Consider the following 113,577-nt stretch of genomic DNA (forward strand, 5'->3'; position numbering starts at 1 on the left):
CGCTCGGCCGCCTCCTGCTCGGCCCGCAGCGTCTCCTCGTACACCGTGAAGTTGCCGCCGTACCAGGCGAGTTGGCCCTCGCGCAGGTCGGCGATGCGGTCCACCCGGTCGAGGAGCTCCCGGTCGTGGCTGACCACCAGGAGCACTCCGCTCCAGGCGTCGACCGTCGCGTAGAGGCGCTGCCGTGCGGGCAGGTCCAGGTTGTTGGTGGGCTCGTCGAGCAGCAGGACGTCCGGGCGCCTCAGGAGCAGGGCGGCCAGCCGCAGGAGCACCGACTCGCCGCCGGAGACCTCGCCGATGGTGCGGTCGAGGCCGATGCCGTCCAGGCCGAGCTGGTCGAGGGCGGCGCGGGCCCGCTCCTCGACGTCCCAGTCGTCGCCGACCGTCTCGAAGTGCCGCTCGTCCGCGTCGCCGCTCTCGATGGCGTGCAGTGCGGCGCGGACGGCGTCGATGCCGAGGGCCTGGTCCACTCGCAGGGTGGTGTCCAGGACCACGTTCTGCGGCAGGTACCCGATCTCGCCCGCGACCATGACGTGCCCGTCGGTGGGGGTGAGAGCGCCGGCCATCAGCTTCAACAGGGTTGATTTCCCGGACCCGTTGAGACCGACGAGGCCGGTGCGGCCGGGGCCGACGGCGAGCTGGAGGTCCTCGAAGACGACGGTGCCGTCGGGCCACGCGAAGGACAGCGCGGCGGAGCTGATCTGAGGAGGTGACATGGACATACGGGTCTCCCGGTTGCGGGGAAGGGGCGAGGGCAACGGGGGTTCTGAGACACCGCTCAGGGCAGGAAAAAGGCCCTGGTCGTGGAGGACATGGCTCGGAGGCAGAGGTCACACCGGGACGCGCGACACGGAAGGGAGTGCGCGAGACGGTGTCTCAGGGGCCTCAGACGAGCAACGTCCTACTCCGTTCGACGACAACAGGGCCGACAACGAAGCTACGCCGCGGCCGCGCGGCCCCGCAAACGATTTAACGGGTGAGGGCGGGACCGGCGGCGCGTGACGGCGGCGCACCGCCGCGACCGGGCAGGAGCGGAGGCGGTGCGGGGGAGGCGTCGCCTCCTTGAGGTGAGGGTTCAGCAGGCGTCGCGCAGCAGCGCCGCGAGGTCTCCGTCCAGGTCGAGGTACTGGTGCTCGCGGCCCGCGGGCACCAGGAGCTGGGCGCGCTTGAGGAAGCGGCGCACTTCGGAGGTGCGGATGTGGACCATGGCGACGCCCTCGCGGGCGTGGAACTCGAGGACCGTGCGGTCGTAGCCGTAGGGCCGCACCCGGACGTCGCCGACCCCGGCGGGCGCCTCGATGCCCACGTCGAGCAGTTCGCGGGCGAACTCCCAGGAGACCTCGGTGCCTTCGAGGGTGGCTGGAGCGGGGAACGCCATGTGCACGGCGAAGGGGTCCCGGGAGTCGTAGCGCAGGGTCGCGGGCACGGTCTCCATGCGGGGTGCGGACGCGATCAGGCGCACCTGGACGGGCTGCTCGATGACGGTGGACAAAGCCCTGCTCCCTCAGCCTCGGGGGTTCTCTCCTGCCGCCCGGAGAGACGTCGAAATTCAGTGTTCCGTGCACCCGAGGTTCACGTGACCTGTGTCACTGCCGACCGGCTGGGCCCCGTGCGTGACCCGGAATGCTCGCAATAGGACGGATTCCCGCTCTCACCCCGGCCACACGGGTCACCCCCGCCCCGGAGCGCCTCATCTTCTTCGGTTCCTTCGACGGGTCGGCGAGCGGCATCGGGCGTAGGCCGACGCCGCTCGCGTACGTCTCGCCGACCGGCCTGCCGGGGCGGGCGGCGTAGGCACTCTGGACGCGTGGGGCGGGCGGGGGTTAGCTTCCGACGCCATGAGGTCCATGGGGAAGACGAGACGCATGCTGTCGGTGGGGCTGGGCGCGCTGGCGCTGGCGGCCGCGCCGGCCGTTCCGGCCCAGGCGCACGGGCGCGATCACCTGACGTGGGAGCTGAAGGACACGGGCACCGACGCGCGCTTTCGCGGGCTCGCCGCGGTCAGCCGGTCGACCGCCTGGGTGGCGGGCACGAAGGGAACGGTCCTGCGGACCTCCGACGGCGGACGCAGCTGGAAGAACGTCTCGCCGGCCGGCGCGGCCGGTCTGGAGTTCCGGGACGTGGAGGCCTTCGACGGGCGGCGCGCGGTCGTGCTGGCCATCGGCCAGGGCGAGGCCTCCCGCGTCTACCGCACCGAGGACGGCGGGGCCACCTGGAGCGAGTCGTTCCGCAACACCGACCCGAAGGCGTTCTACGACTGCCTCACCTTCTTCGACCCCCGGCACGGGCTCGCGGTGAGCGACCCGGTCGACGGCAAGTACCGCATCCTGTCCACCGCCGACGGCGGCCGGTCCTGGAAGGTGCTGCCGAACGCGGGCATGCCCGCCGCCCAGCCCGGCGAGGCGGGCTTCGCCGCCAGCGGCCAGTGCCTGGTGAGCTCCGGCCCCCGCGACGCCTGGCTCGCCACCGGCGGCGGCGCCACCGGCCGCGTGCTGCACTCCGCGGACCGCGGGCTCACCTGGACGGCCGCCGAGTCGACCATCGCGGCAGGCGACCCGGCCCGCGGGGTGTTCGGCCTCGCCTTCCGCGACCGTACGCACGGCCTCGCGGTCGGCGGCGACTACCGGGCGGGCCAGGCCTCCCCGCAAGCCGCGGCGGTCACCCGCGACGGCGGCCGCACCTGGCACCAGGCGGCCACGCCGGTCGCCGCCTACCGCTCGGGCGTGGCCTGGCTGGCGCACCCGCGCTCGGCGGCGCTGGCCGTCGGGCCGACCGGAACCGATCTGACCCGCGACGGCGGCCGCACCTGGCGCACCGTGGACACCGGCTCGTACGACACGGTCGACTGCACGCCCGACGGCGGCTGCTGGGCGGCCGGGGAGCGGGGCCGGGTGGCGCGCCTGGCCGACTAGAGCGGCAACGTCTGCTGGTAGGCGGCGAGTTCGGGCGCCACCTTGGTGGCGAGGAACTCGGTGATCCGGTACGTGCAGAGGCCGTTGACGAGGAAGGGGTCGGTCGCGACGGCCTGTTCGATGGCCGCGCGATCGTCCCCGACGGCCAGGATGACCCCGCCGTCGCGCGGCTGCTTGCGCCCGGAGGCGATGAAGACGCCCGCCGCGTACTGGGCGTTGAGCCAGGAGACGTGGTCGGGGAGCAGGGCGTCGACGCGGTCGAGCGGAACGGTGTAGGTCAACTCAAGTATGAACATGATCTCCAGGCTACTCACGGGGACCCGGGGCGGTGGTGGGGCCTCAGATGGTGCGGGCCATGCCCACCGAGGCGGGCGCGGTCTCGGTGAACCCGAACTGCCCGTAGAGCCTGCGTGCTTCGCCGTCGGCGATCAGTGACACGTACGCGGTGGCCGGGGCCCGGCGCTCCAGCTCCGTGGTGAGTGCCGCCATGATCCGCTTGCCGAGGCCCCGGCCCTGGTGGGCGGGGTGGACGCAGATGTCGGTGATCTGGAACGCGGTGCCGCCGTCGCCGATGACCCGCCCCATCCCGACGGGCTCCCGGCCCTGGTGGACGACCACGCCGTACCAGGTGTTGGGCAGCGCGAGGGCGACCGCCTCGGCCGAGCGGTCGGACAGGCCCGCGACGGTGCGCAGGTGCCGGAAGGTCTCGGGGGAGGGCACGCCCGCACGGAGTTCGTAAGAGTCGATAGCGTCATTCATGCCTTACATGCTACGAGGGGTGCGGAGCCGTGGCAATGCGCCGGGAGCGGTGTCACCGGCCCCCGGCCCCACGGGCGAACCCCCGCCGCGGGGAGCCTAGGGTGGGCGCCATGGAGATCACGGGGATTCCGGCCGCCTGGCCGGACAGCGAGGCGGCCGCCCTGGCCGTACAGGACGAGCTGCGCGGACGGGTCGTGCTCGACGAACCGGGGCCGCCGCCCGGCAGCGGGCTCGTCACCGGTGTCGACGTGGCGTACGACGACGAACGGGACCTCGTGGTCGCGGCCGCCGTCGTGCTCGACGCGGCGACCTCAACGGTCGTCGAGGAGGCCACCGCCGTCGGCCGGGTGGCCTTCCCCTACGTGCCCGGCCTACTGGCCTTCCGGGAGATCCCCACCGTCCTCGCCGCCCTCGAGCGGCTCGACTCCGGCCCGGGCCTGGTGATCTGCGACGGCTACGGGCTCGCCCACCCACGCCGCTTCGGGCTCGCGAGCCACCTCGGCGTGCTGACCGGGCTCCCCGTCATGGGCGTCGCCAAGAACCCGTTCACCTTCACCTACGAGCAGCCCGGGCCGCGCCGCGGGGACAGCTCCGCGCTGGTCGCCGACGACGGCACCGAGGTCGGGCGCGCCCTGCGCACCCAGGACGCCACCAAGCCGGTCTTCGTGTCGGTCGGCCACCGGGTGAGCCTGGACGGCGCCTGTGCCCACGCCCTCGGCCTCGCCCGGCGCTACCGCATCCCCGAGTCCACCCGGCGCGCCGACTCGCTGTGCCGCCGGGCGCTCAAGGAGGCCCAACAGGCGCTTCACCAGCCGTAGTTGGGCTCCCCTCGCGGCGGGATCAGCGGGTGTCGGCGACGCGGAAGCGCATCCCGGCCTTCTGGAGCCGGTCGGTCAGAGCCGCGCCCATCGCGGTCGCGGGCGTCAACTGGCCCGAAAGGGAAGGGAGTTCGTCGAAGGCGAGACTGAGCGCGGCCTCGGCGAGGATCTTGGCCGTCTCGTCGTAACCGGGGTCGCCCCCGGACACCTCGGTGAAGACCCGGCGGCCGCCGCCCTCGCCGACGAACCGCACGGTGAACCAGCTGCGCCGACGCCGCGCCTCGTCCGGCCCCTGCCCCGCCTCGTAGCGGCTCATCAACCAGGCGCGCGCGGGCGGGAGTTGGGTGACGGCGGCGACCGCTCCCACCGCGGCCACCCCGCCGATGGCCACCGGGAGGTGCTTGACCGCGGCGAAGTGGCGGTAGCGGAAGTCCGGCCCGTACCGCTCGTCGGCCGCCGCCGAGCGGGCGATGACCTGCGGGTCGATGGTGGGCATGGGCAGCGCCCAGGTGCCCGTCTCCTTGCTGAAGTGCGGGGCGCCGAGCGGGGCGCGGGCCCGGCGCCCCACCAGGCGCGGCTCGTGCAGCCGGCGCTCCCGGGCGGCCCGCGCGGTCTGCGCGCCGCGCCCGAGCGCCGTCAGCGCGGAGGCCAGCGTCCCGCCGGAGAACGTCGCGTTGGTCCGGACGAAACCGTCGATGCGCAGCGGCACCCCGCTCGGGAGCCGGCGCACCGTGTACAGGACACCGAGGTCGTGCGGCACCGAGTCGAACCCGCAGGCGTGCACCAGCCGGGCACCGCTCTCGCGGGCCCGCGCGTCGTGGCGGACGTACATCGTGTCGACGAACTCCGGCTCACCGGTCAGGTCGAGGTAGTCGGTGCCCGCCTCGGCGCACGCCTCGACCAGGCCCTCGCCGTACCAGACGTAGGGGCCGACGGTCGTGGCGAGGACGCGCGTCGAGGCGGCCAGCGCGCGCAGCGAGGCGGCGTCGGTGGAGTCGGCGGTGACCAGGGGCAGCGCGGCACACGCGGGGTTGAGCTCCGCGAGCCGCTCGCGCAGCCGCTCCAGCTTGGTGAGGCTGCGCCCGGCGATCGCCCACCGGCAGTCCTCGGGCGCGTGGGTCGCGAGATACTGCGCGGTCAGCGAGCCGACGAAACCCGTCGCGCCGAACAGCACGATGTCGTAATTCCGCTTCGAGGGTTCCACCGTGTGCCTCCGCACTTGAGCTGCCTGGTGACGCCGTCGGCCGGTGCCGGGTTGTGAGGCTAGCGTGCGGCCCCCGCCCGGGGCACCCGGGCCCGGGGTGCGGATGATCCCTGGCGGTGTCCCCGGCGAGGAGGGGTGCGGGCAAGCCCGGCGTATCGGGGCAACCGGTCCCGGCTCGTGGCTCTGCGTGCTGAGCGGTTGCTCATCAGGGCTTGTGCCCAGTGGAACGTGTTCTTAGCATCATTGATGTTACATCAGTTGTGTCACAGTGCTGGGGGCTTGATGGCAGCGACAGGAACCGGCCCGCTGGCCGGGGTGCGCGTGGTCGAGCTGGCGGGCATCGGGCCGGGCCCGTTCGCCGCCATGCTCCTCGCCGACCTCGGCGCCGACGTGGTGCGGGTGGACCGTCCGGGCGGCGCCGGGCTCGGCGTGGATCCGGCGTACGACCTCACCAACCGCAACAAGCGCTCCGTGATCGTCGACCTCAAGGCGCCTCAAGGCCCGGGCCTGGTCCTCGACCTCGTCGAGCGGGCCGACATCCTCGTCGAGGGCTACCGCCCCGGCGTCGCCGAACGCCTCGGCGTCGGCCCCGAGGAGTGCCTGGGCCGCAACCCCCGGCTCGTGTACGGCCGGATGACCGGCTGGGGCCAGGACGGCCCGCTCGCCCAGCGGGCCGGTCACGACATCGCGTACATCGCCCTCACCGGCACCCTCGGCATGATCGGCGCCGCCGACGCGGCGCCCACCGTCCCCGCCAACCTCGTGGGCGACTACGCGGGCGGCTCCCTCTACCTCGTCATCGGCGTCCTCGCCGCGCTCCACCACGCCCGCGCCCAGGGAGCGGGCCAGGTCGTGGACGCGGCGATCGTCGACGGCACCGCCCACCTCACCACGATGATCCACGGCATGCTGGCGGCCGGCGGCTGGCAGGACCGGCGCGGCGTCAACCTCCTCGACGGCGGCTGCCCCTTCTACGGCACGTACGAGACCTCGGACGGACAGTACATGGCGGTCGGCGCCCTGGAGCAGCGGTTCTACGACGAGTTCATCCGCCTCCTCGGCATCGAGGACGAGGCACCCGCCCGCAACGACCTGGCCCGCTGGGCCGACCTGCGCACCGCCATCGCCGACCGGTTCCGCACCAGGACCCGGCAGGAGTGGACCGCCGTCTTCGAGGACTCGGACGCCTGTGTGGCACCCGTCCTGTCCCTGAACGAGGCGCCGCACCACCCGCATCTGGCCGCCCGCGCCACCTTCACCGGGCACGGCGGCCTCACCCAGCCCGCGCCCGCACCCCGCTTCTCCGCCACCCCCGGCTCCGTCCACCGGCCCCCCGCGCTGCCGGGCGCCCACACGGCGGAGGTCGCCCGCGACTGGGACCTGCCGTCGCTCTCGGCGGGACCAGCGTCAACTCCCGTACAGGAGGCTTGAGTTGAAACGGCAGATCTTCACCGCCGAGCACGAGGCGTTCCGCGAGACCGTCCGCACCTTCCTCGCCAAGGAGGTCCTGCCGCACTACGACCAGTGGGAGAAGGACGGCATCGTCTCGCGGCAGGCGTGGCTCGCGGCCGGAAAGCAGGGGCTGCTCGGGCTCGCCGTGCCCGAGGAGTACGGGGGCGGCGGCAACGCCGACTTCCGCTACAGCGCCGTCCTCGCCGAGGAGTTCACCCGCGCGGGAGCGGCCGGGCTCGCACTCGGCCTGCACAACGACATCATCGGCCCCTATCTGACCGGGCTGGCCACCGAGGAGCAGAAGCGGCGCTGGCTGCCCGGCTTCTGCGACGGCTCCCTGATCACCGCGATCGCGATGACGGAACCCGGCGCGGGCTCCGACCTCCAGGGCATCCGCACCACCGCCGAGGACCGGGGCGACCACTGGCTGCTCAACGGTTCCAAGACGTTCATCTCCAACGGCATCCTCGCCGACCTGGTGGTCGTGGTCGCCAAGACCACCCCCGAAGGCGGCGCCAAGGGCCTGTCCCTGCTGGTCGTCGAGCGCGGCGCCGAGGGCTTCGAGCGCGGCCGCAACCTCGACAAGATCGGACAGAAGGCGCAGGACACGGCCGAGCTGTTCTTCCATGACGTACGCGTCCCCAAGGACCATCTCCTCGGCGAGCTCAACGGCGCCTTCGTCCACCTGATGACCAACCTCGCTCAGGAGCGGATGGGCATCGCGGTCGCCGGGATCGCCGCCGCCGAACACCTCCTGGAGATCACCACGAGCTACGTCAAGGAGCGCGAGGCCTTCGGCCGGCCGCTGTCCAAGCTCCAGCACATCCGGTTCGAGATCGCCGAGATGGCCACCGAGTGCGCCGTCACCCGCACCTTCCTCGACCGCTGCATCGTCGACCACTCCAACGGGGAACTCGACGCCGTACACGCCTCGATGGCCAAGTGGTGGGCCACCGAACTGCAAAAACGCGTCGCCGACCGCTGCCTCCAACTGCACGGCGGCTACGGCTACATGACCGAGTACCGGGTGGCCCGGGCCTTCACGGACGGCCGGATCCAGACGATCTACGGCGGCACGACCGAGATCATGAAGGAGATCATCGGCCGCTCCCTGCTCGGCTGACCCGCACCCACCCGCCACCCGGCCCGCACGAACCACCCTCATCCGAAAGGCTGCTGACGTTGAGCACCGAAGCGTATGTGTACGACGCGATCCGCACCCCGCGCGGACGCGGCAAGGCGAACGGCGCCCTGCACGCCACTAAGCCGATCGACCTGGTCGTCGGCCTGATCCACGAGATCCAGGCGCGCTTCCCGGACCTGGACCCGGCGGCCATCGACGACATCGTGCTCGGCGTCGTCGGCCCGGTCGGCGACCAAGGCTCCGACATCGCCCGGATCGCGGCGATCGCCGCCGGACTGCCCGACACGGTCGCCGGCGTCCAGGAGAACCGCTTCTGTGCCTCCGGCCTCGAAGCCGTCAACATGGCGGCGATGAAGGTCCGTTCGGGCTGGGAGGACCTCGTCCTCGCGGGCGGGGTCGAGTCCATGTCGCGCGTGCCGATGGCCTCCGACGGCGGCGCCTGGTTCGCCGACCCGATGACCAACTTCTCCACCAACTTCGCCCCGCAGGGCATCGGCGCCGACCTCATCGCCACCATCGAGGGCTACTCCCGCCGCGACGTCGACGCCTACGCGGAACTGTCCCAGGCGCGGGCCGCCGAGGCATGGAAGGACGGCCGCTTCGCGCGCTCCGTCGTCCCCGTCAAGGACCGCAACGGCCTCGTCGTCCTCGACCACGACGAACACATGCGCCCGGGCACCACCGCCGACTCCCTCGCGGGCCTCAAGCCGTCCTTCGCGGGCATCGGCGAGATGGGCGGCTTCGACGCCGTGGCGCTCCAGAAGTACCACTGGGTGGAGGAGATCAACCACGTCCACCACGCGGGCAACTCCTCGGGCATCGTGGACGGTTCGGCCCTCGTCGCCATCGGCTCGAAGGAGGTCGGCGAGCGCTACGGCATGACCCCGCGGGCCCGCATCGTCTCCGCGGCCGTCTCCGGCTCCGAGCCCACCATCATGCTGACCGGCCCCGCGCCCGCCACCCGCAAGGCGCTCGCCAAGGCGGGCCTGACCATCGACGACATCGACCTCGTCGAGATCAACGAGGCCTTCGCCGCGGTCGTGCTCCGCTTCGTCAAGGACATGGGCCTCAGCCTCGACAAGGTCAACGTCAACGGTGGCGCCATCGCCATGGGCCACCCCCTCGGCGCGACCGGCGCGATGATCCTGGGCACCCTCGTCGACGAGCTGGAGCGGCGCGAGCTGCGCTACGGGCTCGCCACGCTCTGCGTCGGCGGCGGCATGGGCATCGCCACCGTCGTCGAGCGTCTCTGACCGTCCCGTCCCGGCACCCCCTCATACGGAGAATCACGCAATGACCGAGAGCACGACCATCCGCTGGGAACAGGACGAGACCGGCGTCGTCACCCTCGTACTGGACGACCCCAACCAGTCCGCCAACACCATGAACCAGGCCTTCAAGGACTCCATCGCGGCCATCGCGGACCGCGCCGAGGCCGAGAAGGACTCCATCCGGGGCATCATCTACACCTCCGCCAAGAAGACCTTCTTCGCCGGCGGCGACCTGAAGGACATGATCCAGGTCGGCCCCGACCGCGCCCAGCAGGCCTTCGACACCGGCACCGCCATCAAGAACTCGCTGCGCCGCATCGAGACGCTCGGCAAGCCGGTCGTCGCCGCCATCAACGGCGCGGCCCTGGGCGGCGGTTACGAGATCGCCCTCGCCTCCCACCACCGCGTCGCGCTCGACGCACCCGGCTCCAAGATCGGCCTGCCCGAGGTCACCCTCGGCCTGCTCCCGGCGGGCGGCGGCGTGACCCGCACCGTACGGCTCATGGGCATCACCGACGCCCTGCTCAAGGTGCTGCTCCAGGGCACCCAATACTCCCCGCGGCGCGCCCTCGAGAACGGTCTCGTGCACGAGGTCGCCGCCACGCGCGAGGAGATGATCGCCAAGGCGCGCGCGTTCATCGACGCCCACCCCGAGTCCCAGCAGCCCTGGGACGTCAAGGGCTACAAGATCCCCGGCGGTACGCCGTCCAACCCGCGGTTCGCCGCCAACCTGCCGGCGTTCCCGGCCAACCTGAAGAAGCAGCTCCAGGGCGCGCCCTACCCGGCGCCGCGCAACATCCTCGCGGCCGCCGTCGAGGGGTCCCAGGTCGACTTCGAGAGCGCTCTCACCATCGAGGCCCGCTACTTCACCGAGCTGGTCACCGGGCAGACCGCGAAGAACATGATCCAGGCGTTCTTCTTCGACCTCCAGGCCGTCAACTCCGGCGTCAGCCGCCCCCAGGGCATCGAGCCGCGCCCCGTCCGCAAGGTCGCGGTCCTCGGCGCGGGGATGATGGGCGCGGGCATCGCCTACTCCTGCGCCCGGGCCGGCATCGAGGTCGTCCTGAAGGACGTGTCGCCCGAAGCCGCCCAGAAGGGCAAGGCGTACTCCGAGAAGCTCCTCGCGAAAGCGCTCTCACGGGGCCGCACCACCGAGGCCCAGCGGGACGCGCTGCTCGCGCTGATCACGCCGACCGCCGACCCGCAGGCCCTGGCGGGCTGCGACGCCGTCATCGAGGCGGTCTTCGAGGACACCTCCCTCAAGCACAAGGTGTTCCAGGAGATCCAGGACATCGTCGCCCCCGACGCGCTGCTGTGCTCCAACACCTCGACGCTGCCCATCACCGGCCTCGCCGAAGGGGTCGCGCGCCAGGCCGACTTCATCGGCCTGCACTTCTTCTCGCCGGTCGACAAGATGCCGCTGGTCGAGATCATCAAGGGCGAGCGCACCGGTGACGAGGCGCTGGCCCGCGCCTTCGACCTCGTACGCCAGATCAAGAAGACGCCGATCGTCGTGAACGACTCGCGGGGCTTCTTCACCTCCCGCGTGATCGGCCAGTTCATCAACGAGGGCGTCGCGATGGTGGGCGAGGGCATCGAGCCCGCGTCCATCGAGCAGGCGGCGGGCCAGGCCGGCTACCCGGCCAAGGTCCTGTCCCTGATGGACGAGCTGACGCTGACCCTGCCCCGCAAGATCCGCAACGAGACCAGGCGGGCCATCGAGGAGGCCGGCGGCGTCTGGCCCGGCCACCCCTCGGACGCGGTCATCGACCGCATGGTCGACGAGTTCGGCCGCACCGGCCGCAGCGGCGGCGCCGGGTTCTACGAGTACGGCGAGGACGGCAAGCGGGGCAAGCTGTGGCCCGGCCTGCGCGAGCACTTCACCAAGCCCGGGTACCAGATCCCGTTCGAGGACATGAAGGAGCGGATGCTCTTCTCGGAGGCCCTGGACACGGTCCGCCTCTTCGAGGAGGGCGTCCTCACCTCGGTCGCCGACGCCAACATCGGCTCGATCATGGGCATCGGCTTCCCCGCCTGGACCGGCGGCGTCCTCCAGTACATCAACGGGTACGACGGCGGCGCCGGGCGAGGAGTGGGTCTGCCCGGCTTCGTGGCCCGCGCCCGCGAGCTGGCCGAGCGCTACGGAGAGCGCTTCCAGCCGCCCGCGCTCCTGGTGCGGAAGGCGGAGAACGGCGAGACGTTCAAGGACGCGTAGGCGCTCCGCGGGGTTCGGGGCGTGGGGAGCCGGGCCGAGTGCGCGGTTCTTCACGCCCCTGGCGGTGTGGTGCCTGGGCGGTGCGGACGGTACGGGGCGTTCCGATGGGTGCCGTGTCGTGTCCGCGGGCCGATGGGGGCTGATCGCACGGTTCCCCGCGCCCCTAGCTGGGCGGTGCCTGGGCGGGGCGGACGGTACGGGGCGTTCCGATGGGTGCCGCGTCGTGTCCGCGGGCCGATGAGGGCTGGTCGCGCGGTTCCCCGCGCCCCTCGGGAGATCCGGGGTCCGGCGTGCCGAACGCCGCCCTCAGCTCCTCCTTCAGCGACCGCTGGAAAGCGGTGACCAGCGCCTGGAGCACCATGGGCTGCATGTGCGCGGAGAGCGATTTCATCGCCTCCACGTGATCGGGGTCCGACTCCCGCTCCCGGTAGGGGTTCCAGACCTCGTCGCGGAAGAGGCGGGTCAGTTCGTGCGCGGCCGAGCGGGTGTGCTCCATGAGCACCGTGCGGGCCGCCAGGATCGTCTCGTGCGCGATGGGCACGTCCAGGAGCTGGACGCCCAGCGCCAGCAGCCCCGGGTCCACGCGGAAGGTGTCGGGCGAGCCGGGAATCCGCTCCAGGACGTTCATCGCGGCGAGCCGGTCGATGTCGGTGGCGGACAGCGCGCGCCCGGCCCGGCGCTCCAGTTCGGCGCGGCTCGCGTCGTCCGCCGCGTCGGGCGCCCAGGAGGCGACCACGGCGCGGTGGATGGCCAGGTCGTGGGCGCTCAGGTCGGGCGGCAGCTGCTGGAGGTAGCGCTCGATGGCGGCCAGCGTCATCCCGTGGTGCTGCAACTCCTCGATCAGCGCCAGGCGGGACAGGTGCACCGGCCCGTAGTGCCCCACCCGGCGCGGCCCGATCACCGGCGGCGGCAGCAGCCCCCGGGTGCTGTAGAAGCGGATGGTCCGCACGGTGACACCGGCCCGCGCGGCCAGCTCGTCCACCGTGAGTGTCGGCTCCTCGGTCTCCGTCGCCATCGCAGTGCCCCGCCTCCCCGGTGTTCCCGGCCGCCAGGTGCGCGGCCGGCCCGGTGCAACAGTATTGCTGTCTCACCAGCACTGCTCAATACACCCTCGGTGCCGAAGCCGGGCCGCGCGCAGGAGGCGGCACACGCAGACCCCGGCCGGACGGCGGTCGCCGACCGGCTCGGGGCCGGGCCGAGGGTGCTCGCGCGCGCCGGTCACGGGGTACGGCCCGCCTGGAGCGGGTAGTGGTCGCTCAGGTTCGTGTACATGTAGTCGGTGCCCCAACTGCGCACCGTCCAGGGCGCCGTGGACTCCGCCACCACGTCGTTGCTCCAGCCGGACGGACGGGCGTGGCCCGCCAGGTGCAGAACGTAGTCCAGGTCCTCGCGCGGATCCGAGGGATAGCGGTAGCGGGCGATCGAGTTCTCGGCGGTGTCGAACGAGTACGCGTGCCCCCTCCGCGCGTCGGCGCCGACCAGGCCGCCGTTCGCCAGCATCGAGGCGTACTCGGAGCCGTGTGAGTCCACGTTGAGGTCGCCCGCGACCATGACCTCCTCGCTCGCCGGAATGCGCTTGGCGTCCAGGAAGGACCTGATCGCCCTGAACTGGAGAGCGCGATCCTTGACGGCCTCGCCCGCGCCGCACCCGGAGTCCGTCGACTGCGTGTGCGTGCCGACGATGTGCACCCTGGTGCCGTTCACGTCCAACACGGCATAGACGAAGCCCTTGTTGGACCACCAGTCCGAGCCGCAGGCGTCCTTGTACACGTACTGCTCCTTGCGCACGATCGGCCACTTGCTCAGCAGGGTGACGCCGCCGTCCTCGGGAGTGGTCGAGGAGTACGAGCCTCCGGTCGCGTCCCAGCCGTCCCTGCCACGTCCCACGACGGGCGTCTGGTACGGGTACTGGGCCGAGGCGTTCCGCTTCAACGCCTCCGATGCGGAGTTGTCGAATGCCTCCTGGAGCACGACGACGTCGTTGCCCTGGAAGAACGGAGCGGCGGGAATCGCCTGCGCGCGGTGGTTCTGGCCCCAGTTCGGGTACAGGTTCTGGCTCATCAGGAAGGTGTTGTACGTCAGCACCTTCAGCCGGGGCGGCTCGACGGTCGCGGCGGACGCGGGAGCGGCGCCAACCAGGGTGACGGCGGCGAGCCCGGCGGCGAGAGCCGCCCCGGCGGCCCGGCGGAGCGAGGGGTGCGGCACATGAACTCCTGTGTCTGGAGTGGGGATTGGGACCGGCGCGCACATCAAACCAGCCGCGATTACCTAGAGGTAACCTCCCTGCACCGCCTGTCTTGCCCCTGCCGTACGATCAGGAGTACGAACGCTCTGACAACACCCGTCACGGGCGTGTGCGCGAGAGAAGGTGCCAGGCGTGAAGCTTCTCCCCATCAATGTGGGCCCCCTCAATCCCACGGTGCCCGATCTCCTGATGGGCTTCGTGGCGTTCCTGCTCTGCTTCGGTGTGGTGGCGGGCGTGCTGCTGCCGCGCATCAAGCGGACGCTGGAGGAGCGCGAGGCGCTGACGACGGGCCGTGCCCACGAGGCCGAGGCCGTCCTCGCGGAGGCCGCCGAGGTGCGCGCCCGCTACGAGGCCGAGCTGGCCGGGGCGCGGCACGAGGCGGCCCGCATCCGCCAGCAGGCCAAGGAGGAGGGCGCGGCCGCGATAGCCGCCGCCCGCGCCGAGGGCGTCCGCGAGCGGGACGAGATCCTCACCGCCGGCGCCGCCAGGATCGCCGAGGCCCGCGCGGCCGCCGAGGCCGAACTGCGCCCGTACGTCGACACGCTGGCCGTCGAACTGGCCGGCCGCATCCTCGGCGAGCCACTGGCGGCCTCCGCCGACCGCTGAGCCGACCCGCGTGACCGTGCCCCCGGCGAACGGGCTTCGCCGGGGGCACGGTCATGCAGTCCCTGAGGACCCTGCGCGCCGCTGTGACCTGTAGTGATCGCATACTGGAATCACTACAGACACGGCAGTACCACACAGAACCACCAGTCCCAGGGAGCCCAGCCATGAGCCGCCGCGACGCCCCGCCCGTGCCGCCCCCGCCCGGCGGCGTGCTGTGGAGCCTCGCCGGAGACATCAGGATGCTCCTCACCCTGCCCGCCGCCCTCACCATGCAGGTCGCCCACCCCGCGGTCGGCGCGGGGGTGGACGAGCACTCGGTGTTCCGCACCGACCCGTGGGGGCGCGGAGAGCGCTCTCTGCGGTCGGTCCAGCTCTGGGTGTACGGAGGCGAGCAGGCCGCCGAGGAAGGACGCCGGCTCCGGGAGCTCCACAAGACCATCCAGGGCACGGACGCCACCGGCCGGCGTTACCACGCGCTCACCCCCGCCTACTACGCGTGGGTGCACGCCACCGGGTATCCCGTCTACGCCCACGCCCAGCGGTACATCGGCCGCCCCTTCACCGACGCCCAGCACCGCAAGCTGTACGCGGAGTGGCTCCAGGTCGGCCGGATCCTCGGGATCCACGACCGGGACATGCCCGCGACCATCGAGGAGTTCTGGCCCTACTACCGCAAGGTCCTCGCCGACGAGATCCGCAGCAACGCCGTGGTCGAGGAACTCGTCGCCACCGACCGTCCCGTCCCGGCCCCCGATCGCGGCCCGCTGCTCCTGCGGCTGCTTCTGAGAGCGCTCTGGCCGGTACTGCTGCCGCCCCTGGCCCGCTTCCGCAGGTTCGTCACGATCGGGTTCATGCCCCCGGACGCGCGCGAGGCGATCGGCCTGGACTGGACGGACGAGCAGGAGCGCAAGCTGCGCCGCTTCGGCCGGGTCGTACGGCTGGTCGTGCCCCTGCTGCCCGAGCGCCTGCGCTACCTGCCGCTCGCCCGCAGGGCCCGTGCGGAGCACCGGCGCACGACGGGCCGGACGAAGCGCTCTCACTGACGTTCTGGCCCCGCCCGGCCAGAGCGGCCCGTCACAGCCCCCGGCCAGAGCGGCCCGTCCTAACCCCCGGCCAGAGCCGCCTTGCCAGCCCCGGCCTTCCGGCGACCCCAGCCGGTGTCGGCCTTCCGGAGTGGCGAACTGCCATACCGCTGAGGCGACTTGAGGTCTCAGGCCGAGGCGCGCCGGACCAGGGCTGTCGGGGTGATCACGGAGGCGGGCGGGGCTCCTTCGTCGCCGCCCTGGTCGAGCCCGCGCAGCAGCAGCCGTGCCATCAGGCGGCCCATCTCCTCGATCTCCTGGCGTACGGTCGTCAGCGGCGGGTCGGTGGCTTCGGCGACGGAGGCCATGTCGTCGAAGCCGACGAGGGCGACGTCGTCCGGCACGCGTCGGCCCCGCTCGCGCAGCACCCGCAGGGCGCCGGACGCCATGAGGTCGTTGGCGGCGAACACGGCGTCCAGGTCCGGCCGCCGGGCGAGCAGTTCGGCCATCGCGTGGGCGCCGCTCTCGGCCGTGAACGCGCCTTCCACCACCAGCGCGGGATCGGCCTCCGGGAGTACGTCGCGGTAACCGTCGAGGCGGTCCGTGGAGGCGGTCTGATCCAGCGGGCCCGCGATGTGCGCGATGCGCCTGCGGCCGAGGGAGAGTAGATGACGCACGGCCTCCCGCGCACCGCCGCGGTTGTCGGCGTCGACATAGGGGACGGCCGTGGGGAAACCGGGCCGCCCGCCGAACACCGTCAGCATGCCCGCGCCGCGCGTGATCGCGGGGAGCGGGTCGTCGTCGTGCAGCGAGAAGGCGAGCGCCCCGTCGACGTGACCACCCGTCAGGTAGCGGGAGATGCGCCCGTAGTCGTCCGGACCCTCGACGAGCAGCAGCACCAACTGCGTGTCGTGCGCGGCGAGTTCCTTGCTGATGCCGCGGATCTGCCGGGAGAAGAAGGGGTCGGAGAAGAACCTGGTCTCCGGCTCGGCCACGATCACGGCGACCGCGCCCGTGCGGCGGGTGACCAGGGAGCGGGCCGCCTGATTGGGGATGTAGCCCAGCTCCTCGACCGCCTGACGCACCTTGTCCACCAGGGGCGGCCGTACCCCCGTGCCGCCATTGACGACGCGGGACGCGGTGGCCCGGGATACACCGGCGCGCGCTGCGACGGCCTCCAGCGTGGGCCGTGTGCCGAAGTACTGCTCGGTCAAGGCAGGTTCTCCTCATCGGCGGATCGCTGACGGACCCTGGCGGAACTGCTCCGCCCGGCAGCGTACCGGCAGGGTACCGGGCGCGGATCCGCCCGCGAGAGCGCTCTCACCCGGTCCCGGCGGGGATGCGTCGGGCCGTTCCGGGGGTGGCCGCGGAAGCGCTCTCACCCGTTGGTGGACGTGGACGCCTTGACAGATGTGGAACCGGTGAGAGCGCTCTCGCGGGCGGGCGAGGGAGGCTCGCACCCCGCCTAGAATCCGCGAGAGCGCTCTCACGCGCCCTCCGCCCCCCATCTCGGCTCAGCGCAGCCCGGCCGCGCCCGGCATGGCCGCCCCCTCAGCTCAGTGCAGACCACCCGCTCCCTGCGGCGCGTGTGCCGAGTGGGATTCCGTGATCTTCTTCCACGACTTCGGCTCCACCGGGCTGACCGGCTGCGCCTTCTGCGACGGGCCGGCCGCGACGCCAGCGCGCGGGCCGAACTTGGCCTTGACGGCGGCGGAGTTGGACGGCTTGGAGGGCTGGAACAGCCAGGTGTCGAAGAGTTCCGCCAGCGGCTTGCCCGAGACCTTCTCCGCGTACTTCACGAAGTCGCTGACCGACGCGTTGCCGTAGGCGTGCTCGGTGGGCCAGCCCTTGAGGATCTTGAAGAAGGAGGCGTCGCCGACGGTGTTGCGCAGGGCCTGGATGGCGAGGGCGCCCCGGTCGTAGACGGCGGCGTCGAACTGGTTGTCCGGACCCGGGTCGCCCGGCTTCACCTTCCAGAACGGGTCGTCGGCGGGGTGCTGCGAGTACACCCAGTCCGCGAGCTGCTGGGCGGTGCCGTCACCCTCCTTCTCCGACCAGAGCCACTGGGCGTAGGACGCGAAGCCCTCGTTGTCCCAGATGTCCTTCCAGCCCTTGACCGAGACGCTGTCCCCGTACCACTGGTGCGCCAACTCGTGGACGACCACGGACACGTTGGAGCCGTTGGCGAACTGCGCCGGGCTGTAGAAGGGGCGGGTCTGGGTTTCGAGCGCGAAGTGGCTCGGGACGTTCGGGACGTAGCCGCCGAGCGCGTTGAAGGGGTACTTGCCGAAAACGCTCTCAAGCCACTCCGCGACGTCCTTGGTGCGTTCGATGCTGGAGCGCGCGGCGTCGCCGTTGTCGCCGAGGTCCTTGCTGTACGCGTTCAGGACCGGCAGCCCGCTCGCGGTCTTGTCGGTGGTGATGTCGAACTTGCCGACCGCGAGCGTGGCGAGGTAGGAAGCCTGCGGCTTGTTGGAGCGCCAGTTGAACGTGGTCCAGCCGAGCTTCGAAGTCTGGCTCTGCAGCACGCCGTTGCTGATGGCCTGGGTGCCGTTGGGAACCTTGACCGACACGTCGTAGGTGGCCTTGTCCAGGGGGTGGTCGTTGGACGGGAACCACCACACGGCCGAGTCCGGTTCCTGGGCCGCGACCCCGCCGTCCGGGGTGCGCTGCCAGGCCGTCCAGCCGTCGACCTTCAGCTCGGAGGGCTTGCCCGCGTACTTGACCACCACGGTGATGGACCTGCCCTTGGGCAGGGGGGTGGCCGGAGTGATCTCCAGTTCGTGGCTGCCCGACGTGGCGAACGTCGCCTTGGTGCCGTTCACCCGCACTTCGCTGACCGCGAGACCGAAGTCCAGGTTGAAGCGGGAGAGGTCCTGCTGGGTGGTGGCGAGCAGCGTGGCCGTGCCTTCGAGGAGGTCGGTGGCGGGCTGGTACCTGAGCTTCAGGTCGTAGTGCGAGACGTCGTAACCGCCGTTGCCGCTGGCCGGGTAGTAGGGGTCGCCGATGCCCGGGGCGCCCGGAGTGAAGTCCGCGGCCGATGCCGGGATCACCAGCAGCAGGGAGGCGGCGAGCACGCTCGGGGCGATGATTCTGCGGTGCACAACAAGCTCCAAGTCGTCAGTGTCGTCGTGGGGTGAACGAGGGTGAACGATCTCTTCGGACCCTATTCAGCCCCCGCTGTCCCGGTCATGTCCATGGCTCCATCTGTCACACGATCGCCATTCGGCCGACATGTTGACTTGTGCGGCTTCGTTCGCTTTGACCTCTCGACTGCCCCCTTTTGCGCGGGAGTTGACCGGAGTACCTTCCGCCCATGCCGATACGCGCGCGGGGCCCCCGCCTCAGGTCCAGATCCCTCAGATCGTTCGTCGTCGCGGCCGTCGCCGCACTGGCGGCCGTGCCCCTCGCCCCGACGGGCGCCCAGGCGGCCCACGCCCGGGAGAGCCGCCCGGTCTACTCGTACGAGAACGCGATACGCGAGGCCGTCTGGGTCGACACCGGCCTGGACGGCGACGGGGACGGCCGCGGCGACCGGGTCGCGGTCGACATCGTCCGGCCGCGCGAACCCGCGCAGCAGGGCCGCAAGGTTCCGGTCATCATGGACGCCAGCCCCTACTACTCGTGCTGCGGGCGCGGCAACGAGAGCCAGCTCAAGACGTACGACGCCCACGGCAACGTCGTGCAGATGCCGCTGTTCTACGACAACTACTTCGTGCCGCGCGGCTACGCCTTCGTCGGGGTGGACCTGGCCGGAACCAATCGCTCGGACGGCTGCGTGGACGTCGGCGGACGCTCCGACATCCTGTCCGCGAAGGCGGTGGTCGACTGGCTCAACGGCCGGGCCCGCGCCTACACGACGCGTACCGGAGATCAGCGTGCCACCGCGGGATGGACCAACGGCCGCACCGGCATGATCGGCAAGAGCTGGGACGGCACCATAGCCAACGGCGTCGCGGCGACCGGGGTCGAGGGCCTCAGGACGATCGTGCCGATCAGCGCCATCTCGTCCTGGTACGACTACTACTTCGCCAAGGGGGCCGCGCTGTACGACGGCGGTCCGGCCGAACTCGCCGGATACGTCGACAGCCCGGACGCGCAGGCGCGCTGCGCCGCCGTGCAGCGAAAGCTCGTCGACGGCTCGCCGCGCACCGGCGACTGGACCAGGCTGTGGGCCGATCGGGACTACGTCAGCCGGGCCGACAACGTGAAGGCCAGCGTCTTCGTTGTGCACGGCATGCAGGATCTCAACGTCCGTACGAAGAATTTCGGCCAGTGGTGGGACGCCCTCGCCGCGAACGGGGTCGAGCGCAAGATCTGGCTGTCGCAGACAGGCCACGTCGACCCGTTCGACTACCGGCGCGCCGAGTGGGTGGACACCCTGCACCACTGGTTCGACCACTATCTCCTCGGCTACGACAACGGCATCGAGCGGCAGCCCATGGCCGACATCGAGCGCCACCCCGACCAGTGGAGCACCGACAGCGTGTGGCCGCCGTCGGGCACCGCGGCGACCGTGGTGCACCCCGTGAGCGGTGCGGCGCCGGGCGTCGGCGGGCTCTCCCTGAGGTCCGCCCCGGCCGGAGCCGCCGCGTCCTTCACCGACAACCCCGCCCTGGACGAGACGAGTTGGGCTGCCCGGATCGATACCTCCACACCCGACAAGGCGGGCTTCGTCACCCAGCCGCTGACCCGGGACCTGCGCGTCTCCGGCTCGTCCAAGGTGACCGTCACCGCGACCCCCACCACCGACAGCGCCCACCTCTCGGCGGTCCTGGTCGACCTCGGACCGGACACGATCCGCAACTACGCCGGAGCGGGTGAAGGCATCCTCACCGGAACCGACCGCACCTGCTGGGGTGCGAGCACGGCCGGGGACAGCTCCTGCTTCCTGACGACGTCCGCGGACCGGACCGACGTGGGCTACACCGTCTTCAGCCGCGGCTGGGCCGACCTCGGCCACTACGCGTCCCTCGCGAAGGGCGTCCCGCTCACGCCCGGCAGGCCGTACACCATCACGCTCGACCTGGCCGCCACCGACCACGTCGTCCCGGCCGGACACCGGCTCGCGCTGATCGTGGCGGGCACCGACAACGGCCTCATCGTGCCGCCGGCGAGCAGGCCGACCCTGACGGTGGACCTGGCGCGCACGGCGGCCAGGGTTCCGTTCGTCGGCGGCGCCGGGGCGTTCGCCCGGGCCACCTCCGGTACGAGTCCCCGGCTGTCGGCGGGCGTGAAGGCCACCGGGGGCGTGCCGGTGCCGCGCATGACGCAGCGGCTCCCCGGGGACGTACGCCGGTGAGGGCACGCCTGCTCGTGCTGGGGGTGGCGGCGGCCGCGGTCGCCGTCCCCCTGGCCACCGCGCCCGCGACGGCCCGCTCCACCGAGCCCCGCACCGGCTTCGAGGCCAGTGACGGGGCGCGCTGGACCGGACAGCCGGAGGAACAGACCTTCCTCGCCGCCGTGGACCGGCTCAGCGAGCGGACCTCGGTGCGCCGGATCGGCACCACCCGCCAGGGCCGCCCGCTCCAGGAGGTGCGCATCGGGGGCCGCCACACCACCAGCACCGTCCTTCTCGTGTGCAGCCAGCACGGTGACGAGCCGGCTGGACGCGAGGCGTGCCTCACCACGCTCCGGGACCTCGCCCTGACCAAGGACCGGGCCACGCTCCGCTTCCTGGAACGCACCACCGTGGTGGTCGTCCCGACCGCCAACCCGGACGGCCGGGCCGCCGACACCCGCGAGAACTCCGAGGGCGTCGACATCAACCGCGACCACATCGCGCTGAAGACGGCCGAGGCGCGGGCCGTCGCGACGGTGCTGCGCGACGAACACCCCGACGTCGTCTACGACTTGCACGAGTACGGCGCCACCCCGGGGTATTACGACAAGGACCTGTTCGACCTCTGGCCGCGCAACCTCAACACCCATCCCCAGGTGCACGAGGAGGCCCGGACGCTGTCCGCCGACTACGTCCGCGACGCCGCCCGGCAGGAGGGGTACCGCACGGGCACCTACGGCATCTGGACCGACCCCGTCACCGGTCGGCCGGTCAAACAGGTCGCGGGTGACGGCCAGGAGCGGGTCCTGCGCAACACGGCGGGCGTCAAGCACGCCGTCGCCCTGCTCGTCGAGAGCCGGGTGGACGCGGTGACGGACGCCGAGAAGGCCGACCCGGCCGTCAACAACCGACGCCGGGTCGACTCCCAACTGACCAGCCTCAGCGGCCTGTTCGACTTCGTGACGGAGCGCCGCGCGAGCATCCGGGCGGCCACGGGCGCGGCGCGCGCCGCCGGGTACCGCGACCAGGGGCCCGTCTATCTCGGTGGCGCGGACAACGCGCCCCCGGCCCCGGCGGAGATCCTGCGCGATCCGCCCTGCGGCTACCGGCTGAGCTCCCCCCAGTACGACCAGGTCGGGCAGCAACTCGCCCTGCACGGGATCCAGTTGCGGCGGACGACGGACGGGGGCGCCTTCGTGCCGATGCGGCAGTCGCTGCGCGATCTGGTGCCGCTGCTGCTCGACGGCCGCGCCCCGTACCACCTGGCATCCGCCGAGCCCGCCGATCGCTGCTGACTCAACCGGAGGAGGGCGCGACCAGCGCCGCGGCCTCCTCCGCGCAGCCCCAGGCCACCGTCACCCCGGCCCCGCCGTGCCCGTAGTTGTGCACCAACACGCCACCGTGCGAGGTGAGTTCGCGCTCCACCCGCACCCCCGAGTCGCGGGCGGGGCGCAGTCCCGCACGGTGGGCGCGCACAGTCGCGCCCGCGATCCTGGGGTGGACCCGTGCGCAGCGGGCGATGATCCGCTCGGCCGTCGCCGGGTCGGGAGCCGGGTTCCAGTCGTCCTCCTGGGCGGTGCCGCCGAGGAGCAGGCCGTAGGGCTGGGGGAAGAAGTAGGTGGTCTCCCCGTCGTGCTCCTCGGCCGAGGTGTACCACTCCCGGACCCCCGGGTTGTCCACGACCACCAACTGGCCGCGCACCGGGCGCACTTCGGGATCCGGCACGAGGTCGCGCGCCCCGAGGCCCGTGCAGTTGACCACCAGCGGCGCGTCCGGAAGCCGCTCGACCCGCCGCACCTCGACGGCGCCGCCCGCGGCCGTGAGGCGCCGTTCGAGCCAGCGCAGATGTGCCGGCATGTCGATCAGCGGGAGCACGGCCGTCACGCCCTCCGGGCGCTCGCGCAGCCCCGCCACGTGCGCCGCCCAGGGGCCGAGTTCGTCGAGCCGGGCCCCGGAGTGCAGGCCGCCGACCAGGCGCACCCCGGTCTCCTCCGGCCGCCGGGCCAGTTCCTCGTACACCCGCAGCGTGGTCAGCGACCAGGCGCCGACCCGGGCCTCCGGCTCGATGCGGTACGGCCACCACAGCCCACCCGCCACGGCGGACGTCGACTTCCACGGCCGCGCCCCGCACCACACCCGGACCCGGCGGCCCGACTCCGCCAGGACGATCGCCGTCGTCAGACCGATGACCCCGCCGCCCACCACGATCACGTCGTCGCTCATGCCGGGACGGTAGCCCACCTGGCGCGGCCCCGTGCGCGAGGTCAGCTCGGCATCCGTACATCCCGCAACGCGCCCTCCAGCGCCCGCAGCACCGGTTCCGGCTCCTCGCGCAAGTAGAAGTGCCCGCCCGGGAACTGGCGTACCGTCACATCTGCGGTGGTGTGCTGCTGCCAGGCGTCCAGCTGCTCGCGCGGATGGTCGGCGCTGCCGCCGAAGACGGTGATCGGCACGGGCAGCGGGGGCGCATCCCGCCAGGTGTACGTCTCCAGGACGCGGTAGTCGGCCCGCAGCGCGCCCACGACCAGCTCCCGCAGCTCCGCCGAGTCCAGCACCTCCCGCGGGATGCCGCCGTGGAGCTTCGCGATCCGCTCGATGAGTTCGTCGTCGGGCAACCGGTGCACCGGGTCGTCCGCCCGGACGTGGCGGTGGTGCGGCGCCGGGTAGCCGGAGAGGATCAGCCGCGCGGGCAGCGGCCGCCCCGCGTCGCGCAGCGCACGGGTGATCTCGTACGCGACGAGGGAGCCCAGGCTGTGCCCGAAGAAGGCGTACGGCGCCCGGCTGAGCGGCACCTCGTCGAGGAACGCCGCCACCAGGGCCTCCATCGAGTCGAACGGCGGCTCCCCGTACCGCGAGCCGCGGCCGGGCAGCTGCACCGCCTGGAACTCGGCGCCCGGCACCTCGCGGCCCCAGCGCAGGTACTCGGTGGCCGAGCCGCCCCCGTGCGCGAAGCAGTAGAGCGCGGGGGCACCCGGGCGCGGCGTCCCGGCGATGAGCCAGCGGGGCGGCACGGCAGCGTTCATGGTGCGGAGACCTCCGGGAAGGTGGGTCGGTGCGGCGACGGGCGTTCGCCCGGGCCGGTCGTCGGGACGAGCCCAACTGGGCGGGGCGGATGGCTGGTTCGGGGTGCCGTGAGCCGCTCGGCACCCACCGCTTCGCCGCCCGGCTGCCCGGCTGCCCGTCAAGGAGTCTCGCATCGCGTCCCGGCCCGGTCGCCCTGTTCCGGCCATCCGCCCGGTGGGGCGGAGGCCCGTCCGGGCGGGAGGGTGGCTGCGGGATCCCTCGCAGCGGTCTCGGTACGGGAGCCCGGTCCGAGGGCCCGTCGAGCGGCAGGAGTCGGGAGGGTCGGTCCGTCCCGGGGCTCCGAGGGCCGGGAGCCCGGTGCGCGGACGTGGCTCAGGCGCAGGGCGGGCATGGGTGCGGTCCCGGGGACGCCTTAGGATCGGTCACCTCATGACTGCAACTCTCGTCGCCAAGGACCTCGCCGCCGGCCACGGCGACCGCACCCTGTTCGCCGGGCTCGACCTGGTGGTCGCCCCCGGCGACGTCATCGGCCTCGTCGGACCCAACGGAGCGGGCAAGTCGTCCCTGCTCCGCCTGCTCGCCGGGCTCGACACCCCCGAGCAGGGCGAGCTGCGCCTGTCCCCGCCCGGGGCGAGCGTCGGCCACCTGCCGCAGGAGCCCGACCGGCGGCCCGGCGAGACGATCCGCGCCTTCCTGGCCCGCCGCACCGGTGTCGCCGCGGCCCAGGAGACGATGGACGCCGCGACCCAGGCGCTGGTCGACGGGGCCCCCGGCGCCGACGACGCGTACGCCGACAGCCTGGAACGCTGGCTCGCCCTCGGCGGCGCCGACCTCGACGAGCGGGCCGAGGAGGTCGCCGCCTCGCTCGGCCTCACCACCGGCCTCGACCAGCCGATGACCGCGCTCTCCGGCGGCCAGGCCGCCCGCGCCGGACTCGCCTCGCTGCTGCTGTCCCGCTACGACGTCTTCCTGCTCGACGAGCCGACCAACGACCTCGACCTCGACGGTCTGGAGCGCCTCGAAGCGTTCGTGAAGGGGCTGCGAGCGGGCACGGTCGTCGTCAGCCACGACCGCGAGTTCCTCGCCCGCACCGTCACCAAGGTGCTCGAACTCGACCTCGCCCAGCAGCAGATCAACCTGTACGGCGGCGGCTACGAGGGCTACCTCGAAGAGCGCGCGACCGCGCGTCGGCACGCCCGCGAGGACTACGAGGAGTACGCCGACAAGCGCTCCGCCCTCGAAGGCCGCGCCCAGATGCAGCGCTCCTGGATGGACAAGGGCGTCAAGAACGCCCGCCGCAAGGCCACCGACAGCGACAAGCTGGGGAAGAAGTTCCGCAGCGAGTCCAGCGAGAAGCAGGCCGCCAAGGCCCGCCAGACCCAGCGCATGATCGAGCGCCTCGACGTCGTCGAGGAGCCCCGCAAGGAGTGGGAGCTGCGCATGGAGATCGCCGCCGCGCCCCGCTCGGGCGCGGTCGTCGCGACGCTGCGCGACGCCGAGGTGCGCCGTGAGGGCTTCACCTTCGGTCCCGTCTCGCTCCAGATCGACTGGGCCGACCGGGTCGCCATCACCGGCGCCAACGGCGCCGGCAAGTCCACCCTGCTCGCCGCCCTCCTCGGCCGGCTGCCGCTGGACGCGGGCCACGCCACGCTCGGCTCCGGTGTCGTCGTCGGCGAGGTCGACCAGGCGCGCGGCCTGTTCCTGGGCGAGGAATCGCTGCTCGACGCGTTCTGCGCCGCGGTGCCCGACACGGAGCCGGCCGAGGTGCGGACGCTGCTCGCCAAGTTCGGCCTCAAGGCGCACCACGTGCTCAGGCCCGCCGGTTCGCTCTCGCCGGGCGAGCGGACCCGTGCCGCGCTGGCCCTGCTCCAGGGCCGGGGCGTCAACCTCCTGGTCCTCGACGAGCCGACCAACCACCTCGACCTGCCCGCCATCGAGCAGCTGGAATCCGCGCTCGACTCGTACACCGGCACCCTGCTCCTGGTCACCCACGACCGCCGGATGCTCGACGCCGTGCACACCACGCGCCGCCTGGAAGTCGCGGACGGAAAGGTCACCGAGCACTGATACCGCCCGGGCCGCCGGGCTCGTCGGCGCGCGCCTTCGCGACTGCGACGTGCGGCGGCCTGAGCGTACGGTGGTCGGGTGCACCGTGACCGACTGGAGGCCGTCCTGGAGGCACTGCCCAGGGCGGCCATCGTGCAAGGCGGCGACGACGTCGTGATCGCCGTCAACCGGCGTTTCACCGACATGTTCGCCCTCGAAGGCCGCGTCGACCACACCCCGGGCGCACCGCTCGGCCCGGTCGTCGACGCCGTGTGCGACACCTTCGCCGAACGGCCCTCCTGGGTCGTCGAGACCACCCACGCCATCGCCGCCCGGCACATCCACCGGGCCGCCGAGATCGCGCTCACCGACGGCCGGGTGATCCGGCGGGACGTGGAGCCCCTCTACGACGCCGACGGCGTGCCGTTCGGCTCCCTGTGGACCGCGGAGGACATCACCGAGGACAAGCGCCGCGAGCACGCGCTCCAGCGTGACAACGCGGCCCTGGCCGAGCTCGCCGGGCAGCGCAACGAATTCCTCGCGCTGGCCTCGCACAGCCTGCGCACCCCGCTCACCTCCATTCTCAGCTTCTGCGAGCTCCTCGCCGACCCCGCCTCCGGTCCGCTCGACGCCGACCAGCGGGCCCTGCTCGCCGCGATCCGCCGCAATGCCCGGCGCATGGAGGGCGTCATGACCACCCTCATGAACACGGCCCGGCTGCGCGCCCCGCAGCTGAGGCTGGAGTTCGACCGGGTGGACATGGCGCGGATGCTCCAGCACGCGGTGCTCGACCGGATGTCCACCACCTCCGAGGCCGGTGTGTTCGTGGCGCTGCGCTGCGCGCCGGGGCCGCCGCTGCACGGGGACGAGCACCGCCTGGAGCACGTGCTCGCCAACCTCCTCGAGAACGCCGCCAAGTTCACCCCGCCCGGCGGCCGCATCGACATCGACGCCGCCCCGCACGGCGACCAGTGGCACATCGACGTCGCCGACACCGGGATCGGCGTTCCCGAGCAGTACCGCGAGGAGATCTTCTCCGGCTTCGTACGTGCCCCCAACGCCGAGGCGGGCGGTTTTCCCGGCACCGGCCTCGGCCTCACGATCAGCCGCGAGATCGTGCGCCGGCACGGCGGCGAGCTCAGCGTCTCGGGCGCCGAGGGCGGGGGAGCGGTGTTCGCCATCCGGCTGCCCGTCGCGGGACCGCCCGCCGAAGGGGCCCCGCGGTGACCCGGCTCCTGGTGGTCGAGGACGACCCCGACGTGGCGATGGCTCTGCGCATCCTGTTCACCCGGGCCGGATACGAGGTGGTGCCCGCGGCGGACGGCCGCGAGGGACTGCGGCGGCTGTTCGCGGACAGCCCCGACCTTATGGTCCTCGACATCGGCCTGCCGGAACTGGACGGCTGGCAGGTCCTTGAGCGCACCCGGGACATGACCGACCTGCCGGTGCTGCTGCTCACCGCCCGCGGCGCCGAGACCGACCGGGTGCGCGGGCTGCGCGCCGGGGCCGACGACTACCTGCCCAAGCCGTTCGGCAACGAGGAGCTGCTCGCCCGCGTCGAGGCCCTGCTGCGCCGCGCCTCACCCGCCCGCTGGGCCGGCGCCTCCCACGACGAGGCCCTGCGGCTCGTGCCCGAGCGGCGCTCGGCCCTGTGGCGCGGCGAGGAGGTGCGGCTCAGCGACATCGAGTACCGGCTGCTCCAGGTCCTGGTCCGCAACCGGGGCCGCGTCGTCACCACCGACCAGCTGCTCGACCAGGTGTGGGACGACCCCCAGGGCATCGGCCGCGAGCGGGTCAAGTTCGCCGTGCTGCGGGTGCGCCGCAAGCTCCAGCAGGCCGCGGGCAGTCTCGCATCGGACCCCCTCGAAGCGGTGCGCGGCCTCGGTTACCGCTACCGGGGGGACCAGGGCGCCTGACCCGGCGCTCGCAGGGGCCGAAGGTCCCGGCCGCGCGAGGGCCGAAAGGCCCGGAAATGTCCGATGGGCGGCTTCGCAACCGTTGGGCAACCGAAGGCCATCCGGGTGCGCAACGCACGCCGGACATCCTCGGACACGCCCCGCCGGTCCGTTCCTGGAGTTCCCGTGTCCGCCCTGCCGCCCCGCAGCATCGCCGTCGTCCTCGGCACCCGCCCCGAGCTGGTCAAGCTGACCGAGCTGATCCGCCTCCTCGGGCCCGCCGCCCACGTCGTGCACACCGGGCAGCACTACGACGAGGAGCTCTCCGGCCGCTTCCTGACCGACCTGGGCATCCCCGAGCCGACCTGCCTCACCGGCGTCGGCGGACAGCCCCGGGCCGTCCAGATCTCCGCCGCGCTGGCCCAGCTCGACGCGGTCTTCGGCGCCGAGCCGCCGCGCGCGGTCGTCGTGCAGGGCGACACCAACGCGGCCCTGTCCGGCGCGCTCGCCGCCAACGCGCGCGCCATCCCGCTCGTCCACGTGGAGGCGGGCCTGCGCAGCCACGACCGGAACATGCCCGAAGAGCACAACCGGGTCCTGATCGACCGGATCGCGGACGTGCTGTGCGCGGCGACCCCCGAGAACCGCGACAACCTGCTCGCCGAGGGCATCGCGGCGGGCCGCGTCGAAGTGACCGGCAACACGGTCGTCGAGGCCGTCCGCGGCCAACTGCCCACCAGCGCCCAGCGGTTCGCCGAGCTCGCGCGGCTCGGGCTGGCGAGCGAGGGGTACGTCCTGGCCACCGTCCACCGGCCCGAGAACACCGACGACCGTGCCGCGCTGCGCGCCGTCCTCACCGAACTGGCCGCGCTCGCCGCCGACCTGCCGGTGGTGCTGGCGCTGCATCCGCGCACCCGGGCCCGCATCGAGGCGGCGGACCTCGCCGGGCTCCTGAAGCCCCTGCTCGTCACCCCGCCGCTGCGGTACCGCACCTTCCTCGCGCTCGCCCAGCACGCGGCGCTGCTGGTGTCCGACTCCGGAGGCGTGCAGGAGGAGGTCACGGTGCTGGGCCGCCCCCTCGTCGTCGTACGCAACTCCACGGAGCGGCCCGAGGCGATGCCCGACTTCGCCGAACTGGTGAGTCCCGGGCCGGAGTTGGGCGAGGCGGCCCGCCGCCGTCTCGCCCAGGGCGCGCCCGGGCGGGCCCGGCTCGCCGCGCTGCCGAGCCCCTTCGGCGACGGCCTCGCCTCGCGCCGCATCCTGGCCTTGCTGGCCGCACTCGCGACGCGCGAGGTGTACGAGGCCGCGGCGTAACCGCCCGCCACGCCCCGGACCGGCCCCACTCTCCCGCGCACCACCGCCAAGGACACCCCCATGCCCAACAGCCTCTTCCTGTTCCTCTTTCCCTTCTTCCTCCTCGGCTGCTTCCTGCTCTACTGGGCCGGGGCCCGGCGCGCCTACCTCGGCAGGCCGGAGACCGAGGCGGGGGACCCCGGCGCGCTCGACTGGCACTTCTTCGTGCCGTGCCGGGACGAGGAGGCCGTGGTCGGGGCCACCGTCGCGCAGCTGCGGGGCGACTTTCCCGCCGCCCACGTCTGGGTCATCGACGACGACAGCGACGACCGGACCGGCCTCATCGTGGCCGCGCTCGCCGAGCACGACCGGCGCGTCCACCTCGTGCGCCGGGTGCGGCCCGAGGCGCGCACGGGCAAGGGGGACGCCCTGAACGCCGCCTACGAACAGCTCGGCGACTTCCTTCCCGCCGGGGCCGACCGGGAGCGGATCGTGGTCTGTGTGGTCGACGCCGACGGGCGGCTCGACCCGCGGGCCCTCGCGCTCGTCTCGGGACCGGCCGCGTTCGCCGACCCGGAGGTCGGCGGGGTCCAGGTCGGCGTGCGGATGCGCAATGTCGACGACGAACGCCCGCTTCCCGGGCGGGGCCGTCTCGCCAACGCCTTCGCGCGGCTCCTGGTCCGCGTCCAGGACATGGAGTTCGCGGTGTCCAACGCGGGCATGCAGCTGCTCCGGGTGCGGACCGGCTCCGTCGGGCTCGGCGGCAACGGTCAGTTCACCCGGCTCTCCGCGCTCGACCGGATCGCCGCCGCCGAACGGCGCCCCTGGCAGCGGGGCGCGCTCCTGGAGGACTACGAGCTCGGCCTCCAGATGATCCTGTCGGGCCACCGCGTCACGCACGTCGCCGACACCTGGGTCTCCCAGGAGGGCCTTCCGCACGTGCGCCGCCTGCTCACCCAGCGCACCCGCTGGGCCCAGGGAAACCTCCAGTGCGTGCGCTACGCGAGCCGGATCGTCTCCTCGCGCCACTACACCGGCGCGGGCGTCCTGGAGACGCTGTACACGTTCTTCCAGCCCGTCGCGCACCTGCTGACGCTCGTGCTGTGCGCCGCGATGCTGGTCCTGGGCGGGCTCGGCTCGCTCGGGCTGTGGCCGCTCACGCTGGTCCTCGCGGCGCTCTCCATCGGCCCGTTCGTCCTGTGGGGCCCGGTCTACCGGCGCGAGCACGCCCCGGACGCCTCCCGGATCACCGGGCTGCTGTGGGGCCTGGTGCTGTGGCTGTACGCGTACCACCTGTTCGTGGTCTCGGCGCGGGGCTTCGTGCGCAGCCTGCGCGGCCGCACCGGCTGGGCCAAGACCCGGCGCAACGCCGAGCCGGTGACCGCGGGCCCGGTCGCGCTGGAAGGCTGAGGCCCCAACGGGCGCCGGGCGTAGGGCAGTTGACCGGGAGGCGGGCGCGCGGCCACGCCCGCCCCGTCGAGGCGGGGGCGGGGCCGCCTCGCGGCGCCCCCGCGCCCGGGATGCCTCAGCGGCCGCCGCGGCCCTTCGGGTCGAGCAGGCCAGCCTTGCGCAGGGCGTCCGCCATCGCGCTGTTCGCGGGAGCCGGAGCGGCGCCGCGGGCCTGGCCGCCGCCCTGCCGGTTCGCGCCGCGGGCCTGGCCGCCGCCGTTTCCGCGGCGCTGCTGGCCCTGGCCCTGCCGCTGCTGCGGCGGCCGGTTGCCCTGACCCTGACCCTGGGCCGGGCCGCCCCGCTCGCCGCGGTCGCGCTGGGGCGCGCCGCCCGGCGCCGAGGCGTCGTCGTCGAGCCGCAGGGTCAGCGAGATCCGCTTGCGCGGCACGTCGACGTCCAGGACCTTCACCTTGACGATGTCGCCCGGCTTCACCACGTCCCGCGGGTCCTTCACGAACGTCTTCGACAGGGCCGAGACGTGCGCGAGGCCGTCCTGGTGCACGCCGATGTCGATGAACGCGCCGAACGCCGCCACGTTGGTGACCACGCCTTCGAGGACCATCCCGGACGCCAGGTCGCCGATCTTCTCGACGCCCTCCTTGAAGGTGGCCGTCCTGAACGCCGGTCGCGGGTCGCGGCCCGGCTTCTCCAGCTCGCGCAGGATGTCGGTGACCGTGGGCAGACCGAAGGTCTCGTCCACGAAGTCGTCGGCGCGCAGCGAGCGCAGCACCCCCGTGTTGCCGATGAGGGAGGCGACCTCGCTGCCTGTCGTCTTCACCATCCGCCGCACCACCGGGTAGGCCTCGGGGTGCACGCTGGAGGCGTCCAGCGGGTCCTCGCCGTCGCGGATCCGCAGGAAGCCCGCGCACTGCTCGTAGGCCTTCGGGCCGAGCCGCGCGACGTTCTTGAGCGCCTTGCGCGAACGGAAGGGGCCGTTGGCGTCGCGGTGCGCCACGATGTTCTCGGCGAGCCCGGAGCCGATGCCGGACACCCGCGAAAGCAGCGGCGCGGAGGCCGTGTTGACGTCGACGCCCACGCCGTTCACACAGTCCTCGACGACCGCGTCCAGCGAGCGCGACAGTTTCACCTCGGACAGGTCGTGCTGGTACTGGCCCACCCCGATGGACTTCGGGTCGATCTTCACCAGCTCGGCGAGCGGGTCCTGCAGGCGGCGGGCGATGGAGACCGCGCCGCGCAGCGACACGTCCATGTCCGGGAACTCCTGCGAGGCGAACGCGGAGGCCGAGTACACCGAAGCGCCCGCCTCCGACACCATCACCTTGGCGAGGTTCAACTCCGGGTGCCGCGCGATGAGTTCACCGGCGAGCTTGTCCGTTTCGCGGGAGGCGGTGCCGTTGCCGATGGCGATCAGCTCGACCGCGTGCTCCGCGCAGAGCCCGGCCAGCTTGGCGAGCGCCTGGTCCCACTTGTTCGCGGGCACGTGCGGGTGGATCACGTCGGTGGCCACGACCTTGCCGGTCGCGTCGACGACGGCCACCTTCACGCCGGTGCGGAAGCCCGGGTCGAGGCCGAGCGTGGCCCGGGTGCCCGCCGGGGCCGCGAGCAGCAGGTCGCGCAGGTTGGCGGCGAAGACGCGGACCGCCTCGTCCTCGGCGGCCGTACGCAGCCGCAGCCGCAGGTCGATGCCGAGGTGCACCAGGATGCGGGTGCGCCAGGCCCAACGCACCGTGTCCGCCAGCCACTTGTCGCCCGGGCGCCCCCGGTCGGCCACCCCGAAGCGGCGCGCCACCATGTTCTCGTACGTCGAGGGGCCGGGCTGCGCCGACGGCTCCTCGGGCTCCAGGACGAGGTCGAGGACCTCCTCCTTCTCGCCGCGCAGCATCGCGAGCACCCGGTGCGAGGGCAGCGCGGTGAACGGCTCGGTGAAGTCGAAGTAGTCGGCGAACTTGGCGCCCGCCTCCTCCTTGCCCTCGCGGACCTTCGCGGCGAGCCGGCCCCTGGCCCACATGCGCTCGCGCAGCTCGCCGATCAGGTCGGCGTCCTCCGAGAACCGCTCGGCGAGGATGGCGCGGGCGCCCTCCAGGGCCGCCGCCGGATCGGCGACGCCCCGGTCCGCGTCCACGAACGCGGCGGCCGCGGCGGCCGGGTCCACCGAGGGGTCGGCGAGCAGGCCGTCGGCGAGCGGTTCGAGACCCGCCTCGCGCGCGATCTGCGCCTTGGTGCGCCGCTTCGGCTTGAAGGGCAAGTAGATGTCCTCCAGGCGGGCCTTGGTGTCCGCGCCCCGGATCTGCGCCTCGAGGGCCTCGGTGAGCTTGCCCTGCTCCCGTACGGACTCCAGGACGGCGGTGCGCCGGTCCTCCAGCTCCCGCAGGTAGCGCAGCCGCTCCTCCAGGGTGCGCAGCTGGGCGTCGTCCAGCATCTCGGTCGCTTCCTTGCGGTAGCGCGCGATGAACGGGACGGTGGACCCGCCGTCGAGCAGCTCGACGGCGGCCTTCACCTGCCGCTCCCGTACGCCGAGTTCTTCGGCGATCCTGCCTTCGATGGACGTCGTCACGTTGCCCTACCGCCTTCTCGCTGAGCCTGAGGCGCCATTGTGGCAGGCGGCGCCGACAATCGACGATCAGCCCTTGCCGACCAGGTCGGCCGGGAAGCCGCCCGCCAGGGCCGCCGTCACCAGGAATCCCTTGGCGAGTTCGGTGAGCCGGGCCACGTCGTGCTCGCCGAGGCGTTCGTACGGGGCGAGGTCGAGGCGGTCGGTGCGGTCCTCCAGGTCGGCGCGCAGGGCCACGCCCGCTTCGGTCAACTCGCCCTCGCCGTCGAGCAGTCCGCGCGCGCGGAGCCGGTCGGCCGCCGCGTCCCAGTCCGACTGCCGCCAGCCGCGCGTGGCCATGACCCACGTGCGGGCCATGCCCTTGCCGGTCGCGGTGTGGCTGACGAGCGCCTCCAGCGGGTCGAGCCCCAGGTCGAGCAGGGCGGTGAGGTGGCCGTCGCCCCGGTGTTCGCGCAGCAGGGTCGCCGCGTGCCAGTAGGCGAGGTGCGGCTGCTCGGGCACGGGCAGGTCGGCGTGCGCGGCGTACAGGGGGCGGGCGTGCCGGGTGCAGCCCTCGGCGGCGCGCAGGGCGAGCCGGGCCGCCTCCGCCATCTCGTCCGAGGCGATGGTCTCCTCGCCGAGCAGCCGGCGCAGCGTGCTGTCGACGGCCCTCAGGCGCGCGGCGAGCACGGCCTCGGGGGAGGCGGTGCGCCACACGGCTGGCAGGTGCCGGGCGATCAGCTCGTGGTTGAAGTTGTAGAAGGTGGCCGCCACGACGCCGGGGCCCACGGCGCCCATCGCGGCGGCGCGCCCCGCGAAGTAGGCGGCGCCGCGGTCCTCGACGCCGAGCCCGGCGAGTTCCTTGGTGAAGTCCGGCGAGAAGTAGACCGTGGCGTGCAGGGAGTTGAGGGGGCTCTGGCAGTGGCGCCCGGCGCGCGGGGGGAGAGAACTCATACCTGCACGTTACCGACTGGTCGGTACGGCGGGAAGGGGCGGGACGGGCGCGACGGTGTGGCAGGAAAGGTGGGTTTCTCGTCATTGCGGCCATCGCGGGCCGCGACCAGGATGAGGACATGACGCAGCGCTCCGTCCTGGTCGTCCTGTTCGACGACGTCCAGAGTCTCGACGTGACCGGACCGGCCGAGGTGTTCGGCGCCGCGGGCCGCGCGGTCGGGGACCGGGCCGCCTACCGGGTGCGCTTCGCCTCCCTTGACGGCGCCCCGGTCACCTCGCACAGCGGGCTGCGGCTCATGGCCGACTCCGCGCTCACGGACGTCCAACCGGTCGACACCCTGCTCGTCCCGGGCGGTGACGGCGCCCTCGCGCCCGACCCGGCCCTGCTCGACTGGCTGCGGGAGCACGGCCCCCGGGCCCGCAGGCTCGTCTCCGTGTGCACGGGCTCGCTGCTGCTCGCCGAGGCCGGGCTGCTCGACGGGCGCCGGGCCACCACGCACTGGGCGCTGTGCTCCCGGCTGGCCCGGAGCCACCCCGCTGTCGACGTCGATCCGGACCCGATCTTCGTACGGGACGGCAACATCGCCACCTCGGCCGGGGTCACCGCGGGCATCGACCTCGCGCTGGCCCTGGTGGAGGAGGACCACGGCAGGGAGGCGGCCCTGACCGTCGCCCGCAACTTCGTGGTGTTCCTGCGCCGCCCGGGCAACCAGGCCCAGTTCAGCGTCCAGCTCGCCGCGCAGACGGCCCGCCGCGAGCCGCTGCGCGAACTCCAGCGGTGGATCGCCGAGCACCCGGACGGTGACCTCTCGGTGGAGGCCCTCGCCCAGCGGGCCAGCCTCTCGCCCCGCCACTTCGCCCGCGCCTTCCACGCCGAGACCGGCATCACCCCCGGCCGCTATGTCGAGCGCGTCCGCCTGGAACACGCCCGCCGCCTGCTCGAAGAGACCCCGAACGGCATCCAGGAGGTCTCCCGCGCCGCGGGCTACGGCACCCCCGAGGCGATGCGGCGCGCCTTCGTCAAGACGCTCGGCACGGCCCCCGCCGAGTACCGCCGCCGCTTCCGCCCCGCCCCCGCGTAGCTTCCCGAACCGACGAGGAGTCCCATGCAGATAGCCGTCGCCCTGTACCCCGGCTTCACCGCCCTGGACGCGATCGGCCCCTACGACACCCTCAGCCGGCTCCCCGGCGCCGAGACGGTGTTCGTGGCCGAGCAGGCCGGACCCGTGCGCAACGAGAGCGGGAGCCTGACCCTGCTCGCCGAGAAGTCCTTCGCCGAGGTGAGCCGGCCCGACCTGGTGATCGTGCCGGGCGGGCCGCCGGAGGCCGTCGAGCCGCACCTCGACGGCGGGCCGCTCATCGACTGGCTGCGCGTCGCCGACACCGCCTCGACGTGGACGACGTCGGTGTGCACGGGCTCGCTGCTGCTCGCCGCGGCCGGACTGCTCAACGGACGCCGCGCGACCTCGCACTGGCTGGCCCTGGACCGGCTCGCCGCGTTCGGCGTGACGGCGACGGGGGAGCGGGTCGTCATGGACCACAAGTACGTCACCGCGGCCGGTGTCTCCTCGGGTCTCGACATGGGGCTCGCGCTGATCGGGCGGATCGTCGGGGACCGCTACGCCCAGGCGGTCCAGCTCCTCGTGGAGTACGACCCGCAGCCGCCCTACGACGCGGGCTCGCCCGACAAGGCACCCGCGGACCTGGTGGAGCACTTCAGGACGAAGGGCTTCCCTCAGGAGTGAGCGGCCAGGTGAAGCGCGGGGCGCGGCGCTCCAGGAAGGCGGCGATCCCCTCCGCGGTGTCGCCGCTCGCACGTTCCTGGCCCGCCCAGTGCGCGTCCCGGTCGGTCCTGCCGTCCGCGAACTCCTTCGCCGCGGCCTGGGTGAGCCGGGAGCGCGAGACCAGGACCCGGGTGAACTCGGCCACGCGCCGGTCCAGTTCGCCCCGCGCCGGCACCTCGTCCACCAGACCGGTGCGCAGCGCCCGGCCGGTGTCGATCAACTCGCCCGAGAACAACAGGTACTTGGCGGTCGCGGGACCCACCAGGGCGGCGAGCCGCCGGGTGGAGGACGCCGGGTAGACGATGCCGAGCTTCGAGGGCGTGAGGCCGAACAGGGCGCCCTCCTCGGCGAACCGGAGGTCGCAGGCGGCCGCGAGCTGGCTGCCGCCGCCCACGCAGTGGCCGCGCACGGCGGCCAGCGTCGGCCCGGGAAAGGCGGCGAGCGCCTCCTCGGCCCGTACCGCCAGCGCCCGCGGGTCCTCGCCCGGCTCTCGCAGCGTCGAGATGTCGGCGCCCGCGCAGAACGTGTCGCCCGCCCCGGTCAGCACCAGCACCCGTACGGCCGGATCGGCGGCCAGGGCGTCGAGCAGCGGCGGCAGCGCCCGCCACATCGCGGACGTCATCGCGTTGCGCTTGGCGGGGTTGCTGATGACGACGGTGGCGACGCCCTCGACGAGGCTCTGCTCCAGCTGCGGCTGCATGCGCGGGATGCTATCCGGGCACCCGAAACCTATGATCACAAGGGGGGCCGCTCGCGGATCACCGAGGAGTCGCTGATGGCCGGACCCAAGCAGAACGTCGGGCGCGAGGGCAGGAAGCTGAGCCGCGGTTTCGGCGTGCTCGCCCTGCTGGGCGCAATCCTGGTCCTGGCCGGCCTGGTCGGGCTCGGCTACACCGAATTCGCCACCCTCACCACCATGCTGCTCTTCGGCTGGCTGCTGCTCGTCGGCGGTGTCGTGGGCCTGGCCCACGCGATCCAGTCGCGCGGCTCCAGCTTCTTCTGGCTCGGCGTCGTGGTCGCGGCGCTGAACCTCGCCGCGGGCGTGGTGATCATCCGCCGCCCCGAGGGCAGCGCCGAGGCGCTCACGATGTTCGCCGCGCTGCTGTTCCTGACCGGCGGCGTCTTCCGCCTCGCGGGCAGCGTGGTGGTGCGCGGGCCGCAGTTCGGCTGGACGCTGGTGCAGGGTGCGTTCGGGGTGCTCCTGGGCGTACTGGTGCTCGCGAACTGGCCGAGCAACAGCCGGTACGTCATCGGCTGTTTCTTCTCGCTCGCCCTGCTGTTCGACGGGCTCGGGCTGATCGCCATCGGATTGGGCGGACGCAGAATCGTCACTCTTGTGAGTGGCGCGGTGACCTCGTCGGAGGCCGGGAACGGCACACATCCGATGTCTCCGACACCCCCGCAAGCCATGGCAAAGCCCTCAGAGGGGGATCAGAACCCGCCGGAGAGATGACGTTCTCTGGCATCGGGGATCAAAAGGCGGCGATAGACGCTGACTTCTGGTCAGTCGGTCGGGCCGGACCCAGGCATTCCCGACACTCTTCAGCAGACGGGTGTGCTGTCGAGCCGCGAGGGTGGGTGCCGGAACATGGAGATCCGCGGGAGCCTCCCGCCCGAACCCGCCGCTCCGGCCAGGCAGCAGTCGTACGAGGGCGTGTGGCGCTTCACCGCTCCCGCCGTCGACGTCTCCGTCCCCCAGGCCCGGCACGCGGTGCGCGACCTGCTGCTCCGGCAGGGCGTACCGGCCCACGAGGACCTCGTCCAGGGGCTGCTGCTCATCGTCTCGGAGCTGGTCACCAACGCGGTCAGACACGCGGCCCTGCTCTCCCCGCAGGTGGCCGTCGAGGTGGCCATCGGTGCCGAGTGGATCCGGGTGTCCGTCGAGGACAACCACCCCTACCGCCCCAAGGCCCTGGAGACCGACTACGGCCAGACCGGCGGCAGGGGGCTGCTCCTCGTGCGGGAGATCACCGAGGAGGCCGGCGGGGTGTGCGACGTCGAGCAGACCGCGAGCGGCGGAAAGATCGTCTGGGCCGCACTCCCGCTGGCCCCCCTGCCCGGGATCACCAGCCCGCGTCGGGCCCCGTGAGCTCCCTGACCGCGGGGCGCGCCGCGTCGAGCACCGTCATGAACCATGCCGAGAACGTGGCGCGGGCGTGCCGCTCGGCGAGCTCCTGCGGCGTCACGAACGCCGTCTCGCCGACCTCCTCCGCGTCCGGCCGCAGCGGGGACTGCACCAGGCCCACGAAGAGGTGGTTGTACTCCTGCTCCACCAGGCCCGAGTCCGGATCCGGGTGGTTGTAGCGCACCGTGCCCGCCTCCGCGAGCAGCGTGGGGGAGATGCCGAGCTCCTCGTAGGTGCGCCGGGCGGCCGCCGCGAACGGGGACTCGCCGGGGTAGGGGTGGCCGCAGCAGGTGTTGGACCAGACGCCGGGGGAGTGGTACTTGCCGAGCGCCCGCCGCTGGAGGAGCAGCCGGCCGGCCGGGTCGAAGAGGAAGACGGAGAACGCCCGGTGCAGCTGACCGGGCGCCTGGTGGGCGGAGAGCTTCTCCGCGGTTCCGATGGTGTTGCCGCTCTCGTCGACGAGTTCGAGCAAGATCTCCGGTGCGGCGCCCGCGGTCCCGTTCGACGAGTTGTTCGCCGTGGTGGCTGGTGTGCTCGGCATAACCATCCTTCGCTTCGGTCCTCGGCTGCCCAGTCTGCCGTACAAAAGCGGCGTGTCCGCCATTGACCGGCATCCGCATGTCCTGCCCCACGCGGGGCCCGGGGAACCGCGCTCCGTCAGTGGCAGAGCCTCGCCTCGTGCTCGGCGTGGCCGCCCGGCTCCAGCTGGAAGGTGCAGTGCTCGACGTCGAAGTGGTCGCCCAGGCAGCCCTGCAGCTCGTGCAGCAGCTTCTCGTGGCCCACCGAGTCGAGCACCTCCTGGCTGACCACCACGTGCGCCGAGAGCACCGGCATCCCGGACGTGATCGTCCACGCGTGCAGATCGTGTACGTCCTCCACGCCGGGCAGCTCCACGATGTGGGCCCGCACCTCCGCCATGTCCACCCCCTTGGGTGCCGACTCCAGGAGCACGTTCAGGGTCTCGCGCAGCAGCTTGACGGTCCTCGGCACGATCATCAGGCCGATCACCAGCGAGGCGATCGGGTCGGCCGCCTGCCAGCCGGTGGTCATGATGACCAGGCCCGCCACCACCACGGCCGCCGAGCCGAGCGCGTCCGAGAGCACCTCGAGGAAGGCGCCGCGCACATTGAGGCTGTCCTGCTGCCCCTTCATGAGGAGCGAGAGCGAGACCGAGTTGGCGACCAGGCCGATCAGGCCGAAGACGACGGCGGTGCCGCCCGCGGTGTCGGCGGGCTCGACGAAGCGGCTGACCGCCTCGAACAGGACGTATCCGCCCACCCCGAGCAGCAGCAGGCAGTTGGCCAGCGCGGCGAGGATCTCGGCGCGGGCGTACCCGTAGGTGCGGTTGCCCCCGGCCGGACGGTTGGCGAAGTGGATGGCGAGCAGCGCCATCGCGAGCCCGAGACCGTCCGTCGCCATGTGGGCCGCGTCCGCGACGAGCGCCAGGGAGTCCGCGAGGAGACCGCCGACGATCTCCACGACCATCACGGTCAGTGTGATGCCGAGTGCGATGCGCAGCCGCCCCCGGTAGGCGGCGGCCGCCGTGCCGGTCGGCGGCGGGCCGCCGTGCGTGTGTCCGTGGTCGTGCCCAGCCCCCATGAAGGCCCTCCCGGATCCGTTGGTGATCAGTGGTGACGTCGGTGTACGAGGGGCCAGTGAACTACGGGTAGGGGGTATGTGCAACACGGGACTGAACACCGTTGTCATGTGCTCTGACCTGCGGAAATGCTCGCAGGTCAGAGCGCCGGGGAGATCGCCGCGTCCTCCTGGACGGGAGGCGTGGGCGCCGGGCGGGGCGATGGTGTTCGAACGCGGTTTGTGGGCTGCGCCCTTGATCGACGATGATGATCGCGGCGCCCGCGCACCGGGCGCTCCCGGGCCGCTGTGGGCGCGAACGGCCAGTGAATTCCCCCTTCCGTGCATCCGATAGCCTCTGCCGACGTGCCGCCCGCCCCGTGCCGGGCCGGGCCGTTGGACACCAGCCATGTCAGTCGCAAGGAGTGAGTTCGTCTGTCGACCGCCATCCTTACCGGTCCGCCGGTGCCCGGATCGCAGCTCGGACCCGATCTGCGCGCGCTGGGTTTCGACGTGCGGAGCGCCTTCCTCCCCGACGACCTGCCCCGTCTGCTCGCCGAGGTGCCGACCGGTGAACGCGTCGCCCTGGTCGACCCGCGCTTCGTCGGCCATGCGCACGCGCTGCGTCTCGCGCTGACCGACCCCCGCTTCCCGGCGGCCGCGGTGACCGGGGCCCTCACCGTCCAGGCCGAGGCCCGCGCGGCGCTCACCCGCACCCTGGCCGGCGACCCATCCCAGCGCGCGGCCGGGACCCGTACGGCCGCCGTGCTCACCGACGACATCGCCGCGGCCCTCGAAGCCGACGGCGTCGCGGTGCACCGCCCCGAGCTCGGCTCGCTGGTCGCGACCGTCCCCGCGGACGAGGCCGCCGCCGTCGCCGCGAGCAGGGCCGTCGCCGCCGTCGACGACGAGGCCGTCCGGCTGCGCAACGCCGTGAAGTCCCGCGACGGCTTCTTCACCACGCACTTCATCAGCCCCTACTCCCGCTACCTCGCCCGCTGGTGCGCCCGCCGGGGGCTGACCCCCAACCAGGTCACCACCGCCTCGCTGGTCACCGCGCTGATCGCGGCCGGCTGCGCGGCGACCGGGACGCGCGGCGGCTACGTCGCGGCCGGACTGCTGCTGATCTTCTCCTTCGTCCTGGACTGCACCGACGGGCAGCTCGCCCGCTACTCGCTCCAGTACTCGACGATGGGCGCCTGGCTCGACGCCACCTTCGACCGCGCCAAGGAGTACGCCTACTACGCGGGCCTCGCCCTCGGCGCGGCCCGGGGCGGCGACGACGTATGGGCCCTCGCGCTCGGCGCGATGGTCCTCCAGACCTGCCGCCACGTCGTGGACTTCTCCTTCAACGAGGCGCACGTCGTGGGCACCGACGCGTCCGCCAACACCAGCCCCACCGCCGCCCTGTCCACCAAGCTCGACTCGGTCGGCTGGACGGTCTGGGTGCGGCGCATGATCGTGCTGCCGATCGGCGAGCGCTGGGCGATGATCGCCGTGCTGACCGCCGTAACCACGCCCCGCACCGTCTTCTACGCGCTGCTCATCGGCTGCGCCTTCGCCGCCTGCTACACCACCGCGGGCCGGGTGCTGCGCTCGCTCACCCGCCGCGCCACCCGCACCGACCGCGCCGCCCGGGCCCTCGCCGAGCTCGCCGACAGCGGACCCCTCGCGCAGCTGGTCGCCGCCAGGGCGCCCCGGGTCCCCGGCGCCCCCGTGGTCGCGGCCGTCGGCGCCGTGGCCCTCGTCACCGCCGCCCTCACCCAGCCCGTCGGCAGCCCCCGGATGATCGTCGCCGCCGTCCTCTACGCGATCCTGTCCGGCCTCGCCGTCGCCCGCCCCCTCAAGGGCGCCCTCGACTGGCTCGTACCGCCACTCTTCCGGGTGGCCGAATACTGCACGGTCCTGATCCTGGCGGCCCGGTCGGAGGTGGACGGGGCGCTTCCCGCGGCCTTCGGGCTCGTCGCGGCGGTCGCCTACCATCACTACGACACGGTCTACCGCATCAAGGGCGGCTCCGGCGCGCCGCCGCAGTGGCTGGTGCGGCTGATCGGCGGCCACGAGGGCCGCACGCTCGTGGTGACGGTGCTCGCCGCCGTCCTCGCCACGCGAGACACAGACATCACCCTGGCGCTCACCGCCCTCGCGGCGGCCATCGCGCTCGTGGTGCTCGTGGAGTCCATCCGCTTCTGGGTGTCCTCCGGAGCACCTGCCGTACATGACGAAGGAGAAACAGCATGATTGGCCTCGTACTGGCAGCCGGTGCCGGACGGCGTCTGCGCCCCTACACCGACACGCTCCCGAAGGCCCTCGTGCCTGTCGACGGTGACACCACCGTCCTGGACATCGCGCTGAAGAACTTCGCCGAGGTCGGCCTCACCGAGGTCGCCATCGTCGTCGGCTACCGCAAGGAGGCCGTCTACGCGCGCAAGGAGGCCCTGGAGGCCAAGTACGGCGTCGCGATCACGCTCATCGACAACGACAAGGCCGAGGAGTGGAACAACGCCTACTCCCTGTGGTGCGCGCGTGAGGTCCTCAAGCGCGGTGTGATCCTCGCCAACGGCGACACGGTCCACCCCGTCTCCGTGGAGAAGACGCTGCTCGCCGCGCGCGGCAACGGCCAGAAGATCATCCTCGCCCTCGACACGGTGAAGAACCTCGCCGACGAGGAGATGAAGGTCATCACCGCCGAGGGCAAGGGCGTCCAGCACATCACCAAGCTGATGGACCCGGCGACCGCCACCGGTGAGTACATCGGCGTCACGCTGATCGAGGCCGAGGCCGCCGAGGAGCTCGCCGACGCCCTGAAGACCACCTTCGAGCGCGACCCCGACCTCTACTACGAGGACGGCTACCAGGAGCTCGTCAACCGCGGCTTCACCGTCGACGTGGCCCCCATCGGCGAGGTGTCGTGGGTCGAGATCGATAACCACGACGACCTCGCGAAGGGCCGTGAGATCGCGTGCCAGTACTGACGCGCCTCATCCCCTCGCCGGTCGTCGTCGACATCCGGCGGGGGGCCCTGGACGACCTCGCGGTCGTCCTGGCCGACCAGCGCATCTCCGCCAACGGCAACCTGGCCATCGCGGTCAGCGGCGGCTCGGGGCAGAAGCTGCGCGAGCGGTTCGCCCCGCTGCTGCCGGGCGCCGAGTGGTACGCGGTCGACGGCGGCACCATCGACGCGGCGGTCAAGCTCGCCGACCAGATGCGCGGCAAGCGCTACGACGCGGTCGTCGCGCTGGGCGGCGGGAAGATCATCGACGTCACGAAGTACGCGGCGGCCCGCGTCGGCCTCCCGATGGTCGCGGTCGCCACGAACCTCTCGCACGACGGCATCTGCTCGCCGATCTCGACCCTGGACAACGACAACGGGCGCGGCTCCTACGGCGTGCCCACCCCGCTGGCCATCCTGATCGACCTGGACGTCATCCGGGACGCGCCCGCGCGCTTCGTGCGCTCCGGCATCGGCGACGCGATCTCCAACCTGTCGGCGATCGCCGACTGGGAGCTCTCGCACCGCGAGACCGGGGAGCCCGTCGACGGCCTGGCCGCCGCCATGGCGCGCAGCGCCGGCGAGGCGGTCCTGCGCCACCCCGGCACCGTCGGCGACGACGACTTCCTGGTCACCCTCTCCGAGGGCCTGGTCATGTCCGGCATCGCCATGTCGATCAGCGGTGACAGCCGGCCCTCGTCCGGTGCCTGCCACGAGATCAGCCACGCGTTCGACCTGATGTTCCCGCAGCGTGCCGCCAGCCACGGCGAGCAGTGCGGTCTGGGCGCGGCCTTCGCGATGCACCTGCGCGGCGCGAAGGACCAGTCCGCCCTCATGGCCGAGGTGCTGCGCCGCCACGCGCTGCCGGTGACCGCGGAGGAGATCGGCTTCACCGCCGAGGAGTTCGTCCGGGCCGTCGAGTTCGCGCCGCAGACCCGCCCCGGCCGCTACACCATCCTCGAGCACCTCGACCTGTCCACCGACCAGATCAGGGACGCGTACGCCGACTATGCCAAGACCATCCGTAGCTGAGCTCCGCCCGGTCGTGCACCCGGCGGGTGTGAAGGACCGGGTCAGCGGAGAACACTGGGGCGGCCGCCTGTACATGCGCGAGATCTCGCTGCGCATCACCCGCCTCCTGGTCACCACCAAGGTCACGCCGAACCAGCTGACCTATCTGATGACCCTGAGCGGTGTCCTCGCCGCCCCGGCCCTGCTCGTGCCGGGCGTGTGGGGTGCCGTGCTCGGCGTCGTGGCCGTCCAGGGCTATCTGCTGCTCGACTGCGTCGACGGCGAAGTCGCCCGCTGGAAGCGGCAGTTCTCGCTCTCCGGGGTCTACCTGGACCGGGTCGGGGCCTATCTGTGCGACGCGGCGGTCCTGGTCGGCTTCGGCCTGCGCGCCGCCGACCTCTGGGGCGGCGGCCGGATCGACTGGCTGTGGGCCTTCCTCGGGACGCTCGCGGCGCTCGGCGCCGTCCTGATCAAGGCAGAGACCGACCTCGTCGGTGTCGCCCGGCACCAGGGCGGGCTGCCCGTGGTCAAGGACGCCGCGGCGACCCCGCGCTCCTCCGGCGTCGCGCTCGCCCGCAGGGCCGCCGCCGCGCTGAAGTTCCACCGGCTGGTCCTCGGCATCGAGGCGTCGCTGCTCATCCTGGTCCTCGCGGTCGTGGACCAGATCCGGGGCGACCTGTACTTCTCGCGCCTGGGCGTGGCGGTGCTCGCCGGCATCGCGCTCCTGCAGACGCTGCTGCACCTCGTGTCCATCCTCGCTTCGAGCAGGCTGAAGTGAGCGCCCCGATGAAGGTCGGCGCCGTCGTCATCACGATGGGCAACCGCCCCGCCGAGCTGCGCGCCCTGCTCGACTCGGTGGCCAAGCAGGACGGCGACCCGGTCGAGGTCGTCGTGGTCGGCAACGGCGCCCCGGTCCCGGACGTCCCCGACGGCGTACGCACCGTCGAACTGCCCGAGAACCTGGGCATCCCCGGCGGACGCAACGTCGGCATCGAGGCGTTCGGACCCTCGGGCGCCCAGGTCGACGTGCTGCTCTTCCTCGACGACGACGGCCTGCTCGCCCACACCGACACCGCCGAACTGTGCCGCCGGGCGTTCGAGGCCGACCCGGAGCTCGGCATCATCAGCTTCCGGATCGCCGACCCGGAGACCGGGGTCACCCAGCGCCGCCACGTGCCGAGGCTGCGCGCGGCCGACCCGATGCGCTCCTCGCGCGTGACCACCTTCCTCGGCGGCGCCAACGCCGTGCGCACCCGGGTGTTCGCCGAGGTCGGCGGGCTGCCCGACGAGTTCTTCTACGCCCACGAGGAGACCGACCTCGCCTGGCGGGCGCTCGACGCGGGCTGGATGATCGACTACCGCGCGGACATGGTCCTGCACCACCCGACGACCGCCCCCTCCCGGCACGCGGTCTACCACCGGATGGTGGCCCGCAACCGGGTCTGGCTGGCCCGGCGCAACCTGCCCGCGCCGCTCGTCCCGGTCTACCTCGGGGTCTGGCTCCTGCTGACGCTGGCGCGCAAGCCGTCCGGTCCGGCGCTCAAGGCGTGGTTCGGCGGTTTCAAGGAGGGCTGGACGACGCCCTGCGGACCGAGGCGCCCCATGAAGTGGCGTACGGTCTTCAGGCTCACCCGGCTGGGCCGTCCCCCTGTCATCTGAGACTCTCGGCTCTGAGACCTCTGAGACCATCGGGTACTTCTTGAACACGAAAGTTTTCACTTGTGAGTGACACAACCCTGTCCCCGGCGGACCTCGCCGCCAAGCACGGGCTGTCGGTGAGCGGGGCCCGGCCCGGGCTCTCCGCTTACATCAAGCAGCTGTGGGGTCGGCGCCACTTCATCCTGTCGTTCTCGTCGGCCAAGCTCACCGCGCAGTACAGCGAGGCGAAGCTCGGCCAGATCTGGCAGGTGGCGACGCCCCTGCTGAACGCGCTGGTCTACTACTTCATCTTCGGCGTCCTGATGAACGCCAAGCGGGGCATCGACGCGAACGCGTACATCCCGTTCCTGGTGACCGGCGTGTTCCTGTTCACCTTCACGCAGAACTCGCTGATGGCCGGCGTACGGGCGATCTCGGGCAACCTGGGCCTGGTGCGGGCGCTGCACTTCCCGCGCGCCTCGCTGCCCGTCTCCTTCGCGCTCCAGCAGCTCCAGCAGCTGCTCTTCTCGATGATCGTCCTGATGATCGTGGTGGTCTCCTCCGGCTTCATGCCGGGCATGACCTGGCCCCTGATCATTCCGGTGCTCGCGTTGCAGTTCGTCTTCAACACCGGCCTGGCGCTGATCTTCGCCCGGCTCGGCGCCAAGACGCCCGACCTCGCCCAGCTGATGCCGTTCATCATGCGTACGTGGATGTACTCGTCCGGCGTGATGTTCAGCCTCAGTACGGTGCTCAAGGGCAAACCCCACTGGCTGAAGGACATCCTTCAGTGCAACCCCGCCGCGGTCTACATGGACCTGGCGCGCTACGCCCTGATGGACGGCTACGGCGGCCACGCGCTGCCCCCGCACGTGTGGGCCCTCGCGGTCGGCTGGGCGGTCGTCGTCGGCGGGCTGGGCTTCGTGTATTTCTGGAAGGCTGAGGAGCGGTACGGCCGTGGCTGAGGACATCAAGGACCGCGTCGCGGTCGAAGACGCGCGCATTCCCACCGTCATCTGCGACGACGTGCACATCGTGTACACCGTCAACGGTGGCGGCGGCGGGAAGGGCAGCGCGACCGCCGCCCTGAGCCGCATAGTCAAGCGGGACAAGACCGGCGGCGCTTCCCGGGGCATGCGCCGGGTGCACGCGGTGAAGGGCGTGTCGTTCACCGCGTACCGCGGCGAGGCGATCGGCCTGATCGGCTCGAACGGCTCGGGCAAGTCGACGCTGCTGCGGGCCATCGCGGGCCTGCTGCCGCCCGAGAGCGGCCGGGTCTACACCGACGGCCAGCCCTCGCTCCTCGGCGTGAACGCGGCGCTGATGAACGACCTGACCGGTGAGCGCAACGTGATCCTCGGCGGCCTCGCCATGGGCATGTCGCGCGAGGAGGTCAAGGCCCGCTACGAGGAGATCGTCGACTTCTCCGGCATCAACGACAAGGGCGACTTCATCTCCCTGCCGATGCGGACGTACTCCTCCGGCATGGCGGCCCGGCTGCGGTTCTCCATCGCGGCGGCCAAGGACCACGACGTCCTCATGATCGACGAGGCCCTTGCCACCGGTGACCGCCAGTTCCAGATCCGCTCCGAGGAGCGCATCCGGGAGCTGCGCAAGCACGCCGGAACCGTCTTCCTGGTGAGCCACAGCATCGGCTCCATCCGGGACACCTGCGACCGGGTCCTGTGGCTGGAGCGCGGCGAGCTCCTCATGGACGGGCCGACCGACGAGGTCGTCAAGGCCTACCAGAAGGAATCCGGCCGCTGACGCCCCGTCACCCCGCGGACACGTGATCCGGAGCCCCTGTCGATCAACCCCGGCAGGGGTTTCCGCGTCCTAGGGTGTGGCCGGACCGTCAAGATCCCGTCAAGTTGCCAGTGTGCGGGGAAGGTTGGGCCGGATTGGAGTGTTGTTGTAATGCTCGCAACACCCCGACGTGTTGTCGGCCGTTGTACAACGTAAGCTGTACCGGTGCTGATTCGCGGCAAGTGGGGTAATACGCCCCGGGCGCCTCGCGTGACGGGCCGCCCCGTCCGGGGAGGTCGGGCGGCGTGTCCGAAATAGGATGTTTTGGGTCGGCGGTGTAGAACGGGAGATGTGACGGCCATGGCTACGGAAGATCTCCAGCTCAAAGGGACGGCCGCCGTTCCCGCGCCGGGCGGTACCCGGTGACCCCAGTCCGGGACGCGCGCACCGGACCCTCTCCGCGCACCACGCTCGACAAGGCCACGGAGGAGAACTTCCCGGTGGCCCCCTTCTTCCTGCCGCGCGCCTGGCGCGACGACCTGATGGCCGTCTACGGCTTCGCCCGGCTCGTCGACGACATCGGTGACGGCGACCTCGCCCCCGGCGGCGCCGACGCCCGCCACCTCGGCGTGGCCCCCGCCGACGCGGACGACCGGCTCGCCCTGCTCGACGCCTTCGAGGCGGATCTGCGCCGCGTCTTCGACGGGAGTCCGCGCCACCCCCTGCTCGTGGCCCTGCAACCGACCGTCCGGCGCTGCTCGCTGACCCCCGCGCCGTTCCTCGGGCTGATCGAGGCCAACCGCCAGGACCAGCGGGTGCGGCGCTACGAGACGTACGAGGACCTCCTCGCCTACTGCGAGCTCTCGGCCAACCCCGTGGGGCGGCTCGTCCTCGCCATCACCGGCACCGCGAGCCCGGAGCGCGTGCGCCGCTCCGACGCCGTCTGCACGGCGCTGCAGATCGTCGAGCACCTCCAGGACGTGACGGAGGACCTCGGCCGGGACCGGATCTATCTGCCCGCCGAGGACATGGCGCGGTTCCACGTCACGCCGGCCGATCTGGCCGCCCCCACCGGGAGCGCCTCGGTGCGTGCCCTGGTCGCGTTCGAAGCGGAACGCGCCGGGTCGTTGCTGAATGAAGGCACCCCCCTGGTGGGTAGCGTCCACGGCAGACTCAAGCTGCTGCTGGCCGGATTCGTGGCCGGAGGACGCGCCGCGCTCGACGCGGTCGCTGCCGCCGGCCACGACGTACTCCCGGGGCCGCCCAAGCCCACCAAGGCAAGGCTGATGCGCGAGGTGGGAGCCGTCTTGCGAAGAGCGCGTAGAGAGGGGTGAGCCGGACAGTGGAGGCACAGGCACCCGTGTCCGCACCGGTACAGGCCGCATACAGCTACTGCGAGGCCGTGACCGGTCAGCAGGCGCGCAATTTCGCGTACGGCATCAGGCTGCTGCCCGCCGACAAGCGGCAGGCCATGTCGGCGCTGTACGCGTTCTCGCGCCGGGTCGACGACATCGGCGACGGGACGCTCGCGGACGACGCCAAGGCGTCCCGCCTGGAGGAGACCCGGGCGCTGCTCGGGCGCATCCGCGACGGCGAGGTCGACGAGGACGACACCGACCCGGTCGCGGTGGCGCTCGCCGACGCGGCGCGCCGCTTCCCGATCCCGCTCGGCGGCCTCGACGAGCTCATCGACGGCGTCCTCATGGACGTGCACGGCGAGAGCTACGAGACCTGGGACGACCTGAAGGTCTACTGCCGGTGTGTCGCGGGCGCCATCGGCCGCCTCTCCCTGGGTGTCTTCGGTACGCAGCCGGGCGCGCCGGGCAGCGAACGCGCCCCCGAGTACGCCGACACGCTGGGGCTCGCCCTCCAACTCACCAACATCCTCAGGGACGTTCGCGAGGACGCCGGGAACGGGCGGACCTACCTGCCCTCCGACGACCTCGCCAAGTTCGGCTGCTCGACGGGTTTCAACAGCTCCGTGCCGCCGTCCGGCTCCGACTTCGCCGGGCTCGTCCACTTCGAAGTGCGGCGCGCCCGGGCCCTGTTCGCCGAGGGCTACCGGCTTCTTCCCATGCTGGACCGGCGCAGCGGCGCCTGCGTGGCCGCCATGGCCGGAATCTACCGGCGGCTGCTCGACCGCATCGAGCGCGATCCCGAGGCGGTGCTGCGCGGGCGGGTCTCGCTGCCCGGCCGGGAGAAGGCGTACGTCGCGGTACGCGGACTGTCGGGCCTGGACACCCGCCACGTCTCCCGGCAGACCGCCAGGAGGCGCGCCTGATGCACCACGCGTACCCGGACGAAGGGCTGAGGACCATTACGCAGGCCCGACGTGCAACTTCTCGGCGCTTCGCGACGTCCCTGACTGCATCCGCCCGCCGTGCGCACCCCGCCGGCGGGGCCCCAGGGGAGGGCGCATGAACGACGCGCGGTCCACACGCGCGGTGGTGATCGGCGGCGGGCTCGCCGGCATCACCGCGGCGCTCGAACTCGCCGACGCGGGCCTCGGCGTGACCCTGATCGAGGGCCGCCCGCGCCTGGGCGGCCTGGCGTTCTCCTTCCGCCGCGGCGAGCTCACCGTGGACAACGGGCAGCACGTGTACCTGCGCTGCTGCACCGCCTACCGGTGGTTCCTCGACCGCGTCGGCGGGAGTGAACTCGCGCCCGTCCAGGCCAAGTTGGACGTTCCCGTCCTCGACGTGGCGCACCCCAGGGGCCCCCGGCTCGGCCGGCTGCGCCGCGACGGGCTGCCCGTGCCGCTGCACCTGGCGCGCAGCCTGGCCACCTACCCGCACCTCTCGCTCGCCGAGCGGGCCTCCGTCGGGCGCGCCGCCCTCGCCCTCAAGCGCCTGGACCCGGCCGACCCGGCCCTGGACGGCGTGGACTTCGCGACCTGGCTGGGCCGGCACGGCCAGTCCGACCGCACCATCGAGGCCCTGTGGGACCTGGTCGGCGTGGCGACCCTGAACGCCACCGCGCCGCACGCCTCGCTGGGCCTGGCCGCCATGGTCTTCAAGACCGGCCTGCTCTCCGAGGCGGGCGCGGCCGACATCGGCTGGGCCCGCGTGCCGCTCGGCCACCTCCACGACACGCTGGCGCGCAAGGCCCTCGAAGCGGCGGGCGTGCGCACCGAGACGCGGGCCAAGGCCGAATCCGTCTCCCGTACGGACGGCGGCGGCTGGCAGGTGCGGACGGCCGGCGAGACGCTGGACGCCGAGGTCGTGGTGCTCGCCGTGCCCCAGCACGAGACGTACGACCTGCTGCCCGAGGGCGCGCTGGACGATCCGGGCAAGCTGCTCGACATCGGGACCGCGCCGATCCTCAACGTCCATGTCGTCTACGACCGCAAGGTGCTGCGCCGGCCCTTCTTCGCCGCGCTCGGCAGCCCGGTGCAGTGGGTCTTCGACCGCACGGACTCCTCGGGGCTCCAGGGGGAGGGGCAGTACCTGGCCATCTCCCAGTCGGCCGCCGAGGACGAGATCGACCTGCCCGTGGCCGAACTGCGCGGGCGCTACCTCCCCGAGCTGGAAAAGCTGTTGCCCGCGGCGCGCGGCGCGGAGATCCTCGACTTCTTCGTCACCCGGGAGCGGACAGCGACGTTCGCCCCCACCCCCGGCGTAGGACGGCTGCGGCCGTCGGCGCGGACCCGCGCACAGGGCCTGTACCTGGCCGGCGCGTGGACCGCGACCGGCTGGCCCGCGACCATGGAGGGCGCCGTGCGCAGCGGGTTCAGCGCCGCCGGTGCCGCTCTCCTTGCCCTCGGCCGCCCCCACGTTCATCCGCTTCAGGAGGCGGCATGACTGTTAGCAGTACTGGAACAAGAGGAGAGACTGTGCCGACTGTGCCTTCGGCTTCGGCGAATCCGGCTGTGGACACCGTGGACGTCAACGCCCTGCTGGAGCGGGGGCGTGCGCTGTCGACGCCGGAGCTGCGCGCGGCCGTCGACCGGCTCGCGGCTCCCATGGACACCGTCGCCGCCTACCACTTCGGGTGGATCGACGCCCAGGGCCGCCCGGCGGCCGGCGACGGCGGCAAGGCCGTCCGGCCCGCGCTCGCGCTGCTCTCCGCGGAGGCGGCGGGCGCCGCCGCCGAGGTCGGGGTGCCCGGTGCGGTCGCCGTGGAGCTCGTGCACAACTTCTCGCTCCTGCACGACGACCTCATGGACGGCGACGAGCAGCGCCGCCACCGCGACACCGTGTGGAAGGTGCACGGCCCGGCGCAGGCGATCCTCGTGGGCGACGCCCTGTTCGCGCTCGCCAACGAGGTCCTGCTCGAGCTCGGCACGGTCGAGGCGGGCCGCGCCACCCGCCGACTCACCACCGCCACGCGGAAGTTGATCGACGGTCAGGCCCAGGACATCTCCTACGAGCACCGCGAGCGGGTCACCGTCGAGGAGTGCCTGGAGATGGAGGGCAACAAGACGGGCGCGCTGCTCGCCTGCGCCGTCTCCATCGGCGCGGTCCTCGGCGGGGCGGACGACCGGACGGCCGACACCCTGGAGGCCTACGGCTACCACCTCGGGCTCGCCTTCCAGGCCGTCGACGACCTGCTCGGCATCTGGGGCGACCCGGACGCCACGGGCAAGCAGACCTGGAGCGACCTGCGCCAGCGCAAGAAGTCGCTGCCGGTCGTCGCCGCGCTCGCCGCGGGCGGCCCGGCCTCCGTCCGGCTCGGCGAGCTGCTCGCCGCCGACGCCAAGAGCAATGACTTCGACAGCTTCTCCGAAGCGGAGTTCGCCACCCGGGCCGCCCTGATCGAGGAGGCCGGCGGCCGCGAGTGGACCTCCCAGGAGGCGCGCAGGCAGCACACGATCGCGATCGAGGCGCTGAGCGCTGTCGACATGCCGGAAAGGGTCCGCGCGCAGCTCACCGCGCTGGCGGACTTCGTCGTCGTACGAAAGAGATGATCACCATTCCCATATGACGCGCAGTCGCCGGAAGGGCCCGGGAGACCGGGCCCCCTCCGACGGAGACCCCAGCACAGCAGAAGTAGCTACTGCACGAAGGGGAAGCCATGACAGCGACGACCGACGGAAGCACCGGGGCCCCGCGGCCCCGGGCCGCCGCGGCCACTACGACCACCGGGACGACGGCAGGCCCGGACGCGGTGCTCGACGCCGCGCGCCGGGCCGCCGAACGCGGGGTCGAGCACCTGCTCGCGCGGCAGGACGCCCAGGGCTGGTGGAAGGGCGACCTGGAGACCAACGTCACCATGGACGCCGAGGACCTGCTGCTGCGCCAGTTCCTCGGGGTGCAGGACGACAAGACCCTGCACGCGGCCGCCCTGTTCATCCGGGGCGAGCAGCGCGACGACGGCACCTGGGCCACCTTCTACGGAGGGCCGGGGGAGCTCTCCACCACCGTCGAGGCGTACGTCGCGCTCAGACTGGCCGGCGACCGGCCCGAGGATGCGCACATGGCCCGCGCCTCCGCCTGGATCCGGGCCAACGGCGGGATCGCCGCGAGCCGGGTCTTCACCCGCATCTGGCTGGCCCTGTTCGGCTGGTGGAAGTGGGACGACCTGCCCGAGCTGCCGCCCGAGCTGATCTTCCTGCCCTCGTGGGTCCCGCTCAACATCTACGACTTCGGCTGCTGGGCCCGCCAGACCATCGTGCCGCTCACCGTGGTCTCGGCCCACCGGCCGGTGCGGCCCGCGCCCTTCGCGCTCGACGAGCTGCACACTGACGCCCGTCACCCCAATCCGGCCAAACCCCTTGCCCCGGTGGCGAGTTGGGACGGCGCCTTCCAGCGGCTCGACAAGGTGCTGCACGCCTACCACAAGGTGGCGCCGCGCAAGCTGCGCCGGGCTGCGATGCGCTCCGCCGCCCGCTGGATCATCGAACGCCAGGAGAACGACGGCTGCTGGGGCGGCATCCAGCCGCCCGCCGTGTACTCCGTGATCGCCCTGCACCTGCTCGGCTACGACCTCCAACACCCCGTGATGCGGGCCGGGTTGGAGTCCCTCGACCGGTTCGCGGTGTGGCGCGAGGACGGCGCCCGGATGATCGAGGCCTGCCAGTCCCCGGTGTGGGACACCTGTCTGGCCGTCATCGCGCTGGCCGACGCCGGTGTGCCGGCCGACCACCCCGCCCTCGTCAGAGCCGCCGACTGGATGCTGGGCGAGGAGATCACCCGGCCCGGCGACTGGGCCGTGCGCAGGCCCCGACTCGCCCCGGGGGGCTGGGCGTTCGAGTTCCACAACGACAACTATCCCGACATCGACGACACCGCCGAGGTGATCCTGGCGCTGCGCCGGGTCAAGCACCCGCGGCAGGACGAGGTCGAGGCCGCCATCGCGCGCGGGGTGCGCTGGAACCTCGGCATGCAGTCGAAGAACGGAGCCTGGGGCGCGTTCGACGCCGACAACACCAGCGCCTTCCCCAACCGGCTGCCGTTCTGCGACTTCGGCGAGGTCATCGACCCGCCGTCGGCCGATGTCACCGCGCACGTCGTGGAGATGCTCGCCTACGAGGGCCGGGCGCACGACCCGCGCACCCGGCGCGGCATCGAGTGGCTGCTCGCCGAACAGGAGGCCAACGGGGCCTGGTTCGGGCGCTGGGGCGTCAACTACGTCTACGGCACCGGGTCGGTGGTGCCCGCGCTGACGGCCGCCGGGATCCCCGCCGCGCACCCCGCGATCCGCCGCGCCGTCGGCTGGCTGGAATCCGTGCAGAACGACGACGGCGGCTGGGGCGAGGACCTGCGCTCCTACGGCGAGACCGAATGGATGGGCCGGGGGCCCTCGACCGCCTCGCAGACCGCCTGGGCGCTGCTCGCGCTCCTGGCGGCGGGAGAGCGCGACGGCAAGGCGGCCGAGCGCGGCATCGCCTGGCTCGCCGAGAACCAGCGCGAGGACGGCTCCTGGGACGAGCCGTACTTCACCGGCACGGGCTTCCCGTGGGACTTCTCGATCAACTACCACCTCTACCGGCAGGTGTTCCCGCTGACCGCGCTCGGGCGCTACGTCCATGGAGAACCGTTCTCCCCCAACAGCACCAAGGGGAGTTGATGGACACACCCCAGGCGTCGCGGCCCGTGCCGATGGTGATCGCCTGTGCGCTCACCATCGAGCGGCTCGCGCTGCGCGGTGCCCGTGGCGGCGCGGCGGGCCCGGTCACCGTGCTGCGCAGCGGCATGGGCCCCCGGGCCGCCGAGCGCGCCGTCCTGCGCACCCTCGGCGAGGCCGCGACGCGCGACGCGGCGGTCATCGCCTCAGGCTTCTGCGCCGGCCTCGTCCCCGGAATGCACCCCGGGGACCTGGTCGTCGCCGAGGAAACCCGCGACCCGCGGGGCACCACGGTGTGCACCGACACCGAGGTGCTGGCCAAGGCGCTCGCCGAGGCGCTGCCGGGCCGCACCGTCCACACCGGGCCGCTCACCGGGTCCGACCACGTCGTACGGGGCCCCGAGCGGGCCGATCTGAGGGCGACCGGGGCGGTCGCGGTGGACATGGAGTCCGCCGCCACGCTGTGGGCCGCCCAGCAGGCCGGAGCCCGCCCGGTTGCGGCCGTACGGGTGGTCGTGGACGCTCCAGAACATGAACTCGTCCGGATTGGCACGGTGCGCGGTGGAATATCAGCCTTCCGCGTTCTTCGTGCCGTCCTTCCCGCTTTCTTTGAATGGCACCGTTCTTTGCTGCTCCCCAGGAGGTGAGCCAGATGGCCATGCCGCTTCGTCAGTCCATCAGGGTCGGGACCTATCTTTTTGAACAGAAGCTGCGCAAGCGTGACAAGTTCCCGCTGATCGTCGAGTTGGAACCGCTGTTCGCCTGCAACCTGAAATGCGAGGGCTGCGGAAAGATCCAGCATCCGGCCGGGATCCTGAAGCAGCGCATGCCGGTGGCCCAGGCCGTCGGGGCGGTGCTGGAGTCCGGTGCGCCGATGGTCTCCATCGCGGGCGGCGAGCCCCTGATGCACCCTCAGATCGACGAGATCGTGCGGCAGTTGGTGGCGAAGAGGAAGTACGTCTTCCTCTGCACCAACGCGCTGCTGATGCGCAAGAAGCTGGAGAATTTCACGCCCTCGCCGTACTTCGCCTTCGCCGTGCACATCGACGGGCTGCGCGAGCGGCACGACGAGTCGGTGGCGAAGGAGGGCGTGTTCGACGAGGCGGTGGAGGCGATCAAGGAGGCCAAGCGCCGCGGCTTCCGGGTCACCACCAACTCGACCTTCTTCAACACCGACACCCCGCAGACCATCATCGAGGTGCTCAACTTCCTCAACGACGACCTCAAGGTCGACGAGATGATGATCTCGCCCGCGTACGCCTACGAGAAGGCACCGGACCAGGAGCACTTCCTGGGCGTCGAGCAGACGCGCGAGCTGTTCAAGAAGGCGTTCGCCGGCGGCAACCGCGCCCGCTGGCGGCTCAACCACTCACCGCTCTTCCTGGACTTCCTGGAGGGCAAGGCCGACTTCCCGTGCACGGCGTGGGCGATCCCCAACTACTCGCTCTTCGGCTGGCAGCGCCCCTGCTACCTGATGAGCGACGGGTACGTGCCGACGTACCGGGAGCTGGTCGAGGAGACCGACTGGGACAAGTACGGCCGCGGCAAGGACGAGCGGTGCGCGAACTGCATGGCGCACTGCGGCTACGAGCCGACCGCCGTGCTCGCGACCATGGGGTCGCTGAAGGAGTCGATCAGGGCGGTCCGCGAGACCGTCCAGGGAAACCGCGGGTGACGTGATGAGCCTCGGAGAGCCGGTCTCCCTGGGGCTCCCCGCGCTGCCGGCCCGGCCGCTCGCGGTGCGCCGCACCTCAAGGCGTATCCAGGTCGGGTCGGTGGCGGTCGGCGGGGACGCACCCGTTTCGGTGCAGTCCATGACCACGACGCGGACGTCGGACATTGGTGCGACGTTGCAGCAGATCGCCGAGTTGACGGCGTCGGGCTGTCAGATCGTGCGGGTGGCGTGTCCGACGCAGGACGACGCGGACGCGTTGGCGACGATCGCGCGGAAGTCGCAGATCCCGGTGATCGCGGACATTCACTTCCAGCCGAAGTACGTGTTCGCGGCGATCGACGCGGGGTGTGCGGCGGTGCGGGTGAATCCGGGCAACATCAAGCAGTTCGACGACAAGGTCAGGGAGATCGCGCTCGCGGCGAAGGACGCGGGGACGCCGATCCGGATCGGTGTGAACGCGGGTTCGCTGGATGCGCGGCTGCTGAGGAAGTACGGGAAGGCGACGCCGGAGGCTCTGGTGGAGTCGGCGCTGTGGGAGGCGTCGCTGTTCGAGGAGCACGGGTTCAGGGACATCAAGATCTCGGTGAAGCACAACGACCCGGTGGTGATGGTGAATGCCTACCGTCAGCTGGCGGCGCAGTGCGACTATCCGCTGCATCTGGGGGTGACCGAGGCGGGTCCCGCGTTCCAGGGCACGATCAAGTCGGCGGTCGCGTTCGGTGCGCTGCTGGCGGAGGGTATCGGTGACACGATCCGGGTCTCGCTGTCGGCTCCGCCGGCGGAGGAGATCAAGGTGGGTATCCAGATCCTGGAGTCGCTGAATCTGCGGCAGCGTCGTCTGGAGATCGTGTCGTGTCCGTCGTGCGGTCGGGCTCAGGTGGATGTCTACAAGCTTGCCGAGGAGGTCACGGCCGGTCTTGAGGGCATGGAGGTGCCGTTGCGGGTCGCGGTGATGGGCTGTGTGGTGAACGGTCCGGGCGAGGCGCGTGAGGCGGATCTGGGTGTGGCGTCGGGCAACGGCAAGGGTCAGATCTTCGTGAAGGGCGAGGTCATCAAGACGGTGCCGGAGTCGAAGATCGTGGAGACGCTGATCGACGAGGCGATGAAGATCGCCGAGCGGATGGAGAAGGACGGCATCGCGTCGGGGCGGCCCGACGTCGCCGTGTGCTGAGGACGAGCGTGATGGTGGGCTGAACAGGATCAGAAAGAGGGGGCCCGAGCATGACGATCTTGGAGAACATCCGGGGGCCGCAGGACCTGCAAGTGCTGGACCAGGCGGAACTGGGTGAACTGGCCCAGGAGATAAGGGAGTTCCTGATCCCCGCGGTGGCGCGGACCGGGGGGCATCTGGGGCCCAATCTGGGGGTGGTCGAGCTCTCCATCGCGCTGCACCGGGCCTTCGACTCGCCGGTCGACCGCATCCTGTGGGACACCGGGCACCAGAGCTACGTACACAAACTGCTCACCGGACGGCAGGACTTCTCGAAGCTGCGCACCAAAGGCGGCCTGTCCGGATATCCCTCCCGTGCCGAGTCCGAGCACGACGTCATCGAGAACTCGCACGCCTCCACCGTGCTGGGCTGGGCGGACGGGCTCGCCAAGGCCAACGAGGTCCTCGGCCGGGACGGCCACGTCGTCGCCGTGATCGGGGACGGCGCGCTCACCGGCGGCATGGCCTGGGAGGCGCTCAACAACATCGCCGCCGCCCGGGACCGCCCGCTCATCATCGTCGTCAACGACAACGAGCGCTCCTACGGCCCGACCATCGGCGGGCTCGCCAACCACCTGGCCACCCTGCGCACCACCGACGGCTACGAGCGGATCCTCGCGTGGGGCAAGGAGGTGCTCCAGCACACCCCCGTCGTGGGGCAGCCGCTGTACGAGTCGCTGCACGGCGCGAAGAAGGGCTTCAAGGACGCGTTCGCCCCGCAGGGCATGTTCGAGGACCTCGGCCTGAAGTACGTCGGTCCGATCGACGGGCACGACACCGAGGCCGTCGAGTCGGCGCTGCGGCGGGCGAAGCGCTTTCACGGACCGGTCCTGGTGCACTGCCTGACCGAGAAGGGCCGCGGCTACCAGGCCGCCCTGGACGACGAGGCCGACCGCTTCCACACGGTCGGCGCGATGAACCCGCTGACCTGCGAACCCCTGACCCCCTCAAACGGGCCTTCCTGGACGGCCGTGTTCGGCGAGGAGCTCGCCCAGCTGGGCGCGGAGCGCCACGACATCGTCGCCATCACCGCCGCGATGCTGCACCCGACGGGCCTGAGCCGGTTCGCCGAACGCTTCCCGGACCGGGTGTGGGACGTCGGCATCGCCGAGCAGCACGCGGTGGTGTCCGCGGCCGGGCTCGCCACCGGTGGTCTGCACCCCGTCGTCGCCGTGTACGCGACCTTCCTCAACCGGGCCTTCGACCAGGTCCTGATGGATGTCGCGCTGCACCGGTGCGGGGTGACGTTCGTCCTCGACCGGGCCGGGGTCACCGGCGTCGACGGCCCCTCCCACAACGGCATGTGGGACCTGTCCGTGCTCCAGGTCGTCCCCGGCCTCCGGATCGCCGCGCCGCGCGACGCGGGGCAGCTGCGGGCCCAGCTGCGCGAGGCCGTGGACGTGGCCGACGCGCCGACGGTGCTGCGCTTCCCCAAGGAGTCCGTCGGCCCCGACATCGCGGCCGTCGCCCGGATCGGCGGCATGGACGTGCTGCGTCGGGACGGCTGCGCCGATGTGCTGCTCGTGGCGGTCGGCGTGCTCGCGCCGGTCTGCCTCCAGGCCGCCGACCTGCTCGCCGGGCGCGGCATCGGGTGCACGGTCGTCGACCCGCGCTGGGTCAAACCCGTCGACGAGCAGCTCGCCCCGCTGGCCGCCGGGCACCGCCTGGTCGCCGTCGTCGAGGACAACGTCCGTACCGGCGGCGTCGGTGGGGCCGTGGGGCAGGCCCTGCGGGATGCCGGGGTCGATGTGCCGTTGCGGAACTTCGGCATCCCCGAGCAGTTCCTCGCGCACGCCAAGCGCGGCGAGGTGCTCGCCGACATCGGGCTCACCCCGGTGGAGGTCGCGGGACGGATCGGCGCCGCTCTCGCGGCCACGGAGGAAGCCGCCGCGGCGGCCGAGAAGGGGAACGACACATGAGCGACGGCGAGCCGAAGGGCCTCGCGGCACCGGCCCCCAAGGCCCCGGGGGCCAAGGGATTCGACCTGGCGGGGCTCCTCGCCGAGCGCGGGGCCGAACGCTACGAACTGCATGCCAGATACCTCAACCACCAGCTGCCGCGGATGCTGCACACCATCGGCTTCGACAAGGTCTACGAGCGGGCCGAGGGCGCCTACTTCTGGGACTCCGAGGGCAACGACTACCTCGACATGCTCGCGGGCTTCGGGGTGATGGGCCTCGGCCGCCACCACCCCGTCGTCCGCAAGGCCCTGCACGACGTCCTGGACGCCTCGCTCGCGGACCTGACCCGCTTCGACTGCCAGCCGCTGCCCGGGCTGCTCGCCGAGAGGCTCCTGGCGCACAGCCCGCACCTGGACCGCGTGTTCTTCGGCAACAGCGGCACCGAGGCCGTCGAGACCGCTCTCAAGTTCGCCCGGTACGCCACCGGCAAGCCGCGCGTCCTGTACTGCGCGCACGCCTTCCACGGCCTGACGACCGGCTCGCTCTCGGTCAACGGCGAGTCCGGCTTCCGCGACGGCTTCGCCCCGCTGCTGCCCGACACTGCGGTGCCCCTCGGCGATCCGGCCGCGCTGGAAAGGGAGTTGAAGCGCGGCGACGTGGCGGCTCTCATCGTCGAGCCGATCCAGGGCAAGGGCGTGCACGAGGCCCCGCCCGGCTATCTGCTCGCCGCGCAGGAGCTGTTGCACCGGCACAAGGCGCTCTTGATCGCCGACGAGGTGCAGACGGGCCTCGGCCGCACCGGCGACTTCTACGCCTACCAGCACGACGCGGGCGTGGAGCCGGACCTGGTGTGCGTCGCGAAAGCGCTCTCAGGCGGCTATGTGCCGGTCGGCGCCACCCTCGGCAAGGAGTGGATCTTCAAGAAGGTCTACTCGTCGATGGACCGGGTGCTGGTCCACTCGGCGAGCTTCGGCTCCAACGCCCAGGCGATGGCGGCCGGGCTCGCCGTGCTCTCGGTCATGGAGGACGAGGGCGTCGTGGAGAACGCCCGCGCCACGGGCGACCTGCTGCGCACCCGGCTCGCCGCCCTGACCGACCGCTACGAGCTCCTCTGCGACGTGCGCGGGCGCGGGCTCATGATCGGCATCGAGTTCGGCCGGCCGTCCTCGCTGAAGCTGCGCGGTCGCTGGAGCATGCTCCAGGCGGCGCGCAAGGGCCTCTTCGCGCAGATGGTCGTCGTGCCGTTGCTCCAGAAGCACCGCATCCTCACCCAGGTCTCCGGCGACCACCTGGAAGTGATCAAGCTGATTCCGCCGTTGACCATCACCGAGCGCGAGGTCGACCGGTTCGTCGATGCGTTCACCGCCGTCATGGACGACGCGCACGGCGGGGGCGGGCTCATGTGGGACTTCGGCCGGACCCTGGTGAAACAGGCGGTCGCCAACCGGTAACCGGGCCGTTTTGCCTCAGAGGCAAAAATTTTGCCTCTGAGGCAATGGCCTGCCTGAATGGAGTGCATGAGCACTCCTGCCGACGATGTCGCGGCGCTCCCGGGCGTCGCCTCGCGGCTGCGCGAACTGCGCCGCCGCCGCGGTCTCACCCTGGAGGCCGCCGCGCAGCGGGCCGGCCTCTCGCCCGCACACCTCTCCCGGCTGGAGACGGGGGCCCGGCAGCCCTCGCTGCCGATGCTGCTCGCCCTCGCCCGCATCTACGGTACGACGGTCTCGGAGCTGCTCGGCGAGATGCCTCCCGAGCGCGAGCCCGTCATCCGGGCCGGCCGCGCCGCACCGCGCGAGGCCGACGGCTGGACCTATCACCAGACCGGCGGCCCGGGCCGGGCCATGCAGGCGCTGCGCGTCGAGGTCCCGTACGGCACCCAGCGCGAGCTCGTCCGTGTCCACCCCGGCGAGGAGTGGCTCTACGTCCTGACCGGGCGGCTGCGGCTCAGCCTCGGGGACGCCACCCACGAACTCGACCCCGGGGACAGCGCGCACTTCGACTCGCTCACCCCGCACCGGATCTCCGCCGCCTCGCACGGCGGAGCCGAGTTCCTCTTCGTGCACACCCTGTTGCAGAGCCCCGATCCGCATCCGTTCCACCCGCACAGCTGAGAGGACGGGACAGACATGTCCGAGCACGAGAGCGCGCCCGCCGCGGCGAGGCCCCGGAAGAACATCGAGGAGACCGCGGAGACCAAGTTCCCGAGGGGTCTGGTCGTGCGGCTCTTCGCCTACCTCATCGCCGGGCACATCTTCGCGGGCTTCCTCTACCTGCTCTTCGAGGTGGGCGGGAAGTAGCCCCCCAGCGGCTCAGACGGCGCCGTCCAGGAGCTGCTCGCGCAGCCGCTCGCGGGTCCCGTCGCTGAGCCCGAGGCCCTGCGCCAGGTATCGGTCGGTGGTTCCCCAGGTGTCCTCGATGGTCTCGAAGGCCGCGTGCAGATACTCGGCGCGGGCGTCGAAGAGGGGGCTGAGGAGCTCCATCACCTCGGCGGACATGGCGTCCGGCGAGGTGCTGGAGCGGCGCACCTTGTAGCGGCGGTGCGGGTCGTTGGACTTGAGGTAGTCCGCCTCGATGGCGTCCCGCTCGACGCCGACCGCGAGCAGCGCCACCGCGATGGCAAGACCGGCCCGGTCCTTGCCCGCCGCGCAGTGCATCAGCGCGGGCACGCTGTCCTCGGCGAGCGCGTGCAGCACCCGGCTGTGCTCGGCGGTGCGCTGCGTGATGATCTCGCGGTACACGGTGATCATCCGGTCCGCCGCCCGGCCTCCGGAGAGGGCGGAGCGAAGATCGTCGAGGTCGCCGTCGCGGACCATCTTCCAGAACTCGGCCCCGTCGGCCGGGTCCGTCATCGGGATGTTGACGTTGCGCACGCCCGGCAGCGCGACGTCCGGCCCCTCCAGCTTCTGGTCGCCGGCGTTGCGGAAGTCGAAGACCGTGTGCAGCCCGAGCGTGGCCAGGAAGGCCGCGTCCGCCTCGGTGGCGTGCGCCAGGTGGCCGCTGCGAAAGAGCCGCCCGCCGCGCACCCGCAGACCGTCCGTGGTCGACAACCCGCCCACGTCACGGAAGTTGCGCACCCCCGCGAGCTCGGGCTCTGTCACGGGGACCTGCGGAATCTGCTGGGTCACGGGGACTCCTGACGTCGATCCTGGGGGCGCGTCGTGCGCGTCTGTCGACGATACGACATGCGTTCCTGGGGCAACCTTCTTCGTCGCCGCACAGCCGTTGCCCCCGGAGGCCCGTCACCCCGATCCTGTGCGTACGTGTGCGGATATGGGGGTCGGGATGATTGAGACCGGTGACAACGGACGGCTTTGGGTGCTCTCCGGGCGGACCAGCAGTTACGCGCTGCACCTCACGGAGCGGGACGAACTGCTGCATCTGCACTGGGGTCCGCGGATCACCGTCGCCGACGCGGCAGCCCTGGCGCGGGAACCGCTGGCCCCCCACTGGCCCTTCGAGTCCCGCACGGACGGACTGGAGGAGTACCCGGTGGAGGGCGGGCCCCGCTTCGCGCGCCCCGCGCTCTCGGTGCGTGCCGGGGAGGCGCGCGGCACCGCCTGGGCCTTCACGGGCCCGGACCTCGACGGCGACGAACTGCGGCTGCGCTTCACCGACCCCGTCAACGGACTCGCGCTCACCCTGCACTACCGGATGCGGGACGACTTCGACGTGGTGGAGCGCTGGGTGACCGCCACCCACCAAGGGGCGGACGGCGCACTGGAGTTGCTGCGCGCGGACGCCGCGACCTGGACGCTGCCCCGGCGCGACGGCTGGCGCCTCTCCCAGCTGCACGGCCGCTGGGCCGCCGAGTCCCGGCTCGTACGCGGTGACCTCACCCCTGGCGAGAAGGTGCTCGGCAGCCGGCGCGGGCACACCGGACACCAGCACCTGCCCTGGGTCGCGCTGGACGCCGACGGCGCGGGCGAGGAGAGCGGGGAGGTGTACGGGTGCGCGCTGGGCTGGTCGGGGTCGTGGCGCATCGCCGTACACCAGCTGCCCGACGGCCGGGTGCAGATCAACGGCGGCGCCGGGCACGACGATTCGGGCCTGCTGCTGCTCGCGCCGGGCGAGGCGTACACCTCGCCCGTGTTCGCCGCGCTGTGGAGCGACGGAGGGTTCGGCGGGGCGAGCCGTCAGTGGCACGCCTGGCAGCTGGCCCACGTGATCCCGCGGGCCGGGCGGCCGCGGCCGGTGCTCTACAACTCCTGGGAGGCCACCCTCTTCGACATCTCCGAGGACCAGCAGCGGGCCCTCGCCGAGCGTGCGGCCGAGCTGGGCGCGGAACTGTTCGTGGTCGACGACGGCTGGTTCGGTGCCCGCACCCACGACGCCGCCGGGCTCGGCGACTGGACCCCCAACCCCACCAGATTCCCAGGGGGGTTGAAGCCACTGGCGGACGAAGTCCACGGCTTGGGCATGCAGTTCGGCATCTGGGTCGAGCCCGAGATGGTCAACCCGGACAGCGACCTCTACCGCGCCCATCCCGACTGGGTGCAGTTCCAGCCCGGCCGCGACCGCACCGAGTTCCGCAACCAGCTCGTCCTGAACCTCGCCCGCCGGGACGTACAGGAGTACGTGTGGGAGCAGTTGGACGGGCTGTTGACGAGCGCCCCCGTCGACTACGTCAAGTGGGACTTCAATCGCTGCTTCACGGACGCGGGCTGGCCGGGGGAGCCGTATCCGCAGAAGCTGTGGGTCGAGCATGTGCACGCGTTCTACGCCCTGGTGGACCGGTTGCGCGCCGCCCACCCGCACGTCGCCTTCGAGTCCTGCTCGGGCGGCGGCGGCCGCATCGACCTCGGCGTGCTGTCCCGCACCGACCAGGTGTGGACCTCCGACAACACCGACCCGCTGGACCGGCTCGCCATCCAGCACGGCTTCAGCCAGCTCCACCCGGCCCGGGTGATGGCCGCCTGGGTCACCGACAGCCCCAACACCCAGCTCAACGGGCGGGTCAGCAGCCTCCGCTTCCGCTTCGTGAGCGCCATGGCCGGGGTGCTCGGGGTCGGCGGCGACCTGACCCGCTGGAGCCCGGCCGAACTCGCCGAGGCGCGCGACTGGGTGGCGCTCTACAAGGAGATCCGGCCGGTCGTGCAGCTCGGCGCCCAGTACCGGCTGCGGCCACCGGACGGCGGGCTGAGCGCGGTCCAGTACACGCGGGGCGGCGACACCGTCGTCCTGGCCTGGCTCCAGGCCCAGCACCACGGGGAGGCGCCGCCCGCCGTCCGGCTGCGCGGCCTGGACGCCACCGCCTCCTACACGTGCCTGGACACCGGCGCCGTGTACAGCGGAGCCGTGCTGTGCCACCGGGGGCTCGTGACCGGGCTGCGCGGGGATCTGGACGCGGCCGTGTTCCGGCTGCGCAGGACGTGAGAGCGCTCTTCCTGGTGAGGCTGCCGCGCGCGGTGGGCGGGCCCGCGGCGACCGCGCGGCGGCGGCCGTGTCCCGGCGGCTCCTATCGCTCCCGGCCGGCGCGTTGGCAAGGGTCTCGGCCACTTCGGCCGGATCTCTTCACCGGTCCGCCACGCACGGCGTGAGTGCGCACGGACTCGATAGAAAGCCTTTGCCATGGGGCTCCTGTCAACTCGTGGGGCCCGTAGGTACGTTCGTGACTGCCCCCACTGTCCGTGGTGGCACTCTCCGAACGTCAATTTGTCATGCACTCGACGTTTCTTCGCGCCCTGTCCGTCCCGGGCCAGGGCGCTCCCCCCATGGAGGAAGAACGTGCAACCCATACGAACCTCCCGGTTCGGACCGCGATCCGGCACCGCCTCCGCGCTGGTGTCCCTGCTCGCGCTCGTCAGCGGCGGTCTGATCGCGGCGACCCCCACGGCCGCGGCCCAGCAGCCCGCCGAACCGTCGTCCAACGTCCGGCAGTTGTGCGCCACCCAGGCCAGGCCCGGCACCATGCACTGCCTCGCGCTGGAGCGTACGGACGTCAAGCAGCACAGAGGCCTCACCGTCGACGCCGCCCCCTCCGGCTTCGGCCCCGCGGACCTCCAGAAGGCGTACAACCTGCCGTCCGGCGCGGGCTCCGGGGCCACGGTGGCGATCGTGGACGCGCAGGACGACCCGAACGCCGAGTCCGACCTCGCGACCTACCGCTCGCAGTACGGACTGCCCGCCTGCACCACCGCCAACGGCTGCTTCAGGAAGGCCGACCAGGACGGCGGCGCCAACTACCCGAAGGCGGACGCCGGTTGGGCCGGTGAGATCTCGCTCGACGTCGACATGGTCAGCGCCGTCTGCCCGCAGTGCCACATCCTGCTCGTCGAGGCGAAGTCCGCGAACATGGCCGACCTGGGCGCCGCGGTGAACCGCGCGGTCGCCATGGGCGCCAAGTACGTCTCCAACAGCTACGGCGGCGGCGAGGACTCCACCGACGCGGCCGCCGACAGCAAGTACTTCAACCACCCGGGCGTCGCCATCACCGTCTCCTCCGGTGACAGCGGCTACGGCGTCGAGTACCCGGCCGCCTCCCCGTACGTGACCGCCGTCGGCGGCACCTCGCTGAAGAAGGACAACAGCACCCGCGGCTGGTCCGAGTCGGTCTGGGGCACCAGCGCCGGCGGTGACGGCGCAGGTTCCGGCTGCTCGGCCGGCGAGCCCAAGCCGTCCTGGCAGAAGGACAGCGGCTGCGCGAAGCGGGCGGTCGCCGACGTCTCCGCGGTCGCGGACCCGGCCACCGGCCTCGCGGTGTACGACAGTTACCAGGCCAGCGGCTGGAACGTCTACGGCGGCACCAGCGCATCCTCGCCCATCATCGCGGGCGTCTACGCGCTGGCCGGCACGCCCGGCGCGGGCTCCGCTCCCGCCTCGTTCCCCTACGCCCACGCCTCCGCCCTGAACGACGTCACCTCCGGCGCCAACGGCAACTGCGGCACCTACCTGTGCAAGGCGGGTTCCGGCTACGACGGCCCGACCGGCCTCGGCACCCCGAACGGCACGGCGGCCTTCACCGGCTGAACCGGTCCGAGGGGGGCCACCACACCCGGTGGCCCCCTTCGGGCACGTCCGGCCGCCCGCTCACGGCAGCCACCGCACCGCCGACACCTCGCGCACATGGACGAGTACGTCGAAGGCCTCGGGGAGCGAGGCGACGGCCAGGTACCCCGCCGCGTCGCGGGACGGGTCGTAGACGCCGCTGATGACACGGGCCTTGGCCGGGCCCTGCCAGCGGGCACGGACCGCGTCGAGGCGCAGGTCGAGCCAGTGGGCGGGCATGTCCACCTCGCCGAGCCGCGCGTCGATCAGGTCGCCGGAGGGCTCGGGCACGGCGACGGTACCGAGACGGCCGTGGTGGAAGCCGATCGCCGCGGACACGTAGCCGCTCCCGAACCGTTCGCGCAGCAGGCCGCCGACGGTCGGCTGCGGACCCCGCTCGGGCGCCATGCCGAGGACCGTCTCGCTCGCGGCTGTGTGGGCGATGCCGTCCCAATAGACCACGCGCGCTCCCGTCCGGCGGTGGAAGGAGGCGATGACGTCGGCCCACTCCTCGGCCTCGCCCGCGTAACTGCCCCGCCCGGCCACGCTGCGCTCGTGGAAGTCGACGATCAGGCGCATCCGGGCCAGGGCGTCGTGCCGTACGTCGTCGTCCCGTTCGCCGGGCAGCGAGCGCAGGAGCGAGAGCGCGTCGCGGGCGTGCTCGGCGAAGGGGCGCCCGGGGTGCGTTCCCCGGGCGCGCTGTACGTGCTCGTCGGTCTGGTGGGCGGTCGAGATCGGGTCCAGATGGGACGCCAGCTCCGCCAGCCGCTCGGGCGCCGCCTCGCGGACGAGGTCCCGTACGGCGTCGTAGTCCTCGGGCCCGGCCTGCGCGGGCTTCACCCCGAAGACCCGTACCGGGTCGAGCGGGTGGTCCTGGTTGAACTCCCGGATCCACTCGAGGGACGCCGCCAACTCCTCGGTGCGCTGCGGGCGCCAGGCGTGGCGGAGCGCGGCGGCGGCCGAGCCTCCGCCGCCCCGCACATAGCGGTCGAGCTCCGCGCCGACACCCGCGCTGTCCTGCACGGCGAGCGCCCGGAACCCGTGGCGCCGGACCAGGCGGCGGAAGAGCTGGTCGCGTATGCCGTACGTCTCCCGGGAGAACCGCGTGGACTCGCCGATGCCGACGATCACGGCCGCCGGGGCGAGCCGCGCGGCGAGCTCGTCGAGGGCGGCCCCGGAGAGCGGGCCGGTGTCGGGGACGGGTGCGGGGGAGAGGGCGGGGGCGGGGAGAGGCGCGGTGTCGTTGTCCATGCCGCTACCCTCGGACCTGAAGTCCGCTTGAGGTCAAGCCCTCGGGCGCCGCGGGCTTCCGCGGGGTGAACAGCCGAGCGCCTCCGGCCAGTTGTGCCAGTGCCTCCGGCCTATTCCCGCCCGGAGGAAACTGACCGGGTGGTCTATATCACCCACCGTCAACCCCTCCCTACGGTGGCGTAGGTCACTTGCCGGGGTGGAGGATAAGCCCTCGTGGCAGACGATTCGAGATCATTCAGCAGCGGCACGTTCGGGTCGTACACGGCGATCGGCGACAGCTTCACGGAGGGTGTCGGCGACCCCGGCCCGGACGGGGCGTTCGTCGGGTGGGCGGACCGGTTCGCCGTGCTCCTCGCGGACCAGCGGCCGGAGGGGTCCTTCCGCTACGCCAACCTCGCCGTCCGGGGCAAGCTCCTCGACCAGATCGTCGAGGACCAGGTGCCCAGGGCCAAGGAGCTCGCGCCGGACCTCGTGAGTTTCTGCGCGGGCGGCAACGACATCATCCGGCCCGGCACGGACCCCGACGAGGTGGCCGAGCGCTTCGAGCGGGCCGTCGTCGACCTGAAGTCGGCGGTCGGCACCGTCATGGTGACCACGGGCTTCGACACCCGGGGCGTCACGCTGCTCCGCCATCTGCGCGGGAAGATCGCGACGTACAACGGGCACGTGCGGGCCATCGCGGACCGCTACGACTGCCCGGTGCTCGACCTCTGGTCGCTGAAGTCCGTCCAGGACCGGCGCGCCTGGGACGACGACCGGCTGCACCTGTCCGCCGAGGGGCACACCCGGGTCGCGCTGCGCGCCGCCCAGGTGCTCGGGCTCGACATTCCGGCGGACCCGGACCAGCCGTGGCCCCCGCTGCCGCCGCGGGGCACCCTGGAGGTGCGGCGCGACGACATCCACTGGGCGCGGGAGTACCTGGTGCCGTGGATCGGTCGGCGGCTGCGCGGCGAGTCGTCGGGCGACGCGGTCTCGGCCAAGCGCCCCGACCTGCTGCCTCTCTGACGGACCAGCAGGCCTGACAGGCCGTCACCGGGCGGCGCTGTCAGGCCCGTTGGGTCATGTCCGTCAGCCGGCCAGCACCTTCGCCTCGGTCTCCGGGTCGAGGCCCACCTGCGGGCGGTCGGGGCGCTGCGGCGCGGCGCCGCCGATCGAGCGGAGCCAGGCCCAGGTGTCGGCGACGGTCTCCTCCACGGGACGGCACCGCAGACCGGTCGCGACCGCCTTCGCCACCACCGAGCCGTGGATCTTGTCGTGCAGCTCGCCCGGCGGAAGCCACACCGGCAGCTGCTGCCACGGCTGGATGCCGGCCGCCAGGATCGGCTCGGGATCGGTCCAGCGCAGCACGGCGCGGTCGCCGGTGACCCGCACGCACGCTTCGAGGAGCGCGCCCATGGTGGCGTGCCCCGGCTCGCTCGCGAGGTTGTACGGGCCGCTGAGGCCGTCCCTCGCTGCGTCCAGGATCCACTCCGCGAGGTCGCGGCAGTCGATGTACTGGATCCCCAGATCGCGCGGGCCCGGCGCGAGCATGTCACCGCCGCGCTCGGCGCGGGTCAGCCACCAGGGCAGCCGGCCTATGTTCTCCCAGGGGCCGAGGATCAGGCCCGCGCGCACCAACAGCGTCCGGTCCGCGCCGAATTCGCGGACGGCGGCCAGTTCGCCGCCGCGCTTGGCCTGCGGGTAGTCCACCTCGCCCGCCTCGTCGGCGGAGCCGTCCACCAGCGGTGCGTCCTCCCCGGCGCCGGGGAGAGCCGTCTCGGGGTACACCGAGCGGCTCGACACGTACACGTACCGGCCGGCCCGCCCGGCGAGCAGGCGGGCCGCGTCGCGGACGGCGGCCGGAGCGTGCGACCAGGTGTCGACCACCACGTCCCACGCGCCGTCCGCGAGCGCCGCGAGCCCTTCCTCGGCGGTGCGGTCGCCGTGCAGCGACGCCACCCCCGCCGGTGGCTCGTGCCGCCCCCGGTGAAAGACCGTCACCTCGTGTCCGCGCGCCAGTGCCGCTTCCGTCACGGCGCGGCCCACGAACTCCGTTCCACCCAGCATCAGCAGTCTCATGCTCGCCACTGTGCCCCCGGTGCGGCCGGTTCGGAACAGGTGCTTGCTGTGGGCGTAATCGCGGGGCCCGTGCGATGCGTGGCCCCGCCCGCGTCCACCGCTCGGTCGGCCGAGCGGTGGACGGGCCTCACACCAGTTCGGGCTGGAGCTCCGGCTGCCGTGCCGGGACGGCCTTGGGCTCCCACACCCGGGTGGTGCGCACGAAGCCGTAGATCACCGACACCATGGCGAGCACCAGAAGGGGACCGAACAACCACGGATGTCCGGCCATCTCCACCGACAGATAGCGGTAGGACACCAGGAGCGCGGTGAACACCGCCGTGCCGTAGGCGACCAGCCGCATTCCCGAACGGTCCCAGCCGCGGGCGAGCGACCGCAGCGCCGCCTCGATCGTCAGCGCGAAAACGACTCCGGCGATGATGTCGGCGCCGTAGTGATAGCCGAATCCCAGCGTCGCGCCGAGCGTGGCGATCAGCCAGAACGCACCGGCTATCTGCAGAATTCTGGGGCCCTTGCGGGAATGGATGAAAATGGTGGTGGCCCACGCCGTGTGCAGACTCGGCATGCAGTTGCGCGGGGTGAATTCGTCGAACGCCATGTGGTGCGGCGCCCCGCTCGGTACCGGGGTGTTCGGCCACAGGTCGGCCACCGCCCAGTGCCCGCCGTCGGCGCCGTACGCGAAGATCGGTCCGACCACCGGGAAGATCATGTAGATGGCCGGGCCAAGGAGTCCGATCACCAAGAACGTGCGCACCAGGTGATGGGCCGGGAAACGCCGCTCGGTCGAGACGTTCCGCAGCTGGTACAGCGCGACGATGACCGCGGCCACGGCGAGCTGGATGTAGACGTAGTCCAGCACGTGCGCACCCACCGAGCCGGTGGCCTTGACGATGCGGCCCGCGATCCAGGAGGGGTTGCCCAGCGCGTGATCGGCGGTCGCCACGTACTGGTCGAGCACCGCAGGACGGGTCTTGGAGGTGATGAGCAGCCAGGTGTCGCCGGTCTTGCGCCCGGCCACCAGGAGCAGGCCGAGGCCGACGCCCTTCAGGAGCAGGATGCGTTCCCGTCCGGTGCGGCGTGTGACGGCGAGGACGGCGCAGCCGAGGATCACCCACAGGGCACCGTTGCCGAACATCATCTTGGCGTCGACGGCCCAGCGCACGAAGAAGAAGACGACGTCGATACCGACCGCGCAGCCGATCGCGATGAACCGTTCTCGCCAGGTGAGCACCACCATCATCAACGCCATGCTGGCGTACAGGAGCGGCCCGGACTTGGGGGCGAATATCACCTCTTTCGCCTGGTTGGTGATCGGCCCTGGCAGGCCGTAATGGCGCGCGGCGATCTCCAGCGCGACGAGGAATCCGAGGGCCACCACGGATACCGTGGCCCACAGCATCACCCTCGGCTGGCGCCATGCGATGGGGGGTCTGCTATTTATTCGCGTTATCAATTGTTTGGCCGATGTGGTAGACGTCGATTAACGGGTCACTCTTCGTGCTCGATGGCATCGTTTCCGGTGAAGGGGCGGGTCGATGAGTCCGATCATGTTATCCGAGGCGGCGGGTGGGATCTCGACGCTCGGGCATGCCGGACGGCCGCCCGGCGCGCGATTTCGGTGACCAGCCGCGCAGCGGTGCGTCACCGGCTGGTCACCGCGGCGTGATCGACGCGGGTCGAGTTCCCCGGCGCGCGTGGCCAAGGGCGGCGCGCGGGCGGCGCGTTCAGCGGGCGGTGGTCAACGCGGCGCGCTCCACGCCCAGTTCACGGCGAGCAGTTCACGGCGAGCGCGTCCTGCGCCCACTCCGGCATCGCGGCAGGTGACGGCGGACCGGGATACGGGATCATCCGCACGGCCGGTCCGTCGGGGAGCGCGGTCGGCTTCCGTCGGGCCAGGGGTCGCCCGCCACCCGGGCGTGCAGGTGCTCGTCGTGCCAGCCGTCCGCGTGCAGCAGCGCGCTGCGCAGCGTGCCCTCCAGGGCGAACCCGGCGCGCTGGGCCACCCGGCACGAGGCCGGATTGGCCACCGAGTGCGTGATCCTCAGCCGGTGCAGGCCGAGTTCTTCCAGCGCCCACCGGCTGAGCCGCAAGGTGGCGTCGAGTGCCGCGCCGCCTCCGCGCCCGGCCGGGAGCAGCCAGTACAGGAACTCCGCACTGCCGCCCCGCAGATCGAGATCGCCGAGCCCTATCAGGCCCACGGCCTGGTCGTCGTCGCGCCGCGAGATCGCCCAGATCGCCGAGGCCTCCTCGGTCCAGCGCTGACCCCAGCGGGCGATCTTCTCGCGGGCCGTGGCGAGCGTCAGCTGCTCGACGCGGTTCCACTGCACGATCGCCGGATCCAGGCACGCAGCCACCAGAACGTTCGCGTCGGACTCGCGCCAGGGGCGCAGCTCCCGGCCGCCGGGCAGGACGAACGAGGGCTGCGGTCGCCGGGCCATCCGGCCGGGGGCGACCACGGGAGGTATCGGAGTGATCATCCCCGCATCATGGCAGGAGCCGCCGGGCGGCGGTGCCGGGGAATCCGGACGCCCCGATCCGCGTTCCACGGCCATGACGGCATTCGACGCACCTCAGGAAGCCCTGCTGAAACTGGTCGCCGAGCACGACGGCGGTGTGCTCGTCACGCTGAAGCGGGACGGGCGGCCCCAGCTCTCCAATGTGAACCACGCCTACTACCCGGCGGAGGGCGTCATCAAGGTGTCGCTCACCGACGACCGGGCCAAGACCAGGAACCTGCGCCGCGATCCCCGCGCCAGTTACCACGTGACCAGCGACGACCGCTGGGCGTGGACCGTCGCCGAGGGCACCGCCGATCTCACCCCGGTCGCCGCCGACCCGCACGACGAGACGGTCGAGGAGCTCATCTCCCTCTACCGCGACGTGCGCGGCGAGCACCCCGACTGGGACGAGTACCGCGCGGTCATGGTCCGCGACCGGCGCCTCGTGCTGCGGCTGCGCGTGGAGCGGGCGTACGGCCAGCCCCGCCGGGGCGGCTCCTGAACCACCCCTCTCAGCCACGGTTGCCCCAGCACAAAACGGTGCGGTCGTACGGGACGCACATAATGGAAATACCCCGAGCCCCAGGAGGTGCCGTGACCGGCGCTGGTTCTCTGCTTCCCCTCCGTTCCAGACTCCGCGAACTGCGGCCCGACGCGTTCGGCGCCGATCCGGCGGGGGAGCGGATGGCCCGGATCCGCCGCTCGCCGAACTTCGCGGACGGCGTGTTCCAGAACCCCGAGGGCGCCCGGACCCGGCCCTCGGGCTCCACCCTGGAGTTCGCCAAGCAGTTCTTCGCGAAGGAGCAGCGGGCCCGCCGCGCCCCCACCGGCACCATCCCGGTCCACCCCACCACCCTCGCGGACATCGCGAAGCCCCCGGCCACCGGGCTGCGGCTCACCTGGATGGGGCATTCGAGCGTGCTCGCCGAGATCGACGGACGCCGGGTGCTCTTCGACCCGGTGTGGGGCGAGCGCTGCTCTCCCTTCGCGTTCGCCGGGCCCAAGCGGTTGCACCCCGTGCCGCTGCCGCTGGCCGCCCTCGGCCCGGTCGATGTCGTGGTGATCTCCCACGACCACTACGACCACCTCGATCTGCCGACGATCCGCGCCCTGGCCGGAACCGGCACGGTGTTCGCGGTCCCGCTCGGTGTCGGCGCCCACCTGGAGCACTGGGGCGTGCCCGTCGACCGGATCCACGAGCTCGACTGGAACGAGTCCGTCAAGGTCGCGGGGATCACCCTCACCGCGACCCCGGCCCGCCACTTCTGCGGCCGGGGCCTGCGCAACCAGCAGCACACGCTCTGGGCGTCCTGGGCCGTGACCGGACCCGAGCACCGGATCTTCCACAGCGGTGACACGGGGTACTTCGGTGGCTTCAAGGACATCGGCGCGGAGCACGGGCCGTTCGACGCCACCATGATCCAGATCGGCGCCTACAGCGAGTTCTGGCCCCAGAACCACACGAGCCGCACACCGCTGCCCGGCCCCTGGCCCGACATCCACATGTCCCCGGCCCAGGGCATGCGGGCCCACCTCGACCTCCAGGGGGGCGCCGCCGGCGGTGTGATGCTGCCCATCCACTGGGGCACCTTCAACCTGGCCCCGCACGCATGGGCCGAGCCCGGCGAGTGGACGCTGGACGCGGCGGAGGAGGTGGGCCAGGCGGTGGCGACCCCCCGGCCCGGCGAGCCCTTCGAGCCCACGGGAACGGTGCCGACCGACCCCTGGTGGCGGGCGGTCTCGGCGCCGATCGCACACCCCTGGCGCAGCCCCGACCGCGTACTCACCGCGCGTACCACCACACCCGAGGCCGACCTCGACCTCGTCGGGGACAGGTGAGGCCGGACACGGCCCGCGATCTCCGCACGGGGGCCGCGGCACGAGGGGGGCATGCGGACGCGACCCGTGCTCGTATACGACGGGGACTGCGCGTTCTGCACGTCGTGCGTGACGTTCATCGAACGGCGCATCCGCCCCCGCTGCGACACCACCCCGTGGCAGTTCGCCGACCTGGATTCGCTGGGCGTCACCCGCCGGCGGGCCGAGTACGAGCTGCTGTGGGTCGTGCCGAACGGGGTGGTGCACGGAGGCGCGCGGGCCGTCGCCAAGCTCCTGTTGAACGCGGGCGGGGCGCGGGCCGTGGCGGGAGCGCTGCTCACCCTGCCACCCTTGCGCTGGATCGCCCGCGGTGTCTACCGGCTCGTCGCCGACAACCGTGAACGGATGCCCGGGGGCACCCCGGCCTGCGCCGTGCCGGTGGACCGCCGGCCCGAAGGGCCAAAACACGCTTCCTGACCGGGAGTTGACCGCGCGCCCGGGGCTTCCCGGGCGCGCTCGTCGCCGATCAGGTCCGGTAGCGGTAGAGGATCCGGCCGCGGGTCAGGTCATACGGGCTGAGCTCCACGAGTACGCGGTCGAACGGGAGGATCTTGATGTAGTTCTTCCGGATCTTCCCGCTGATGTGCGCGAGTACGTGGTGGCCGTTGTGCAGTTCCACCTTGAAGGTGGCGTTGCGCAGGCATTCGAGGACGGTGCCCTCGACTTCCAGGCCGTTCGCCGTTCTTGCCAATGCGGTGTGCCTTTCGATTCGGTGAGGTGAGGGGGGTCGGCCGCTCCGGCCGGTCGTTTCGACGGGTGCGCGGGTCTCAGCGGCGCACCAGTTCCAGGTAGCCGGTCGATCGCCGGGCGCCGAGGCCCTCGAAGAGCGCGCTCGCCGCGGCGTTGGATTCGTCCACCTCGGCCCAGGCGGAGGTGATCCCGTCCCGGTGCAGCGCGCCCAACGCGTGGGCCAGCAGGGCCCGCCCGATGCCGTGCCCGCGCTGATCGGCCCGTACCGCGAGCAGCCCGATCCGGGCCCGGCGCCGTACCGGCACGACCCGGACCAGGCCGGCGTACTCCCCGTCCCGGACCGCCGTCGCGTACTTCGACGGGTCCACCAAGGTGCACCCGGCCGGGCGGGGCAGTACTTCGGCCGGCATGGTGTGCCAGCCGACGGTGGCCCCGACCTCCTCGCGGATCGCGCGGTCCAACGAGCGCAGCCGTTTCTCGTCCGCCTCCCCGGCCGCCAGGATCGTCACACCCGCAGGGGGGTGCGCCGCGCCCAGCCCGGTTTCGCGTGGGTCGGTGGGCAGGACGTACTCCCGCTCGCGTCGTGCGAGCGTGAAGCCGAGCCGCTCCCAACTCGCCTTCAGATCATGGTCCAACTCGCCGACCACGGTGTGGAGCGGTTGAGGGAGCTCCGTCAGCATCACGGTGGCGAGCTGGTCGAAGACCGCGTCCTGCCAGACGTCGATGCTGACGAAGAGCCGCCCGTCGGGCCGGTGCGAGACGTCGCCCTGGCCCACGACCTTGCGGTCGGCCACGGCTTCCCATTGTGTCTCCGCGACGCGTGTGATCACAGTGTTCATAGGTGTTCGCCTTTCAGGAGTGCCTTGATGAGAGGCGCTCCGCACGACACCTGGATCAGTCGCACACCGTGACGGAAAGGGGGAGCACCCACCTCGATACAGCGTTCATGGGTCTCACCTCCTCCAGCAGAGTCACGGGCAACTGCAAGCTACGCGCTGGGCCGCCGGGCCGTCCAACCCTTTTCCCTGCCCATGATCAGGGCGAGGTGGAAGCGGCACCCGGCCCGCCTCTCACCGCACCAACTCGACGCCCGGGGCAGCCCGATGAGGTCCTGCCGTTCAGGCGCCGCGAACGTCCGCGACGGCCGCCGGGGCCACCGTCCCAACCCCCGCAAGGCCCTCCGCGCGAAGCCACCTGAACAGGGAAAACGCAACTTCGACAACGCCCGCGGAGGCGGTTACCTTCACCTGGACTTCGGCGGCCGCCCACCGCGGCACCGGGTGCTTTCCGGCAGTGCCGCCCGCGACGGGATGCGTGGGTCGCGCCCCGCGCATCCGCGGGGACCGCCGAACCGGGTCCCATCAGGCACACCCACCAGGGAGAGACGCATGCCCCCTCTTGCTCTGTACACCTTCGGCGTCCTGAAGTCACCTCTCGCCGATCCCGCACCGGTGACCCGTGCGTTCCACGACAGTGCCGGGCCCATCTACCAGAAGATCGCCCAGCACCCCGGCCACCTCGGTCACGCGGAAGCGGTGAACACCGACCGGCGCACCTACTTCGACTCGGACTGGGGGGCGTGGGGCGAGTTCGCCGTGCCGAGCTGGTACGGCAAGGGCCACACGCTCGAAACCACCGCCCTGGCCGCGTCCCTCTCGCTCTGGACCGACCAGGACTCCGCCTTCGACGCCATCTACACCGGCCTGCACCGCGAGGCGCTGAACAGGAGGTACGACTGGTTCGAGAGGTCAGGGCGTCCGAGTCACGTGTTCTGGTGGGTCTCCGAGGGCGCGATACCCACCTGGCAGGAGGGGGTGTCCCGGCTGGAGCACCTCCACGACCACGGCCCCGCGCGCCACGCCTTCACCTTCCACCACTCCTTCGCCCCCGACGGAACTCCGGCCAGGACCAGGGGCATCGGGCCGAAGAGCGGCCAGGTCCTCTGACGAGGAGGCCCTTTTCGAACGCCCGGCCCCTTCTCGCCGTTCGGCCCTGTCCTCGTCCGTGATCCGTCGGGCCGGGCCCGGCGGCCCGAAAAGCACTGGAACGGCGCGGTCGTGCGCCACTACCGTGCTGCCGGACCGAGCCACCCAGCGAAGGACGTGCCGTTGTACACCCTGTGAGACCCCCCGAGTGCTGAATCGTCGCGCGTCGCGCCTGTGCGCCGCGCTCCTTTTTGCTGCGGACTTCTCACTGAAACCGGTGTACTCCTGTGCTCACGACCTGGGTGGTCGCACCCACCTGCCTGCCCCTCGTTCTGCGCCGCTGCCACGCGTGCGCGTCCGAACGCTTCCGGGCCGACGGCAAATTCCGCGTCAACGCCCACCACAAGCTCCTCGACGCCTGGCTCCTCGTGCTGTGCACGGGCTGCGGGGAGACCGCCAAGCTGACGCTCCTGGAGCGGACGCACGTGCGCTCCGTACGGCCCGAGCTGCTGGACCGGCTGCACGCCAACGACCTCGCCCTGACCGCCCAGTTCCTCCAGGATCCGGCCGTGCTGCGCCGCAACCGCGTCGCGCTCGACTGGGACAACGCCTGGCGCCTCGACACCGGCGGAACGGACCGCCCGGACCAGGAAAGGGATCCTTCCTGGGCCGGTGGAGCCGAGGACCAGGGGGCGCTCGACGTCTCCGTCCGCTTCGCGGCGCGGATACCCGTCCGGCCGGTGCGGCTGATCGCCGACGGGTGCGCGCTGCCGCGGGCGGAGGTCGAGCGGCTGATCGCGCAGGGGAGGATCGTGTCGGCGGTCCGGCTGGGCGGCAAACTCTCCGGCGACTTCACGTTCACGCTCAAACGCTGAGCACTCCGTCGCCCCGGGGCCTGTCCGGCGAGCACCTCCGGACAGGCCCCGCGCGAGGGGTCCGCGCTCAAGTACCGTGCAGCGGGCTCTGGTTGACGGAGGCAGGGGTCGACTCCTCGTCGTCCGAGCGCGGCCTGGTTCCCGGGCCCCTGGCCGCCACCAGGTACTGCTTGCGGCGCGGCCGCAGCCTCAGGTGGCCTGCGCGTGCTCCTCCTCGTGCAGGTCGACGCGGCGGGCGTACGGCGGTGAGCGCATCACGCTGTCGAAGACGCCCGCGAGGGACACCAGCGTCCAGAACCCGGGGCTGACGTGGGGGGAAGGCGAGCCCGTCGGCCGCTCCGAGCGAACCGCCGATCATGAACATGCGGTCGGCCGGGCGGCCGGAAGGGAAGATGTGCGGGTAGAGGGAGGAACGGAAGACATGGAACACGAAGGTGCCCGTGTGGTGGCCGATCTGGGCCGGGAACTCGCGGCGGCGTCCCTGCACACGGGCGGCGCCCTGTGGCGGCTCGCCGAGAGCGGACGGGGCCTGGACGCGAACCTGCTGCGACTGCCGCCGGGCCGCACCATCGCCGAGCACACGGACCATCGGCTGGACGTCCTGCTGGTCGTCCTCGAAGGCGGCGGCGAACTCCGTACGGGCAGCGGCACCCAGGAGTTGCGCCCGATCCGCGCGCTCTGGCTGCCCAAGGGCTCCCGCCGCTCGCTCGCGGCCGGGGTCGACGGGATGGGGTACCTCTCCGTCCACGTGCGCAGGCCGGGGCTCACCATCGGCGGGCCGCCCGCGGACGAGGGCGGCGAGGCGGCCTGCCTCCTCGGGCAGGTGTGTCCCGCATGCGGCAGGCTCGCCACCGAGCGCGCGGCACGGTTCTGCTGGAGCTGCGGCACGGCATTGGACGACTGACGCGAGCGCGGCGCGGCCGGGACCCCCTCGGGCCGCACCGCTCCGGCCGCGCCGCCATGCACAGCGGGCCGGGGCCGTGCGGGGGAGTTGCACGTCTGTTCACGCCAACGGGTGAATCGGGGAATGGATGTCCGGGCCGCCTCCGCCCGGTGCGGTGTGCTGGAGGGCACGACATGCCGTGACGGGACCTTGGGGGAGTGCATGGGTGTCTTCGTGCTGTGCGCCTGGCTGTTGACCGCCGCTCTGGGCGGCTACCTGGGCACCGTGTGGATCCGCCACGGCGGTCTCGGGCAGCGCGCTCCCGGCGTTACGCGGCTCCCGCTCTGGCTGATCGGCGGGCACGTGGTGTTCGCCGTCGCGGGGCTAGCCGCCTGGAGCGGATACCTCCTGGGCGGCCTGCGCGGCCTGGCCTGGGCCGCGTGCGCGGGCGTCCTGGTGGTGGCCGCGTTCGGCTTCACGATGCTGCTGCGCTGGCTGCCCAGCTCCGGACGCCACTCCCAGGGCAGCACCACGGCGGAGCGCCACTTCCCCATCGCCGCCGTCGTGGCCCACGGCATGAGCGCGGGAGCCACGGTGCTCCTGGTGCTCCTCGTGGTGGTCCGGCAGCTGTGAGGGAGGGTGTGCGGTCGGGTCAACTGACCGGTAGGCAGGGTGTGTTCACCCGGCCCCACCCCTCCGGGGCCGAGGGCCGGGTCCCGCCCCGGACCGGCCGAGGATGCGCCGGAGCCACCGCGAGCGGGCTTCGTCGGCGTCCTGGCTGAGGGCGGCCCGGGGCGCGATCGTGTCGAAGCCGTGGAAGGCCCCGGGCCACACGTGCAGCTCGGCCTCGCCACCGGCCCGCCAGATCGCCTGGGCATAGGCCACGTCCTCGTCGCGGAAGGTCTCGGCCGAGCCGACCTCGATGTAGGCGGGAGGCAGCCCGGCCAGATCCGTGGCGCGGGAGGGGGCGGCGTAGGGCGGCACGTCGTCGGCGCCGTACCGGTCGCCCAACAGGGCCTGCCAGGCAGTCGAGTTGGACGTCCGGTCCCAGGTGTCCAGCCCGGCCATCTGGTGGCTGGAGCCGGTGGTGTCGCGGTCGTCGAGCATCGGGGAGAGGAGCAGCTGTCCGGCCGGTACGGGTCCGCCCCGGTCGCGCGTCAGCAGGGCGAGGGCCGCCGCGAGGCCGCCCCCGGCGCTCTTCCCGCCGACGACGACGCGGTCGGTGTCGATGCCCAGTCGGTCCGCGTGCGCCGCCGCCCAGGTGAGCCCGGCGTAGCAGCTCTCCACCGGTTCGGGGTGGCGCGCCTTCGGGGCCAAGGGGTACTCGACCGAGATCACGGCCAGTTCGAGCGGCAGGGCCCACGCGCGCAGCAGCCGGGGGAGTACGGACCAGGCGTTGCCCATGACCATGCCGCCGCCGTGCAGGTAGTAGAGCAGTGGCAGGTGACCGGCCGCCCCGGCGGGCCGTGCGCTCACCAGCGTGACGTCCCGGCCGCCCGGTGTGCCGGGCACCCGCAGCTCGTCCACCTCGAACCGGCCGCCGTCGCGGAGCTCGTGCACGCTGGGCCGGGGCCGGGCCTCGGCGTCCTGCCGCTGCCGGGCCGCGAGGTTCTCCGGGGTGAACGGCTCGCGCACCCCGTCGCCCAACGCCGCCAGCGCGGCGCCCAGTTCGGGGTCGAACGGAGGCGCCTTCCGGGCCGTCGCGAGGGGGCCGGGCGCCGGGGGCGACTGCTCGCCCCTCATGCCTGGCCGTCCCGCGGGGCGCGTGAGTACCGGCCGGCCCATCCGGCCGGGCGCGGGGAGAAGGAGGGCGCGAGATCCATGCGGCCCAGTCAACCACCCGCGCCGGACACGCCCGTTGGGCGCCCGGCGCCCCGCGGAGGCGGGCCGCCTCCGCGCGGCGACCCCGGTCCCCGTCCGGCCGGAGACCGGATTGCGTGAGCATCGCGTACCGACGGGCCATGGCCGATTCTCCGTGGCGGATGAAGGGTTCTTCCCGCTCCCGGAATACCGAATGATTTCGGAAGGAATGGCTGGTTCAAGCGAGTTGAGGGGCCGTCGATCTCCTCATACGGAAGATTTCATTCAGATCTCCCCCTGAGGGTGACCGTGAGGTACGCTCGCCGTGAGCCCGACGCCGGGCCGAGGGGGTACGCCTTGGATGTGCAGAAGATGTTCGCGCGCATGGCTGATTCTCCCCGTCGGCCTCAGTGAAGCTGGAGCGAGCCCGTGTCACGGGATTCGGACAAAGCCTTACCTCAATAAGGGCGGCGAGTCGGACAACCCGCACTTGAGCCTTCCTCTGGGGCGTCCCGTCCCCGCCCGTGCCGGATCGCGAAGAGCGCAGTGGATCCATCCGATCCAGGAAGAAGTGTGCGAAGCCGGCGGTGCGGGATTCCTCCCGCCACCGTGCTCCCCTTGACCCATATGACCAATGCGGCTCAATGGCGGACCGGCATTCTGGCCTATTCGATCTCGCGGCCGTACTGAGCCCGGCCTCCACAGAGGCCCACCGGCGGCCGCACGGGGGAAGGGGACGCCGTACATGGCTCAGCTCAACGTGCTGATCGCGGACGACCAGGTCGTGACCCGGTCCGGTCTCGTCGCGATGAGCAAGGAGGCGCCGGGACTCGACGTGGTCGGGGTGGCACAGGACATGGCCGGTGTCCTGACGGCGGTCGACTGCGGAAATCCCGACATCATCCTGCTCAATCTGCGCAGCCTGACGGGAGAAAGCCTGCGCCGTCTCGTCCAGCTGATCGGCGCGCACGTATCGATCATCGTTTTGTGGTGCCACGACTCCGCCGTCACGATCCAGGACGCGTTACGGGCCAAGGTCGCCGGATTCATGGATCTGGAGATCCTCCAAGAGGAATTCGCCGGCGTCATCTCCCTGGTCGGCCGCGGCTGCGCCGCCTATCTCCTCCCGAGAGAACGCATCTCCGACATAGGCGAGGGCTGCCCCCTGCCCTTGACGTCGGCGGCGATTTCACAACTCACCTCCCGGGAAAGCGATGTTCTGCGGTTACTGGCCGACGGCATGACGAACAAACAGATCGGATCGTCCCTCCATATCGCGGAGAACACCGTGAAGAAACACGTGCACCGCGTCATGATCAAGTTATCGGCGTCCAGCCGCGTGGAAGCCGCCCTGCTCGTCTCCCGGCTCGGCCCGATGCAGTCGTCTCCCCTAGGCTGAAACGGAGTCGCCGAATGGGAGGAACCATGCAGATCGCTGTCACCACTCCGACCGGCAACGTCGGCAGGCACGTCGTCGCGGCCCTCGTACGGGCCGGAGTCCGCCCGCGCGTCCTGCTCCGCGACCCCGGCCGGCTCGCCCCGGACATCAAGGACGAGGTCGACGCCGTACCGGTCGACCAGTACGACCCCGACACGGTGGCGGCCGCCACCCGCGACGTCGACGCACTGTTCTGGGTGGACCCGACCACCGGCGGCGAGGACCCGCTCGCCGACTACGCCCGCGCCACCGACAGTGTGGTGCGCGCCGTCACCGAGAACCGCATCGGCCGGGTCGTCTTCCAGAGCAGCGTCGGGGCCGAGAAGCGCAAGGGCGCGGGCGAGATCGACGGACTGGCCCGCACCGAGACCGCGCTGGACGACCTGGGCATCGACGTCACCCACCTGCGCTGCGGCTACTTCTTCACCAACCTCGAACTTCAGCTCGCCGCCCTGCGGGCCGGCACCCTCCAGGTGATCCTTCCCCTCGACCAGCCCATGGCCTGGGTCGCCCCGCGCGACATCGCCGAGGTGGCCGTGGGGCGCCTGCTCTCGCAGGCCTGGGCCGGGCGGTGCGTCCAGGCCGTCCACGGCCCCGCCGACCTCACCTGGCGCGAGGTCGCCGACATCCTCACCATCGCCACCGGACGGCCCATCGACGTGGAGCGGATCACCGACGACGCCATGCGCGCCCAGCTCCACCGGGCCGGGATGACGGACGGGCTCGTCGAGGCCGTCCTCGGCATGTCGACCGGGCTGCGCGAGGACTTCGTGCCCGAACAGCGCCGCACCGTCCGGTCCACCACCCCGACCACCCTCGCCGCCTGGGCCCACGACCACCTCCGGCACCGGCTCGCCGACGCGTAGGCGCCGGGCCGGGTCAGCGCAAGAGCGACACCAGCAGCGCCTCATAGGTCCGGCCCGCACCGGCGACCGCCGCGCCGCCCTTCATCGCGACCTCGTGGCCGAGGGCGGTCAGCGCGCCCAGCAGGGCGAGCGCGAGCAGACGGGACCCCTCGGCCCCCGCCACCCCGGGGCCGCTCTTGCCCGCCGTGGCGCGCGCCCGTTCCACCAGCCGGACCGTCGTCGACAGCCACCACCGCTCGTCGATCTGCCGCCACCGCTCGTGGCCCAGCACCGCGGGAGCGTCCAGGAGGAGCAGCCGGGCCACCGCCGGGTCGGCGCAGAAGACGAGGAACTCCCGCCCGGCGGCCAGGAGTTGAGGAACCGGGCCGCTCTCGGTGTCGAGGGCGCGGATCCGTACGGCGAGCTCGCGGTGGAGGTCGTGCACGACGTCCTCGAGCAGTGCCTCCTTGCCCGCCCAGTGGTGGTACAGCGCACCCGTCGTGAGCCCGCAGCGCTCCGCGATCTCCGCGATGGTCGTCGAGGAGTAGCCGCGCTCGCTGAACAACTCCCGTGCCGTGCTGGTCAGTTGGGCCCGTGTGGTCGCGGTCCGCTCTGCGTTGGATCTGCGCGGTGACATACCGAACGATGCTATGTTCCTTCGGTGATGGATGTCGACGCAGCTCAGGCAGTCCTCGATAACAGCCCCTTCGGACCCTGGTGGGGATTCAGGGTCGAAGCCGTCAAAGAAGGGCGCGCCCGGGTTTCCCTGCCGCAGCGCCCCGAACTCTTCCGCCCCGGCGGCGTGCTCCAGGGCGGATGTGCGATGACCCTGGCCGACGTGACCTGCTGGATCGCGATCATGTCCCTGTTCGGGGAGGACGATCCGTCGGTCACCCAGCAGATGACCACCAGCTTCCTCGGCCCGGCCCGTACCGACCTGGTCTGCGAGTCGACGATCGTGCGGCCCGGCCGCCTGATCGTCTACGGGACCGCCGAGACGACCGACACCGCCGGGAAGCTCGTCTCCCACCACACCCTCACCTACATCCGGCCCCCGCAGCGCGGCGCGGCATAGTTTCGCCCGCGTATCCGCGCGTCACCCGCCCCTTCGTCATCACCCGCCCTTTCCGCCCCCCGCACCACACGAGAACGGCGTGTGGTGCGGGGGGCCACTTGTGTGCGCCCGCCGAACGGGCCGGAAGTCGTACCTCCGGAGTACTCCCAAAGGACCCCCGGATTACTCCCTTGGTTCCCGGACGAGATGGCCCCATCGTGGCCTACCGACGTCGCGAACCGGCCGGATAGTCTCAATTTCTCGGCTACCGGAGGAGATTCGTATGGCGACTGTCTATTCGGAGAATGTGAGCCTGGAGAACGTCGGTGAACTCCCCGAGGAATACCGGGAGGTACTGACCCATCAGATGCTGGCCAATGGTGAAGGCGAGCTGAGCGCGGGCGACACCTACGTCGACTCGTTCTACCCGCTCGCTCCCAACGCCGACGAGCGCTATATGTGCCTCAAGTTCGGCATGGAGGAAGTGGACCACTTCCGGCGCTTCGCCAAACTGCTCACCCCGCTCGGCATCGACACCTCGCACATGGTCAACCAGGCCGTCGCGGACCGCCGTTACTTCCCGGCGGAGAGCATGACCACGCAATTCACGGTCTGGGAGGAGCGCGCCGCGTTCAGCTTCCTCTGCGAGCTCGAAGGGCATTTCCAGATCAAGGAGATGACCACGAGCACCTACGCGCCGCTGCGCGTCGAGGCCGACGCCATCCTCAAGGAGGAGGCGCGGCACTTCGGCTACGGAAAGCGGCTGATGCAGGAGGCGTACGACGCCGGCGCCCCGTCCCGCGACCGCGCGCAGAAGGCGCTGGACAGGTTCTACCCGATGGCGCTCGACATGTTCGGCCGCCCCGACTCCCGTCGCGGACGCCTCGCGGTCAGGTGGGGCCTGCGCAAGCACGACAACGGTGAGCTCCGCGAGCTCTACAAGACGGCGATCGCCCAGCACATCGAGAAGATCGGCTTCTCCGTCCCCAAGGTCGACCCCTCGCAGCTCCAGTTCGCCTGAGCGGCGCCGGCCCACCCTCCCCGGAACGATCCGCTTCCCTCGGAACCCCAGCCACCTCACCGGAGTAGGAATCGATGACGACGACCGACATGCTGATCGACCGGATCAAGACGCACCGCGTCTTCGCCCACCCGTTCTACGACCACTGGGCCGCCGGGCCCCCGTCCGCGGACGTCTCGGGCGCGCTCTTCCACCAGGTGCAGTCGTTCTGCGCCTCCACCCGTCCCGGCGGCGAGTTCCCGGGCGCGCTGCGCGGCCTCGGCTGGGACGAGCAGGCCGTCCTCATCGAAGAGATCGTCGACAGCGAGTCCGGGCACGGCCCCGAACTCGCCACCATGGCGGGCCACATCGTGAACCGCACGGGCTCCCAGGTCTTCGACGACGTGTACGACACCGAGCGCGTCGAGGCATGGCTCAAGGACTCCTCGGACCGGCTGCTCGCCTCCCTGCCGGGATACGACCGCGAGACCGGCCTGACGGCCCAGGCGAAGGCCGCCATCGAGGTGTTCCGGCGCCGGTTCTCCTCCGACGCCGCCACGACCGTGCGCAACCTGGGCACGGCGCTCGCGCTGGAGATCATCTCCAACCAGTCCCTGATCCCCGGCGAGAAGCGCGCCCTGATCGACTCCGGTCACTACAAGGCCGAACTCGACGAGCCGGAGATGCACTACATGGCGGAGCACTGGGGTGACGCCGGTGCCGAGCAGCAGCACGAGGCGAATGTGATCCGCGCCGTCTCGACCGTCATGGACGCGTCGAACAGCGACCAGATAGCCGAGGGTGTCGAGGACTTCCTCGAATCGCTGTGCGCGCTGTGGGACGTCCTGGACGCGGCGCTCCTCTCGTCCGGATTGCAGCCGGCCGAATAATTCCCTGCCGGACGGGCCGGCGGTCCGCGCCTTGTGCGGGCCGCCGGCCCGGATGTCACTGGACGCAATTCTGGGGTGGGTTATGAGTGTGTTCCACGAAATGGACGGCCACGAGCAGGTTCTCTTCAGCTCCGGTCCCGGCGGGCTGCGCTGTGTCATCGCCATTCATTCGACCTTGCTGGGCCCCGCGCTCGGCGGCGTGCGATTCCTCCCGTACCACGACGACGACCAGGCGATCGGCGACGCGTTGCGCCTTTCCCGCGCGATGACGTACAAGGCGGCCTGTGCGGGCCTGGACATCGGGGGCGGGAAGGCGGTCATTTTCGGCGGCCCCGGCGTGGAGAAGTCCGAAACGCTGCTGCGTGCTTTCGGCCAGGCCGTCGAGAGCCTTTCCGGACGGTTCATCGCCGCCTGCGACATGGGCATCACCACCGCCGACCTCCGCGTCATGAGCAAGGAATCGCGGTGGATACGCGGCCTGGACGTCGAGGAGGGCGGCTCGGGTGAATCCGGTGCCATGACGGCGTACGGGGTGAACCTCGGCATCCAGGCGTGCCTGAAGTACCTCGACGGCAGCGACAGCCTGGCCGACCGGCACATCGCGATCGACGGTGTCGGCAAGGTCGGGGCGCGGCTGGCGGCCCATCTCGCCGAAGGCGGCGCCCGGTTGACGGTGGCCGACATCGACCAGGAGAAGGCCGAGCGGGTGGCCGAGACCTGCGGGGCGGAGGTCGTCAGCCGCGAGAAGCTCTACCTGCTGGACGTGGACGTCCTCAGCCCGAACGCGATCGGCAACGTCATCGACGCCGACCTGGTGGACAAGCTCCGCTGCCGCGTCGTGGCGGGCGGGGCCAACAACCAGCTCGCCGGACCCGCCATCGCGGAACGCCTCGCCGCGCGCGGCATCCTCTACGCGCCGGACTTCGTGATCAACGCGCTCGGCCTGATCCAGGTGGTCGACGAACTGCACCCCGCGGGCCACGACATGGACCGCGTCAGGCACCGCGCGCGGCTGATCCCGGAGCGCCTCGTCGAGATCTTCACCCGGGCCAAGCACCTGAACATCAGCACGGCCGCCGCCGCGACCAGCATGGCCCGCGACCGCCTCGCCGCGGTGCGGGGAGTGCGCTCGTTCTGGCTGCCGCCGCGGTGCGGGTAGGGCCGGGACGCCGGGGGCCGTGCGCCCGGCGTCCCCCGGAGGGATCGCGCATGCCGGGGACCGCGACGAGGAGCGACTGCTGATGGAGCTGGAGGCCGCCATACGGACCCGCCGCAGCGAGCACCGCCTGATCGAACCCGCCCCGAGCGACGAGGAGTTCGTCGATCTGCTCGGCTGGGCGGCGACCGCGCCCGACCACGGCCACCTGCGCCCCTGGCGCTGGATCCTCGTACGGGGTGAGAGCCGGGCGGCGCTGGGCGAGGCCTTCGCGTCCGGCGCCACCGACGCGGAGGCCGTCCGGCGCGAGGGACGCAAACCGTTGCGGGCCCCGCTCCTGGCGACCCTGGTCTTCGTGCCCCGGCGCAGTCATCGCGTACCGGACTGGGAGCAGCTCGCCGCGAGCAGCACCATGGTCAACTCGCTGATGCTGCTCCTCCACGACCGGGGGTTCGGCAGCATGTGGCGCACCGGCTCGTCCGTGGATTCGGCCGGCACCCGCGCGCTGCTCGGCCTCGCGCCCCACGAGCGGCTCATCGGCTGGCTCTACATCGGCAGCCCCGACCCCACCCGGCGCTCCGTCCCGCGCGAGCCGGTCGCGGTCGGCCACCGGGTCTCCCTGTTCAGCGCCCCGGCCGACCCGGTGCGGTCGGGAGAACCGCAGCTCGCGGGCGTGACCCACGACGCGAACGATCAAGCCGAATGATCAAACCTGGGCCCCGGAGGGATCCGGGGCAGCCAGTCCCGGTCCCACGCGGCCGGAATTGCCCTTCAAAGACGATTATTTGACGCGATTCACAGGTCTGCTGCGTATGTTTCGCCCTATGCCCCTCATGCGCTCCCGCCTGCCCGGATCCCCCGCTGTCCGCACCCTCAAGTTCCTCGGGGTGAGTGTCCTGGCGGGGGCGATGGCCGCCGGGATCGCGCTGCCCGCGGCGGGCATGCTGGGGCTGGGCGCCAAGTCGGCCGCGCAGAGCTTCAACAGTCTGCCCGACGTGTTCAAGACACCTCCCCTGTCCCAGGCGTCCCAGCTCTACGACGCCGACGGCGGGCTCATCGCCACGGTCTACGACCGCGACCGCACCGTCATACCGGGTGACCAGATGGCCCCGGTCATGCGCAAGGCGCTGGTCGACATCGAGGACAACCGCTTCTACCAGCACGGAGCCGTCGACCTCCAGGGCGTGCTGCGCGCCCTGAACAAGAACGCGGCGAGCGGCAGCGTGGCCCAGGGCGGCTCCACCCTCACCCAGCAGTACGTGAAGAACGTCTTCGTGGAGCAGGCGGGCAGCGACCAGAAAGCGGTCCTCGAAGCCCAGCGCCAGACCCTCGGCCGCAAGATCCAGGAGCTGCGCTACGCGATCGAGCTGGAGCAGACGCTGCCCAAGGAGCAGATCCTCACCAACTACCTGAACATCACGTTCTTCGGCGAGCAGGCGTACGGGGTCGAGGCGGCCTCCGAGCGCTACTTCAGCGTGCACGCCAAGGACCTCTCGCTGCCCCAGGCGGCGCTCCTGGCCGGGATCGTCCAGTCACCGACCATGTACGACCCGGTCACCAACGGCCGCCTCGCCAAAGCGCGCCGCGACACGGTGCTGACCAAGATGGCCCAGTACGGTTCGATCACCGACGCCCAGGCCCAGCAGGCCATCAGCACACCGATCAAGCTCAAGGTCAGCGCGCCCCGGCAGGGCTGCATCACCGCCCAGCAGGGCGAGGGGTTCTTCTGCGACTACGTCCACCGGGTCGTCCTCACCGATCCGGCGTTCGGCAGGACCGCGACCGAGCGGCAGGCGCTGTGGAGCAGGGGCGGCCTCCAGATCCGTACGACACTGTCGCCCAAGGCGCAGAAGGCGCTCCAGCAGTCGGTCACCTCCCACGCGTACACCACGGACGACGCCGCCGCGGTGATGAGCCTCGTCCAGCCCGGGACCGGCAAGATCGTCGCGATGGGGCAGAGCCGTGACTACGGCCTCGGCGCGCACCAGACGGAGATCAACCTGAACGTCGGCACGAACATGGGCGGCGGGCTCGGCTTCCCGACGGGCTCCACGTTCAAGCCGATCGTGGCGGCCGCGGCGTTGGAGAAGGGCATGACCCCGGGCCAGCAGTATCCGGCGCCCTACTCCATGCCCTGGCCCGAGATGTCCGACTGTTCGGGCCACACGTATCCGGAGAACGGCGAGGTCCACAACGACAGCCACTCCCTGACCGGGCCGTTCGCGATGCCGGACGCCATGGCCCAGTCCGTGAACACCTACTTCGCCCAGCTGGAGGCCGACACCGGTCTGTGCGAGGTCTCCAGGATGGCCAACGCGCTGGGCATCACCGCCCAGGCGGGCGGCACCAAGCTCCAGGTGGTCCCCTCGCTCACCCTGGGCAGCAACGACCTGACCCCGCTGGAGATGGCCAATGTGTACGCGACCTTCGCCAACCACGGCACGTACTGCACACCCGTCGCCATCACGTCGGTGACCCGGCCGGACGGCCGCAGCGTCGCGGTGCCGCAGGCCGACTGCCACCAGGTGATGTCCGCGGAGACCGCCGACACCGTCACCACGATGCTGCTCGGCGTCGTCCAGGACGGCACCGGCAAGCCCGCCGGGCTCACCGACCGCGACAGTGCGGGCAAGACCGGCACCACCGACGAGAGCAAGCAGGTGTGGTTCGCCGGGTACACCCCCGAACTGTCCGGCGCCGCGGTCGTCAGCGACACCCGGAGCCCGCAGGACCTCGACGGCCAGAGCATCGGCGGCGACACCGTCGGCCAGGCCTTCGGCGGCACCCTCGCGGGGCCCGTCTGGCGCGACGCCATCGAAGGGGCCCTCGCGGGTGACCCGGCCGGGACGCTCACCACGACCACACTGCCGGGGCGGACGCAGCACTGAGGGGGCGAGCCGTGGGTCAGGGGTGGTTGAGGTAGGCGAGGACGGCGAGGACGCGGCGGTTGTTGCTGTCGTCGTCGGTGATGCCGAGTTTGCCGAACATCGAGGTCGTGTACTTGCTGATCGCGCTCTCACTGAGGAAGAGCCGCCGGCCGATGGCCTGGTTGGACAGGCCTTCGGCCATGAGGCCGAGCACCGCGTGCTCGCGCTCGGTGAGCCCTTCGAGCAGCCGGTGCGAGGACCCGCTGGACAGCAGCTTGGCGATGACGGCGGGGTCCATCGCGGTGCCGCCGGCGGCGACGCGCTCCAGCGCGTCGATGAACTGGTCGGCGTCGAACACGCTCTCCTTGAGGAAGTAGCCGATGCCCCCGGCGCCGTCGGCCAACAGCTCGCGGGCATAGAGCTGTTCGACGTGCTGGGAGAGGATCAGGACGGGGAAGCCGGGCACCTCGCGACGGACGGCGAGGGCCGCCCGCAGCCCCTCGTCCGACTGGGTCGGCGGCATGCGGACGTCCACGACGGCGACGTCCGGCCGGAATTCAAGGATTGCCGCCAGCGTCTCGGGCCCGGTGGCCGCCGTCGCCACCACCTGGTGCCCGTACGCCTGGAGGAGGCGGACCATGCCGTCCCGCAGGAGGTAGAGGTCTTCGGCTACAACGATGCGCATGGCACCATCATCCTCACCCGCGTCGGACCGCCCACCGGGCTGGTGATCTCCACGGTGCCGTCGAAGACGGCGAGGCGGCGGCACAGCCCCGCCAGGCCTCCGTCGGCGCGCACACCGGCACCGCCCCTGCCGTCGTCCTCGACCTCCACGACGAGGTCGGAGCCGCTCCGGCCGATCCCGATCCGCGCCCTGCTCGCGCGGGCGTGCTTGACCGCGTTGGTGACCAGTTCGGCGACGGCGAAGTACAGGGCGGACTCGATCGGCGGGTCCAGGCTCAGTTCGCCGTCGGCGCGGACCTCCACCTCGAGCGGGCTGTCCAGGGCGAAGGCGCGCACGGCGTCGACGAGTCCGCGCTCGTTGAGCACGGGCGGATTGATTCCCTGGACCAGTTCGCGCAGCTCGGTCAGGGACGTCGTCGCCCCGGCCCGCGCCTCCCGCATCAGCGCCCTGGCCTGTTCCGGGTCGGTGTCCATCAGCTTCTCCGCGGTCGCTAGGGAGAGCCCGAGCGCGACCAGGCGTGCCTGCGCCCCGTCGTGCAGGTCCCGCTCGATCCGGCGGATCTCGGCGGCCTGCGCCACTGTGGTGTCCGCGCGCTGGGCGGTCAGCTCGTCCACCCGCTCGGCCAGCGCCATCGCCGCCGACGCCCCCAGGAAGCGGGCGGCCACCGGCCCGAGGAGCCGCCAGGCGTAGGGCGCCGTGGCGACGGCCACGACCAGGCCGAGCGGCCCGACGAGGCGCGGGGCGAGCCCCGTCCCGCCGAACCCCACGACCGCGGCCGCGAGCGCTGCCGGGGGAACGGCCGCGACCACCCCCGCGGTGACCGGCACGATCACGGCGAACCGCACGTCGCGCCAGGTGGCGGGGTCCTTCCACCACAGCCGCATCCGCTGGTCCGCAGCGGCGTCGCGGCTGGTGCGCTCGTAGCCGAAGCCGTTCCACCAGTAGCCGGTGGACAGCCGTGTCACCGGCCCCGGCCGCCGGTATCCGGCGGGGATGACGGTGCCGGTCCATCGCGCGACGAGGTGGCGGACCAGGCGGCAGACCGGCCGGGACAGACCGAGCGTGCCCCCGCAGACCAGCACGGCCGGCGCGAGCCACGACCACGGGTTCGCCGCACCCCACCAGATCCCCAGCGCTGTGGAGGCCGCCCACACAGCCGGAATCACCAGGGTGGCGCCCGCCACCGCACAGGCACGGACGAACCCCACACCGACACCGGTCACCCATGTGCGCAGCTGTCGCATGACCCTTCCTTCCCCCTTGTCCCGTCCGATGCCCACCCGACCGTGGCACCGGCAGCCGTCACCAGGCCCCTCAGGTCCCTACGGCTTCGTGATCTCCACTGTGCACCGCTCACCGGCCGGTGAGCCCCGGATCGGGCAGGGAGTGGGTCTGGACCCACCCGCCTGTGCGCCCAGACCCATACCGGCCCCCGTGCGCGATTCCTAACGTCGAGACCACACCGCACATCCCGAAGCGCCACAGACGGAGGAAGCCATGTACACCCACGCCCCCGAAGCCACCACCCAACGCGCCTTCCGCAAAGCGAAGTTGATCGTCGCGGCCTACGGTGCGTTGAGCGCGGCCGTCCTGCTCGCGGTCGTCGTCCGCGCGCTCACCGGACACACGGTGACCTCGTTCATGTGGGGCCGCTCGGGCGGAGTGCTCGCGAGCGCCGCGGTGACCTACTGGCTGACGACCCTCGCGGCACGGGGAAAGCGCTGGGCCTATGTGCGGGTGCGCGTCATCTCGCTCGCCGTACCGGTCGCGATCGTCGCCATCGACATGATCCCGGGCGCCCTGCCGCCGTGGTTCGTCGCCCTGCAGGTGATCTGCGCCCTGACGATCGCCGCGACGGCCTTCGTCGTCAACGGGGCCGGGGTGCGTGCCGCGTTTCCCAAGGCGGGGTGACGGAGGGCGGGGGCGCTGCGGGACCCCCCTTCGAACCCATGTCCAGCCCGCCCCTGTCCCACGGCATGGGCCAAACCTTCCCCAGGACGCGAAACGGAACGCGCGGGGCAGGACATGGCATCGGCCGTTCCGTCGGGGTGAGTTGAAGATCCCGCACGTTATCGGTCTGTCGTACGATGCGTCATACCAGAGCGGGACGCCGTGCGTGGAACTTTGCCAACTGCGCACCGAGGGTGATGGATTGGCGACTACGGTGAGTGGTCGACGATCAAAGTGGGCCTTACATCAGCCGAGTTGGGCCTGCCAGAATGATCCATGGGACCCAACGCACCGAGGACGCCGATGTCTCATCTCCGCGCACCCGCCGCGCGGCCGGACCGCCGCGAGGGCGGGCGGCACGGCCGCAACGCCACCCGGCCGCATCAGCCCACCGCCGAGGCCGGGCGTCCGGCCCCCGCGGGCCGGGCGCCGACGCCCCCCGGGCCGCGCCCGTCACCCGAGTCCCGCATACGCCCGCAGCTGCTGCGCGCCGCCGTGCTGCCCGCCACCGTGGCGGTGCTGTGCGGCGCGGCGGCCGTCGCCTTCACCCTGCACTCCACCGGCCGGCACCCCTCGGTGGGGCTCTGGGCCGTGCTCGCGGGCCTCGCCGCGCTCGCCATCGCCGCCCTGATCGCGGCCGGGATCGGCGCCGACCGGGCCGCCAAGACCGTGCTCGGCCGGGCCAACGGGCTGCGCCGGGGCAGCGCCCGCTCGGCCGCCGACCTCCGTACGGTCGTGGAGGCGCTGCGCCGCGGCGAAGGGCCGCCCGCGCGGCCGGCTCCGGCCCAACTGCCGCCCGGCGCAGACGAGTTCGAGCTGCTCGCGCACGAGCTGAATCGCTCCCACGACGCGGCCGTGGCCGCCGTGGTGCAGGCCTCCCAGCTCTCCAGCAGCGTCGGCAACGAGCAGAAGGTCGAGGTCTTCGTCAACCTCGCCCGCAGGCTCCAGTCCCTCGTGCACCGCGAGATCCAGCTCCTGGACGAGCTGGAGAACGAGGTCGAGGACCCCGAGCTGCTCAAGGGGCTCTTCCATGTCGACCACCTGGCCACCCGCATCCGCCGCCACGCCGAGAACCTCGCCGTGCTCGGCGGCGCCATCTCGCGCCGCCAGTGGTCCCACCCGGTCACCATGACGGAGGTCCTGCGCTCCTCGATCGCCGAGGTGGAGCAGTACCCCCGGGTCAAGCTGGTCCCGCCGATCGACGGCACGCTGCGCGGCCACGCCGTGGCCGACGTCATCCACCTCCTGTCCGAACTCGTCGAGAACGCCACGGTGTTCTCCGCGCCGCACACCCAAGTCCTGTTGCGCGCGCAGTTCGTGACGGCGGGTCTGGCCGTGGAGGTCGAGGACCGCGGGCTCGGCATGCCGGTCACCGAGCAGAACAAGATGAACGCGCTGCTGTCCGATCCCGACCAGGTCAATGTCGCCCACCTCCTCCAGGACGGGCGCATCGGGCTCTTCGTGGTCTCCGCGCTGGCCCGGCGGCACGGCATCGCCGTCCGTCTCCAGACCAACATCTACGGCGGTGTCCAGGCCGTACTGGTGCTGCCGCAGGGCCTGTTGGGCTCCGAGCCCGAAGGCCTCAACCAGCCGGGCAGGCCCGAGCCGCAGGCGGCGCAGGGCACGGAGCGCGAGAGCACCGGCCAGATCCCCGTGGTGCCGCAGCCCGCGCGTCCCGCCGAGGCGAGCGCGCCGCTGCCGCCCGCCGTCCCGCAGCCCGCCATCGCACCCCCGCAGCCGGAGCCCGTACACCAGGCGCGCCCCGGCGCCGACCTGATTCCGCCGCCCCGGCAGCAGCTGGCCGAGCCGACCACGGCCGGCCACGGCAACGGACCGCTGCCCGTGCGCGGGGCGCACGACGAGCGGCCCAACCCGGCGGCCGCACCTCCCGGCATCCAGCACGGCGTGGCCCCCGAGCCCGTCGAGTCCCGGATGCCAGTGACACCGAGGGCCCAGAACGGCGCCGTGCGCGGCACCATGGGCCGGCCCGACCTGCCCCGGCGCCGCAGCCAGGAGCACCTCGTACCCCAGCTGCGGGACGCCCCCGCACCCCGCAAGGAAGACGAACACGCCCTGCACGACCCGGGGTTGATGGCCGCCTTCCAGCGGGGGATCGGCCTCGCAGAGGCACAGCAGAGCCACCCCGCACAGTCGACCCACCTGTCACCCCAGGCGCTCCAGTCGGAAACTGACGCCGAACACTCCAAGGAGTAGATGCACCATGGCGAGCGATGCGCCGACCGGACACCACTCGGACCTCGACTGGCTGCTGAGCGGACTGGTCCAGCGGGTGCCCTACACCCGCAATGCGGTTCTGCTCTCCTCCGACGGACTGGTGAAATCCGTTCACGGACTGGACACCGACAGCGCCGACCACATGGCGGCGCTCGCCTCGGGCCTCTACTCGCTCGGCCGCAGCGCGGGGGCCCGCTTCGGCGACGGGGGCGAGGTCCGGCAGGTGGTGGTGGAGCTCGACTCCACACTGCTGTTCGTGTCCACGGCCGGCTCGGGCACCTGTCTCGCCGTCCTGGCAGGCCGGGAGGCCGACGCGGCGGTCCTCGGCTACGAGATGGCCATGCTCGTCAAGAGCGTACGGCCGTATCTCGTCACGCCGGCCAGGCAGGGCGCCGGGACACCGAGCGGCCTGAGGAGTTGACCGTGGCGGCCCCGCAGGACGGGCCGTGGCTGGACGACGCGGCCGGGCGGCTCATCCGCCCCTACACGGTCAGCAACGGCCGGACCAGGCCGACCGCGACCCTGGACCTGCTCTCCCAGGTCATGGCCACCGGCACGATCCCCCAGACGCACCTGGGCCCCGAGCACTCGCAGGCCCTCGGCCTGTGCAAGGGGCCCACGTCGGTGGCGGAGATCTCGGCGCACTTACGGCTGCCGGCCGTCGTCACCAAGGTGCTCCTTTCCGATCTGGTGGACTGCGGGGCGGTGACCGCCCGGGCCCCCCGCTTCCACCACACACCCACCGACCGATCTCTGCTGGAGGCAGTGCTCGATGGCCTACGACGACGGCTTTGACGCCCTGCCCGACGGGGACGCCGCGGACCTCTTCCCGACCGCGCTGAAGATCCTCGTCGCGGGTGGCTTCGGGGTCGGCAAGACGACCTTTGTCGGGGCGGTCAGCGAGATCGAACCGCTCTCCACCGAGGAGCTCCTCACCACGGTCAGCGTGGCCCACGACAGCCTCGAAGGGGTCGAGTCCAAGACCACCACCACGGTGGCCATGGACTTCGGCCGCATCACCCTGGACGACCGCCATGTGCTCTATCTGTTCGGCACGCCCGGGCAGGAGCGCTTCTGGTTCATGTGGGACGAGCTCTCCGAGGGAGCCCTGGGCGCGGTGATCCTGGCCGACACCCGGCGGCTCGACGCGTGTTTCTCCGCCGTCGACTTCTTCGAGCGGCGGGGGATCGGATTCCTCGTCGCCGTCAACGAGTTCGACGGTGCCTACCACTACGACCCGGAGGAGGTGCGGGTTGCCATGGACCTCAAGCCCGAGGTCCCCGTCGTGCTGTGCGACGCCCGCATCGGCAGCTCCGGCATCCGGACGCTGGTCACCCTGGTCCAGCATCTGCTCGCCACCATTCCGGCAGCCACCAGCCATGGAGCTTGACTATGACGTACGACCCGACCGGCCATCTCCTGCTCACCCCCGTCGACCGGGAGGCGCCGGTCCGCGTCCAGCGGCTGCGGCAGCTGGGCATGGGGGAGCGGCCCGACCCGGCCTTCGACGAGTTCGCGCACAAGCTCGCCGAGGTGACCGGAGCGCCCTTCTCGATGGTCAACTTCATTGACGAGAACCAGCAGTTCTTCGCCGGGCTGCACACGCCGAACGGCACGCACAACGGCGCGGACCTGGGGGCGGCGGCCGCGGCGTCCGGCGGGGTGAGCCGGATCATGGCCCGGGACCACGGCTACTGCCCGCACGTCGTGGTCCGGCGCAAGGCCCTGGTCCTGGAGGACGTGTGCGACTACCCGCGGTTCGCGGGCAACCCGGTCGTGGACGAGATCGGCATCCGGTCCTACCTCGGGGCGCCGCTCATCGACCGTACGGGCATCGCACTCGGCACGATCTGCGTGGTCGACACCGAGCCCCGGCCCTGGGGCAGGGCCGGTCTGGAGACGATCAAGTCGATGGCCGCGGAGCTGATCGAGCAGATCCACCGGCGCGAGGACGGCCGCATCTGAGCCGTCCCCGCGATGCGCGTACGGTCAGTGGGCCGCCGCCAGCTCCTCCATCCGCACCAGGTCACAGAGCCGCTCGGACCACTGGCCCTTCGCCGTGCCCAGCGCCACCTCGGCCAGCCGCAGCAGCTGTACGTCCGAGGTGCCGGCCGGGGCGAAGATGTGGTGGGCGTCGCGCAGGTACCGCTCGACGGGCCGGTCGGTGAACAGGCCCGCCGCCGCATGGATCTCCATGGCGTTGCGGGCGGAGTCCAGGGCCGACTCGACGTTGACGACCTTCGCGTTCATGAGCTCCGCGTCGCACGGCAGTCCCCGGTCGAGCAGGTCGACCGCGTGGTAGGCGACGAGCCGGGCCGTCATCAGGCGGGACTGCACCTGCCCCAACTTGATTTTGATGTTGGGGAGTTCGTGCAGCGGCTTGCCGTAGCGGATCCGCTCCGTGCAGAACCTGGTGGTCTCCTCCAGGATCGCCTGGTGGATGCCGAGGGAGACCGCGGTGAGGTTGGCCCGGCCGTAGAGGACGCTGGAGGAGTACGCGACGGCGAGCCCGTCACCCTCCTCGCCCAGTCGATTGGCCACCGGGACACGGCAGTTGTCGAAGAAGACCTCGCCGAAGCTGAAGCCGTGCAGCCCCATCGACTCGCGGTGCTCGCCCAGCGAGAAGCCCGGCCGGTCGGACTCGACGAGGAAGGCCGAGAGCCCCTTCGATCCGGGTCCGGTGCGCAGGATCACGCCGTGAAGATCCCCGACGTGACTGTTGCCGACATACACTTTTCGGCCATTGAGGACGTAGTCGTCCCCGTCGCGCACCGCGCTCGCGGCCATGCCCAGCACGTGGCCGCCCGACTCCGGTTCGGTGACGGCGATCGTCGGCAGGCACTCACCTGCGGAGACGGCCGGGAGCCAGGTCTTCTTCTGCTCCTCGTTCCCGAAGTGCACGATCTTGGCGACGCCGAGCTGGGAGGCCTGCACCATCGCGCCCATCGCGCCGCTCACCCGGGACAGTTCCTCGATGATGATGGTCTTGCCGAGGTGGCCGACTCCCATCCCGCCGTACGCGGGACTCACGGTGGCTCCTATCCAGCCCTGCCGGGCGATGAGCCGCGACAGCTCGTACTGGACGGTGCGGGCCCTTTCCATCTCGGCGATCCGGGGCCGGACCTCGCGTTCCGCGAAGTGGCGTACGTCTTCCCTGAGTTGTTGGTGAAGTCGGCTGTTGAAGTATGCGTCCATCCGCGAGCCCTCCTCCGCGAAACGCCTGCCGCGGGAGGCCCCGGCAGGTGGTGCATCGGCAGTGGTCCCGTCCCGAAGAGGCCGACCCCATCATGCTGTGGATCACCTTCGGCTCGTACAACATTCAGCGTCAACTTTGGCCAGAATCAAGCGTGTTGACGGTTGAATGACGATGTGTTGTGTGCGGGCCGGCCCATTCGGTCCCAGTCGATTGCATCCCCTTCACACAACTTTCTGCCACATGCCAACGGCAAAGGTTTCGTGGGCATGTGGCACTGAGGGTCAGGAAGCGGAACCAGATGGGCACCGTCGTGACATCCGGGGACAACGGTAGAACCGATTCCGCTTCGACTTCGTCGTCATTGATCTCGCCTTCCCGTTCGAGGATGAGCGCCGGAGGCAGGCGCACCCGTGCCGCCCGTCCTCGTGGCTCGGCCGGGGTGGCGTCGGGTGGCTAACAACCTTGCCACGTAGGGCAGTTAGGTCCGGACCGTGTCGTTCCGCAGGGGGCGCCCGGGGCCCGTGATCACCGTGCTGACCTGGTGGTTCTGCGTGCGGTGCCCGGCGTCCCGGGGGCCGGGCGGGCGGGGATGGTGGCGGCTTCGGGCCTCCGGCGCCGGCCGCCGTGGCGCGACGTTGGTCGGCACGGCCCCCGGGAAAGGGGCGCGGGCGGGCTCGCGTGATCCTCAACTCCGGTTGTCCGCAGGGGAGTCGGAAGGCTCGGTAAGGGGCGACGGAAGGTCGTGCCGCCCCTTTCGGTTGCGTTCAGGGGTGGCGCTTTGGGGTGTGGCCCGGCGCGAACGGTGCTATGAGGTGGTGAAGGGCGCGGGCCCCCGCGCGCGATGCGGAACCGGACGCCGTCCAGGTCACGGTTCCGCGGCACCGAAACGCTCCGGCCACCAGGCATCGGCATCCGGACATCGACCGGCGACGCGAAAGAGGGTTGACCGAGCGGCTCAGGGCCGTCGGCTGTGCGCCGGCGGCCCCTGTGGTGTGGGGAAGTGGTGAGGAATCCGGCCACTCCCCGGGCCGGGCGCGCGCCCGTCCGGCCGACGCGGGCCAACGGTTGCCGCGATGTACCTGCCGCGGCCACCGACATCGAGAACAATGCGCAGCATGCCCCTCGACCACAGTGCCCGCCGGTCGGTACGTCCCGCGCACCGGCGCGGCCCGGACGGCCCCTCGTTCCGCCGCACTCCCCACCGCAACACCGCCCGACGTGAAGGAAGTTGACATGACCGACCTCCGTATCGGCGTCATCGGATACGGCATGCGCGGCACCCTCGCGCGCACCGCGCACCGGCCCGGTCGCGGCTCCGTGGTCGCGGCCGTCGCGGACCCCGACCCGCGGGCCCGCGAGGCGGCCGCCGAGGCCTTCCCCGGCGCGGCCCTCTCGGCCGACCACCGCAAGGTGATCGAGGCCCCGGACCTCGACGCCGTGCTGGTGCTCACCCCCGACCACACGCACGCCGACCTGGCCTGCGCCGCGCTGCTCGCGGGCAAGCCCGCCTTCGTCGAGAAGCCGCTCGACATCACGGTCGAGCGCTGCGACGAGATCCTGCACACGGCGCGCGAGACCGGCACCCGCCTGTACGTGGGCCACAACATGCGGCACATGCCGGTCGTGCGGATGATGCGCGACCTGATCGGCCGCGGCGCCATCGGCACCGTCAAGACGGTCTGGGTGCGCCACTTCGTGGGCTACGGCGGCGACTGGTACTTCAAGGACTGGCACGCCGAGCGCCGGTACACCACCGGCCTCCTGCTCCAGAAGGCCGCGCACGACATCGACGTACTGCACTGGCTGTCCGGCGGCTACACGCGCGACGTCCAGGCCATGGGCGACCTGATGGTGTACGGCGACAACCCGCACCGCCGGGCGCCCGGGGAACCCAAGACCGAGGACTGGTACACCGAGGACGGCCACTGGCCTCCGCACACCCAGCGCGCGCTCAACCCGGTGATCGACATCGAGGACGTCTCGCTGCTCAACATGCGCCTCGACAACGGTGTCCTCGCCTCCTACCAGCAGTGTCATTTCACGCCCGACTACTGGCGCAACTACACGGTCATCGGCGACGCGGGCCGCCTGGAGAACTTCGGTGACGGCCCCGGCGGCCACGTGAAGGTCTGGAACTCCCGGCGCTCCGAGTACCGGGCCGAGCCGGACGAGACGCACGAGATCCCCGACGCCAAGGAGGACGAGGGGCACGCCGGGGCGGATCCGCTGATCATCGACGAGTTCCTGCGCTTCGTGCGCGACGGGGGCGTCACGGACACCTCCCCGGTCGCCGCCCGGATGGCGGTCGCGGCGGGCTACCAGGCCACGGCCTCCCTGCGGGCCGGCGGCACCCCCCGCGAGGTGCCGCGGCTCGACCCCGAGCTCGTGGCGTACTTCGAGCGGGGGCAGCGGCAGGACGCCGACTGAACCGCGGCCGCGCCCGCCGGGACGGCTCCGCCCGGTTCGGGCCCGCCGGGCGCCCGGGCGGAAAGGGGTTCGTGACCACCCGGGGAAGTGCGGTATTGTTCTCATGCACGAACGGCCGGGGGAAACCCCAGGTCAGACGGGCATCGGGACGTGGCGCAGCTTGGTAGCGCACTTGACTGGGGGTCAAGGGGTCGCAGGTTCAAATCCTGTCGTCCCGACTCGAAAGAGTCGCAGATCAGAGCCGGTATCGGAGACATCCGACACCGGCTCTGACGCGTTGTGGGGACTCTGGCGGGCCGGTGCCGTCGGGTGGGCCGTCCCCGGCGAGGAGCCGCCCCCGTGCTCGTCCCGGCCGAGGGTGCGCGGGTACCTCAGCCCAGGCGTCAAAGGGGACGCATAGGTAGAATTCAGGCCATGGGAGAGTGGCGGTCCCGTGCGGCGACCCCGCCCGAACTCGTCCTGGAGACGGATACCGGCTCCACGGTGATGAGTCCGAGCCGGGACTATCACGTGGGGCGCGACCCCCTGAGCGACATCGTCTTCGACGACGCCCGCGTCTCGTGGCACCACGCCGTCCTCCACGCCGAGCTCGACCACTGGACGATCGAGGACGAGCACAGCACCAACGGCACGTACGCCGACGGACGGCGCATCCAGGAGGGGGACATCGGGCCGGGCAGCGTCATCCGCTTCGGCAGCGTCACGGACGGCCCCCGCGCGGTGCTCGTCGGTCGTGCTCCTCCCGAGCCGGTCCCCGCCGAGCGCCCCTCCTCCGTCAGCATGCCCGCGGCCACGGGCACCTTCCGGCAACCGACGAGCGTGCGCCCGTTGCCCGCCCGCACGGTCCGCATCGGCCGTGCCGACGACAACGACATCGTCATCGACGACCTGGTCGTCTCCCGTCGCCACGCCGAACTGCGACTCCTCGCGGACGGCACGTACGAGATCGTCGACCTCGGCAGCCACAACGGCACCTACCTCAACGGCCAGCCGGTGGCCCGCGCGCCGGTGGCGCCGGGGGACATCGTGGGCGTCGGCCACCGCGCGTACTGCCTGCTCGGTGACGAGCTGCGGGAGTACGTCGACACGGGCGAGGTGTCGCTCGACGTCCAGGGCCTGACGGTCACCGTCGACCGGGGCCGCAGGACGCTCCTCGACCAGGTCTCCTTCCCCGTGGGCGAGAAGTGCCTGCTTGCCGTCGTGGGGCCGAGCGGTGCGGGGAAGTCCACCCTGCTGGGCGCCCTCACCGGGCTGCGCCCCGCGGACGGCGGCACCGTCCTCTACGACGGCCGCGACCTCTACCGCGACTACGCGGAGCTCCGCCAGCGCATCGGTCTCGTACCGCAGGACGACATCCTGCACGCCCAGCTGACCGTGCGCCGCGCCCTCGGCTACGCCGCCGAGCTCCGCTTCCCCCAGGACACCGAGAAGACGGAACGCCGGGCCAGGGTCGACGAGGTCATCCGCGAACTCGGCCTGGAACAGCGCGTCGACCAGCCCATCCACAGCCTCTCCGGGGGCCAGCGCAAACGCGTGAGCGTCGCGCTCGAACTCTTGACGAAACCGTCGCTGCTCTTCCTCGACGAGCCGACGTCCGGCCTCGACCCGGGTATGGACCGCTCGGTGATGCACATGCTGCGCGGCCTCGCCGACGACGGCCGCACGGTGATCGTCGTGACGCACAGCGTGCTCAGCCTCGACGTGTGCGACCGGCTCCTGGTGCTCGCCGCGGGCGGCAGGATCGCCTACTACGGACCGCCGCGGGACGCGCTCCCGTTCTTCGGCTTCACCGAGTGGCCGCAGGCGTTCGAAGCCTTCGAGGCCGACCGTGACCGGGACTGGGCCCGGGAGTACCGGGAATCGCCGTTCCACCGGCAGTACATCGCCAACTCCTCCGCACAGCCGTTCCGCGCCCCCCTCGCGCAGGCCGGCGCGCCCGCGTCCTTCACGCCGCCACCCAAGCCGCAGAGCTGGGGGTCCCAACTCCGCACCCTGGTGCGGCGGTACGCGGCCGCGCTCGGCGCGGACCGGACGTTCCTCGCGATCATGATCGCGCTGCCGTTCGTGATGGGCGCCATGGCCCGGGCCCTCGCGGGGAGCAGGCTGACGCAGGACACGGCGATGAACGCGCTGCTCATCCTCTGCGTGGGCGGAGTGCTGACCGGCGCCGCCAACGCCGTCCGGGAGCTGGTCAAGGAGCGCGTCATCTACCAGCGGGAACGGGCCGTCGGGCTCTCCAGATCGGCGTACCTGATGTCCAAGGTCGTCGTGCTGGGCACGATCACCGTGCTGCAGGCCGTGGTCCTGACGCTGGTCGCTCTGCTCGGCGTCGATCTCAGCGCGCCCGGCGGCGCGGGCGTACTCCTGCCACCGCTGGTGGAAATCGCCCTGGCGGTGGCCCTGCTCGCGTTCACCGCCATGATGCTGGGGCTCCTCGTGTCGGCGCTCGTGCGCAAGGAGGAGGTGACGATGCCGCTGCTCGTGCTCCTCGCCATCGTCCAGGTGGTGTTCTGCGGCGCCCTCCTCAAACTGAACGGGGTGCCCGGCGTCGAGCAGCTCGCGTGGCTCGTGCCGTCGCGCTGGGCGCTGGGCGCCATGGCGGGCACCATCGGACTCGGCAGGATCGTGCCAGGGGCCCTGACCGCCGACCCGCTGTTCCGGCACTCCGCGGGGGTGTGGCTGCTCGACATGGGCATGCTGGCCGCCCTCTCACTCGTCTTCGGTATCGCGGTCGCGAGACTGCTGCGCCGCCATGAACCGGCCGTCATGCGGAAGTAGGAACCCGGCGATGACCACTGCGGACTTCCGCCCCACCCACGTCGTCCCCCAGGACGGGCTGCCCGCCTGGGAGGCGCCGGACGCGGACCGCCGGGCGGTGCCGCTGGACGCGCTGCTGCCCGTGCAACTGGTCGACCGGCTCGGCGACTGGGGCCGCATCGTCTGCGCCAACGGCTGGTCGGCGTGGGTCGACAGCCGGCTCCTGGTCGCGGTGCCGCAGGATCCGCCGGGCTCGGGCGGGCCACCGGCCCGGACGGCCGACCCGCGCCCGCTCCTGGCCAGGACCGAGGACGCCGTCGCCGGATACCGGCGTGCGGCGGAGGAACTGGCGGGCGGCAGCGTCGACGGGGAGTCCTTCCGGCGCCGGACGCGCGGACTGCGGGTGGGGGTGGTCGTGGACGGCGAATCGGTGTGGCTGTACGACGCGGAACACGAGCGGTGGGTGTACTGCGACGGGGCACGGCTCAGTACGTACGCGACGGCGGAGGGGCCGAGCGCCGAGGGGCGCGACGGGGAGGGGGTGACGGCGGTCGTGGGAGGCGGGGCGGCCGGATCGGGAGCCGAGGCCGGGACCGAGGTGGTCCAGGGTGCACCAGTCGGGGCGGGGCCGGAGGCGACGCGCGTGGTCGAGTCGGGGGTCCCTTCGCCGGAGTCGGGCGATGGGCCGCTCCGGCCCGGTGACGGCTGATGGCCCGCGCACCGGGGGAGCCCGTCCGGAGCCCGCACGCCGGGAGGGCGTCCGAGCTGATCGGGCAGCGGATCGCGGGGTACCGGGTCGAGGCCGAGATCGGCCGGGGCGGCATGGCCGTCGTCTACCGCGCCAAGGACCTGCGCCTCGACCGGACCGTGGCCCTCAAGCTGCTCGCCCCCGAGCTCGCCCGCAACGACACCTTCCGCCGGCGCTTCACACACGAGTCACGCGTGGCCGCCGCGATCGAGCACCCGCACATCGTGCCGGTCTTCGAGGCGGGGGAGACGGACGGGGTGCTCTACATCGCCATGCGGTACGTCCCCGGGCGCGATCTGCGCCATCTGCTCGACCACGCGGGCCCGCTCTCCGTCGGGGCCGCCCTCCGCATCGCCACGCAGGTCGCGTCCGCGCTCGACGCGGCGCACGACCACGGCCTCGTCCACCGCGACGTCAAGCCCGGCAACATCCTGGTGGCCAAGGGCACGGACAGCGACCACCCGGAACACGTCTACCTCACGGACTTCGGGCTCACGAAGAAGTCGCTCTCGCTGACCGGATTCACGACGGTGGGTCAGTTCGTCGGAACCCTCGACTACGTGGCCCCCGAGCAGATATCGGGCCGCCCGGTGGACGGCCGATGCGATGTCTACAGCCTCGCCTGTGTCGTGTACGAGACCCTGACCGGCGGTCCGCCGTTCCAGCGCGACGACGACATCGCCCTCCTGTGGGCCCACCAGTACGACGAGCCGCCCCGCCTGACGCGGAAGCGGCCCGGGGTCGCCGCGGCCCTCGACGCGGTCCTCGCGCGGGCGCTGGCCAAGGCGCCGGAGGACCGGTACGGCTCCTGCCTCGCGTTCGCCGACGCGCTGCGGGCCGCGGTCACCGCGGGCACCGCGGCACGCCATCCTCCGACGCGGGTCGACCTCCCTGTCGTGGGAGTGGCCGCCGGTCCCGGCGCGCCCCCCGAGCCACCGCGCTGGGCCCGGCCGGTCTTCCGGGGCCCGGCGGGCTGACCGCGCCCGATTCGGACGGGGGCGGATCTCCGGGGCTCGGCGACGGACCGCGCCTGGCTCAGCCGGGGCCCGCCTCCACCTTCCCGCGCCGGTGGACCGGCCGCGCGAACAGCCCGCCGAGGAACCCCGAGACGAGCCCCCAGGCCACGGCCAGGACCAGGGCCCGCCACAGCTGGGGCCGCAGCTCCACCAGGCCGGACAGACCGCCGCCGAGATCCCCGATGCCGAGGAGCGAGAGGCCGTAGTGGGCGGACATCCCGGCGAGGAGGCAGACGGCGAGCACCGTGAGGGTCAGCGCCACCGCCATGTGCACCGCGTGCTGCCAGGCCCGCATCCGTACCGGGGACCGGGCCGCCGTCAGGAACGCGGTGCCCAGCACCAGGACCGCCGCGACGACCAGCAGCCACCACGCCCGGCCGTCATGGGCGGCGAGCGTCTTCAGGGTGAGCGTGGAGTCGTCCGGCGTGCGCAGCACCTCGCTCAGGACGTGCGGCATGGGCAGCCCGAACGGTCCGTCCACCCGGCCCTCCCAGGACGCGCCGAGGCCGAGGGTGAAGGCGAGCCAGACGAGGTTGGGCAGCCCGAGCAGCAGGACCGCGAACGTCTGGGCGGCATGTCCGCGCGTCACCGCCACGACGAGGCCGGCGACGAACCCCAGGGCGACGTACGACAGCAGCAGGACCACCATCGCGAAGGCCGCGGGGCGTACCGACTCCTGGAAGCGCAGCAGGCGCGCGGGGAGCGGCGCCCGGCGCGAGACGAGCAGGACCACGGCGAGGACGCCCGCGAGCCACAGCAGTCCGAAGACGAGGGTCAGCGGCACGTCGGTTTCGAAGCCGACCTCGGGCGAGGAGTCCAGGGCAGCGCCGACGTCACCGGCGGGGCTGTTCCCGAGCGGGATCGTGAAGCGGTGCCGGGCCAGCAGGCCGAGGCCGCTGAGGAGCAGGAGCCAGAGCACCGCGATCCGGGCGGCCCAGCCGCCGAGTTCCTTCGCGTCGGCGACGGCCCGGTGCCGCAGCGGGCGGAGGAATCCGGCGGCCATCGCCAGCGCCCCGGCGAGGCTGACGGAGAGCGGGAGCACGGAGAGCCCGGCGTTCGTGTCGGCGATCACCCCGGCGTCACCCGAGAGCCCCACCGAACCGCCCGCCGCCATCACGACGACGGCCGCCACGACACTCGGGAACGCCCCGTCGGGCAGGTCGGCGGCGCCCGCGGCCCAGAGCCCGAGGCCCGCGACGACGGCCATGGTCACCACGGAGGCGAGCACGGCCACCAGGGCGTGGGGCCAGCCATGGGGTGCCCGACGCCGCTGCCCCACGGGTGGCGCCGCTGTCTGCCGAGGGGGTGTCTGCTCGCTCACCTTGTCACGCTAAGCAGCGGCGGAGCGGCCCGCCCGTCGGGAGGGCCGACCGCGTCGGCTTGCGGGCTCCCGGGAGCCGATGAACACAATGGGCACATAGAGGGCGAAACGCACCCCGCAGGCTGTCCTGCGCCAGACCCTCCCCGGCCAGATCACCCTACGTACGGAAGAAGTGTTCGTGAGCGCCGAGCCGCCGTCGTCAGGACGCCCCACAGGACCGCCTTCGGGCCCGCTCTCGGGCCCTTCGCAGCCGAGCCCCTCCGGGCCGGGCGACACCCAGGCGGGCGCGACCCGCGCCGGCTCGACGCCTCCGCCGGGAGCCGGGCGGGCGTCGGGCCCGCCGAGTGGTGGCCCGCCGGGCGGTCCGGCCGGTGGCGGTGGGCACGGCGGCGGGCCCGGTGGACCGGGATCGGGCTCCGGCGCGAGTCCCGGGCCGTCCCGTCCGTGGTGGAAGTCCGCGCCCCGCGTCGCGGCGATCTCCGCCGTCGTGGTGGCCGCGGCCGTGCTGGCGGTCGTCCTCACGCGCCCCGGCGGCTCCTCCAAGAGCACACCGCAGGCCGGGGGCGAGGTCCTCCTCCAGCCCGCGGGAAAGTCGGGGCCCGCCCCCTTCACCGAGTCGACGGCCCGCGGCGAGACCACGCCGTCCTCCCCGGTCGCGCTGCCGAGCTCGTCGGCCCCGGCCAATGCGACGCGCGGTGTCGACGGCGCCGCCCCCGGCCTCTACGGCGGCACCCAGAAGGTCGGCAGCTGCGACGTGGAGCGCCAGGTCACCGCGCTCCAGAAGGACCCGGCCAAGAACAAGGCGTTCGCCTCCGTCCTCGCCATCGAACCGTCCGGAGTGCCGGGCTATCTGCGCGCGCTCACGCCCGTCCGGCTGCGGTTGGACACGCGGGTGACCAACCACGGCTACCGTGACGGCGCCGCGACCAGCTACCAGGCCGTGCTGCAAGCCGGTACGGCGGTCCTCGTCGACGACCGCGGCGTGCCGCGGGTGCGCTGCGCCTGCGGCAACCCGCTGCTGCCGCCCGTGGCCCAGAAGGGCACGCCGAAGCGGACGGGAGAGGCGTGGCCCGGGTACCGGCCGTCGAACGTCGTGGTCGTGGCGCCCGCCGCGCAGGTGGTGAACAAGTTCGTCGTGTACGACCCGGACAGCGGTGCCTGGTTCGAACGGCACAAGGGCGACACGGGCACCAGCGACACGGCGACGAAGCCGCCGGTGCCCCACACCTCCTCGTCCCCCTCCGGCTCGCCCTCCGCCAGTGAGTCGTCCAGTGAGTCGTCCTCGACGCCCCCCGGCCCGACGCCGTGTGTCTCGCTCCCCTCCGGCTCGTCCTCGGCGGGGCCGTGCCCGCACACGCCCGTCCCGCCGTCCGCCCCGCCCTCCTCACCCTCGACGCCGGCCACGCGGCCCCCCTCCTCGCCCGCCACCCAGCCTCCCTCCTCGGCCTCGCAGGAGTCGCCCCCGTCGTCCGAACCAGCGCAACCGCCCTCCTCCTCACGGACGGACGGCGGTCCATGACCGGGCGGGTACCGAACGGGCCGGTCCCGCGTCGGCCGCCCGGGTTCGTACATCGCCGGGTGTAGGGGCGTTCCATCCCGGGGTGCAGGAAGGGCGGTGCAATGTCGGTCCTTGGGGCGTCGTAGCGGCCGGGCAAGCGGACCTAGCGTGAACAGCGTCCGCTTCGGACCCCCCGATGCCGTTTCCCGCAAGGACTTTCCATGATCGAAGCCCACTCCCTCACCAAACGCTACGGCGAGCGCACCGCCGTCGAGGACCTCAGCTTCACGGTGCGCCCCGGCATCGTCACCGGGTTCCTCGGACCGAACGGCGCGGGCAAATCCACCACGATGCGGATGCTCCTCGGCCTCGATGCGCCCACCTCGGGCCACGCGGTCGTGAACGGCAGGCGCTACGCCGAGCACCGGGCTCCGCTGCACGAGGTCGGGGCGATGCTGGAGGCACGGGCGATCCACACCGGGCGCAGCGCCTACAACCACCTTCTGGCCCTCGCGGCCACCACGGGCATCTCGGCCCGCCGGGTGGACGAGGTGATCGACCTGGTGGGTCTGCGTGCCGTCGCGAAGAAGCGGGTGGGCGGCTTCTCCCTGGGCATGGGCCAGCGGCTCGGCATCGCCAGCGCGCTGCTCGGCGATCCGGCCACGGTGATCCTCGACGAGCCGGTCAACGGCCTCGACCCCGAGGGCATCCTGTGGATACGCAATCTGCTCAAGGGGCTCGCCGCCGAAGGGCGCACGGTCCTGGTGTCCTCGCACCTGATGTCCGAAATGGCGCTCACCGCCGAGCACTTGATCGTGATCGGCCGCGGCCGGCTGATCGCCGACACCTCGGTCGCGGAGTTCACGGCGCAGGCCGCGGGCGACCTGGTGCGGGTGCGCACCGATGAGGCGGAGAAGCTGCGCGGCCTGCTCGCGGGCCCCGACGTCACCGTCGCCTCGCAGGAGCCCGGGGTGCTCGAAGTCAGCGGGCTCAGCAGTGACCGGATCGGGCGGATCGCGGCCGACCACGCCATCGCCCTGGCCGAGCTCACCCCGCAGCAGGCCTCGCTCGAAGAGGCGTTCATGGAACTCACCAGGGACTCCGTGGAGTACCAGGCCCCGGCGCCCGAGTTGGTCGCCGCGGGCAGCGAAGGAAGTGCGGCATGACGACGGCATCCATCATCCCCGCCGCGGCGCGCGGCGAGGTGACCCAGGCCCGGGTGATCCACTCCGAGTGGATCAAGCTGCGGTCGCTGCGCTCCACGCTCTTCACGCTGCTCGCCGCCGTCCTCGCGATGATCGGCCTCGGCCTGCTGTTCAGCTACTTCACGGCCGACCGCTGGGCGCACCTGCCCGCAGACGAGAAGGCCCACTTCGATCCCACCCTGGTCAGCCTGCGCGGCTTCTACCTCGCCCAGCTCGCCGTCGGCGTGCTCGGCGTCCTCGTGGTCAGCGGCGAGTACGCGACCGGCATGATCCGCGCCTCGCTGTCCGCGGTGCCCCGCCGGCTGCCCGTGCTGTGGGCCAAGGCGCTGGTGTACGGCGTGGTGGCGTGGGTGCTAACGACGGTCGCTTCGCTGGTGGCCTTCCTCATCGGCCAGGCCGCGATGTCGGGCCACCACCTCGGTACGTCGCTGAGCGCCCCCGGCGTCCTGCGGGCGGTTCTGGGAGCCGGGCTGTACCTGACGGTCGTGGGGCTGCTCGGGGTGGCGTTCGGCGCGCTGATCCGCAACACGGCGGGCGGCATCGCCACCGTGTTCGGCGTCCTGCTCGTCCTGCCGGTGCTCGCGGAGGCGCTGCCCTCCTCGTGGTTCCAGAACATCAACCCGTACCTGCCGAGCACGGCGGGACAGGGGCTCCTCCACATCCACCAGGAGCCGCATACCCTGGCCCCATGGACCGGGTTCGCATTCTTCTGCCTGTACGCGCTGATCGCGCTGGCCGGGGCGGGAGCGGCGCTCAAGCGGCGGGACGCCTGATGAGGCCGGCGGCGACCGGATCCGGCGGCGGCACGGGTGTGACGACGCCGCCCCGCGGCGCTGCCGCCGGTCGCCGCCGGGCGGCGCCATGACGTACGCGCCCGTGGCGGCCGTGCGGCGCCGGGCCGATTCCTGGCGCGCCCTCGGGGCGCGCCTGCGGCTGCGGGCCCTCACCCGGCTCTCGCCGCTCGCGGTGGACGCGCTCTTCGCGGCCGCTGTCTTCGCGGGCCTCTCGGCCATGGGGCGCCGGCCCCTGCACGACCACGTGCTGCTCGTCGTGGGCTTCACCGCGCCGATGGTGCTGCCGCTGGTGTGGCGCAGACGGGCGCCGTTCGCGGTGTTCCTGACGATGTCCGCGGTCGCCCTGGCGCAGTGGTTCGCCGATCAGCGCCTGCCCGCGGACATCGCTCTGCTCATCGCCCTGTACACGGTCGCGGCCCACGCGAGCAGGCGACGCACCTGGCTCGCCATCGGCGTACTGGAGGGCGGGGTGCTCCTGGCGGCGATCCGCTGGGCGCCCGACGACCGGGTGGCCGAGGTGTTCATCGGGATGTCCGCGATGGTCGTCGCCGCCTCGGTCATCGGCATCAACATGCGCGGGCGACGTGCCGCGATGGCCCTGCTCGAAGAGCGGGCGGTGCGCCTGGAACACGAGCGGGACCAGCAGGCCCAGCTGGCCGTCGCGGGAGAGCGCTCCCGGATCGCGCGCGAGATGCACGACATCGTCACGCACAACCTGTCGGTGATGGTGGCCCTCGCCGACGGCGCGGTCTTCGCGCAGGACCGCGCCCCCGAGCGGGCCACCGCCGCGATGCGCCAGGTCTCCACGACCGGGCGGCAGGCGATCACCGACATGCGCCGCTTCCTCGGGGTGCTGCGGGCCGACGAGCCGGACGCCCTGCGCCACCCCATGCCGGCCATCGCGCAGCTGGAGCCGCTGGCCGACCAGGTGCGTGCCGCCGGACTGCCCACCCTGCTGGAGGTCAGCGGCGACCCGTCGGCCGCACCGGCCGCAGCCCAACTGACCGCCTACCGCCTGGTCCAGGAAGCCCTCACCAACACCCTCAAGCACGCGCCGCCCGGCACCCGTGCCACGGTCCGCGTCGCGTGCGGCCCGCAGGAGATCACCGTCGACGTCACGGACGACGGCCCCGCCACCGAGCTCCCCGCCACCACGACCGGGCACGGTCTGCACGGCATGCGGGAGCGGGCCGCGGCCTACGGCGGCGAGCTGACGGCGGGGCCCCGGGCAGGCGGCGGCTGGCAGGTGCGCGCCGTGCTCGCCCTCAACGGAAGCGAAACGTAACCGGATGACCATTCGTGTCCTTCTCGTGGACGACGAGCCGCTGCTGCGCATGGCGTTCACCATGGTGCTCGACGCGCAGGCCGACATGGAGCCGGTCGGCGAGGCAGGTGACGGCGCGGAGGCCGCCCGGCTCGCCCACCAACTGCGCCCCGACGTCGTGCTGATGGACGTCCGCATGCCCGGCACCGACGGCATCGAGGCGACCCGGCGCATCGTGGCCGAGTCCCCCGAGTCGAAGGTCCTCATCCTGACCACCTTCGACCTCGACGAGTACGCCTTCGCCGGGCTGCGGGCCGGGGCCTCGGGATTCCTGCTCAAGAACGCGCTCCCCGAGGAGCTGCTGGCCGCGATCCGCTCCGTGGCCGCGGGTGACGCCGTGGTCGCCCCGCGCGTCACGCGCCTGCTCCTGGAGAACTTCGCCCACCAGCTCCCCACCGGCACCGGTGGCGGCGACGACGAACGGCTCGCCAGGCTCACCACCCGCGAGCGCGAGGTGCTCACGGAGGTCGGCCGGGGACTGTCGAACACGGAGATCGCCGCGGCGCTGCACCTGGCCGAGGCGACGGTGAAGACCCATCTGAACCGCATCCTGGTCAAGCTGGAACTGCGCGACCGGGTGCAGGCCGTGGTGTTCGCGTACGAGACCCGGCTGGTGCGGCCTGCCTGAGCCGGGCCGTCGCCCCGGAGGTCACGGGGCGATCACCGGCAGGGCGTGCGGGTCCACGTCCAGGGTGTAGCGGTCGCGGGCCCCGGCGACCAGGTCGCCGTCGTACTCGAAGAGCAGCGGCTCCCCGTCCGTGCGCTCCACCACCACGCGGCGGCCCCGCGCGTACACGATTCCGGGGCCGCCGACATGGCTGCCGTCGCGGGACAGCCGCAGGAGCTCGGGGAGGGGCAGCGCCGTTCCCGCGACGCAGACGTCGAGCAGGTGGTCGTCCAGGACGGAGTGCGGCAGCAGCATGAACCGGCCGGCGCGGTGGCGACCACCCCCCACGCCCACCGCCACCGTCGGGCCCGCGTGGACGACCTCGCCGTCGACGCTCACCCGGCCCGGGTACGGGCGGAACGCCTCGATGGCGCGAGCCAGGGCGGCCTCGTAGCGGGCCCTTCCGGTGTCGGCGACGGTGCGCGCGGTCAGCAGCGTCTGGGCGGCGAGCCCGGACGAGGCGCCCAGCAGCGCCAGACCGTTCGTCTCGGCCACGCGGGCCAGGTCGATCCGGCGTACGCGCGGCCGTGAGAGAGCGCTCTCCAGGGCGTCCTGCCAGGGCCGGTCGGACCAGATCTCGCGGTAGAAGGAGTTGCCGGTGCCGGACGGCAGCACGAGCAGCGGCACCCGCCGCTCGGCGGGAGCGCTCTCGCACAGGCCCGTCATGAGGTCGTGGGCGGTGCCGTCGCCGCCGACGGACACCACGAGGGCCGGGCCGCCCCGCTCGCCCACCGCAGAGGCGAGCTTGTGGGCGTGGCCCGGCCGCTCGGTCACAGCCAGCTCGACCGCCGCGCCGACCCCCGCGATCCGCCGGACGACTGCCTCCGACATCTCCCGCGTGTACGTTCCCGCGGCCGGATTGGCCACGACCAGAACGGACTGGGGGGATGGAGTCATCGGCGGACACCTCGTCGCGACAGGCGGCTCTTCGGCTGTGGCGGAGAGGGCAGGATTCGAACCTGCGAGGGCTTTCACACCCGGACCGGACCTGTGCCGGACCCCCGTTGGGCCGCTGCGGGTACCTCTCCCCGTACGCCTGGTTCTCGCGTACGTTCCGATCCTGCGCGGACGGGCTGAGATTTCGCTGAGACGGCGCTGAGACCGCGCGCGGGGGCGGCCCCGTCAGCTGGTCGGCTCGGGTGCGCCCAGGCCGCGGTGGGCCAGTTCGAGGACGGCGGCCGTCACCGCCTCGACGTCGATCGGCTCCGCGCCGCTGATCAGGTCGTCGAGGAGGCCGTGCGCGCCGTGGAAGAGCATGCGGCAGACCAGTGCCGTGTCGCCCGCCGAAAAGGCGCCCGCGAGCGCGCCACGGCCGATGAAGTCCGCCATCAGGTCGATGACCCGCTGGTTCGAACTCCGGCAGAGCTCAAGGGACTTGGCGTTGGCCGAGCGGTAGACGATCCGGTGCAGCCCGGCGTTCTCGACGGCGTGCGCCACCAGGGCGCGCACCAGCCGGTCGAGCGTCGGCCACCAGGCTCCGCCCTCGTCGAGGAGCGCCCGGGTGGTCACCAGGAACCGGTCGACGTACTCCTCCCACATCGCGCCGAGCAGATGGTCCTTGGAGTCGAAGTACAGGTAGAACGTGCCCTTCGCGACCTCCCCGGCTTCGGCGAGTTCGGCGACGGTGGCCTCGGTGAACCCCTTCTGGCGGAAGACCTCGGCCGCGCCGCTGAGCAGGGCCGCGCGCCGGTCCTCGGGGCTCCTGGTCACCCGCTTGCGGCGCGGACGGTTCGGGGCACCGGTGGCAGCCATGAACTCGCCTCCATTCGACGGGAGTTGGTCTTGGCCCAATCTACCCCTACGGTGACTGACCGCCAGTCACCGCGCATTGACTGACTGACCGTCGGTCATTATGTTGCGAGTGCCAGCCCGTCCCCGGACCCCTCGTGTGAGGATCCGTCATGAGCGAGACCACCGGCTCCGGCACGGCCGCCGCCCCCAGGAAGGGGCTGCTGCTCGCCTTCCTCTGCTTCGGCGTGTTCATGGTCTACCTGGACGCCACGATCGTGAACGTGGCGCTGCCCGACATCCAGCACGAACTCACGGCCGGAATAACCCAGTTGCAGTGGATCGTGGACGCCTACGCGCTCGCGTTCGCCTGCCTGCTGCTCACCTCGGGCACCCTCGGGGACGTCCTCGGCCGCAAGAAGCTGTTCCTCGGCGGTCTGGTCGGCTTCACTCTCAGCTCGGTGATGTGCGCGCTCTCGGGCTCCATCGGCGTCCTGCTCGTCGGCCGGGCCCTCCAGGGCGTCTGCGGCTCCGTCATGATCCCGGTCTCGCTCGCCCTGGTCTCCGCCGCCTACAGCGAACCGGCCGCCCGGGCCAAAGCCATCGGCATCTGGGCCGGCATCGGCGGGGTCGCGCTCTCCGCCGGCCCCGTGGCCGGTGGGCTGCTCGTCGACCACGTCGGCTGGCAGAGCATCTTCTGGATCAACGTGCCCATCGGAGTCCTCGCCGCGCTGGTGCTCGCCCGGCTCCTCACCGAGAACCGCTCTCCGCGCAGCCGCCGCCCCGACCTGCTCGGGCAGGCGCTGTTCGTCGTGGCGATCGCCGCGCTCGCGTACGCGCTCATCGAGGCCAACAGCCAGGGCTGGGCCTCCGCGGTCATCGTCGGGTCGTTCGCGCTCTCGGCGGTGGCACTGGTGGCCTTCGTGTTCTGGGAGCTCCACCAGCCCGACCCGATGCTCCCGCTCAAGCTCTTCCGCAGCCCGGTCGTCGCGGTCGCCGGAGCCGTCAACTTCCTCAGTCTCTTCGGCCTGTTCGCGGCCATCTTCCTGCTGACCCTCGTCCTGCAGAGCGTTCAGGGGCTGAGCAGCGTGGAGACCGGCGTCCGCTTCCTCGCCCTGACCGTACCCATCATGATCGCCTCGTTCGCGGCGAGCGTCGTCGCCGCCCGGGCAGGCTCGCGCTGGCCCATCG

The 113,577-nt window shown here is 72.1% G+C and carries 103 protein-coding genes, 2 tRNA genes and 1 pseudogene (2 of these 106 running past the window's edge); 74 read left to right on the forward strand and 32 right to left on the reverse strand.

The window, feature by feature from the left end; genetic code table 11:
- Together AC07F3_RS02650 and ssgD are read right to left on the reverse strand one after the other, a co-directional pair.
- On the reverse strand, positions 1-722 hold the 5' portion of the coding sequence (locus AC07F3_RS02650; protein WP_479109720.1) for an ABC-F family ATP-binding cassette domain-containing protein. The gene continues 919 nt to the left of window position 1, outside the view; only the first 722 of its 1,641 coding nucleotides appear in the window; it begins with the start codon at positions 720-722; its stop codon lies beyond the left edge, outside the window.
- 353 nt (positions 723-1,075) lie between these two features.
- Positions 1,076-1,492: a spore wall synthesis regulator SsgD gene (gene ssgD / locus AC07F3_RS02655; RefSeq protein WP_479109722.1), complete on the reverse strand. Its 417-nt coding sequence runs from the start codon at positions 1,490-1,492 to the stop codon at positions 1,076-1,078.
- A 131-nt stretch (positions 1,493-1,623) separates the two neighbouring features.
- Here ssgD and AC07F3_RS02660 point away from each other — a divergent pair, with 131 nt between their 5' ends.
- Together AC07F3_RS02660 and AC07F3_RS02665 are read left to right on the forward strand one after the other, a co-directional pair.
- The gene (locus tag AC07F3_RS02660) at positions 1,624-1,794 is read left to right on the forward strand and encodes a hypothetical protein (protein ID WP_479109724.1); all 171 of its coding nucleotides are present in this window, start codon (positions 1,624-1,626) and stop codon (positions 1,792-1,794) included.
- 44 nt (positions 1,795-1,838) lie between these two features.
- Positions 1,839-2,912, forward strand: a complete 1,074-nt coding sequence (locus AC07F3_RS02665) for a WD40/YVTN/BNR-like repeat-containing protein (protein ID WP_479109726.1) — start codon at positions 1,839-1,841, stop codon at positions 2,910-2,912.
- Here the strand turns inward: AC07F3_RS02665 and AC07F3_RS02670 are convergent.
- Positions 2,909-3,208 (reverse strand): YciI family protein, encoded by a 300-nt coding sequence (locus tag AC07F3_RS02670; protein ID WP_479109728.1) that lies wholly within the window; start codon positions 3,206-3,208, stop codon positions 2,909-2,911. The genes AC07F3_RS02665 and AC07F3_RS02670 overlap by 4 nt on opposite strands.
- A 43-nt stretch (positions 3,209-3,251) precedes the next feature.
- On the reverse strand, positions 3,252-3,671 hold the full coding sequence (locus AC07F3_RS02675; RefSeq protein WP_479109730.1) for a GNAT family N-acetyltransferase: 420 nt from the start codon (positions 3,669-3,671) through the stop codon (positions 3,252-3,254).
- Between the two features lie 110 nt (positions 3,672-3,781).
- Between AC07F3_RS02675 and AC07F3_RS02680 the strand changes: the two genes are divergently transcribed.
- A complete protein-coding gene (locus tag AC07F3_RS02680) occupies positions 3,782-4,489 on the forward strand; it encodes an endonuclease V (protein ID WP_479109731.1) in 708 nt (235 codons plus the stop codon).
- A gap of 22 nt (positions 4,490-4,511) precedes the next feature.
- Here the strand turns inward: AC07F3_RS02680 and AC07F3_RS02685 are convergent, their stop codons facing one another.
- Positions 4,512-5,693 (reverse strand): saccharopine dehydrogenase family protein, encoded by a 1,182-nt coding sequence (locus AC07F3_RS02685; protein WP_479109733.1) that lies wholly within the window; start codon positions 5,691-5,693, stop codon positions 4,512-4,514.
- Between the two features lie 282 nt (positions 5,694-5,975).
- Between AC07F3_RS02685 and AC07F3_RS02690 the strand changes: the two genes are divergently transcribed.
- The 4 genes from AC07F3_RS02690 to AC07F3_RS02705 are packed head-to-tail and all read left to right on the forward strand — an operon-like array spanning position 5,976 to position 11,775.
- A complete protein-coding gene (locus tag AC07F3_RS02690; RefSeq protein ID WP_479109735.1) occupies positions 5,976-7,124 on the forward strand; it encodes a CaiB/BaiF CoA transferase family protein in 1,149 nt (382 codons plus the stop codon).
- A 1-nt stretch (position 7,125) separates the two neighbouring features.
- Positions 7,126-8,268, forward strand: coding sequence for an acyl-CoA dehydrogenase family protein (locus AC07F3_RS02695; RefSeq protein ID WP_479109737.1), 1,143 nt, complete (start codon positions 7,126-7,128; stop codon positions 8,266-8,268).
- A 59-nt stretch (positions 8,269-8,327) separates the two neighbouring features.
- Positions 8,328-9,542, forward strand: coding sequence for an acetyl-CoA C-acetyltransferase (locus AC07F3_RS02700; RefSeq protein WP_479109739.1), 1,215 nt, complete (start codon positions 8,328-8,330; stop codon positions 9,540-9,542).
- Positions 9,543-9,582: 40 nt separating this feature from the next.
- Positions 9,583-11,775 (forward strand): 3-hydroxyacyl-CoA dehydrogenase NAD-binding domain-containing protein, encoded by a 2,193-nt coding sequence (locus AC07F3_RS02705; RefSeq protein ID WP_479109741.1) that lies wholly within the window; start codon positions 9,583-9,585, stop codon positions 11,773-11,775.
- A 163-nt stretch (positions 11,776-11,938) separates the two neighbouring features.
- Here the strand turns inward: AC07F3_RS02705 and AC07F3_RS02710 are convergent, their stop codons facing one another.
- Together AC07F3_RS02710 and sph are read right to left on the reverse strand one after the other, a co-directional pair.
- The gene (locus AC07F3_RS02710; RefSeq protein ID WP_479109743.1) at positions 11,939-12,790 is read right to left on the reverse strand and encodes a MerR family transcriptional regulator; all 852 of its coding nucleotides are present in this window, start codon (positions 12,788-12,790) and stop codon (positions 11,939-11,941) included.
- 203 nt (positions 12,791-12,993) lie between these two features.
- Positions 12,994-13,980: a sphingomyelin phosphodiesterase gene (gene sph, locus AC07F3_RS02715; RefSeq protein ID WP_479109745.1), complete on the reverse strand. Its 987-nt coding sequence runs from the start codon at positions 13,978-13,980 to the stop codon at positions 12,994-12,996.
- A 172-nt stretch (positions 13,981-14,152) separates the two neighbouring features.
- On the opposite strand from sph, the gene AC07F3_RS02720 reads away from it, so the two are divergent.
- Both AC07F3_RS02720 and AC07F3_RS02725 read left to right on the forward strand, forming a co-directional pair.
- A complete protein-coding gene (locus tag AC07F3_RS02720) occupies positions 14,153-14,626 on the forward strand; it encodes a F0F1 ATP synthase subunit B family protein (protein WP_479109747.1) in 474 nt (157 codons plus the stop codon).
- Between the two features lie 164 nt (positions 14,627-14,790).
- Complete coding sequence (locus AC07F3_RS02725) at positions 14,791-15,669, forward strand: oxygenase MpaB family protein (protein ID WP_479109749.1); 879 nt, start codon at positions 14,791-14,793, stop codon at positions 15,667-15,669.
- Between the two features lie 167 nt (positions 15,670-15,836).
- Here the strand turns inward: AC07F3_RS02725 and AC07F3_RS02730 are convergent, their stop codons facing one another.
- Both AC07F3_RS02730 and AC07F3_RS02735 read right to left on the reverse strand, forming a co-directional pair.
- Positions 15,837-16,862 (reverse strand): LacI family DNA-binding transcriptional regulator, encoded by a 1,026-nt coding sequence (locus tag AC07F3_RS02730; protein ID WP_479109751.1) that lies wholly within the window; start codon positions 16,860-16,862, stop codon positions 15,837-15,839.
- Between the two features lie 342 nt (positions 16,863-17,204).
- A complete protein-coding gene (locus tag AC07F3_RS02735; RefSeq protein WP_479110586.1) occupies positions 17,205-18,752 on the reverse strand; it encodes a M1 family metallopeptidase in 1,548 nt (515 codons plus the stop codon).
- Between the two features lie 212 nt (positions 18,753-18,964).
- Between AC07F3_RS02735 and AC07F3_RS02740 the strand changes: the two genes are divergently transcribed.
- Together AC07F3_RS02740 and AC07F3_RS02745 are read left to right on the forward strand one after the other, a co-directional pair.
- Entirely contained in the window at positions 18,965-20,950 is a 1,986-nt protein-coding gene (locus tag AC07F3_RS02740) for a Xaa-Pro dipeptidyl-peptidase (RefSeq protein ID WP_479109753.1), read from the forward strand.
- Positions 20,947-22,224 carry a M14 family metallopeptidase gene (locus tag AC07F3_RS02745; protein WP_479109755.1) on the forward strand — a complete coding sequence of 426 codons (1,278 nt, stop codon included), beginning with the start codon at positions 20,947-20,949 and terminating at the stop codon, positions 22,222-22,224. Before AC07F3_RS02740 ends, AC07F3_RS02745 begins: the two co-directional genes overlap by 4 nt.
- Before the next feature lies 1 nt (position 22,225).
- Here AC07F3_RS02745 and AC07F3_RS02750 read toward each other — a convergent pair whose 3' ends face one another.
- Together AC07F3_RS02750 and AC07F3_RS02755 are read right to left on the reverse strand one after the other, a co-directional pair.
- Positions 22,226-23,152 carry an FAD-dependent oxidoreductase gene (locus AC07F3_RS02750; RefSeq protein ID WP_479109757.1) on the reverse strand — a complete coding sequence of 309 codons (927 nt, stop codon included), beginning with the start codon at positions 23,150-23,152 and terminating at the stop codon, positions 22,226-22,228.
- Positions 23,153-23,193: 41 nt separating this feature from the next.
- Positions 23,194-23,952 carry a thioesterase II family protein gene (locus AC07F3_RS02755; RefSeq protein WP_479109759.1) on the reverse strand — a complete coding sequence of 253 codons (759 nt, stop codon included), beginning with the start codon at positions 23,950-23,952 and terminating at the stop codon, positions 23,194-23,196.
- A 430-nt stretch (positions 23,953-24,382) separates the two neighbouring features.
- Here AC07F3_RS02755 and AC07F3_RS02760 point away from each other — a divergent pair, with 430 nt between their 5' ends.
- The 5 genes from AC07F3_RS02760 (at position 24,383) to AC07F3_RS02780 (ending at position 30,597) form a co-directional block, all read left to right on the forward strand.
- A complete protein-coding gene (locus AC07F3_RS02760; protein WP_479109761.1) occupies positions 24,383-26,020 on the forward strand; it encodes an ABC-F family ATP-binding cassette domain-containing protein in 1,638 nt (545 codons plus the stop codon).
- 78 nt (positions 26,021-26,098) lie between these two features.
- A complete protein-coding gene (locus AC07F3_RS02765; protein ID WP_479109763.1) occupies positions 26,099-27,226 on the forward strand; it encodes a PAS domain-containing sensor histidine kinase in 1,128 nt (375 codons plus the stop codon).
- Positions 27,223-27,915, forward strand: coding sequence for a response regulator transcription factor (locus AC07F3_RS02770; RefSeq protein ID WP_479109765.1), 693 nt, complete (start codon positions 27,223-27,225; stop codon positions 27,913-27,915). Before AC07F3_RS02765 ends, AC07F3_RS02770 begins: the two co-directional genes overlap by 4 nt.
- Before the next feature lie 165 nt (positions 27,916-28,080).
- Positions 28,081-29,208, forward strand: a complete 1,128-nt coding sequence (gene wecB / locus AC07F3_RS02775) for a non-hydrolyzing UDP-N-acetylglucosamine 2-epimerase (protein ID WP_479109767.1) — start codon at positions 28,081-28,083, stop codon at positions 29,206-29,208.
- A 60-nt stretch (positions 29,209-29,268) separates the two neighbouring features.
- Positions 29,269-30,597, forward strand: coding sequence for a glycosyltransferase (locus AC07F3_RS02780; RefSeq protein WP_479109769.1), 1,329 nt, complete (start codon positions 29,269-29,271; stop codon positions 30,595-30,597).
- A 115-nt stretch (positions 30,598-30,712) separates the two neighbouring features.
- Here the strand turns inward: AC07F3_RS02780 and AC07F3_RS02785 are convergent, their stop codons facing one another.
- A complete protein-coding gene (locus AC07F3_RS02785) occupies positions 30,713-33,151 on the reverse strand; it encodes a Tex family protein (protein WP_479109771.1) in 2,439 nt (812 codons plus the stop codon).
- A 66-nt stretch (positions 33,152-33,217) separates the two neighbouring features.
- Complete coding sequence (locus AC07F3_RS02790) at positions 33,218-34,081, reverse strand: SCO6745 family protein (protein ID WP_479109773.1); 864 nt, start codon at positions 34,079-34,081, stop codon at positions 33,218-33,220.
- Between the two features lie 119 nt (positions 34,082-34,200).
- Here AC07F3_RS02790 and AC07F3_RS02795 point away from each other — a divergent pair, with 119 nt between their 5' ends.
- Positions 34,201-35,163: a GlxA family transcriptional regulator gene (locus tag AC07F3_RS02795; protein WP_479109775.1), complete on the forward strand. Its 963-nt coding sequence runs from the start codon at positions 34,201-34,203 to the stop codon at positions 35,161-35,163.
- 24 nt (positions 35,164-35,187) lie between these two features.
- Positions 35,188-35,826 carry a DJ-1/PfpI family protein gene (locus AC07F3_RS02800; protein WP_479109777.1) on the forward strand — a complete coding sequence of 213 codons (639 nt, stop codon included), beginning with the start codon at positions 35,188-35,190 and terminating at the stop codon, positions 35,824-35,826.
- Here the strand turns inward: AC07F3_RS02800 and AC07F3_RS02805 are convergent.
- A complete protein-coding gene (locus AC07F3_RS02805) occupies positions 35,798-36,565 on the reverse strand; it encodes an enoyl-CoA hydratase/isomerase family protein (protein WP_479109779.1) in 768 nt (255 codons plus the stop codon). The genes AC07F3_RS02800 and AC07F3_RS02805 overlap by 29 nt on opposite strands.
- Positions 36,566-36,640: 75 nt before the next feature.
- Here AC07F3_RS02805 and AC07F3_RS02810 point away from each other — a divergent pair, with 75 nt between their 5' ends.
- Together AC07F3_RS02810 and AC07F3_RS02815 are read left to right on the forward strand one after the other, a co-directional pair.
- Positions 36,641-37,318, forward strand: a complete 678-nt coding sequence (locus tag AC07F3_RS02810) for an HdeD family acid-resistance protein (RefSeq protein WP_479109781.1) — start codon at positions 36,641-36,643, stop codon at positions 37,316-37,318.
- A gap of 135 nt (positions 37,319-37,453) precedes the next feature.
- Positions 37,454-37,954, forward strand: coding sequence for an ATP-binding protein (locus tag AC07F3_RS02815; RefSeq protein WP_479109783.1), 501 nt, complete (start codon positions 37,454-37,456; stop codon positions 37,952-37,954).
- Here the strand turns inward: AC07F3_RS02815 and idi are convergent.
- Both idi and AC07F3_RS02825 read right to left on the reverse strand, forming a co-directional pair.
- Positions 37,929-38,531, reverse strand: coding sequence for an isopentenyl-diphosphate Delta-isomerase (gene idi / locus AC07F3_RS02820; protein ID WP_479109785.1), 603 nt, complete (start codon positions 38,529-38,531; stop codon positions 37,929-37,931). The genes AC07F3_RS02815 and idi overlap by 26 nt on opposite strands.
- A 116-nt stretch (positions 38,532-38,647) precedes the next feature.
- Positions 38,648-39,589 (reverse strand): cation diffusion facilitator family transporter, encoded by a 942-nt coding sequence (locus AC07F3_RS02825; RefSeq protein ID WP_479109787.1) that lies wholly within the window; start codon positions 39,587-39,589, stop codon positions 38,648-38,650.
- Positions 39,590-40,000: 411 nt separating this feature from the next.
- Between AC07F3_RS02825 and AC07F3_RS02830 the strand changes: the two genes are divergently transcribed.
- From AC07F3_RS02830 to AC07F3_RS02920, 19 genes are all read left to right on the forward strand, one after another.
- On the forward strand, positions 40,001-41,806 hold the full coding sequence (locus AC07F3_RS02830) for a DUF5941 domain-containing protein (RefSeq protein WP_479110588.1): 1,806 nt from the start codon (positions 40,001-40,003) through the stop codon (positions 41,804-41,806).
- Positions 41,803-42,540 (forward strand): phosphocholine cytidylyltransferase family protein, encoded by a 738-nt coding sequence (locus AC07F3_RS02835; RefSeq protein ID WP_114036494.1) that lies wholly within the window; start codon positions 41,803-41,805, stop codon positions 42,538-42,540. The genes AC07F3_RS02830 and AC07F3_RS02835 overlap by 4 nt, the downstream gene beginning before the upstream one ends.
- Positions 42,528-43,589 (forward strand): iron-containing alcohol dehydrogenase family protein, encoded by a 1,062-nt coding sequence (locus AC07F3_RS02840; RefSeq protein ID WP_479109789.1) that lies wholly within the window; start codon positions 42,528-42,530, stop codon positions 43,587-43,589. The genes AC07F3_RS02835 and AC07F3_RS02840 overlap by 13 nt, the downstream gene beginning before the upstream one ends.
- Positions 43,567-44,346 (forward strand): CDP-alcohol phosphatidyltransferase family protein, encoded by a 780-nt coding sequence (locus AC07F3_RS02845; protein WP_479109791.1) that lies wholly within the window; start codon positions 43,567-43,569, stop codon positions 44,344-44,346. The genes AC07F3_RS02840 and AC07F3_RS02845 overlap by 23 nt, the downstream gene beginning before the upstream one ends.
- Positions 44,347-44,354: 8 nt before the next feature.
- Positions 44,355-45,227, forward strand: coding sequence for a glycosyltransferase family 2 protein (locus tag AC07F3_RS02850; protein ID WP_479110590.1), 873 nt, complete (start codon positions 44,355-44,357; stop codon positions 45,225-45,227).
- Positions 45,228-45,289: 62 nt separating this feature from the next.
- Positions 45,290-46,171 carry an ABC transporter permease gene (locus AC07F3_RS02855; protein WP_479109793.1) on the forward strand — a complete coding sequence of 294 codons (882 nt, stop codon included), beginning with the start codon at positions 45,290-45,292 and terminating at the stop codon, positions 46,169-46,171.
- The gene (locus AC07F3_RS02860; RefSeq protein ID WP_114036498.1) at positions 46,164-46,973 is read left to right on the forward strand and encodes an ABC transporter ATP-binding protein; all 810 of its coding nucleotides are present in this window, start codon (positions 46,164-46,166) and stop codon (positions 46,971-46,973) included. Before AC07F3_RS02855 ends, AC07F3_RS02860 begins: the two co-directional genes overlap by 8 nt.
- Before the next feature lie 401 nt (positions 46,974-47,374).
- Positions 47,375-48,286, forward strand: a complete 912-nt coding sequence (gene hpnC / locus AC07F3_RS02865; RefSeq protein WP_479109795.1) for a squalene synthase HpnC — start codon at positions 47,375-47,377, stop codon at positions 48,284-48,286.
- Complete coding sequence (gene hpnD / locus AC07F3_RS02870; protein WP_479109797.1) at positions 48,283-49,233, forward strand: presqualene diphosphate synthase HpnD; 951 nt, start codon at positions 48,283-48,285, stop codon at positions 49,231-49,233. Before hpnC ends, hpnD begins: the two co-directional genes overlap by 4 nt.
- Positions 49,234-49,369: 136 nt before the next feature.
- Positions 49,370-50,752: a hydroxysqualene dehydroxylase HpnE gene (gene hpnE, locus AC07F3_RS02875; protein ID WP_479109799.1), complete on the forward strand. Its 1,383-nt coding sequence runs from the start codon at positions 49,370-49,372 to the stop codon at positions 50,750-50,752.
- The gene (locus tag AC07F3_RS02880) at positions 50,749-51,858 is read left to right on the forward strand and encodes a polyprenyl synthetase family protein (RefSeq protein WP_479109801.1); all 1,110 of its coding nucleotides are present in this window, start codon (positions 50,749-50,751) and stop codon (positions 51,856-51,858) included. The genes hpnE and AC07F3_RS02880 overlap by 4 nt, the downstream gene beginning before the upstream one ends.
- A 107-nt stretch (positions 51,859-51,965) precedes the next feature.
- Positions 51,966-53,960, forward strand: coding sequence for a squalene--hopene cyclase (gene shc, locus AC07F3_RS02885; protein ID WP_479109803.1), 1,995 nt, complete (start codon positions 51,966-51,968; stop codon positions 53,958-53,960).
- Entirely contained in the window at positions 53,960-54,604 is a 645-nt protein-coding gene (locus AC07F3_RS02890; protein ID WP_479109805.1) for a phosphorylase family protein, read from the forward strand. The genes shc and AC07F3_RS02890 overlap by 1 nt, the downstream gene beginning before the upstream one ends.
- Before the next feature lie 5 nt (positions 54,605-54,609).
- Positions 54,610-55,632 carry an adenosyl-hopene transferase HpnH gene (hpnH, locus tag AC07F3_RS02895; protein ID WP_469834495.1) on the forward strand — a complete coding sequence of 341 codons (1,023 nt, stop codon included), beginning with the start codon at positions 54,610-54,612 and terminating at the stop codon, positions 55,630-55,632.
- A gap of 4 nt (positions 55,633-55,636) precedes the next feature.
- Positions 55,637-56,803: a flavodoxin-dependent (E)-4-hydroxy-3-methylbut-2-enyl-diphosphate synthase gene (gene ispG, locus AC07F3_RS02900; RefSeq protein WP_479109808.1), complete on the forward strand. Its 1,167-nt coding sequence runs from the start codon at positions 55,637-55,639 to the stop codon at positions 56,801-56,803.
- A 50-nt stretch (positions 56,804-56,853) separates the two neighbouring features.
- The gene (gene dxs / locus AC07F3_RS02905; RefSeq protein ID WP_479109810.1) at positions 56,854-58,761 is read left to right on the forward strand and encodes a 1-deoxy-D-xylulose-5-phosphate synthase; all 1,908 of its coding nucleotides are present in this window, start codon (positions 56,854-56,856) and stop codon (positions 58,759-58,761) included.
- Positions 58,758-60,194: an aspartate aminotransferase family protein gene (locus AC07F3_RS02910; RefSeq protein ID WP_479109812.1), complete on the forward strand. Its 1,437-nt coding sequence runs from the start codon at positions 58,758-58,760 to the stop codon at positions 60,192-60,194. Before dxs ends, AC07F3_RS02910 begins: the two co-directional genes overlap by 4 nt.
- 66 nt (positions 60,195-60,260) lie before the next feature.
- Complete coding sequence (locus AC07F3_RS02915) at positions 60,261-60,854, forward strand: helix-turn-helix domain-containing protein (RefSeq protein WP_479109814.1); 594 nt, start codon at positions 60,261-60,263, stop codon at positions 60,852-60,854.
- Positions 60,855-60,869: 15 nt separating this feature from the next.
- The gene (locus tag AC07F3_RS02920; protein ID WP_479109816.1) at positions 60,870-61,040 is read left to right on the forward strand and encodes a DUF6126 family protein; all 171 of its coding nucleotides are present in this window, start codon (positions 60,870-60,872) and stop codon (positions 61,038-61,040) included.
- A 12-nt stretch (positions 61,041-61,052) separates the two neighbouring features.
- Here the strand turns inward: AC07F3_RS02920 and AC07F3_RS02925 are convergent, their stop codons facing one another.
- Entirely contained in the window at positions 61,053-61,868 is an 816-nt protein-coding gene (locus AC07F3_RS02925; RefSeq protein ID WP_479109817.1) for a tyrosine-protein phosphatase, read from the reverse strand.
- A gap of 157 nt (positions 61,869-62,025) precedes the next feature.
- Here AC07F3_RS02925 and AC07F3_RS02930 point away from each other — a divergent pair, with 157 nt between their 5' ends.
- Both AC07F3_RS02930 and AC07F3_RS02935 read left to right on the forward strand, forming a co-directional pair.
- Positions 62,026-64,116, forward strand: coding sequence for an alpha-galactosidase (locus AC07F3_RS02930; RefSeq protein ID WP_479109819.1), 2,091 nt, complete (start codon positions 62,026-62,028; stop codon positions 64,114-64,116).
- 360 nt (positions 64,117-64,476) lie between these two features.
- Entirely contained in the window at positions 64,477-65,709 is a 1,233-nt protein-coding gene (locus AC07F3_RS02935; protein ID WP_479110592.1) for a S53 family peptidase, read from the forward strand.
- 60 nt (positions 65,710-65,769) lie between these two features.
- On the opposite strand, the gene AC07F3_RS02940 is transcribed toward AC07F3_RS02935, so the two are convergent.
- On the reverse strand, positions 65,770-66,978 hold the full coding sequence (locus AC07F3_RS02940; protein ID WP_479109821.1) for an erythromycin esterase family protein: 1,209 nt from the start codon (positions 66,976-66,978) through the stop codon (positions 65,770-65,772).
- Positions 66,979-67,191: 213 nt separating this feature from the next.
- Between AC07F3_RS02940 and AC07F3_RS02945 the strand changes: the two genes are divergently transcribed.
- Positions 67,192-67,983, forward strand: coding sequence for an SGNH/GDSL hydrolase family protein (locus AC07F3_RS02945; protein WP_479109823.1), 792 nt, complete (start codon positions 67,192-67,194; stop codon positions 67,981-67,983).
- Between the two features lie 63 nt (positions 67,984-68,046).
- On the opposite strand, the gene AC07F3_RS02950 is transcribed toward AC07F3_RS02945, so the two are convergent.
- The 3 genes from AC07F3_RS02950 to AC07F3_RS02960 form a co-directional block, all read right to left on the reverse strand.
- Positions 68,047-69,036 (reverse strand): NAD-dependent epimerase/dehydratase family protein, encoded by a 990-nt coding sequence (locus AC07F3_RS02950; protein WP_479109825.1) that lies wholly within the window; start codon positions 69,034-69,036, stop codon positions 68,047-68,049.
- 127 nt (positions 69,037-69,163) lie between these two features.
- Positions 69,164-70,435 (reverse strand): phosphatase PAP2 family protein, encoded by a 1,272-nt coding sequence (locus AC07F3_RS02955; RefSeq protein ID WP_479109827.1) that lies wholly within the window; start codon positions 70,433-70,435, stop codon positions 69,164-69,166.
- Between the two features lie 445 nt (positions 70,436-70,880).
- On the reverse strand, positions 70,881-71,513 hold the full coding sequence (locus AC07F3_RS02960) for a GNAT family N-acetyltransferase (protein WP_479109829.1): 633 nt from the start codon (positions 71,511-71,513) through the stop codon (positions 70,881-70,883).
- A gap of 73 nt (positions 71,514-71,586) precedes the next feature.
- Between AC07F3_RS02960 and AC07F3_RS02965 the strand changes: the two genes are divergently transcribed.
- The 3 genes from AC07F3_RS02965 (at position 71,587) to AC07F3_RS02975 (ending at position 73,829) form a co-directional block, all read left to right on the forward strand.
- On the forward strand, positions 71,587-72,036 hold the full coding sequence (locus AC07F3_RS02965; protein ID WP_479109831.1) for a PPOX class F420-dependent oxidoreductase: 450 nt from the start codon (positions 71,587-71,589) through the stop codon (positions 72,034-72,036).
- Between the two features lie 92 nt (positions 72,037-72,128).
- Positions 72,129-73,373, forward strand: coding sequence for an MBL fold metallo-hydrolase (locus AC07F3_RS02970; protein ID WP_479109833.1), 1,245 nt, complete (start codon positions 72,129-72,131; stop codon positions 73,371-73,373).
- Between the two features lie 51 nt (positions 73,374-73,424).
- Positions 73,425-73,829 carry a thiol-disulfide oxidoreductase DCC family protein gene (locus AC07F3_RS02975; RefSeq protein WP_479109835.1) on the forward strand — a complete coding sequence of 135 codons (405 nt, stop codon included), beginning with the start codon at positions 73,425-73,427 and terminating at the stop codon, positions 73,827-73,829.
- 49 nt (positions 73,830-73,878) lie between these two features.
- Here the strand turns inward: AC07F3_RS02975 and infA are convergent, their stop codons facing one another.
- Together infA and AC07F3_RS02985 are read right to left on the reverse strand one after the other, a co-directional pair.
- Positions 73,879-74,103, reverse strand: coding sequence for a translation initiation factor IF-1 (gene infA / locus AC07F3_RS02980; RefSeq protein WP_479109837.1), 225 nt, complete (start codon positions 74,101-74,103; stop codon positions 73,879-73,881).
- Positions 74,104-74,179: 76 nt separating this feature from the next.
- Positions 74,180-74,941, reverse strand: a complete 762-nt coding sequence (locus AC07F3_RS02985; protein ID WP_479109839.1) for a GNAT family N-acetyltransferase — start codon at positions 74,939-74,941, stop codon at positions 74,180-74,182.
- Positions 74,942-75,490: 549 nt separating this feature from the next.
- On the opposite strand from AC07F3_RS02985, the gene AC07F3_RS02990 reads away from it, so the two are divergent.
- The 4 genes from AC07F3_RS02990 to AC07F3_RS03005 all read left to right on the forward strand — a co-directional run bounded on the left by AC07F3_RS02990 (position 75,491) and on the right by AC07F3_RS03005 (position 78,418).
- Positions 75,491-76,048: a DUF3291 domain-containing protein gene (locus AC07F3_RS02990; protein ID WP_479109841.1), complete on the forward strand. Its 558-nt coding sequence runs from the start codon at positions 75,491-75,493 to the stop codon at positions 76,046-76,048.
- Positions 76,049-76,314: 266 nt separating this feature from the next.
- Positions 76,315-76,902, forward strand: a complete 588-nt coding sequence (locus tag AC07F3_RS02995; RefSeq protein WP_479109843.1) for a DUF1062 domain-containing protein — start codon at positions 76,315-76,317, stop codon at positions 76,900-76,902.
- 421 nt (positions 76,903-77,323) lie between these two features.
- Positions 77,324-77,806 (forward strand): cupin domain-containing protein, encoded by a 483-nt coding sequence (locus tag AC07F3_RS03000; RefSeq protein ID WP_479109845.1) that lies wholly within the window; start codon positions 77,324-77,326, stop codon positions 77,804-77,806.
- Positions 77,807-78,007: 201 nt separating this feature from the next.
- On the forward strand, positions 78,008-78,418 hold the full coding sequence (locus AC07F3_RS03005; RefSeq protein WP_479109847.1) for a hypothetical protein: 411 nt from the start codon (positions 78,008-78,010) through the stop codon (positions 78,416-78,418).
- A 45-nt stretch (positions 78,419-78,463) separates the two neighbouring features.
- Here AC07F3_RS03005 and AC07F3_RS03010 read toward each other — a convergent pair whose 3' ends face one another.
- Positions 78,464-79,528, reverse strand: coding sequence for an alpha/beta hydrolase (locus tag AC07F3_RS03010; protein ID WP_479109849.1), 1,065 nt, complete (start codon positions 79,526-79,528; stop codon positions 78,464-78,466).
- A gap of 802 nt (positions 79,529-80,330) precedes the next feature.
- On the opposite strand from AC07F3_RS03010, the gene AC07F3_RS03015 reads away from it, so the two are divergent.
- Entirely contained in the window at positions 80,331-80,984 is a 654-nt protein-coding gene (locus AC07F3_RS03015; protein WP_479109851.1) for a LuxR C-terminal-related transcriptional regulator, read from the forward strand.
- A gap of 26 nt (positions 80,985-81,010) precedes the next feature.
- Entirely contained in the window at positions 81,011-81,889 is an 879-nt protein-coding gene (locus tag AC07F3_RS03020; RefSeq protein WP_479109853.1) for an NAD(P)H-binding protein, read from the forward strand.
- Between the two features lie 13 nt (positions 81,890-81,902).
- On the opposite strand, the gene AC07F3_RS03025 is transcribed toward AC07F3_RS03020, so the two are convergent.
- Entirely contained in the window at positions 81,903-82,505 is a 603-nt protein-coding gene (locus AC07F3_RS03025) for a TetR/AcrR family transcriptional regulator (protein WP_479109855.1), read from the reverse strand.
- Positions 82,506-82,532: 27 nt separating this feature from the next.
- Between AC07F3_RS03025 and AC07F3_RS03030 the strand changes: the two genes are divergently transcribed.
- The 6 genes from AC07F3_RS03030 to AC07F3_RS03055 all read left to right on the forward strand — a co-directional run bounded on the left by AC07F3_RS03030 (position 82,533) and on the right by AC07F3_RS03055 (position 88,856).
- Positions 82,533-82,943: a PaaI family thioesterase gene (locus tag AC07F3_RS03030; protein ID WP_479109857.1), complete on the forward strand. Its 411-nt coding sequence runs from the start codon at positions 82,533-82,535 to the stop codon at positions 82,941-82,943.
- Between the two features lie 262 nt (positions 82,944-83,205).
- Complete coding sequence (locus tag AC07F3_RS03035) at positions 83,206-83,943, forward strand: Phenylacetic acid catabolic protein (protein WP_479109859.1); 738 nt, start codon at positions 83,206-83,208, stop codon at positions 83,941-83,943.
- A 74-nt stretch (positions 83,944-84,017) separates the two neighbouring features.
- Positions 84,018-84,812: a hypothetical protein gene (locus AC07F3_RS03040; protein WP_479109861.1), complete on the forward strand. Its 795-nt coding sequence runs from the start codon at positions 84,018-84,020 to the stop codon at positions 84,810-84,812.
- An 82-nt stretch (positions 84,813-84,894) separates the two neighbouring features.
- Entirely contained in the window at positions 84,895-85,971 is a 1,077-nt protein-coding gene (locus AC07F3_RS03045) for a Leu/Phe/Val dehydrogenase (protein WP_479109863.1), read from the forward strand.
- 82 nt (positions 85,972-86,053) lie between these two features.
- The gene (locus AC07F3_RS03050) at positions 86,054-86,674 is read left to right on the forward strand and encodes a nitroreductase family protein (RefSeq protein ID WP_479109865.1); all 621 of its coding nucleotides are present in this window, start codon (positions 86,054-86,056) and stop codon (positions 86,672-86,674) included.
- A 118-nt stretch (positions 86,675-86,792) separates the two neighbouring features.
- Positions 86,793-88,856 carry a transglycosylase domain-containing protein gene (locus AC07F3_RS03055; protein ID WP_479109867.1) on the forward strand — a complete coding sequence of 688 codons (2,064 nt, stop codon included), beginning with the start codon at positions 86,793-86,795 and terminating at the stop codon, positions 88,854-88,856.
- Positions 88,857-88,872: 16 nt separating this feature from the next.
- Here the strand turns inward: AC07F3_RS03055 and AC07F3_RS03060 are convergent, their stop codons facing one another.
- Together AC07F3_RS03060 and AC07F3_RS03065 are read right to left on the reverse strand one after the other, a co-directional pair.
- The gene (locus AC07F3_RS03060) at positions 88,873-89,520 is read right to left on the reverse strand and encodes a response regulator transcription factor (protein ID WP_479109869.1); all 648 of its coding nucleotides are present in this window, start codon (positions 89,518-89,520) and stop codon (positions 88,873-88,875) included.
- Entirely contained in the window at positions 89,505-90,764 is a 1,260-nt protein-coding gene (locus AC07F3_RS03065) for a sensor histidine kinase (RefSeq protein WP_479109871.1), read from the reverse strand. Before AC07F3_RS03065 ends, AC07F3_RS03060 begins: the two co-directional genes overlap by 16 nt.
- 253 nt (positions 90,765-91,017) lie before the next feature.
- Between AC07F3_RS03065 and AC07F3_RS03070 the strand changes: the two genes are divergently transcribed.
- The 6 genes and pseudogenes from AC07F3_RS03070 (at position 91,018) to AC07F3_RS03095 (ending at position 95,670) form a co-directional block, all read left to right on the forward strand.
- The gene (locus tag AC07F3_RS03070) at positions 91,018-91,431 is read left to right on the forward strand and encodes a hypothetical protein (protein WP_479109873.1); all 414 of its coding nucleotides are present in this window, start codon (positions 91,018-91,020) and stop codon (positions 91,429-91,431) included.
- A 1,167-nt stretch (positions 91,432-92,598) separates the two neighbouring features.
- Positions 92,599-93,012, forward strand: a pseudogene (locus AC07F3_RS03075) (ATP-binding protein); the annotation flags it as partial.
- A 679-nt stretch (positions 93,013-93,691) separates the two neighbouring features.
- Positions 93,692-94,126, forward strand: coding sequence for a roadblock/LC7 domain-containing protein (locus tag AC07F3_RS03080; protein WP_114039489.1), 435 nt, complete (start codon positions 93,692-93,694; stop codon positions 94,124-94,126).
- Positions 94,127-94,128: 2 nt separating this feature from the next.
- Positions 94,129-94,500: a DUF742 domain-containing protein gene (locus AC07F3_RS03085; RefSeq protein ID WP_053730983.1), complete on the forward strand. Its 372-nt coding sequence runs from the start codon at positions 94,129-94,131 to the stop codon at positions 94,498-94,500.
- Positions 94,478-95,095: a GTP-binding protein gene (locus tag AC07F3_RS03090; RefSeq protein ID WP_479109876.1), complete on the forward strand. Its 618-nt coding sequence runs from the start codon at positions 94,478-94,480 to the stop codon at positions 95,093-95,095. Before AC07F3_RS03085 ends, AC07F3_RS03090 begins: the two co-directional genes overlap by 23 nt.
- Before the next feature lie 2 nt (positions 95,096-95,097).
- Complete coding sequence (locus AC07F3_RS03095; RefSeq protein WP_479109878.1) at positions 95,098-95,670, forward strand: GAF domain-containing protein; 573 nt, start codon at positions 95,098-95,100, stop codon at positions 95,668-95,670.
- Between the two features lie 24 nt (positions 95,671-95,694).
- Here the strand turns inward: AC07F3_RS03095 and AC07F3_RS03100 are convergent, their stop codons facing one another.
- Entirely contained in the window at positions 95,695-96,900 is a 1,206-nt protein-coding gene (locus AC07F3_RS03100; RefSeq protein WP_479109880.1) for an acyl-CoA dehydrogenase family protein, read from the reverse strand.
- 1,234 nt (positions 96,901-98,134) lie between these two features.
- Between AC07F3_RS03100 and AC07F3_RS03105 the strand changes: the two genes are divergently transcribed.
- The 5 genes from AC07F3_RS03105 to AC07F3_RS03125 all read left to right on the forward strand — a co-directional run bounded on the left by AC07F3_RS03105 (position 98,135) and on the right by AC07F3_RS03125 (position 103,810).
- On the forward strand, positions 98,135-99,328 hold the full coding sequence (locus AC07F3_RS03105; protein WP_479109882.1) for a Gfo/Idh/MocA family oxidoreductase: 1,194 nt from the start codon (positions 98,135-98,137) through the stop codon (positions 99,326-99,328).
- Positions 99,329-99,472: 144 nt separating this feature from the next.
- Positions 99,473-99,546: transfer RNA gene (locus AC07F3_RS03110), tRNA-Pro, on the forward strand.
- A 196-nt stretch (positions 99,547-99,742) separates the two neighbouring features.
- Entirely contained in the window at positions 99,743-102,106 is a 2,364-nt protein-coding gene (locus AC07F3_RS03115) for an ABC transporter ATP-binding protein/permease (protein ID WP_479109883.1), read from the forward strand.
- A 10-nt stretch (positions 102,107-102,116) separates the two neighbouring features.
- Positions 102,117-102,794: a hypothetical protein gene (locus AC07F3_RS03120; RefSeq protein ID WP_479109885.1), complete on the forward strand. Its 678-nt coding sequence runs from the start codon at positions 102,117-102,119 to the stop codon at positions 102,792-102,794.
- Positions 102,794-103,810, forward strand: a complete 1,017-nt coding sequence (locus tag AC07F3_RS03125; RefSeq protein ID WP_479109887.1) for a serine/threonine-protein kinase — start codon at positions 102,794-102,796, stop codon at positions 103,808-103,810. The genes AC07F3_RS03120 and AC07F3_RS03125 overlap by 1 nt, the downstream gene beginning before the upstream one ends.
- A gap of 58 nt (positions 103,811-103,868) precedes the next feature.
- Here the strand turns inward: AC07F3_RS03125 and AC07F3_RS03130 are convergent, their stop codons facing one another.
- Positions 103,869-105,170: a streptophobe family protein gene (locus AC07F3_RS03130; protein WP_479109889.1), complete on the reverse strand. Its 1,302-nt coding sequence runs from the start codon at positions 105,168-105,170 to the stop codon at positions 103,869-103,871.
- Between the two features lie 178 nt (positions 105,171-105,348).
- Here AC07F3_RS03130 and AC07F3_RS03135 point away from each other — a divergent pair, with 178 nt between their 5' ends.
- The 5 genes from AC07F3_RS03135 to AC07F3_RS03155 all read left to right on the forward strand — a co-directional run bounded on the left by AC07F3_RS03135 (position 105,349) and on the right by AC07F3_RS03155 (position 110,619).
- Entirely contained in the window at positions 105,349-106,689 is a 1,341-nt protein-coding gene (locus tag AC07F3_RS03135) for a DUF6777 domain-containing protein (protein WP_479109891.1), read from the forward strand.
- A 200-nt stretch (positions 106,690-106,889) separates the two neighbouring features.
- Positions 106,890-107,834: an ABC transporter ATP-binding protein gene (locus AC07F3_RS03140; RefSeq protein WP_479109893.1), complete on the forward strand. Its 945-nt coding sequence runs from the start codon at positions 106,890-106,892 to the stop codon at positions 107,832-107,834.
- Positions 107,831-108,646, forward strand: coding sequence for an ABC transporter permease (locus tag AC07F3_RS03145; protein ID WP_479109895.1), 816 nt, complete (start codon positions 107,831-107,833; stop codon positions 108,644-108,646). The genes AC07F3_RS03140 and AC07F3_RS03145 overlap by 4 nt, the downstream gene beginning before the upstream one ends.
- 88 nt (positions 108,647-108,734) lie before the next feature.
- Positions 108,735-109,952, forward strand: coding sequence for a sensor histidine kinase (locus AC07F3_RS03150; protein WP_479109896.1), 1,218 nt, complete (start codon positions 108,735-108,737; stop codon positions 109,950-109,952).
- Between the two features lie 4 nt (positions 109,953-109,956).
- Positions 109,957-110,619: a response regulator gene (locus tag AC07F3_RS03155; protein WP_479109898.1), complete on the forward strand. Its 663-nt coding sequence runs from the start codon at positions 109,957-109,959 to the stop codon at positions 110,617-110,619.
- Positions 110,620-110,640: 21 nt separating this feature from the next.
- Here the strand turns inward: AC07F3_RS03155 and AC07F3_RS03160 are convergent, their stop codons facing one another.
- The 3 genes from AC07F3_RS03160 to AC07F3_RS03170 form a co-directional block, all read right to left on the reverse strand.
- Positions 110,641-111,555, reverse strand: a complete 915-nt coding sequence (locus AC07F3_RS03160) for a diacylglycerol/lipid kinase family protein (protein ID WP_479109900.1) — start codon at positions 111,553-111,555, stop codon at positions 110,641-110,643.
- A 38-nt stretch (positions 111,556-111,593) separates the two neighbouring features.
- A tRNA-Leu gene (locus tag AC07F3_RS03165) sits at positions 111,594-111,686 on the reverse strand.
- Positions 111,687-111,780: 94 nt separating this feature from the next.
- Positions 111,781-112,410 (reverse strand): TetR/AcrR family transcriptional regulator, encoded by a 630-nt coding sequence (locus AC07F3_RS03170; RefSeq protein WP_479109902.1) that lies wholly within the window; start codon positions 112,408-112,410, stop codon positions 111,781-111,783.
- A 149-nt stretch (positions 112,411-112,559) separates the two neighbouring features.
- Here AC07F3_RS03170 and AC07F3_RS03175 point away from each other — a divergent pair, with 149 nt between their 5' ends.
- Positions 112,560-113,577: the 5' portion of an MFS transporter gene (locus tag AC07F3_RS03175; protein WP_479109904.1), read on the forward strand. 584 nt of this gene lie beyond the right edge of the window; 1,018 of the gene's 1,602 nt are visible here — the first part of the coding sequence; its start codon is at positions 112,560-112,562; its stop codon lies off the right edge, out of view.

The sequence above is a fragment of the Streptomyces sp. NPDC045846 genome, from assembly GCF_056431605.1.

Coding starts and splice junctions, on each gene's coding strand:
- AC07F3_RS02960 (WP_479109829.1), bottom strand. CDS start 71,513: ATGATCACTCCGATACCTCCCGTGGTCGCCCCCGGCCGGATGGCCCGG.
- AC07F3_RS03015 (WP_479109851.1), top strand. CDS start 80,331: ATGGCTCAGCTCAACGTGCTGATCGCGGACGACCAGGTCGTGACCCGG.
- AC07F3_RS03090 (WP_479109876.1), top strand. CDS start 94,478: ATGGCCTACGACGACGGCTTTGACGCCCTGCCCGACGGGGACGCCGCG.
- AC07F3_RS02665 (WP_479109726.1), top strand. CDS start 1,839: ATGAGGTCCATGGGGAAGACGAGACGCATGCTGTCGGTGGGGCTGGGC.
- AC07F3_RS02725 (WP_479109749.1), top strand. CDS start 14,791: ATGAGCCGCCGCGACGCCCCGCCCGTGCCGCCCCCGCCCGGCGGCGTG.
- AC07F3_RS03045 (WP_479109863.1), top strand. CDS start 84,895: ATGAGTGTGTTCCACGAAATGGACGGCCACGAGCAGGTTCTCTTCAGC.
- dxs (WP_479109810.1), top strand. CDS start 56,854: ATGACGATCTTGGAGAACATCCGGGGGCCGCAGGACCTGCAAGTGCTG.
- AC07F3_RS03120 (WP_479109885.1), top strand. CDS start 102,117: ATGACCACTGCGGACTTCCGCCCCACCCACGTCGTCCCCCAGGACGGG.
- AC07F3_RS02825 (WP_479109787.1), bottom strand. CDS start 39,589: ATGGGGGCTGGGCACGACCACGGACACACGCACGGCGGCCCGCCGCCG.
- AC07F3_RS03060 (WP_479109869.1), bottom strand. CDS start 89,520: ATGCGCATCGTTGTAGCCGAAGACCTCTACCTCCTGCGGGACGGCATG.
- AC07F3_RS03040 (WP_479109861.1), top strand. CDS start 84,018: ATGACGACGACCGACATGCTGATCGACCGGATCAAGACGCACCGCGTC.
- shc (WP_479109803.1), top strand. CDS start 51,966: ATGACAGCGACGACCGACGGAAGCACCGGGGCCCCGCGGCCCCGGGCC.
- AC07F3_RS03065 (WP_479109871.1), bottom strand. CDS start 90,764: ATGCGACAGCTGCGCACATGGGTGACCGGTGTCGGTGTGGGGTTCGTC.
- AC07F3_RS03050 (WP_479109865.1), top strand. CDS start 86,054: ATGGAGCTGGAGGCCGCCATACGGACCCGCCGCAGCGAGCACCGCCTG.
- AC07F3_RS02845 (WP_479109791.1), top strand. CDS start 43,567: ATGCCAAGACCATCCGTAGCTGAGCTCCGCCCGGTCGTGCACCCGGCG.
- AC07F3_RS02890 (WP_479109805.1), top strand. CDS start 53,960: ATGGACACACCCCAGGCGTCGCGGCCCGTGCCGATGGTGATCGCCTGT.
- AC07F3_RS02690 (WP_479109735.1), top strand. CDS start 5,976: ATGGCAGCGACAGGAACCGGCCCGCTGGCCGGGGTGCGCGTGGTCGAG.
- AC07F3_RS03095 (WP_479109878.1), top strand. CDS start 95,098: ATGACGTACGACCCGACCGGCCATCTCCTGCTCACCCCCGTCGACCGG.
- hpnE (WP_479109799.1), top strand. CDS start 49,370: ATGAACGACGCGCGGTCCACACGCGCGGTGGTGATCGGCGGCGGGCTC.
- AC07F3_RS03035 (WP_479109859.1), top strand. CDS start 83,206: ATGGCGACTGTCTATTCGGAGAATGTGAGCCTGGAGAACGTCGGTGAA.
- AC07F3_RS02940 (WP_479109821.1), bottom strand. CDS start 66,978: ATGGACAACGACACCGCGCCTCTCCCCGCCCCCGCCCTCTCCCCCGCA.
- AC07F3_RS02675 (WP_479109730.1), bottom strand. CDS start 3,671: ATGAATGACGCTATCGACTCTTACGAACTCCGTGCGGGCGTGCCCTCC.
- idi (WP_479109785.1), bottom strand. CDS start 38,531: ATGCCGAGCACACCAGCCACCACGGCGAACAACTCGTCGAACGGGACC.
- AC07F3_RS03140 (WP_479109893.1), top strand. CDS start 106,890: ATGATCGAAGCCCACTCCCTCACCAAACGCTACGGCGAGCGCACCGCC.
- AC07F3_RS02780 (WP_479109769.1), top strand. CDS start 29,269: ATGCCCAACAGCCTCTTCCTGTTCCTCTTTCCCTTCTTCCTCCTCGGC.
- AC07F3_RS02955 (WP_479109827.1), bottom strand. CDS start 70,435: ATGCTGTGGGCCACGGTATCCGTGGTGGCCCTCGGATTCCTCGTCGCG.
- AC07F3_RS03070 (WP_479109873.1), top strand. CDS start 91,018: ATGTACACCCACGCCCCCGAAGCCACCACCCAACGCGCCTTCCGCAAA.
- AC07F3_RS02670 (WP_479109728.1), bottom strand. CDS start 3,208: ATGTTCATACTTGAGTTGACCTACACCGTTCCGCTCGACCGCGTCGAC.
- AC07F3_RS03005 (WP_479109847.1), top strand. CDS start 78,008: ATGGGTGTCTTCGTGCTGTGCGCCTGGCTGTTGACCGCCGCTCTGGGC.
- AC07F3_RS02680 (WP_479109731.1), top strand. CDS start 3,782: ATGGAGATCACGGGGATTCCGGCCGCCTGGCCGGACAGCGAGGCGGCC.
- hpnH (WP_469834495.1), top strand. CDS start 54,610: ATGGCCATGCCGCTTCGTCAGTCCATCAGGGTCGGGACCTATCTTTTT.
- AC07F3_RS03000 (WP_479109845.1), top strand. CDS start 77,324: ATGGAACACGAAGGTGCCCGTGTGGTGGCCGATCTGGGCCGGGAACTC.
- AC07F3_RS03080 (WP_114039489.1), top strand. CDS start 93,692: ATGGCGAGCGATGCGCCGACCGGACACCACTCGGACCTCGACTGGCTG.
- AC07F3_RS03025 (WP_479109855.1), bottom strand. CDS start 82,505: ATGTCACCGCGCAGATCCAACGCAGAGCGGACCGCGACCACACGGGCC.
- AC07F3_RS03125 (WP_479109887.1), top strand. CDS start 102,794: ATGGCCCGCGCACCGGGGGAGCCCGTCCGGAGCCCGCACGCCGGGAGG.
- AC07F3_RS03100 (WP_479109880.1), bottom strand. CDS start 96,900: ATGGACGCATACTTCAACAGCCGACTTCACCAACAACTCAGGGAAGAC.
- AC07F3_RS03155 (WP_479109898.1), top strand. CDS start 109,957: ATGACCATTCGTGTCCTTCTCGTGGACGACGAGCCGCTGCTGCGCATG.
- AC07F3_RS02915 (WP_479109814.1), top strand. CDS start 60,261: ATGAGCACTCCTGCCGACGATGTCGCGGCGCTCCCGGGCGTCGCCTCG.
- AC07F3_RS02760 (WP_479109761.1), top strand. CDS start 24,383: ATGACTGCAACTCTCGTCGCCAAGGACCTCGCCGCCGGCCACGGCGAC.
- AC07F3_RS03105 (WP_479109882.1), top strand. CDS start 98,135: ATGACCGACCTCCGTATCGGCGTCATCGGATACGGCATGCGCGGCACC.
- AC07F3_RS02880 (WP_479109801.1), top strand. CDS start 50,749: ATGACTGTTAGCAGTACTGGAACAAGAGGAGAGACTGTGCCGACTGTG.
- AC07F3_RS03170 (WP_479109902.1), bottom strand. CDS start 112,410: ATGGCTGCCACCGGTGCCCCGAACCGTCCGCGCCGCAAGCGGGTGACC.
- AC07F3_RS02910 (WP_479109812.1), top strand. CDS start 58,758: ATGAGCGACGGCGAGCCGAAGGGCCTCGCGGCACCGGCCCCCAAGGCC.
- AC07F3_RS02815 (WP_479109783.1), top strand. CDS start 37,454: ATGGAGATCCGCGGGAGCCTCCCGCCCGAACCCGCCGCTCCGGCCAGG.
- AC07F3_RS02950 (WP_479109825.1), bottom strand. CDS start 69,036: ATGAGACTGCTGATGCTGGGTGGAACGGAGTTCGTGGGCCGCGCCGTG.
- AC07F3_RS02795 (WP_479109775.1), top strand. CDS start 34,201: ATGACGCAGCGCTCCGTCCTGGTCGTCCTGTTCGACGACGTCCAGAGT.
- AC07F3_RS03160 (WP_479109900.1), bottom strand. CDS start 111,555: ATGACTCCATCCCCCCAGTCCGTTCTGGTCGTGGCCAATCCGGCCGCG.
- AC07F3_RS03145 (WP_479109895.1), top strand. CDS start 107,831: ATGACGACGGCATCCATCATCCCCGCCGCGGCGCGCGGCGAGGTGACC.
- AC07F3_RS02710 (WP_479109743.1), bottom strand. CDS start 12,790: ATGGCGACGGAGACCGAGGAGCCGACACTCACGGTGGACGAGCTGGCC.
- AC07F3_RS02930 (WP_479109819.1), top strand. CDS start 62,026: ATGATTGAGACCGGTGACAACGGACGGCTTTGGGTGCTCTCCGGGCGG.
- AC07F3_RS02920 (WP_479109816.1), top strand. CDS start 60,870: ATGTCCGAGCACGAGAGCGCGCCCGCCGCGGCGAGGCCCCGGAAGAAC.
- AC07F3_RS03115 (WP_479109883.1), top strand. CDS start 99,743: ATGGGAGAGTGGCGGTCCCGTGCGGCGACCCCGCCCGAACTCGTCCTG.
- AC07F3_RS02835 (WP_114036494.1), top strand. CDS start 41,803: ATGATTGGCCTCGTACTGGCAGCCGGTGCCGGACGGCGTCTGCGCCCC.
- AC07F3_RS02985 (WP_479109839.1), bottom strand. CDS start 74,941: ATGAACACTGTGATCACACGCGTCGCGGAGACACAATGGGAAGCCGTG.
- AC07F3_RS02740 (WP_479109753.1), top strand. CDS start 18,965: ATGCCGATACGCGCGCGGGGCCCCCGCCTCAGGTCCAGATCCCTCAGA.
- AC07F3_RS02975 (WP_479109835.1), top strand. CDS start 73,425: ATGCGGACGCGACCCGTGCTCGTATACGACGGGGACTGCGCGTTCTGC.
- AC07F3_RS02990 (WP_479109841.1), top strand. CDS start 75,491: ATGCCCCCTCTTGCTCTGTACACCTTCGGCGTCCTGAAGTCACCTCTC.
- AC07F3_RS02750 (WP_479109757.1), bottom strand. CDS start 23,152: ATGAGCGACGACGTGATCGTGGTGGGCGGCGGGGTCATCGGTCTGACG.
- AC07F3_RS02790 (WP_479109773.1), bottom strand. CDS start 34,081: ATGAGTTCTCTCCCCCCGCGCGCCGGGCGCCACTGCCAGAGCCCCCTC.
- AC07F3_RS02850 (WP_479110590.1), top strand. CDS start 44,355: ATGAAGGTCGGCGCCGTCGTCATCACGATGGGCAACCGCCCCGCCGAG.
- AC07F3_RS03150 (WP_479109896.1), top strand. CDS start 108,735: ATGACGTACGCGCCCGTGGCGGCCGTGCGGCGCCGGGCCGATTCCTGG.
- AC07F3_RS03055 (WP_479109867.1), top strand. CDS start 86,793: ATGCCCCTCATGCGCTCCCGCCTGCCCGGATCCCCCGCTGTCCGCACC.
- AC07F3_RS02810 (WP_479109781.1), top strand. CDS start 36,641: ATGGCCGGACCCAAGCAGAACGTCGGGCGCGAGGGCAGGAAGCTGAGC.
- AC07F3_RS03030 (WP_479109857.1), top strand. CDS start 82,533: ATGGATGTCGACGCAGCTCAGGCAGTCCTCGATAACAGCCCCTTCGGA.
- AC07F3_RS02805 (WP_479109779.1), bottom strand. CDS start 36,565: ATGCAGCCGCAGCTGGAGCAGAGCCTCGTCGAGGGCGTCGCCACCGTC.
- AC07F3_RS02755 (WP_479109759.1), bottom strand. CDS start 23,952: ATGAACGCTGCCGTGCCGCCCCGCTGGCTCATCGCCGGGACGCCGCGC.
- AC07F3_RS02705 (WP_479109741.1), top strand. CDS start 9,583: ATGACCGAGAGCACGACCATCCGCTGGGAACAGGACGAGACCGGCGTC.
- AC07F3_RS02800 (WP_479109777.1), top strand. CDS start 35,188: ATGCAGATAGCCGTCGCCCTGTACCCCGGCTTCACCGCCCTGGACGCG.
- AC07F3_RS03010 (WP_479109849.1), bottom strand. CDS start 79,528: ATGAGGGGCGAGCAGTCGCCCCCGGCGCCCGGCCCCCTCGCGACGGCC.
- AC07F3_RS02660 (WP_479109724.1), top strand. CDS start 1,624: ATGCTCGCAATAGGACGGATTCCCGCTCTCACCCCGGCCACACGGGTC.
- AC07F3_RS02965 (WP_479109831.1), top strand. CDS start 71,587: ATGACGGCATTCGACGCACCTCAGGAAGCCCTGCTGAAACTGGTCGCC.
- AC07F3_RS03020 (WP_479109853.1), top strand. CDS start 81,011: ATGCAGATCGCTGTCACCACTCCGACCGGCAACGTCGGCAGGCACGTC.
- ispG (WP_479109808.1), top strand. CDS start 55,637: ATGAGCCTCGGAGAGCCGGTCTCCCTGGGGCTCCCCGCGCTGCCGGCC.